Genomic DNA, 112,464 nt, shown 5'->3' with positions numbered 1-112,464 from the left:
GGCCTGAGCGCGCCCAGGATGAAATCGATGTCGCCGCTGCGCAGCGAGGCCGCCAGCGCCTCGTAAGGGCTTTCGACGGTGCTGACGTGGAGCTGCGGGTGCTGCGCCACCAGCGCGGCAATCGCCGAGGGGACGATGAGCGTGCGCCCCAGCGGCAGCGCGCCGACCACCACCTGGCCCTGCACCACGCCGCGAATGGCGGCCAGGTCTGAATCCATGCTGCGCAGCTCGGACAGGGCGCGCTTGAAGCGAAAGGCCAGCACCAGGCCGGCCCGCGTCGGCGTGACACCTTTGGCGGAGCGCACAAACAGCGCCAGCCCGAAGCGGCCTTCGAGCTCGCGCACCAGCGCGCTGATCGCCGGCTGGGTGATGCCGAAGGCGCGCGCCACCGCCGGCATGTTGTGCAGCTCGGCCAGGCTGGCGAACACCGCGAGCCGCTGGCCGCTGAACATGGCCGCCAACAAGGCGCGCGCATCGACCGCGCCGCCACCCGCCGGGGCCAGCCCCGCCAGCTCGGCGCAGGCGGCCGCAAACTCCTGCTCGACGCGCTGGGCCCGCGGCAGCACGGCCTGGCCAAAAGCATTGAGCAGCATGCCGCGCGCCTTGCGCTCGAACAGCGGCGTGCCCAGCCTGGCTTCGAGTTCGGCCACCGCGCGCGTGACCGCCGAGGCCACACGAAACAGTGCCTCGGCGGCCTGGGTCACGCTGCCGGCGGCCGCCACGCCGGAGAAGGCCTGCAGATGCCGCAGGTTGATGCTCCAGGCCGCCGGGGTCGGCTGCTCCATGGTCGGGTCGATAAGTTTTTTGCGAGGCACAAAGCCTATCTTCGGCGATCACGCTGCTGGACGCAAGAACAAGCAGCCCCACCGACCCTACGCCATCGATAAATAAACAAGAACGCATAGCAAGCCGAAATCAAGCCGCGCCAGCCACCGGCTGACCACAATCAAGCCATGCCGATCCGCAGCCTTGCCAAGACAGGCTGGCAAGCATTTACCACCACTCCACAGGAAGCCCCAGCGTGATCATCGATTGCCACGGCCATTACACGACCGCCCCCAAAGCCCTGGAAGACTGGCGCAACCGCCAGATCGCCGGCCTCAAAGACCCGGCGCAGACGCCCTCGCCAGCCGAGTTGAAGATCAGCGACGACGAGCTGCGCGAATCGATTGAGCAGAACCAGCTGCGCAAGATGCACGAGCGCGGCAGCGACCTGACGATTTTTTCGCCGCGCGCCAGCTTCATGGCCCACCACATCGGCGACTTCAACACCAGCGCGACCTGGGCCGCGATCTGCAACGAGCTGTGCCACCGCGTGGCGCAACTGTTCCCGGACAACTTCATAGGCGCGGCCATGCTGCCGCAGTCGCCGGGCGTGGATATCCGCAGCTGCATTCCCGAGCTGGAACGCTGCGTCAAAGACTACGGCTTTGTCGGCATCAACCTGAACCCGGACCCTTCGGGCGGGCACTGGACCTCGCCGCCGCTGTCCGACCGCTACTGGTACCCGCTCTACGAAAAAATGGTGGAGTACGACATCCCGGCCATGGTGCACGTCAGCACCAGCTGCAATGCCTGCTTCCACACCACGGGCGCGCACTACCTGAACGCCGACACCACGGCCTTCATGCAGTGCCTGACCTCTGACCTGTTCACCGACTTTCCCGAGCTGCGCTTTGTGATTCCGCATGGCGGCGGCGCCGTGCCCTACCACTGGGGSCGKTTCCGYGGCCTGGCGCARGARCTSAAGAAGCCGCTGCTGRAAGASCAYTTGCTGARCAACATCTWCTTCGACACCTGCGTCTACCACCAGCCCGGCATAGACCTGCTGACCAAGGTGATTCCTGTCGACAACATCCTGTTCGCCAGCGAAATGATTGGTGCCGTGCGCGGCATAGACCCGGAAACCGGCTTCGCCTTTGATGACACGCAGCGTTATATCGAAGCCGCGCCGCTGCTCAGCGCCGAGGACCGCCACAAGGTCTACGAAGGCAATGCGCGGCGCGTCTACCCGCGGCTGGACGCCGCACTGAAAGCCAAAGGACTTTGACCATGGGCATACAGGAACTCGGCGTGGTACGCCGCAACATCGTCCGCGCCGATGCGGCAGCCGTGCAAAAACTCTCGCGCTTCGGCGTCGCCACCGTGCATGAGGCTATGGGCCGGCTGGGGCTGATGAAACCGAACATACGCCCTATCTACACCGGCGCCCAGCTGTGCGGCACCGCCGTCACGGTGCTGCTGCAGCCGGGCGACAACTGGATGATGCACGTCGCGGCTGAGCAGATACAGCCGGGCGACGTGGTGGTGGCGGCCTGCACCGCCGACAGCACCGACGGCTTCTTCGGCGACCTGCTGGCGACTTCCTTCCGGGCACGCGGCTGCAAGGGCCTGGTCATTGACGGCGGCGTGCGCGACATCAAGGACCTGACCGCCATGGACTTTCCGGTGTTCAGCCGCGCCATCCACGCCAAGGGGACGATCAAGGCCACGCTGGGCTCGGTGAACGTGCCGGTGGTATGCGCGGGCGCGATGGTGAACCCGGGCGACGTGGTGATTGCCGACCTCGACGGCGTGGTCGTGGTGCCCGCCGCCCAGGCGCAGCAGGTGGCCGATGCCGCCGAAGCGCGCGAGGCCAACGAAACCACCAAGCGCGCCAAGCTGGCCGCCGGCGTGCTGGGCCTGGATATGTATGCCATGCGCGAGCCGCTGGCCAAGGCCGGGCTGCGCTATATCGACTGACGTCCGAACCCGGCGGGGACACGCGTTTTTCAATACAACAAGGAGACAAACATGAACGCTATTTTTCAACGCACGGCCCAGTTCGGCATTGCCGGCCTGGCAGGCATCGCAGCCCTGGGCCTGCTGGGCACGCCGGCCCAGGCACAAGACTTCCCGACCAAAGCAGTGCGCATCATCACGCCCTTCCCGGTCGGCAGCGGCCCCGAGGGCGTGCTGCGCCTGCTGGCCGACAAGCTCAGCCGCAGCTGGGGCAAGCCGGTCACGGTGGAAAACCGGCCCGGCGGCAATGGCTTTATCGCGATCGACGCCTTCAAGCGCGGCGCCAGCGACGGCCACGACCTGATCCAGCTCGACAACGTGCACCTGTCGGCCTACCCACACCTGTTCAAGAAACTGCCTTACGACCCCGTCAAGGATTTTGAGCAGATCCAGCCGCTGTTCAAGAACAATTTCTTCTTCACCGTCGCCACCGACAGCAAGTACAAGTCGGTCGGCGAGATCATCGCCGACGCCAAAAGCCGGCCCGGCCAGCTCAACTATGGATCCTGGTCGGTGGGCAACCCGGTGCACCTGGGCTCGGCGCTGTTCGAGTCGGTGACGGGAACCCAGATGACGCACATCATCTACAAGGAAACCTCGCAACTCTACACCGGCGTTGCGACCGGCGAGCTGAGCTTCGCGCTGGGCACCATAGGCAGTGCCGGCGCCCTGGAGCGCGCGGGCAAGCTGCGCTACCTGGCCGTGGCCGGTGCGAAGCGGCACCCCGCTTATCCCAACGTGCCGACGGTGGGCGAATCGGGCGGCCCGGCCGGCTTCGAGGTCATTGGCTGGACCACGCTGGCGGCGCCCAAAGGCCTGCCTGCCGCAGTCACCGACAAAATTCGCCGCGACGTCGAAAAAGCCCTGGCCGAACCCGACTTCAAGGACAAGTTCACCGCCTTTGGGTACGAGCCCTTTCCCGTCGCCACGCGCGAGCTGTTCGGCCAGTTTGTCCAGGCCGAGTCGCTGCGTTTTGCCGACGTGATCAAAAAGGCCAAGGCCTCGCTCGACTGAGTTTTGCCATGCATACCTATTCACTCCCCGCCACCTCGGTCGGCCTGATCGGCTACGGCGAGGTCGGCAAGATTTTTGCGGCCGCACTGCAGGCCAAAGGCGCCAAGGCCGTCAGCGCCTGGGACCGGCTGTTCAACGATAGCGGGTCTGGCACCGAGGCGGGCATACAGCGCTGCGCCAGCCTCGCCGACCTGCTCGCGTGCTGCGACCTGGTGTTCTCGGCGGTCACGGCCAGCCAGACTTTGGCCGTGGCCCGCGAGGCTGCGGCGCTGATCAAACCCGGAACGGTCTTTATCGACCTGAACTCGGCCTCGCCGCAGACCAAGCGCGATGGCGCGGCAGCGATTGAAGCCGCCGGCGGCCGCTACCTCGAGGCGGCGGTGATGAGTTCGGTACCACCCTACGGCCTGCGTGTGCCCATGCTGCTGGGCGGCCCGCACGCGCAAGCTCTGGCACCGGTGCTCCGCGACTGGGGGCTGGACGCCAAGGCCGCATCCACCGAACTGGGCACGGCCTCGGCCATCAAGATGTGCCGCAGCGTGGTCATCAAGGGGCTGGAAGCCATCGCGGTGGAAAGTTTTACCGCCGCGCGGGCCTATGGCGTCGAGGACGAGGTGCTGGCCTCGCTGAAGGAAACCATGCCGGGCCTGGACTGGGAGCGGCAAGGCAGCTACTTTTTCGAGCGCGTCATTCAGCACGGCCAGCGGCGCTCCGAGGAAATGGTCGAGTCGGCCGCGACCATGGCCGACGCGGGCATAGGCGGCAGCATGGCCGCCGCCGCGTCGCAGCGCCAGGCCTGGACGGCGGCGCTCGCGCGGCAAGGCGTGTTTGGGCCATCGGCGGACAGCTGGCGCGTGCGCGCCGATGAAATCCTTGCGGCAGTCGCCCCTTCCAATCCCAAAAAGTAAACAGACACCATGGCCAGAATCATTGGCGGCATCGCCTGCTCGCACACCCCCACCATTGGCTTCGCGGTCGACAAAAACAAGCAGGGCGACCCGGTCTGGGCGCCCATCTTCGAAGCCTTCACGCCGGTACGCCAGTGGCTGGAGGAACGCAAGCCCGACGTCTTGTTTTTTATTTACAACGACCACGTCACGTCCTTCTTCTTCGACCATTACTCGGCCTTCACCCTGGGCGTGGGCGAGCAGTACGCGGTGGCCGACGAAGGCGGCGGCGCGCGCGACCTGCCGCCGGTTGCGGGCCATCCGGCGCTGGCGCGCCACATCGGCGAATCGCTGGTGGCCGACGAATTCGACATGTCCTTCTTCCAGGACAAGGCGCTGGACCACGGCGTGTTCTCGCCGCTGTCGGTGCTGTGCGCGCACGCGCCGGCCTGGTCGCTGCCCATCATTCCGCTGCAGGTCGGCGTGCTGCAGTCGCCTTCGCCCTCGGCGCGGCGCTGCTACAAGCTCGGGCAGGCGCTGCGCCGCGCGATCGAGAGCTACCCCGAGGACATTTCCGTGGCCATCGTCGCGACCGGCGGCGTCTCACACCAGGTGCATGGCGAACGCGCGGGCTTCAACAACACTGCCTGGGACGCGCAGTTCCTGGACCTGATGGAAAACGACCCGGTGCGCATCAGCGAAATGACCCAGGCCGAGCTGGCCACGCTGGGCGGCATGGAAAGCACCGAGGTCATCATGTGGCTGGTGATGCGCGGCGCGCTGTCGGCCAATGTGCGAAAAGTGCACCAGACCTACTACCTGCCCTCGATGACGGGCATCGCGACGGCGATCTATGAAAACCAGGCCTCGCCGCCGGTCGCCGGCGAAGTGCTGCGGCACCGCAGGCACATGGCCGAGCAATCCGCCGGTCTTGAGAAGCTGGCGGGCACCTACCCCTTCACGCTGGAGCGCAGCGTCAAGGCCTACCGGCTCAACCGGTTTTTGCACGGCATGACGCGGCCTGAACACCGCGCGCGCTTCCTGGCCGATGAAGAGGCGGCCTTTGCCGAAGCGCAGCTCAGCGAAGAGGAGCGCGACCTGCTGCGTCGTCGCGACTGGCGCGCGCTGATCCATTACGGCGTGATCTTCTTCCTGCTGGAAAAGCTGGGCGCGGTGACCGGCGTGTCCAACCTGCATATCTACGCCGCCATGCGCGGCCAGTCGCTGGAAGATTTTCAGAAAACCCGCAACGCGCCCGGCGCGCTGTATTCCGTCGCGGGCAAGGATGCCGCGCCCCAAAGCTGGGACACGGCAACACCCGCCCCGAAAGCCTGAACCATGCAACGCCGAACCCTGTTGATGCCGGCCCTGCTGGCCTGCGTCCTGCCCGCCTCACTGCCGCGCGCCCAGGGCAGCGCCAAGCCCGTGCGCCTGGTCGTGCCCTTCACGCCGGGCGGTAGCACCGACATCCTGGCGCGTGTCATCGCCACCCGGCTGGGCACGGTCATGGGACAGCCCTACATTGTGGAGAACAAACCCGGAGCCGGCGGCTCGCTGGGCGCCGACAGCGTGGCGCGCGCCGAGGCGGACGGCAGCACCCTGCTGATGGGGCACATCGGCACGCTGGCGGTGAATGCCTCGCTGTACCCCAAGCTGCCTTACGACCCTGTCAAAAGCTTCGCGCCTGTGGCCTGGGTGGCGCGGGTTCCCAATGTGCTGGTGGTGAATGCCAACTCCGGCATACGCTCACTGAAAGACCTGGTCGCACAGGCGAAGGCCAAACCCGGCCTCCTGACCTACTCGTCGGGTGGCAATGGCAGCGCGGCGCACATCGCGTTTGAATACCTGAAGCTGCGCGCGAAGATTTTCATGTCGCACATCCCGTATCGCGGCACCGCGCCTTCGGTGACCGACCTGATCTCGGGCCAGGTCGACGCCACCTTCACCGGCGGCCCCGCGGTAATGCCGCACGTCAAGAGCGGGCGCCTGCGCGCGCTGGCCGTGTCCAGCAGCCGGCGCATGGCGGCCTTTCCCGACGTGCCCACCGTGGCCGAGAGCGGCTACCCGGGCTTCGAGGCCGACCAGTGGTATGGCGTGGTCGCGCCGGCCGGCACACCGGCGGAGCTGGTGACCCGGCTCAACCTCGCGATCAACAAAATTTTGGCCCTGCCCGAGGTGGCCCAGCAACTGGCCGGCGAGGGCGCAGAGCCGGTGCAGGCGACACCCCAGGCTTTCGCCGAATTGATCGCCCGCGAGATTCCGCGCTGGCGCGAGGTGGTGCGTGCCGGCAACGTCAAGCCGGAGTAGGCTCATCGGCCCGCACGCGTAAGGCGGGCGCCAAGAAATGATTTCTACAGCCAACTAGGGTTTCGCGGCTGCCGGCGCGGCCTGGTAGTCTTCCATCGGCCTGTCATTGGGTTTGGCCCATGCCGCTTTGATCGACTCAGGCGTTTGCAGGCCGATAGCCACGCCTTTTGGCGGAATGGGCTTGAGGTACCACTTTGTCCACAGGTCGCGCAGGACGCCCGACGCGGCCATGGACCGGATGGTTTCATCCGCTATCTTTTTGAGTTCCTTATCGTCTTTTCGCATCATGATGGCGATGGGCTCCACATTCAGGACTTCTCCCACGACCGCGAAGTTCCTGGGTGTCTTGGATGTGGCGATCAGGCTTGCCAGCATGGCGCCATCGATGACGTAGGCATCGGCCCGGCCGGTCTCCAGAAGCAGGAAACTGTCCTGGTGGTCCTTTCCCTGAATTTCCTTGAAGTCCAGGCCTGCAGCCCTCTTGTGTTTTCGCAGGTGCTGCACCGAGGTTGTACCCGTCGTCGTGACGACTGTTTTTCCGTTGAGCTGGCTTATGGAGGTGATCCCCGAATCAGCCCTGACAGCCATTCGAACCTCTTCGATGTAGGTTGTCACGGCGAATGCGACGTCTTTCTGCCGTGCCGCGTTGTTGGTTGTGGAGCCGCATTCCAGATCGACCGTGCCGTTCTGCACAAGCGGAATGCGATTTTGGGAGGAGACCAGCTGGTAGCCGACCTCAACCATGCCCAGATTGAGTTTTCGCCTGGCGGCATTGATGATCTGCTGGCAGATATCAATGTGAAATCCCACGTACTTTCCATCGCCAAGCGTGTAGGACAGCGGGACGGAGCCGTCCCTCACCCCCATCGTCAGCTTGCCGGTGGTTCGCATCTTCTCCAGCGTGCTGACCTGCGCAAGGGCAGGCATGGCAAACATCGCCGCGGCGACCAGCAATGCCGTTGGTTTGAGTCGTTTCATAAGAGCGCCAGGTTGCAGGTAAAAACTAGGTGAGGGACGAACAAAAGTGCTTGATGCGATTGCAGGCTTCCACCAGCAGTTGGTCATCCGCCGCGAAGGCGACGCGGATATGTGGGCCCAGGCCAAAGGCGCTGCCGTGAACTGCCGCGACACCGGTTTGCAGGAGGAGCTGATTGGCGAAGGTTTCGTCATCCGCGATGTGCGCGCCATCCGGCGTCTTCTTGCCGATCAACCCTTCGCAGGAGGGGTAGGCGTAGAACGCGCCTTCCGGCTTGATGCAGCTGAGTCCAGGGACCGCGTTGAGCATCGAAACGACGAGGTCCCTTCTTCGCTCGTAGGACTTCCTGGCAAGCGCAATGAAGTCCTGCGGCCCGTTGAGCGCCTCGAGGGCCGCGTACTGCGAGACCGAGCTGGCGCCGGAGGTCTGTTGCCCCTGAATCTTTTCCATTGCGCCCAGAAGCCACTCAGGCCCGGCGCCATAGCCAATCCGCCAGCCGGTCATCGCGTAAGCTTTTGAGACGCCGTTGACGATCAAGGTCCGGCGTTGGATGTCTTCCCCGAGCTGGGCGATGGTATGGAAGGGTTGCTTGTCAAAGACAAGGTGCTCATAGATGTCATCGGACATGATCAGCACCTTGGGGTAGTCCCGCAACACGTCCACGATCACCTGCAGGTCCTGCCGGCTGTAGACCGCGCCCGAGGGATTCGAGGGGGAGTTGAGGATCAGCCATTTGGTCCGGGGTGTGAGCGCGGCACGTAAATCTTTCTCCGCCAGCTTGAAGCCGTTCTCCATTCGGGTGGGGACGATCACCGGCCGGCCGCCGCAGAGCAGCGCGATCTCGGGGTAGCTCACCCAGTAAGGCGCCGGAATGGCCACCTCGTCGCCCGGATCGAGCGTTGCCATCAGGGCGTTGAAGATGACCTGTTTCCCACCGCTCGACACCATGGTTTCGTTGACGCCGTAGCGCAAGCCGTTTTCGCGCTCGAACTTCGAAACGATGGCCGCACGTAGAGGTGCTATCCCCGCAACCGGCGGATAGCGTGTGTGGCCCGCGTTGATGGCCGCGATGGCGGCGTCCCGGATGTTGGCAGGCGTGTCGAAATCCGGCTCTCCCGCGCTCAGGGAGATCACATCGCGGCCGGACTTTTTCAGCGCGGCGGCCCGCGCAAGCATCCCGTAGGTCGCGGACGGCTGGACGGCCGCCAGCCGTGCGCTGAGCGCGCCGCTATCAGCCAGGGCAATTTCTAGCGCCATTTCTGCAAGCCAAGAAGTTCGAGGGTCGTGGCGCCTGCGCCGAGCTTTTCCATCATCAGGGCCTCTTTGCCGGCGCGCTCCTTTGCGGCGCTGATGATGCGTTCGATGTGCGCCCGGGGAATCACCACCACGCCATCATCGTCGGCGACCACCAAGTCCCCCCGGGAAATACCGCAGTCCGATATCTGGATGGGGTCGCCAACGGAATTGAACCTTGCCTTGGCCGTCCCCTGCACTGAAATCCCTCTCGTGAACACCGGAAAGTTCCGCCGGTTCATGGCCGCGATATCGCGCACGCCCCCGTCCATGACCAGGCCGGCGATGCCCCTGGCCTGGGCGGCAACGGTCAGCACCTCTCCCCAATAGCCGGCGACAAAACCACTGGCGTCGACGACCAGGACGCTGTCCGCGGGCGCTTTTTCCAGGGCAATGTGGATGGCCAGGTTGTCGCCCGGCGCGCACGACAGCGGATAGGCCTCACCCACCAGTACCACGCCGGGACGGATAGCACGGATATTCCGGTCCAGCGAGCATCTCAAGCCCGAGGCCTCGAAAAGCGTCGAGGAGCCGAGTTCACCGGCTGTTGCAAACAGCTTGGAGTTCATCAGGCCTTCCTTTGCAGGGTGTGGTACCCCAAAGCCGCCCGGGCTTCTTTCAGCGTCTTGCCTTTGGAAATTTCCTCCCTGATCTGGCGCTCAACGCCTTCAATCTTCTGGGCTGCCTCGGCGACTTCCCTGGCTCTCTCCCGCGGCACCACGACCACGCCGTTCGCGTCGGCCACCACGATGTCGCGGGGCCTGACCCTGGCGCCGCCGATGGAAACCGGGGCATTCGCCTCCAGGAATTCAACCCGGTCTTTTCCGGTGCGCATGTAGCGCCCCCGGGTGAACATGGGGTAGCCGTCGGAAATCGCTTTCATCACGTCCCTGCACACGCCGTCGATGGCGGTGCCCGCGAACTTATGCGTGCCGGCGACCTGGGTCATGATGTCGCCCCACACCGTGCAGTCCGTCCGGCCGCTGTTGTCGATGACGACGAAGTCGCCCTCGGCCACGTCGTCAATAAAGTCGCCGGCCGTCCCGGGAGGATTGCTGGCTGGAACGTAGCGAACCGTGAAGGCGGGACCAACGACGGTTTTGGCATAGTTGGCCAGGGGCGCGATGCCCAGGCACTGGCCCGGAAGTCCGAGCCGGTCCATCGCGTCCGACACGCCCGGCGTATCCAGGCCCTCGAACAGCGCCACGAGGTCTCTGTCTTCGATACTCATTTCCATGCTCATTTTTGTGTCTCCACCACGATGGCGGCGAACTCCTTGTCATGCATGACTTCGGAGACGGAGCGGCCGGCGCGAATGGCCTGGACCATGCCGTCCTGCCGCGCGGCAATCTTTTCGCCCAGGGCGACGACTTCCTCGATACGGCCGGCGGGAACGAACACGGTTCCGCAGCGGTCCGCGATGACATAGTCGTCCTGGCTGACCGTGACGCCCTGCACCTGGATCGGTTCGCCAGAGGAGATTTGCGCGACCCTGTTCCTGGCGCTGATCATCGTCACGCCACGGCCGAAGACGGGGTAGCCAATGGACTCGCTGCCCTCGATGTCCCGCGAGACGCCGTCGAGAACGGTGCCCTTGATGCCTTTCAGCTGGGACGCATTCGCCACCAGGTCACCCCAGGAGGAGATGCCTTCCAGCCCCCCTGTAATCACCAGGATGCGATTCGCGGAGTTGACTTCGGCGATCACGGGCGTGATGGGGTGGACCGTGGCGCGAGGGTCGGTTTTGGGCCCGAGCTGGATCGTGTTGGCGAGCCCGACGATCTTGGGACAGTTCCAGAGAGGACGCAGGCCGAAAGTGGCGCCTTTGAGCTCGAGAAAATCAAGCGCGTCGGAGACGGTGTTCGTGTCGAGCTGGTAGAGCCGCTGGAGAAGTTTTTCTTCGGTCATGTGTTGGATTGAGGTTGGATGTCTGCGCTGTTTCGGCTACATTTTTCTTGCAATGGAGAAAATCGATTCCTTTGCGTGACATCAGTTTCTCGCTCTTGAGGAAGGGCGTCTATTACCTTGAGACTATTGAATCCATACACAAAAGGAATCGAAATGATCAACTTCAGAATCCTTCGGCATCTGTGGCTGTTTTTGGCGGTTGCGGAAGAACGCCATTTCGGAAAGGCGGCCAAGCGCCTGGGAATGTCCCAACCGCCCCTGACCAAGCAGATACAGGTCCTGGAACATGCCCTGAAGGCCAGGCTGTTTGAGCGTTCGCAAAGCGGGGTGACGCTGACGGCGGCCGGCCTGGCGATTCTTCCTGCCGTGCAGAAATTTGCGGAGCAGGTGCAGCGCCTTGAGCTTTCCGTCAGGGAGGCGACGGGCGGCCGTACCGCCGTGCTGACAGTGGGGACTATCACTTCGGCGATGTTCGATGTGCTTCCCGAGATCATTGAGCTCGTCAAGAAAGAACACCCGGGCATCACAGTCTCTCTCAAGGAGGCGGATACGGCCAGCGCGCTTGCTGCGCTGGAAAGCGGCGACATGGACGTCGCGTTTGTCCGGCTAAACGGCAGCTACGGCGCCGTGACCGCGGTGCCCTTGATCAAAGACCGGCTGGCCGTGGCCCTGCCGTCCAGCCACAAACTGGCAAGGCACAAGTCGATCAAGCTGGCGGATGTTTCGGAGGAAAACTTCGTGCTGTTCCCCCGCTCCATCAGCCCCGCCTACTTCGACGACGTGGTGACCGCTTGCAGGGATGCCGGTTTTTCCCCGCGGATTCTTCATGAGGCGATGTCGGTCGCGTCCCAGCTGGCATTCGTGGCGTGCGGACAGGGCGTGGCCGTCGTGCCTTCCGCACTGGGGAAGATGAATACAACAGGGGTGAGCATCAAGCCGCTGCGAGACGCGGTCGACGTTGTGACCATCGCGGTTGCCTGGAACAAGCACAGGCCGAACCCGTCGGTGGATGCCCTTGTGAAGATTGCCCAGCGCTGGGCGAAGGCCTGACGCAAATTCGCTTTCACCCCTACTCCCGCACTGGATGCATCAAGCAGCGGACTTAGGCCACTTAGGTCTTTTCCAGATCACGCCGTCCACCAGGTAGTGATGGAAATTCACGGTGAAATGCAGAATGAACACGGTGGGCAAGCCCAACCAGATCAGTTGCTGGCCGGCCACCGAGAGCGCTTCGTACATCACCGCGCCCAGCACCAGGCACAGGGCGAGGTATTTGCCCGCATTTTTGAATGGTTTCACCAGGCGCTGAAGGTCCTGGGTAGCTATGGGCCCTTGTGCGTCACGGCGGACATTCTGCAGCCATACAAACTGCAGGTATTGCAGGTTGTGCCAGATATTCACCACCAGCCACCCCGACGTGATGTCGGTGACCCACAGGTAGGCAACCGCCGTAACCAGCAGGTGCGATGCCACAAACAGGCAATGCCCCGCGTTGAGCCGCCCGGCCAGCGCAAGGCGCAGCTGCCGGTACCCCCACCACGCGCACGAAAAGACGGCGACGATGCCTGTTACGCCTGTCAGCGCGGCGTCGACAGGAGGAAGGTAGATGGGGTAGCCATAGAAGAATTCAGGGGCCGTTGTGCACCGGTGCATCAAGCCCCAAAGCGGAAAGAGGTAGATCAGGCTCTCCGACAGGCGGTCGGGGCCAGCGGCTTGCGGGTCGGCCTTTCTGCACGCCCTTGAAATGCCGAAGGACTGCCGGGTGACATGGTAGGTCTGGGCGATGAAATACAAAGTAAACAGGCCACCCAACTCATAGGCCAGGGCCACCATCGTGACCCCGACAAGCACGATGGGCGGCAAAGCAAAAATCAGGAACCAGTGCCTTTTGACATGGGCTTTGTCAAAACCAATGCGGGTGTAGGTGGCAATGACGTGGGGGCTGGCGAACAGCCAGACGTCGACCAGCACCACTGCCACAAACATCGCGGGCGAGATGGTTGCCAAAGCACCCAGGACCAGCGCGATGCCGGCGGTGCCAAAGAGGAACAGCCTGTCAAACCACGGCCCATAGAGGAGCGGGCCGTGATTGGCTGGACCAACCAGCAAGCGCAGACTCATGTTGGAGGAGGTGGTGGTGGCCGTGCGGAGCCCAGCGAAGCAGCTTTTGGCGGCCGAATGTACTGCGTTCCCGGCCGAAGATACCGTTCCGTTGACGCCCTGGTTTTCTCGTAGGCGCCATTGAGTCCGGACTCAAACCGCGAAGCCAGTGTCAGCCTGCCGGACATGGCGGACAAACCAGCGGGCTGCAGTGTTTGATAGGGGTCATACAGCCGCACTGTTTCGCAAGGGAAACAAAAGCCGTCGGCATCAAACTGGCTTGCGAATTGAATCGAATACACCACACCATTGGGACTGTCGCTGTCAATCGGGAATGAAAACGCCAGAACCGAATCAGCCGCATCGGCGGCAGGATTGCTGTCACGCAGCAAAATGAATCCGGACTCCGTGAAGGCACGGGCTACCTCCCGCTTCAGATCCGGCAGTTTGACCTTGACGTAGGAGTTGTCGTAACCCGGGCGGTTACGCTCCCCGCTCCACATGTTTTTGTACTCAAACCCGTGTTGGGGATCCAGGTAGTTCTGCGACTTGTTTTTAATCGACGCATACGCCTGATCGATGTCCGGGTAGAGCCGGCTGCTGAGATCGTATTGGGCCATCCATGGCAGTTTCCCCATGTCCCTCTCGTTCAGTATTCGTCCCCTTCGCAAGAAGCAATTCATGCACTTGTTCTTGACAACGGTGCCGTCAACCTTGAATTCAAAAATCACGGTTCCGGATTTGCCGTTCTTGTCCATGGGATAGGAGAACTGGAAGACCGTGCTGTCATCCGCATCTTTTCTTTTGGCAAGCAGGGAAAAATTGAATTCCGAAAATGAATCAACCAGCATTTGATTCAAATGATCCGCCCTGATATTGCGGTAAATCGCCACGGGAAATGCGTGCGGCACCCGGGGATCTATTGTTACGACGGGTTTTGCAACCGGCTGGCTGCTTGAAATGGAAAGGCATCCAAGTCCCAGGACCAGGAAAACTGCAATTCTGGACAACATTTTTTAGTACTCCCCCGTTTAACGTTATCCATGGATTAAACATCAGGGCCGGCTCCCAACAAGACGAGTTTTTACCTGGGCTGGACGCCACACTGAACCCAATTCGCCGAACGCCAGCCATTTTGGCCATGAAAAAAGCGCCTGAAGAGGCGCTTTTTTCATGGATGCGGCCTGGGGCCGCATCGGCAAACCGGCTCAACCCTGGTGGGGGCGCTTGCCTGGGTTCTTTTTGCTGCGGGTGTGCGAACCGCGCTCCAGGCTGATCTTCTGGCCGCGGCCGGTCGTGATGGTGTAGCCCTTGGGAGGGACTGGCTTGGGGGCGCAGATGTCGGCTTCGACTCTGATTTTCTTGGGCATGGAAGACTCCGGGTTAAAAATGGCGTAGCCCGTGATTTTAAGCCACTCCGGGCCTGCGGCCGTGCCCAGGGGTTCCCGCCCCCGTACAGGACGGCCGGCAAGGCGCAAAAAGCGGTGTCCGGCCAGAAAAAAAGGCGGCGCCCGKCCGGGCGCCGCCTTTTTGCGGGAAAGCGTGAAACGGCCTATTCGATGGTCGCGCCGGAAGCCTGCACGATGCTTTTCCACTTCACATAGTCGGTCTTGAGCAGGCTGGAGAACTGTTCGGGCGTCATGTTTTGCACTTCGGCGCCCTGGGCGTGGATGGCGGCCTTCATCTCGGGCGTGGCCAGCAGCTTGTTGACCTCGGCATTGACGGTGGCGACGATGTCCTTGGGCGTGCCGGCCGGCATGAACAGGCCGTACCAGGTGCTGACGTCAAAGTCCTTGTAGCCCAGTTCGGCCACGGTGGGCACTTCGGGCAGCGAGGTGCTGCGGCGGGCCGAGGTGACGGCCAGCGGGCGCAGCTTGCCCGACTTGATCTGGGCGATGGCCGAGGGCAGCGAGGACACCATGAGGTCCACATTGCCGGCCAGCACGTCCATCATGGCCGGGTTGGAGCCCTTGTAGGGCACGTGGCGCAGCTTGATGTTGGCGGCGCTGTTGAAGATCTCGCCGGCCAGGTGGATGGTCGTGCCGTTGCCGGGCGAGCCGTAAGTGATGCTGTCGGGCGCGGCCTTGGCGGCGGCCACCACGTCGGCCAGGGTCTTGAAGCGCGACTGCACGCCCGTGACGATGACCACCGGCGTGTAGGCCACGTGGGCCACGGCCACCAGGTCCTTGGTCGGGTCGTAGCTCAGGTTTTTGTAGAGCCAGGGCGCGACGACCAGGTTGTCCTTCTGGCCCATGACCATGTCGTAGCCCGTGGGCGCGGCGCGCACGGCTTCGGCGATGCCGATGGTGCCGCCGGCGCCGCCGCGGTTGTCGGGAATCACCGTCCACTTGCTGACCTCGGTCAGCTTGTTGGCCACCAGGCGCGACAGGATGTCGGTGCCGCCGCCGGGCGGGAAGGGAACGATCAGGCGTATCGGTTTGGCCGGGTAGGTCTGGGCCTGCGCGGCGCAAAGCACGAACGCGAGGGCGATGAAGGACAGAATCTTGCGAAGCATGGGGAAAGTCTCCTGATGGGGTCTGCCAAGCATAAGGCGAATGAAAAAACACCCCGCATGCAGCCGGTTTTTGAGCCTCGATTTTATTCGCCGCCCTGTCTATACAACATGGCGGCGCCGCGCAGCCCTAGCGTGATCCGCGTGGGCGGGCGTCTCGATCGGCGATGGCCCCGGCCTGGGCCACCTATGATCAGGCCCTCAACAAAACAGGGAGGCCTTGCATGTCATCAACTTCTTCCGCCGCGCCATCCATGGTGCGCACCGGCGCCAAAGCCGGTGTGGCATTTGCCGGTTCCGTCGCCATGGGGTTTTTGCTGGCTTTCCTGCTGGGCGGCGGCGTGTTCTTCTTTTACCTGAGCCGGCTGTCCGGCCCCGGCATGCCCGCCGCGGCGCACGCGGGCGGCGCCGTCCTCGCCCTGCTGTTCTCACCACCCCTGCTGGTCGGTTTTCTGCTGCTGGCCTTTGTGCCGATCTACCTGATGCTGGGCGTGGCGCGTGGCCGCAGCCGGGCCATCCAGCAGGTCGTCATGAACCATGGGGAAGCCATGTCGCAGCGCCTGACGGACGCGATTGCCGGACGCATCGAAGCCATGCCGCGGACCAAAGGCGCGCTGGAGCGCGTGGCCGACGTGCTGTCGGCCGATGCCATCGTCCAGCAACTGGCGCCTGTGCTGGGCCAAGGCCGGGCGGTGCGCGGCATGGTCAATTTTGTGCTGAATCGCCTGCCGCTGGCCGACCTGCTGGCGCAATGGCAGCAAGGCCGCGCCGCGGAAACTGCCGCCGCACCCGCGCCCGGCGCGCCGGATCCGGCCTTGCGCGCACTGCTCACGCAGCGTATCGGCGAGACGCTGCAAGACGCCGCCACGCCTTCCCGCAAGCCGCTCTACATCGCCATGGCCGTCCAGGCCGCCTTGCTGGCGGTGGGGATGTGGCTGACGCGTTGACGCTCGCCGTCGATACGCCTAGATCATTTCCAGCGGAGCGGCCCTGGAAGGCGGCTGGAACAGCGCGTCCAGCTCGGCCAGCTGTTCAGGGCTGAGTTGAATGCCGGCCGCCGCGACGTTCTCGCGCAGGCGGCCGGGATGGCTGGTTTTGGGAATCGCGATCACGCCCTCCTGCGCCAGCAGCCAGGCCAGCGCGGCCTGGGCCGGCAGCATGCCGTGGCCTTGGGCGAAGCGGGCCAGGCCCGCATGGCGCAGCAGGCGCGCCTGCTCGATCGGCGAGTACGCCATGACGGGCACACGCCGCTCGCGCAGCCAGGGCAGCAGGTCCCACTCGATGCCGCGCCGCGTGAGGTTGTACAGCAGCTGGTTGGCCTGCACCTCCTGCCCGCCGGGCAAGTCCCACAGCTCCTGCATGTCGGACAGGTCCAGGTTGCTGACGCCGTAGTGCCGTATCTTGCCGGCCTTCTGCAGCGCCACGAAAGCCTGCAGGGTTTCGGCCAGCGGCACCGAGCCGCGCCAGTGCAGCAAGTAAAGGTCTATGCGGTCGGTGCGCAGCCGGCGCAGACTGCGCTCGCAGGCCGCCACCATGCCGGCCTTGGAGGCATTGTGCGGATACACCTTGCTCACGATAAAAGCCTCGTCGCGCCGGCCCTGCAGCGCCTCGCCGACCAGCTCTTCGGACAGGCCTTCGCCATACATTTCCGCGGTATCGACCAGCGTGCAACCCAGGTCCAGGCCCAGCCGCAAAGTCGCGAGTTCGTCGGCGCGGCGAGGCCGCGCATCACCCATGTTCCAGGTGCCCATGCCCAGGGCGGGAACGGCTTCGCCGCCGGGCAGCCATACGGTTTTCATGCGAATCATCTTAGCGCCGCGGAGCCAGGGGCGGGGCATTTCAGTGATGCGCTTATGGAATCAATGCGGGCCGAAGAATTCATGTTTCCGTCGGCCCCGCGACGTAGCATGGCGTGGCTTTCACCGCGCCACGCGCTCACCCGATGGAGAACGATATGAAGATCATCCGAAGCAAGGATTTCACCGCGACACGCGCCTGGGGCGCGATGACGGTGGCCAATATGCAGGGCATCACGACCCGGCTGCACTGGACCGACAAACCCTACAAGTGGCACATCAATGAGGGCGAAGAAGTGTTTGCCGTGCTCGACGGCCGCGTCGAGATGCGCTACCGCGACAACTGCGGCCAATGCTCGGTGATGCTGGAAACCGGCGACATCTTTTTCGCCAGCGCCGGCACCGAGCACATCGCCTCGCCGGTGGGTGAAGCCCGCGTGCTGGTGGTGGAAGTGGAGGGCAGCGACTGAAGGCTTGGCCTTCTAGGAAGCCGCCGGCGGTAGCGGCAGGTTGACCAGCAGGTTTTGCGGCTTGAGCCTGAGCACACCGCCGGCGTCCATCATCAGCCCCAGGTACACCGGCTTGCCCGCCACGTCGGCGCGCATCTCGCGCGGGTCGGCAAAGTCCAGCCGGAACAGGCTGACCAGCCTCTGCAGGCGCGCCGGCTCCACCTCGCGGCCTTCATACAGATCATTGAGCAGGGCCGTCGCCTCGGCGTCCAGCCCCAGGTGCCAGCGCCAGGCCTCGTCGTCGACCTTTTGCACGGGGCGAATGGTGACGGCGACGCCGAGGAAATGCGCCACCCATTTCTGCAGCACACCGGCCAGCGCCTTGAGGCCCGAACGCGCGCGCACCAGCGTCAGCACCAGGCCGTGTCCCAGTTCGTTGTTCACCTCGTGCGTGAGGTCCAGCAAAAAACGGTGGCCGCCAGTCCCTTCGGTTTCTTGCCAGTACGCGGCGGCATTGCCGTCATTGAGCACCTGCAACTCGACGGTGGGCACAGGCGCCCCGGCCTCGGCCAGGAAGCGGCCGAAATCGCCCACGCCGCCGGTTTCATGGAACATGTCAATGACCGCCAGGTCGCCGCTGAGCACCCTGCCCCCTTCGGTGCTGATGCGCTGGGGGCGAAAAAGCATTTCGGCCGCGCGCACTTCGTAGGCATCCATGGAATCGGCCAGCAAGTTGCGCAGCATGGCCTGCACGATCAAATCAATGAAGAGCGGCGGTATGTCAATGCGGCCCGTGCCGTCGCGCGGAAACAGGCCCAGGTAATAGGCCTCCAGCGTGCCCGCGGCCAGCAGGCCGTCGCGAAAGCGCAAAAACAAGGCGTAGTTGTCACGCGCATCCGCGTCTTGCAGCGCCTGCAATTCGCCGGGCGCCATCGGCCTGGAGGGCGAAGCCGCCAGCGCGGCATGCAAGGCGCGCTCGGCCTCGCAGGACTCGGGCACCAGCGCCAGCTCGGGCCGCGCCAGGAACAGCCGCAGGTAGTCGTCGGTGGGCTGAAGCCAGCCGCGCACAGTGGGCTGGAGTTGTTCGAAGCCGCTCGAAGGCCAGAAGTTTTGCATGGGCGACATCGTCTCACATCAACCCAGCGTGTTTGCCGACGCCGGCATTACATCCTGTTTCATCGCGCCCTTGAATGGCGCAATCTTTACCGCTTGTTAGCAGTCCATCCATCGTTCGGCGCGTTGTCATGGGTATGGTGGTCTACACAGGGCCACAAGCCTCCACACAGCCTCCACACGGCCCCATCAACGATGGCCCGCAACGACAGGAAGAGAGCGTGCACCATGACCAGCACCGACACCCATTCATCCCACGACACCGCCCGTGATGCCTTGCGGGCTTTCCGGCTTTCCGACCTTTACTGGTACTTCGTGCTGCTGGCCGTGGCCTTTGTGCTGGCACTGCTGCAGCCCGTCGTCTGGGCGCAGCAGCCCGCGCCGCAGGGCGAGGCGCCGGACCCGCCGAGCAGCGTGGCCCGGCTCAACCTGGCCGAAGGCGCCGTGAGTTTTGCGCCGGGCGATGCGGCCGATGCCTGGACACCCGCCGTGCTGAACCGGCCGCTGACCGCCGGCGACAGGCTGTGGACGGGCCCGCAGGCGCGCGCCGAACTCTATGCCGGCTCCACCGCCGTGCGCATGAACAAGCAGACCAGCCTGGACCTGCTCGCGCTGGACGACAACACCACCCAGCTGCGACTGGCGCAGGGCACGCTCAAGCTGCGCGTGCGCCAGCTGTTCGAGGGCCAGCGCCTGGAAGTCGACACGCCCAACCTGGCTTTTGTGGTGTCGCAGCCCGGCGACTACCGCCTCGACGTGGACCCGGCCGGCAACACCACGCGCGTGATCGCGCAGTCGGGCGGCGGCGTGATTTACGGCGACGGCTCGGCCTCGGTGAACCTGGCCGGCGGGCAGCAGGCCAATTTCACCGGCACGCAGTTGGTGCCGGCAGGGCCGGGCGCCACGCGGCAGGATGACTTCGACCTGTGGGCCGCCAACCGCGACCGGCTTGAGAACCAGTCGGTGTCGGCGCGTTATGTCCCGCGCGAAACCGTCGGTTACCAGCAGCTCGACAGCTACGGCAACTGGAGCCAGGACCCGGCCTACGGCGCCGTCTGGATACCGCGCGCCGTGCCGGCCAACTGGGCGCCCTACCGCATGGGCCACTGGGCCTGGGTCTCGCCCTGGGGCTGGACCTGGGTCGACGACGCGCCCTGGGGTTTTGCGCCCTTCCACTACGGCCGCTGGGCGCAGATAGGCCCGCGCTGGGCCTGGGTGCCGGGACGGCTAGCGCCGCGCCCGGTGTACGCGCCCGCACTGGTCGCCTTTGTCGGCGGCAGCAGCGGCGGCGTGAGCTGGAATATCTCCGTCGGCGGCGCGGCGCGCCCCGGCGTGGGCTGGTTCCCGCTAGCGCCCGGCGAGGCCTTCCGCCCGGCCTACCGCGTGAGCCCGCGCTATGTCACCCGGGTGAACAACAACATCGTGGTCAACAACACCGTCAACGTCACCAATGTTTACCGCTACCAGCGCCAGCCCGCCGCCGTCACGGCCGTCAGCCGCGAGGACTTCGAGCGCGGCCGGCCGGTGCACGGCAACCCCCACCGCCTGAGCAGCGCCGACCTGGGCCGCGCGCAACTCGTGGCCGATCGCGGCGCCTTGCCGCAGCGCCCGAACCCAGCGGAGCTGCGCGAACGGCAACGCCCCGTGGCCGCCGCCGCTTTGCCGCCGCCCGCCGTGGCCGCGCGGCCGGTGGTCAGCAGCCGCGACGACAGGCGTGGCGACCACAGGGACGGCCGCGATGGCCGGCGCGATGACAACAACCGCGACGACCACCGCGCCGGGCCTTTTGCCGGCAGGGACCACGATGCCCGGCCACAAGCCGCTGCCCCCGCCTCCCCCACCGCGCCTGTCGCCACGGCCCCGGTTGCACGGCCCGCGCCCGCACCGGACCGCGGCGCCCTCGAAGCCAGCCAGCGCGCCCAACGCGAACAGCAGCGCCAGCAAAAGGAGCGGCAGGAACAGCTGCAGGCCCCGCAACTGGAACAGCAACGCCGCCAGGGCGAGGAAGCCATAGGCCAGCGCGCCCTGCGCGAACAGGCCCAGCGCGACGCGCGGGCCCGCCAGGAGGCACAGGAACGCGCCCAGGCGGCCAATGCCAGCGCCGATGCCCGCGCCAACGCCGACCGCCATGCCGCCGAACAGGCCCGGCGCAGCCAGCAGCAAGCCCAGCGCGAACAGCAGCGCCAGCAGCAGGAACAACGGGAAAAGCTGCAAGGCCCCCAGCTGGAACAGCAGCGCCGTTCCGGTGAAGAACCCATAGGCCAGCGCGCCCTCCGCGAGCAGGCCCAGCGCGACCAGGAAAATGCCCGCCAGCAGCAAGCCGCGCAAAGGCAGCAACAGCAGCAACAGCACCAACAACAGTTGCAACAACAGCAGCAGCAGTTGCAACAACAGCAGCAGCATTTGCAACAACAGCAACAACGTGCGCAGCAGGAGCAGCAACAGCGTGCGCAGCAAGAACAGCAGCGTCAGGCCCAGGAGCAGCAACAGCAACAACGCCGTCAACAGCAACAGCAACAGCAGCAACAGTCACAACGCGACGCCACCCCCGACAAGCCGATCCGCCAGGCCGACGCCGCCAACCCGCGCGGCCAGCGCGGCGAAGGCGGCCCAGGCCGCAACCGCGAGCAGTAAGCGCAGACGCCGCTCTCAAAATCCCCTCGGTGCCGCGCCCCCCGCCCGCGCAGCGAGGGCGCTCCCTTGCAAGCAAGAAGCACGGAGGGCGTTCGCAAAAGCCCGTCTGGCTAGGCGCGCCGCCGCAGACAGTGCACCAGGCACGGCAAGGCGGCGCAACAACGCCAGGCGGGCTTTTGCGAGCGCCCTCTCAGGGTTGCCCATGACGCAAAACTACCTAAGGGTCTGCCCGGTATCGCCTGGGAAGGTGGGTGGCTAGGATGACCAACTGTGTTTCACGGGCCTATGCCCGCGGCTGCATACCTGCCGCGTCGGCCTTCGCGCCCCGTGATTTCAACCCCCACCCCGCCGGAGACTAATTTGTCAGTGGAGTTCATTCTCGAAACACGAGGGCTGACCAAGGAATTCAAGGGATTCGTGGCCGTCAACAACGTGGACCTCAAGGTCCAGCGCGGGCATATCCACGCGCTGATCGGGCCCAACGGCGCGGGCAAGACCACCTTCTTCAACCTGCTCACCAAATTCCTCACGCCGACGCGGGGCAGCATTGCCTACAACGGCAACGACATCACTTTCGAGCAGCCCGCGCAGACGGCGCGTCGCGGCATCGTACGCTCCTTCCAGATCTCGGCCGTGTTCCCGCACATGACGGTGCTGGAAAACGTGCGCGCGGCGCTGCAGCGCAACCTCGGCACCTCCTTCCACTTCTGGAAGCCCGAAGACAGCCTGTTTCACCTGCACGGCCGCGCCCGCGAACTGCTGGCCGAGGTCGACCTCAGCGCCTTCGCCGACGAGCTGACCGTGAACCTGCCTTACGGCCGCAAGCGCGCGCTGGAACTCGCCACCACCCTGGCGCTGGAACCCGAACTGATGCTGCTCGACGAGCCCACCCAGGGCATGGGCCACGAGGACGTGGACCGCGTGACGCAGCTGATCAAAAAAGTCTCGGCCGGCCGCACCATCCTGATGGTCGAGCACAACATGAACGTGGTGTCCTCGATCGCCGACCGCATCACCGTGCTGCAGCGCGGCGCCATCATCGCCGACGGCCCGTATGCCGAAGTGGCGAAGAACCCGCTGGTGATCGAAGCCTATATGGGCACGGCGAACACCGAACTACAGGGAGCTCACTAGATGACCAAAGAGCTCCTCAAGATAGAAGACCTGCACGCCTGGTACGGCGAATCGCACATCCTGCATGGCGTGAACCTCACAGTCAATGAAGGCGAAGTCGTGACGCTGCTGGGACGCAACGGCGCCGGCCGCACCACCACCATGCGCGCCATCGTCGGCATGACGGGCGCGCGCAAGGGCTCGATCAAGATCAACGGCGAGGAAGCCATCAAGCTGGCGCCGCACAAGGTGGCCCGGCTGGGTGTGGGCTACTGCCCCGAAGAGCGCGGGATTTTTGCCAGCCTCACGGCCGAAGAAAACCTGATGCTGCCGCCCACCATAGGCCCGGGCGGCATGAGCCTGGACGAGATCTACGCGATGTTCCCCAACCTCAAGGAACGCGCCGGCAGCCCCGGCACGCGCCTGTCGGGCGGCGAGCAGCAGATGCTGGCCGTGGCGCGCATTTTGCGCACCGGCGCTCGCCTGCTGCTGCTCGATGAAATCTCCGAGGGCCTGGCGCCCGTCATTGTGCAGAAGCTCGCCGAGATGATCCTCACACTCAAGGCCAAGGGCTACACCATCGTGCTGGTGGAGCAGAACTTCCGTTTCGCCGCGCCGCTGGCCGACCGTTTCTATGTCATGGAGCACGGCCGCATCGTCAAGCAGTTCGCGCAGAACGAGTTGGCCGGCAACATGGGCATGCTGCAGGAATACCTCGGCGTCTGACGCCGGAGTGCCGCCTTCTTTTCAGTCCATCCGATTTCCCCACCCCCTTCATTCCCTTATCCCCACACCTTTCACCCCCTCAATAACAGGAGACACCATGAAACTCAAAGCACTTGTTGCCGCACTCGCCCTCGGCCTCACCGGCGCCGCCTTCGCGCAGAACACCGGCCCGATCAAGATCGGCATCATCACCGACATGTCCAGCCTGTATGCCGACATCGACGGCCCCGCCGGCGCGGAAATGCTCAGGTGGGCCGTGCAGGATTTCGGCGGCAAGGTCCTGAACCGCCCCATCGAAGTGCTGAGCGCCGACCACCAGAACAAGGCCGACGTCGCATCGTCCAAGGCACGCGAGTGGATCGACAAGGACGGCCTGCAGATGCTGATTGGCGGCACCAACTCCGGCACGGCCCTGGCCATGTCCAAAGTCACCACCGAAAAGAAAAAACCCTTCCTCGTCATCGGCGCCGGCTCCGCCCGCCTGACCAATGAGGACTGCTCTCCCTACACCGTGCACTACGCCTACGACACGGTGTCGCTGGCCAAGGTGGCCGGCTCCGCGCTGGTCAAGGCCGGCAACAAGAGCTGGTACTTCCTGACCGCCGACTATGCTTTCGGCTACTCGCTCGAAGGCGATGCCTCCACCGTGGTCAAGGCCAACGGCGGCACCGTCGCCGGCACCGTGCGCCACCCGCTGAACGCTTCCGACTTCTCGTCTTTCCTGCTGCAGGCGCAATCGTCCAAGGCGCAGATCCTGGCCTTGGCCAACGCCGGCGGCGACTTCACCAACGCCATGAAGGCCGCCAAGGAATTCGGCATCGGCAAGACCATGAAGGTCGCCGGCCTGCTGGTGTTCATTAACGACGTGCACTCCCTGGGCCTGGCCAACACCGAAGGCCTGCAACTGGCCGACAGCTGGTACTGGAACCAGGACGACGCCTCGCGCAAGTTCGCCAAGCGCTTCTTCGACAAATACAAGCGCATGCCGTCCAGCCTGCAGGCGGCCGACTACTCGGCCACCATGAGCTACCTCAAGGCCGTGCAGACCGCCGGCACCACCGATTCCGACAAGGTCATGAGCACGCTCAAGGGCATGAAGATCGACGACTTCTACAACAAGGGCCAGATCCGCGCCGACGGCCGCATGATCCACGACATGTACCTCTATGAAGTCAAGAGCGCCAAGGATTCCAGCACGCCATGGGACTACTACAAGACCATCGCCAAGGTGCCCGGCGACCAGGCCTTCACCACGGTGGCCGAGTCCAAGTGCGCGGCTGTGAAGAAGTAATGGAGTAAATGGAGTCATGGCGCAAGCCTTGAACTGACGGCAAAAAAACGGAGAAGAACGAGGGGTTTGATCCAGCCGGTCATCCGCAGGGATGGCCGGCTGCATCTTTAATGAAGCACCCTCCCATTCCCGCCACGACTAACGGTATCGGTGTCCTGACAGGTTCCCATGGAAATTTTCGGTATTCCCCTGCAAGCGTTTATGGGCCAGCTGATGCTGGGCCTGGTCAATGGCGCCTTCTACGCCATGCTGAGCCTGGGGCTCGCGGTGATTTTTGGCCTGCTGGGCATCGTCAACTTCGCGCACGGTGCGCTTTACATGCTGGGCGCCTTCGCCGCCTGGATCATGCTGGACATGTTCGGCATGAACTACTGGTTCGCGTTGGTGCTGGCGCCGCTGACGGTCGGCATCCTCGGCGTCATCATCGAACGGCTTTTCCTCAAGCATCTGTACAAACTCGACCCGCTCTACGGCCTGCTGCTGACCTTCGGCCTGGCGCTGGTGCTCGAAGGCGTTTTCCGAGAGATTTACGGCGTCTCGGGCCAGAACTACAACGTGCCCGACCTGCTGGCCGGCGCCATGGACCTCGGCTTCATGCGCCTGCCGATTTACCGCGCCTGGGTGGTGGTGGTGTCGCTGGTGGTCTGCCTGGGCACCTGGTTCCTGATCGAGCGCACCCGGCTGGGTGCCTACCTGCGGGCAGGCACTGAAAACGCGCCGCTGGTGCAGGCTTTCGGCGTCAACGTGCCCATGATGGTGATGCTGACCTACGGCGCCGGCGCCGCGCTGGCGGCGCTCGCCGGCGTGCTGGCTGCGCCCATCATCCAGGTCAACCCGCTCATGGGCTCCAACCTGATCATCGTGGTCTTCGCCGTCGTCGTGATCGGCGGCATGGGCTCCATCCTCGGCTCGGTCATCACCGGCCTGGGCCTGGGCATCGTCGAAGGCCTGACCCGTGTTTTTTACCCTGAAGCCTCCAATATTGTTGTGTTCGTCATCATGGTGATTGTTCTGATGTTCCGCCCAGCCGGCCTCTTCGGAAAGGAGGTTTGACCATGAGCACCCTCTCCACCAAAGCCGCCAACATGCTGCGCATCACCTACCTCGTCCTGCTGGCCTTTGCGCTGGCAGCGCCTTTCCTGGGCCTCTACCCGGTGTTTGTGATGAAGCTGCTGTGCTTCGCGCTGTTTGCCTGCGCCTTCAACTTGCTGCTGGGGTTTACCGGCCTGCTGTCTTTCGGCCACGCGGCTTTCTTCGGTTCGGCGGCCTATGTCACCGGCTGGTTCATCAAGTCGCAGAACTGGACACCCGAGCTGGCCCTGCTGGCCGGCGCGGTGGCGGCCGGCCTGATAGGCTTGCTGGTCGGCCTGGTGGCGATACGCCGCCAGGGCATTTACTTCGCCATGATCACGCTGGCCATCGCGCAGATGGTTTACTTCGTCTGCCTGCAGGCGAAATTTACCGGTGGCGAGGACGGCCTGCAGGGCGTGCCGCGCGGCAAGCTGTTCGGCCTGCTCCCGCTCGAATCCGACATCTACCTGTATTACGTGGTGGTGGCGATTTTTGTGGGCTGCTTCCTGTTCATCTCGCGAATCGTGCACTCGCCCTTCGGCCAGGTGCTCAAGATGATCCGCGAGAACGAGCCCCGCGCCATCTCGCTCGGCTACAACGTCGACCGCTACAAGCTGCTGGCCTTTGTGCTGTCGGCTTCGCTGGCGGGCCTCGCCGGTTCGATGAAGACGCTAGTCATGGGTTTTGCGACGCTGTCCGACGTGCACTGGTCCATGTCCGGCGAAGTCATCCTGATGACGCTGCTGGGCGGCGTGGGCACTTTCTTCGGCCCGGTCATGGGCTCGGGCATCGTGATCGCGCTGCAAAACCTGCTGGCCGACAAAGTCGGCTCCTGGGTCACCGTCATCATCGGCGCCATCTTTGTGCTGTGCGTGCTGGCCTTCCGCAAGGGCGTGATCGGCGAGTTGCAGGCCTTCCTGGAGCGCCGCCGCAACGCCGCCAAAGCGGCATCGCAGCAAGCCTGAGCGGCCGCAACGCCAACAAAAAAGCGCGCAAAACCTGCGCGCTTTTTTTATGGGCAAGCCAAGGTTCAGGCGATCAAGGCCCGTCCGTCGACAAGGCGTAGTTGACGTGCTGCGGCACCACCAGCTGCCCCTGGCCGTTGGGCACGGCCTCAATATGAATCTGCGGCTGCGCCGCCTGCACGCTGCCAAAAATCGTGGCGAACGCAATGTCGGCCGCATCGCGCCCCGTGGCGAAGCGCACAAAGCCCATGGGAATCGCCGTGCCCGAAGGGTCGAAGATGTACCAGCGGTCACCCAGGTAGACCTCGACGTAGGCATGGAAATCCGGCGGGCCCAGCGCGGGGTCGGCGCCGTAGTCCATGCCGCTGGCCATGCGCGCCGGCAGGCTGGCCGCGCGGCACAACGCGATCATCAAATGCGCAAAATCGCGGCACACGCCCACCCGTTCTATCAGGGTGTCGATGGCCGAAGTCATGCTGTTGCTGGTATTGCCCTGGAAGCTCACGTGCCGCTGCACCCAGTCGCAAATCGCCCGCGCGCGGCCATAACCGAGCGGCAGGTGGCCGAACTGGCTGTTGGCCAGCGTCATCAACCGGTCCGACTGGCAATAGCGGCTGGGATAAAGATAAGGCAGCACCTCGCCGGGCAGCGCCAGCGGGCTCAGTTCGGGCAGCGAACCCGGCTGCGCCTCGTAGTGAACCAGGTCCACGACCGCCGTATAGCTCAGCGTGAACGTGCCCGGCTCGGCGTGCAGGCGCAGAAAGCGGCTTTGCGTGGCCGGGTCGGTATAGCTGCTGGTGGGCACCGGCTGGCTCAGGCCCAGCGACTCGTTCACGACCCATTGCCGCGGCGTGTACGCGGCCTGGATGTTGAAGATGAAGTCGGCGCCGGGCGCCATCACCTCGTAGCCCAGCACGGTGGAAAATTCAAGCCTGACCATGGGATGCCTTCTGTCTTGGGGTTTGGCTCCAAAGACAAGGAGCCGCTATGTGCGCGGCGAACGGAGTCGTTCGCTGTCGCCACCCATTAGGCGCGCAAAAAAGGGCCGTATCCACGCTTGGCGAAATTTGCCGGGAAGCCCTGGCTTTCCAAGCCGACAGCCTCGCGTCGCCGAGGCCTACAAAGGCCTTGTGGTCGCGAGTTTTTTCTTAGAGCCGCTCACAAAACCCAGCGAAGCGGTCCTGGCTAGGCGCGTCGCCGCAGACAGTACACCAGTACGGCAAGGCGGCGCAACAACGCCAGGAGGGTTTTGTGAGTGGCTCTAGACGCCGCGGAACTCGCGCCGGTATGCCGATGGCGAAGTCCCCAGCGTCGCCGCGAAATGCTGGCGCAGCGACACCGCCGAGCCGAAGCCCGCATCAAGCGCGATCTGCTCCATGGAGCGGTCGGTTGACTCCAGCTGGCGCTGCGCCAGGCCCAGGCGCTGGCTGGTGAGCCACTGGCCCACCGTGGTGCCCGTGACCTGCCGGAAATGCCGCGTGAAGGTGCGCCGGCTCATCAGCGCGCGCGCCGCCAGGGCGTCCAGGCTGTGCGGCTGGCCCAGGTTTTTCTGCACCCAGGCCAGGATGGCCGACAGCCGGTGGTCGGCGCCCGTGGCCGGCAAAGGCTGCTCGACATACTGCGCCTGCCCGCCCTGGCGCTGCGGCGCCACCACCATGCGGCGCGCCACGCGATTCGCCACTTCAGCGCCATAGTCCAGGCGCAGCACATGGAGGCAGCAATCGATGCCGGCCGCCGTGCCGGCCGAGGTCAGCACGTCGCCGTCGTCCACATAGAGCACGTCGGGCTGCAACCGTACTTTGGGGTAGCGCGCGGCAAAGGCCGGCACCAGCGCCCAGTGTGTGGTCGCCGGCCGGCCGTCCAGCAGGCCGGCCTCGGCCAGCACAAACGCGCCCAGGCACAGGCCCACGATGCGCGCGCCGCGCCTGTGCGCGGCCTGCAAGGCCTTGAGCAGGGCTTCGGGCGGACGCTCCATCGCGTCACGCCAGGACGGCACCACGATGGTCTGCGCCTTGGTCAGCGCGCCCAGGCCTTTGTCCACCTGGATGCCGAAGCCCGAGGTGGTGCGCAGCGTGCCGGGCTTTTCAGCGCACACCACAAGCTTGAAGCGCGGCTGGTCCGTCGCCGAGAAGTCGTTGCCGAAGACCATGCAGGGAACCGACAGATGAAACGGGCTGATGCCGTCAAAGGCGACCACGGCCACGCTGCCGTCCTGGCGCGCGGTGAGTTTTCCGGGTTTGGCAGCGGCTTTTCGGGCTGGATGCAGGGATCTGGGTGACATGGCCCGATTCTATCGTGCATTGTCATTCGGGCCACTGTCATGCAAGCGCATTCAAGCCAACAATTCATCTATCACCAACCACCACCGCTTCAAGCACAGGAAACTTTCCATGACCACCAGCAACACCACCACCCCCAAAGCCCCGCGCCGCGCCCTCGTCGTGATCGACGTGCAGATGGAGTACTTCAACGGCGGCCTGCTGATCGAATACCCGCCCATCGCGCAGACCCTGCCCAACATAGGCCGCGCCATGGACGCCGCCCGCGCGGCCGGCATTCCAATCGTCGTGGTGCAGCACAGCGAATCCGCCGCCGCGCCGGTGTTCGCCAAGGGCTCCGCCACCTGGGCGCTGCACGAGACCGTGGCCAGCCGCCCGCGCGACCATTACATCGAAAAAGCCTGGCCCAGCGTCTACACCGGCACCGACTTTGCAGCCTGGCTGGAACAGCACGGCATAGACACCCTCACCGTGGTCGGCTACATGACGCACAACTGCGACGCCTCCACGATTTTTGAAGCCACGCACCGTGGCCTGCACGTCGAGTTTTTGACAGACGCCACCGGCGCCCTGCCCTATGCCAACGAAGCCGGCAGCGCCAGCGCCGAGGAAATCCACCGCGTGTTCAGCGTGGTGTTCCACTCGCGCTTTGCCGCCGCCGGGTCTACCGATGCGTGGATCACCGCCATCCAGGCCGGAGGGCGGCTGGAGAAAGGCAATATCCTGGTGTCGAACCGCGCGGCGCTGGCCGCGCGTTGAGGCGGGCGCGGGGAACGCGGACAGTTCAATGCCAGTTGGCGGCCAGCACGGGCGCCAGCGCCGTCTGCTGCGCCGCCGTCAGGCTTGTCTGCCCCATGGCCGGCGGCGTAAAGCCGGCCATGGCCTGCACCAGCTTGTCGACCTGAGTGTCCTGCAGCAGCTTGCCGTCGCCACTCTTGATCTGCTCGACGTGATAGGGGTTGCCCAAGTACCAGTTTTGCACCGTGATCTTGTCCACGGTACCGATGATGCTCACCTCCAGGTTGTTGCTCACCTTGCGGAACCACAGCTGGCTGGCCGTGATGCCGGACCCGAACTGCGCGGTGTCGCGGTTGCCGGCGGTGGCGCCGTTTTCCTGGACGGTGTCACTGCCATCGCCGCGATTGAGCACATAGATGTCATTGCCCGCCCCGCCGGCCAGCGTGTCGTTGCCCGCGCCCCCTGCCAGGGCATTGGCCGCCGCGTTGCCTGTGAGCGTGTTGTTCAGCGTATTGCCGATGCCGTTGATAACTCCGGTTCCGGTAAGCGTCAGGTTCTCGACATCGTTGCCCAAGGTGTAGCTGATCGAGGCATTGACCAGGTCTACGCCTTCGCCCGCCAGTTCGACCACCCCGTCGGCGGCGCTGTCCATCGTATACGTATCGTTGCCCAGGCCGCCATACAAGCTGTCGTTGCCGGTGCCGCCATCCAGGCTGTCGTTTCCGTCCTCGCCGTACAAGATGTCATCGCCGGCGCCGCCACTCAGGCTGTCGTTGCCGCCACGTCCATACAAGGTGTCGTTGCCTGCCTGGCTGGAAAGCGTGTCGGCGGTTGTGGTGCCGCTCAACACATCGTTGCCGGCCGTTCCGGCAAACAGCCTGCCCTGGATCGCCGCGAGGTTCCACACGGTGCCGTCCGCGAATTTGAACTGCTGCACGCTGTTGTACGCGCTGGCGGTGCTGTCGCCGTAGAGGAAACCGTTCACGGTGATCTTGTCGGCAGTGCCCGCAATGGACACCTCCAGTGCGCTGGTACCGCCAAAGGTGCTGTCGGCGACCTGCCTGAGTACGATCTCCGAGGCCAGCACGCCAGCCTTGAACTGCAGGGTACTCAGGCGGCCGGCCGTGCCGTCGTCGTGGTAGCCGAGCAAATCCTGCCCATCGCCTTTGCCGAACAGGAAGACGTTGTTGCCCGTGCCGCCCGACAGGCTGTCATTGCCGGCGCCGCCATCCAGCGTATCGTTGCCGGCGCCGCCGTAGAGGGTGTCGTTGCCCAGGTCACCATTGAGCACATCGTTGCCTTCCCCGCCGTCCAGGGCGTCATTGCCGACACCCGCATTGAGGGCGTCGTTGCCGGCGTCGCCATTGAGCATATCGGCCCCATCGCTGCCATTAAGGGTGTCGTTGCCACCCGAGCCGTTGAGACTGTCATCGCCCGCACCTCCACTCATGCTTTCAGCGGCAGCCGTGCCGCGAAGGGCGTCGTTGCCGGCGGTTCCGGCAAACAGCTTGCTCTGGATCGTCGCGATATTCCACAGCGTGCCGTCGGCAAACCTGAACTGCTGCACGCCGCCGTAAGCGCCCGGGTCGTCGTTGTAGAAGAAGCCGCTGATGGCAATCTTGTCGGCGGTGCCGGCAATCGAGGCCTCCAGCGCCAGGTCGGTCCAGAACGGGTCCGTGACCTGCCTGAGAACGATGTCCGAGCCGAGCACGCCGGCCTTGAACTGCAAGGTGTTGAGCGTGCTTCGCGCGAGGTCGTAGCGGTTGCCGATGACGTCCTGCCCGTCGCCCTTGCCGAACAGGAAGACGTTGTTGCCTCCGCTCCCGACCAGCGTGTCCCTGCCGGCGCCACCGTCCAGCGTGTTGCTGCCGACACCGTCGTAGAGGTAGTCGTTACCGGCCCCGCCATTGAGGGTGTCGTTGCCCTCTTCGCCTTGCAGCGAATCGTCACCGTCGCCGCCGTTGAGGACGTCATTGCCCCATGACCCGTAGAGCCTGTCACTGCCCGCGCCGCCGCTGATGGTTTCCGCGCCGTTGGTGCCGAGCAGCGTGTCGTCGCCGGCGGTGCCGGCAAACAGCTTGCTCTGGATGGCGGCCAGGTTCCACACGGTGCCGTCGGCAAACCTGAACTGCTGCACGCCGTTGTAGGCGCTGGCCGCGTCGCCGCCGTAGAAGAAGCCGTTCATGGTGATCTTGTCGCTGGTCCCCGCGATGGAAACCTCCAGTGCGCGCATGCTGCCGAGCGTGCCGTCGGCCTCCTTGAGAATGAGCTGCGAGCTGAGCACGCCGCTCTTGAACTGCAGCGTCGCCAGCCTGCCGGCGGTGTCATCGTAGGTGTATACCGTGTCCTGCCCATCGCCTCTGCCGAACAGGTATACGTTGTTGCCTCTACCACCACCCAGGGTGTCGTTGCCGGCGCCGCCATCCAGGGTGTCGGCTCCCTCCTCGCCATTGAGCATGTCATCGCCCGCGCCGCCGTTGAGCGTGTCATTGCCGGCCGCGCCGTTGAGGCTGTCGTCGCCCGCACCGCCGTTGAGGGTGTCCGCGTTAAGGGTGCCGCGAATGTAATCAATCCCGCCGGTTCCGGCGAACACCTTGCCCAGGATGGTGGCAATATTCCACACGGTGCCGTCGGCAAACCTGATTTGCTGCAGGCCATTAACGGCATTCGCGGTATCGTCACCGGCGAAAAAATTGTCGATGGTGACCCTGTCGGTCCGACCCTCAATGGAGACCTCCAGCGCCCTGGTGCTGGCAAAGTCGGCATCGTAGACCTGCCTGACGGTCACTTCCGAAGCCAGCACACCGGCCTTGAACTGCAGGGTGTTGCGCTTGCCCACGGTGCTGTCGCCATAGCCCGCGTAACCGGCGGAGCCGATGATCACATCCTGGCCGTCGCCTTTGCCGAAGAGGTAGGTGTTGTTGCCCAGGTCACCGACCAGGGTGTCGTTGCCGGCGCCGCCGTCCAACACATCATTGCCGGCTCCGCCATTCAGCCTGTCGGCACCTATGCCGCCGTTGAGCGTGTCGGCGCCATCCCCTCCCATGACAACGTCATCCCCCATGGTGGCCAGGTACCAGTCAAAGCCTTGGCCTTTGATGCTCCCGCGCTGCTGGAGTTTGGCGAAGACCTGCATGCCGGCATCGCCCATGGTCTTGAGGTTGCCGATGAATTCGGCGACCACGGCCTGGCCCTGGGCGGGGTTGGCGTTGTACTGCGTTCTCAGCAGGGCGGCCAGGGCGCTGACGTCCAACTCCAGGTTCTGGGTCGCGGCGTTCCATTGCAGGGCGATGCTGTCGTACAAAGGACGATAAAAGCCTTGGGTCATGAGCTGCTGGTACAGGGTCTCGCTGAGTTCGGCGTAGGCCTGGCTCAAAACCTCGGAGGCATGAGACCCCGGGGGTACCGGGCCGGGGCCGCCGTAGCCTACCTGCACATAGTCCTGGCCCATAAAGGCTTCGATGGCGTAGAGCTTGCGCGCATCGATGTAGAGACCGCGGCTGTCGGACGCTTGCCTGTCGCTACCCGTCCAGGCCCACAGGATCTGGTCAAAGAGGTTGTGGCGCACGGCTGCGTCAGTGCTCTTGACGAAATTCTGCACCAAGCCCTGAAGCTTGCCGCTGGCGTCGCGTGCCATGGCTTGGTGCAGGCTGTGCACATTGCCAAAGCCGGCCAGGTCGGGCAGCGCGCCAATCGTGCCGTTGACCGCAACCAGGCTGGTTTCGATAGTACGGGCCAGGTCCACGGCAAACCAGACGTCGTCCATGGCGCGGGTCTGTCCTCCCGTGGTGGTGAAGCTGCCGATCTGCAAATGCTGGTTGCCGTTGACGTCTGTCACCGCCTGCGTTGTGTAGCCGGTGTTTAGGCTCTTGACGCCGGCTTGGGCCAGGGTGAGCAGTTCACCGGCATCGGCCATCCCGTTGCTGTTCGCATCTTTGAAAATGCGTAATTTTCCGAAACCGGCATCTGCGGCATCCACTTTTCCATCCTCGTTCTCGTCGAGTTCATCCAGAGCGCCAAAGCCATTGGCAGCCTTGCTGCCGTCCTTCAGGACCGTGTTGTTGCCGAACAGTTCGGCGCCGTTGTCGATCTGGCCGTTGCCATTGCGGTCCCAGACCAGCAGGCCGTCGCTCTTGCTCACCCAGCCGCTGAGTTCGGCGAAACCATTGGCATCGTGATCGAAGTGGATGCCGCCGTCTTTACCCAGGGTTTCTGCGCCGTTCTTTCCGTCGAGATCCAGAATCAGGGGGCTGGAGGTTTGCTGAGCTTGGTTAAATTGGGTTTGCAAGCAAGTAACAAGGTCATTGCCAGGCCATGACAGCGGCAGTGCCCCTTTTAACGCATCTTCAAGAGCCTTTTGTTGATTGGCGTCGAGGTCCAGCAATTTCTGCCGATCTTGATCCAGCTTGTCTTTTAGGTCCTTCGGTGCATTTACGCCTGGCTCGGGAATCCAGTTCTTTCCATCCCATTGTGTACGTTGCCATTCACCGTCAGGTTGATATTGGTACATCCCGATCTGTAAAGGATTAAACGGTCGGGTTGGGGCATTCGCGTCAGCCGGCAGGCGAGTAAAGGAAGTACGAACAAAATTCCATGCGAGAGTGACGATGAAAGGGGTCATTTTTTTCCTATGAAAAATAGTATGCAAAAGCAAAACCGCCGATGATCCAGAATAAGAGATGGACCCAAGGTTTAACTTTGCTAAAGACGATGGCCTCAACAACTACGAGAACAAGCACTAAGAGCACGATCTGCATATCCAAAACGAAGTTTTTCACGATCCTTCCTTCTGTTTTTTTGTTTTCCTAGTCACCGTTGTAGCCATATCAGAATCTTCTATTTAATAAAAATGCTACAAGCACTAAAACCAAAGCCAATCCGAAAATCAAGATTCGTTCAACCAAGTGGTAGCTCACCGGTTTTTTAGACTTTCCGATTTTCCTGATCACGAAATAAATCATTACCATCAACGCGGTTCCGATTGCATATGCAAGAAATCACTATTCATAGCCGCCCCTTGAAAAGTTGAAGCTTGGGATCTACGGCGCATGTCACAATTGCGATCTAGAGAAAAGTGCCACAGCGATGCGGGTGAAGACGTAAGTTGTGCTACCCGTGTACTCGTTTAACTTCAAATAAAAGCAACGCGGTCGCCGTTGCGAATCAGTCCATCCAAGGTGGCAAATTGGGCGGCAGTGATGTTTTGTTTTGCAGCAGTCATGATGTCCTTCTGAATTCAGGATTTACGGGTTAACAACAACTGATTGAATGAGCGCTTGTACGTTGGCGTGGACGTCTGCCCAAGGCGGGATCAACAAGCGCGAGTGGTAATAGTGCACATTCATACCCATGAATTGGTAATGATGGGTGGGACTGCAAATGCCATGTTTATTTTTTTCTAGGAATAGTCATGACCCGACGGGTCAATAGCGAGATCATTTCGATCAGAATTAGCGAGAACACCCAAGCAAAAAAAAGCTCTATTTCAACGGCTCCGAACGACAGATCCGCTGGCCCGATGCTCCGCGCATCAATAGACTTCCGCGCAATAGCCAACATCGTAATCAGCACGAAGATGCGAACGGTCCAAGACTTCGCAGAATCATCGGGATCACTAGAAATTCCAACTCGACTGAAATACAAAATTCTCCATGCATGAAAGGTGCCGAAGCACGCTGACGCCCCCAAAAATACGGCGCTCGAATAGATAATTTCATGTTTCCCGCAAAAGTCGCCAAAACCATATCGAAGCGCATTACCAAGAAAAACAGCTGTTTTTTCCGGCGCCAACAACACCATTGCAAACAAGGCAATATCGGGCCAGTAGAACCGCGCGAGAGTTGCAAATCCATTGATAAGCGGATTACGTTTGATGTTCAAGTTATCGCTCCACTGCGGTATCGAAGGTCGATTTCAACTTTATGTTGAACGAACCAAAATCCGGGAACCAACATGATTAGCCTTTGAGGAGATAAAACAAGTAGATGGAAACCAAGCCAACCAGGCTGGTCAGAAACACTCTCGTGCAGTAATAGGCAACTATTTCGTCTGTTGACGCAGCGTCCTTACCGAAAACTCTCGGCGCGTTCCTTGAGAATGCGTAGCGGCAGTAGATCGACGAATAGAATGCGGCAAATAACACGATGCAAAAAAAAGAGGCCGTACCAAGTACAAGAAAAATGATGGTTAATAGAGCCATGGCGTTTGTTTTGTGAAAATTCATCGATTGATTAAAGAGAGACTCTTGCTTAATACCTCTATTTGCCATGATCAGTCGCTGGACTGTAAAGAGAGGAAGAGAAAGACGCCAATAGTGTTTGAACATCTGTACATGCACGTCTCTCATAGGGTGAATGGACACAAACACAAACGTGGACACAGACCCAGACACCCACGCATCGACCCGCATGAGCCGCGCATTCAGAGGGAAACAGCGGGATTCAACGCAGAGGGCCGGCGATGCTCTCAGAGAGTGAATTCGAGAAGCGGGAACAGAAAACGCGACCTTATGACGCCAGGTTCCAGTCAGTCGCATCAGTTTTTTGCGAACAAAAGCCAGGCGAAAAAAAGCCGCGCAAGATGCGCGGCCGGTTGCAGATATTGAGATTGACCCGCGAATGAGGCGGGGACCTCACTGAAGGCGGTGAATGCTCCGCACGCCTCAGTCCTCGAGCAGCCGCACCTTCACGCTCTTGCCCTTGACGCGGCCGGTGGAAAGCTTGTCCAACGCTTCGTTCGCGATGCGGCGGTCCACCGCGACATAGGTCGAGAACTCATTGACGTTGATCTTGCCGACTTGCTCGCGCGTGAAGCCGGCCTCGCCGGTCAGCGCACCCAGCACGTCGCCGGCGCGGATTTTTTCCTTGCGGCCGCCAACGATCTGCAGGGTCACCATGGGTGGCAGCAGCGGCTCATTGCTGGCGGGCGTCAGCTCGGTCAGCTTGTGCCAGTCGGATTCGGCTTTCTGCAGCACTTCGATTTTCCCGACGTAGCCCATCTCGTCCATGCTGGCCAGGCTGATGGCCCAGCCCTCTTCGTCGGCGCGGCCGGTGCGGCCTATGCGGTGGATGTGCACTTCGGCGTCGGGCGTGACGTCGACGTTGATGACCATCGCGAGTTGCGCGATGTCCAGGCCGCGCGCGGCCACGTCGGTGGCGACCAGCACCGAGCAGCTGCGGTTGGCAAACTGCACCAACACCTGGTCGCGCTCACGCTGCTCAAGCTCGCCGAACAGGGCCAGCGCGCTGAAACCCTGGTCTTTCAGATACGCCACCAGTGCGCGGCACTGCGACTTGGTGTTGCAGAAGGCCAGGGTGCTGGCCGGGCGGAAGTGCCGCAGCACCTGCGCGACAGCGCCCAGGCGGGCTTCATCGTGGTCGCTGTCGGGCACCTGGTACCAGCGCTGCTGTATCTTGGTTTTTTCATGCTGCGCCTGGACCGTGATGGTTTGCGGCGCCTTCATGAACTGCTGGCTGAGCTTGGCGATGCCTTCGGGGTAGGTGGCCGAGAACAGCAGGGTTTGCCGCTCTTTGGGGCACTGCTTGGCGACGGTGACGATGTCTTCGAAAAAGCCCATGTCGAGCATGCGGTCGGCTTCGTCCAGCACCAATGTGTTGAGCGCTTCAAGCGTGAGGTTGCCGCGCGCCAGATGGTCCATGATGCGGCCGGGTGTGCCGACCACGATGTGCGCGCCGTTTTCCAGGCTGGCGGTCTGGTTGCGCAACGGCACACCGCCGCACAGCACCACGACTTTGGTGTTCTCTTCGGCCCGCGCGAGGCGGCGGATCTCGGTCGCGACCTGGTCGGCCAGTTCGCGTGTGGGGCACAGCACCATGGCCTGCACCGCGAAGCGGCGGGCATTGAGGTTGGCCAGCAGCGGGATCGCAAAGGCGGCGGTCTTGCCGCTGCCGGTCTTGGCCTGGGCGATCAGGTCTTTGCCCAGCAGCGCCACCGGCAGGCTGGCGGCCTGGATGGGCGTCATGCTCAGGTAGCCGAGCTGCTGCAGGTTGGCCAGCGTGGCGGGGGTCAGCGGCAGGGTATTGAAGTCAGTGCTTGCTGTGCCGGATGCGGGCGTCTTGGAAGGGGTAGTCATGCACCGATTATCGGCGCATGGGTTCAAAGCCCTTTTTCGGCCGATGCCGGCACGATGGGCAATAGCAGCAGCGAGGGCCTGTCCGCCGACAGATGCACCCGGTTGACGGCCGCCTGCCGGCGCTGCGAACGGCCTTCGGGCTCGCCGGTGTTGGGGTTCACATCGAAGCGCGGGAAGTTGCTGCTGGAGATGTCCAGGCGGATGCGATGCCCCTTCTTGAAGAGATTGGAGGTGGGCATGGGCTCGATGGTGATCTCGGCAATTTCGCCGGGCGCCAGCAGTTCCGGGTTTTCCCAGGAGCGCCGGTAGCGGCAGCGAAGGATGCCGTCGGTGAGGTTCATGGCGTAGCCTTGCGGGTAGTCGGCATTGGGCGGATGCACGTCGATCAGCTTGGCGGTGAAGTCGGTATCGGGCGCACTCGAGGAAATCCACAGCTTGATGACGACCGGGCCCGTGACTTCAATATCGCCCTCGAGCACAGGCGTTTCAAACACCAGGATGTCCGGCCGCGCGGCAAGCGGCAGATAAGGAGGCCGGGCGCCGAAAATTCCTTGATGCGTGCGCTGGTCATAGGTACCGGCTGTCATCAAGGGCTCGCCCGAGGTGATGGATCCGCCGATGGTCGGCACCGGATGCGCCGGATCAAAGTCAAATTCCAGCACGGCCTCCGGGGCTTCCCGGGCCTGGATTTGCGTTTGCAGCGTGCCGTCGGCCCGCAGGTAGTAGGGCCGGAACTCGGTGCCGGGGAGCGGCCAATCGCCGGCCGTGCACCAGCGGCCGCCATGGTCGAGCCGACCGCTTTCGGTGCGGCGCCCCGAGCCGCCGCCCATGCGGAAATAGCGCACCGCCGGATCGTCTGCGTTGCGGCCGGTGCCCTGCGAGGCATCGCCTTTGACGTCGCCCTTGAGCCAACGGTCAAACCAGGCGAGGCGAAAAGCCAGGTGGTCCTCTGCCAGCGTTCCATCGAGCGTGGCCTGCGGGCCGAAATCGACGTCCCCGGCGAAAGTGACGCTGCGCTCGCCGTGGGTCCACGGCCCAAGCACCAGGCGCGCCATGCCCTTGCCGCGGCGCGAAATTCCGAGGTAGTTGTCGGTGGTGGTCTGGGCATAGGGATCCCACCAGCCGCACATCAGCAGAGTGGGGATGCCGTCAAAGCTGTCGTAGTGCCCGGCGGCATAAAGCTCCGGCTGGCGCCAATAGGCATCGAAGTTGCCGTGCTCCCATTGCTCGAACAGGTAGTTCTCGTATTCGGGCACCCATTTCAGCGGCGAATGCCCGCGCTTCCAGGGCATGGCGGCGAACCAGGCGGCGATGTCCTCGGCGGCCAGCGCCGCCCGGATGACGGCATCGCGCTGCGCGGGGCCGGTCCGCTGGGCATTGGTATAGGCCCAGGTCGCCTGTTTGAGTTCAAACGCGCCGCCGTGGCGAATGCCGCCGCGGTAGGCATTGGCAAAGCCGCCGGCCTCCAGGAACATCGCCGCGAGGCCGGGCGGGCGCCGGCTCACCAGCGCGGTTTGTGTGTGCGCCGCATAAGACAAGCCCAGTGTGCCGATGCGGCCGTTGCACCAGGGCTGCGCGGCCACCCACGCCAGCGTGTCATGGCCGTCGTTGGCTTCTCCCAGGTATTTGGTGAAGACGCCTTCGGATGCAAAGCGCCCCCGGCAGTCCTGCAAGACCACCGCATAGCCGCTGCGCGCGAACCGGGCCGCGACCTCGGCGCGGGAGACGGGACGTGGATCGCGCGCCGTGCGCTCGCGGACGGTTTCGTTGGTTTTGCCGTAGGGCGTGCGCTCCACCAGCACCGGGAACGGGCCCGGCAGGGCCCGGCCATCGCGAGCCGGAAGGTACACATCCGTGGCCAGGTGTATGCCATCGCGCATCACCACCATGACATCGCGCTGGCTTGCCACCTCAGGGAGCGGTTTCGCCGGCGACGCCGAAACGGCGGGAGCCGCTTGCGGCCCTTGCTTCAAATAGTTCATGCCGCGCGTCCCCGGTCAGTCGATCTTGAGCTTGCGCTCTGCGATCAGTTTGGTCCAGCGCGCCGTGTCTTCCCGGATGTAGCGGGCCAGATCCTGCGCGCTGCCGGGTGCCGGCTCGCTGCCCTGCGCCACCAGTTGCCTGGCCACTTCGGGGTCGCGCAGCGCCCGCTGCAAGTCCGCGCTGGCCTTGTCCACCCGCGCGGCCGGGGTGCGGGCCGGCGCAAACAGGCCGTACCAGATGTCGTACTCAAAACCCGGCACGCCCGCTTCGGCCATGGTGGGAAGTTGCGGCAGCAATGCGGAACGCCTGGGGCTGGCCACGGCCAGGGCCGTGAGCTTGCCGGCGCTGATCTGGTGGGCCACGCTGGGTATCGCGTTGATGCCCAGCTGGACGTGCCCGCCGACCAGTTCATTGACGGAGGGCGCGGCTCCCTTGTAAGGCACGTGGACCATCTCGGTCCCCGTCATGGCCAGGAACATCTCCATGGCCAGGTGGTTCGGGCCGCCCGTGCCGCTGGAGCTGTAGTTGAGCTGCCCCGGCCTGCTTTTCGCCAGCGCAATAAGCTCCTTGACGGATTTCACGCCGACCGAGGGATGGGTGGTCAGCACCGGGGTGTTGGTCAGGACCTTGCCCACGGGCGTGAAATCCCGGGATGGGTTGTAGGGCAGTTTGCTGTTCAAAAGCGGGGTGGTCACGATGCCGGAACCTGCGCCCAGCAGCAGGGTGTAGCCGTCCGCGGGCGCCGCCGCCGCGGCCTGCATGCCCGGAACGCCCGGGCGGTTGTCGACGATGACGGGCTGGCCCCAGTACTCCGAGAGCTTGCGCGTGACCACCCGCATGGCGTTGTCCGCCGCGGCCCCCGGTGGAAACGGGATGATGATGCGCACGGGTTTTTCGGGATAGCCGGCGGCCTGGGCGGCACCGGTCACCGCCAGGCCGGCCAGGTTGAAGAAAGCAGCGATCAACAGGAAGAGGCGTCTGCGCATGAAAGTATTCTCCGGGAGAAGGGGATGTAAGGGATATAGGGGACGCAAGGCCATCAGAAATCGTGGCGGATACCGGCGCCCACCGAGCGAATGGCCGCGCCGGCCTTGCTTGAATCGACTCCGTCCCGATCAAGGAAGGCCTGCAGTTCGGTCCGCTTGGACAGCGCGTAGGTATAGGCCAGCTGATGGCGCCTGCGAACGCCGGACGGTGAAGCCTGCACATCCCGTCGCAACAGGTTCAGCACCAGCGCATGAGCGCCCTGGCTGTACTTGGCGCCGGCTATCCAGTAGTTCACGTAGCGGCGCGTGAGCGCGGTGTTCTGGTATTTGTCCTGCCCGGCCAGCACATAGGGTTCGATGGCGCCAAAGGCATAGCGCGCACCGGCTTGCCATTTGCCGGAAAACTCATTGGCCAGCAAACCCGCCGGGCGCGTGTCTTTCCCGAATCCGATCCCGGCCTTCAGCGGCCCGTCGGCATAGTTGAGCCCGAGATCCAGCGATTTGGAGCCGTCCTCGACATCGGGTGTGGCAACCGCGCCGCGCAGGTAGTAACGGGCACGGACGTCAAAGCCCGAGAAGTTGGGGCTGGCGTAGCCCACGGCATTGGAAGTACGGTTGCGCGCGTTCAGCATCGACGTGCCGATGGCGGTGGCACCGGCATCGTTGGCGGCAAAGCTGGTGATGGCGGTCACCTGCGAATAAAGGGGTGAGCCGGTGGGGTTGGCGGAATCCAGGCGTCCCAGCGCCACGGCGCCCCAGTCGCCGCGCAGCCCGACATAGCTGTTGCGGTAGGCCGGAACGGTGGCCGCCCCGGTATCCGCATCGATTCCCATCTCCATCCCGAACAAGGCCGACAGGCCGCCGCCCAGGTCTTCGGCGCCGCGGATACCCAGGCGCGATGCGTTGTCCCGCATCTCCGTTACTTCTCCCGCGGGAGCGGCCTTGGTGCTGTTGAGGGTCAGGCGTACCTGCCCATAGATGAGGTTCTGGCCGGCCGCCGGCACAGCAGCCGCGGTGAGCAGGAGGCCGCCGAGAAGGATCGCGCACGCATGAAGGTTCATGAAAAAAATCTCCCGTCGTTAGATGGATATGTTGCAGAGGTGGCAGAGGTCTGCTGCGACGGGATTCTGGTGCGCGGGTTCGGGACCCGCAACGGTATGATGAATCCGCATGGGGCTATGCGATTCGCAAAGAAGTGGCGGTACGCCCGCCGGTGCAATAGCATGGCCCGTACAGCACGAACGGACGGCCGGTGACATGCATCTCCCATCGGAGCCCCATGCCATGAATTTCAAGCAACTCGAAGTTTTCCAGGCGGTCATGGCCTCAGGCTCGACCACGGGCGCGGCGCAACGGCTGGACTTGTCGCAGTCGGCGGTCAGCCGGCTGCTGGCGCAGTTTGAAGAAGACCTGGGCTTGCGCCTTTTCGTACGCGAAAAGGGGCGGTTGCTTCCCACGCGCGAAGCCCAGGCCCTGCTCCAGGACACCCAGGGGCTGGTCGACGCCGCACAGTGCTTTCGCCGCCATACCGAACAGCTGCGCCTGGGCGGGTTCAACCGCCAGTTGCTCAAAGTCGCGGTGCCCGGCACCTTGTCCCAGCAACTCATGCCGTCCGTGGTGGACAGCTTTGTGCGGCAGCATCCGGGCACGGTGCTTGAGGTGCTGTCCGGCTCGTATTCGGATGCGGAACGGGCCGTGTTGAGCCGCGAGGCCGATATGGGGCTGGTCAGGTTGCCGGTGGAGATGGCAGGCCTCCAGGCCAAAGCCTGCCTCGAAGCGGAGGCCGTGTGCATCATGCCCCGAGGGCACCCTCTGGAGAAACTGGAAACCGTCGGCGTGCTGGACCTGGCCGATGTATCGCTGGTCCTGCTGGGCCGCCAGCGGATGATCCGCCACGAGATCGACATGGCGTTCCGGCAAGCCCGCGTGATGCCGCGCATAGGGGCCGAAGTGCACTCCGTGGGCGTGGCCTGCGCTTTCGTCGCGCAAGGCCTGGGCGTGTCCATCGTCAACGCGCTGTTGGCCAGCTATTGCCGCGGCATGAATTTCAGCAGCCGCCCGTTTCGCCCCCGCATTGCCTACCAGCTGGGTATCGCCTCGCTGGAGAAATCACCACTGTCCGCGCTGGGCGATGCATTCTCGCGGCATCTGATCGATGCCATCATGGCCTCGGTGCGGCCGGAAGACTGCACACGCCGGATCTAGGCCAGGACCGCCCCGAAGCGCAAACCGCGCAAGCCGCCGCGACTGCCGGCGCAAAGCCGTTTCAGCGGTGCTTGAACACCGCCGGCCGCTTCTCGACAAACGCAGCCGTGCCCTCGCGCGCATCCTGCGAAGCTGCCGCGATCATGAACTGCGCGGCCTCTATGGCCAGTCCCTCGTCGATGGAGACATTGAGCCCGCGCGTCACCGCGCGCAGCGAGGCCGTCACGGCCACGGCGGAGTTTTCGGCGATGCGGTCGGCCATGCGCAGGCAGGCGGGCATCAGCTCATGGGCCGGCACCACGTGGTTGACCAGGCCTATCAGCAGGGCTTCCTCGGCGCTGATGGCGTCGCCGGTCAGGATCATTTCATTGGCGCGCTTGCGGCCTATGTGGCGCGGCAGGCGCTGGGTGCCGCCGAAGGGTGGCGGAAAGCCCAGGCGGATCTCGGGTTTGGCAAAGCTGGCGTGTTCGGCCGCGATGGCGATGCTGCAGGCCTCCATGGTCTCGCAGCCGCCGCCGAAGGCGATACCGTTGACGGCCGCGATGATGGGCTTGGGGTAGTTCTCGACGCGCCGCGTCATGGCCTGGCCGCGCATCACGAAGTTGCGCCAGGCGGTTTCGGGCGAGGCGGCAATGTCGGGCGCGAAACCCGCGATGTCGGCGCCGGCGCTGAAGGCTTTTTCGCCCGCACCGGTCAACACCAGGCAGCGCACGCTGTCGTCGCGCTCCAGGGCATTGAGCCTGTCCATCAGTTCGTCTATCAGTTCGTAGCTCAGCGCGTTCAGTTTCTCGGGGCGGTTCAGGGTGAGCACCGCGTGTTGGCCTCGGCGTTCGGTTTCTATCAACATGTAGTCTCCAGGGGATTTCGGGCAGTAGCGTCGGGTGAAACAAATGACAGCACGCCGCTACCGCGTGGAGCGCCGACAAAATAGGTGGCGGCCTGCGGGGTGACGAAGAACTGGCCGCGCTCCAGCACGATGTCGCTGTCGCGGCGCCCGGCCAGCGCATCGCTGGTGATCCAGAGGCAGCCGCCGGCGCAGGCCAGGACCTGGCCGCGCGGCAGGCGCAGGGGCCGGGGGATGGACCCGAGCGTCAAGGGAGTTCTCGGGGTTTGTGGGGTTTGCGGGATGTTCATGGCCACGCCTTTCAAAAGTGTGGTTTGATTCTTCCCTGGTCCCGGCCCGCGCGGCCGGATGGTTTGTCATCCGGGGTATTCCCACCGTTCATGCCACTCATGTTGTTCATGCCATGCTGAGCCCTTCTTCCTCCCACGCGCTGCGCGCCATGTCGCTGGACGCGATTCGCGGTTTCGAATCGGCGGCGCGGCACCTCAGCTTTACCGCGGCGGCCGAGGAGCTGTGCATCACGCAGTCGGCGGTGAGCAAGCAGGTCAAGGGCCTGGAGGACGCACTGGGCGCGGCGCTGTTCCTGCGCGGCGGCAAGGGCCTGAGCCTGACACCCCAGGGCCGTGAGCTGTATGAGGCGGCCCGCGCGGCACTGGCGCAACTGGCCTCGGCCGTGGACCGCCTGCTGGCGGTGGACAGGGTCTCGGTGGCGGTCACCACCACACCCTCTTTTGCCGCGCTGTGGCTGGCGCCCAAGCTTGCAAAATTCCAGTTGCTGGAGCCCGCCATCGACGTGCGCGTCGACGCCTCGGAAGACCGGGTCAACCTGGAGCGCGAAGGGATGGACCTGGCCGTGCGGCTCTATCAGGTGCAGCCGGGTGATGAGGGCCCGCCGCCCCTGCTGCAGGAGCAGGCCCTGCTGGTGGCCGCGCCGGCCGTCGCGGCGCGCATCCATTCGGCCGCCGACATTCTGCACACGCCGCTGCTGGTGTACTACGACCCGGCCACGCGGTTTCCGTGGATGTCGTGGCCGGACTGGTATGAACGCCTGGGCCTCAAGCAGTCGGCGCAGCAGCCCTGCCTGTATTTCTCGCAATACGAACACGTGCTGACCGCCGCCGTGCAGGGTGCCGGCATCGCCATAGGCCGCACGCCGCTGATGCTGCCGCAGCTGCGCAGCGGCCAGCTCACGGTGGTCTTGCCGGGCCAGACGGTGGATGGCCTGGCCTACCGCATCGTGACTTCGGCCCACAGCACGGACAGGCCGGCGGTGCAGAAATTCCGCGCCTGGCTGGAGCGCGAACTCGCGCTTGAGGCCATAGGCTAAGGCTGCTCGTAAAGCCTAGGTCCAATCGCCCGTAGCTTCCAGCACCGGGGACAGCTCCGCCTCGCCCCAGCGCAGCGGCAAAGAGGATTCCACCAGGCGCATGGCTAGCAGCTTGAAGCGCATCAAGCGCTGCGCACCGGCGAAGGAATCCACCTCGGGGCCGTCCCAGATGATGTCGGCCGTGACGGCCAGGTACAGCAAATCGCCGGTGTCGAAGTCGATGAACAACAGGCCGGCACGCGGGTTGACCACCAGGTTGCCCAGGGTGTTGAAGAAGTAGTTGCCGACGAAGTCGGGCACGGTCAGCGTGCCATCGGCCTCCACGCGCACAAAGCCGGGCTTGCCGCCGCGGTGCGAGACATCCACGCCGCCGGCCCGGCCGGCTTGCTCACCGTCGCCGGCATAGGCGGTGGCGATGAACAGCGTGTCAGCCTGTTCAATCATGCGCCGCGCCGCGTCGCTCAGCTGCGGCGACTTGTGCACCACCGGCCCGGTTGCGGGCACGGGGCGGTCGACATAGACAGGCTCGCGCGCCTGGATGTATTTGGGGCAGTTGCCGAAGCTCTGGCTCAGCTCCACCGCGAAGCCCGAGGCATTGAGGCCGCGGACGATGCCGTTCATGCGGTTGCGCCTGCGCGTATGCGGCTCTATGCCGAGCAAGCCTATCGCGGCGCCATCTACCAGCGTGCCTTGCAGGGGATCACCTGCGAGCGGTTTGGTGCGCAGCAGCAGGTGGCGCGCATCGGGCGAGTGGATAAAACCCGGCGGCTGGGCCAGCACCGAGGCCCAGGGCTGGCCGCTCGCGTCCACCGTGCCGGCGACCACAAAAGGCAGCTGCTCAAAAAACTCGCGGTGCTGGTCGGGCATGAAGTCGCGGATCACGCGCGGGCCGATTTCCGCCATGCGCGCGCGCACGGCCGCGCCAACGCGCGCCTGTACGGCGCGCTCGCCTTCATGGAAGGTGGCGGCGTTCATGCGGCCAGCCCTATCGGTGTCCTGACCATGGGCACAAAACGCGGCAAGGCCTCGATGCGGGCCAGCCAGGCGCGTATGCGCGGGTAGGCCTCCAACGAGACCTTGCCTTCGGGCGCATGCGCCGAATAGCTGTAGTTGGCGATGTCGGCCAGCGTGGGGGTGCTGCCCGCCAGGAAGGCCGACTGGCCCAGCTGCTGCTCCATCACCGCGAACAGGGCATGCGCGCGCTCAATGGCTTCAGGGCTTTCGGGCCGCTTGAACAGCTGGATGACGCGTGCTGCGGCCGGCCCGTAGGCGAGCTGCCCGGCCGCCACCGACAACCATCGCTGCACCGCCGCGGCGGCCAACGGGTCGCGCGGCAGCCACTGCTCGGCATCCGGCGCGTAGCGCGCATTGAGGTAGACCAGGATGGCGTTGGAGTCGGCCAGCGTCACGTCGCCGTCCTGGATCACCGGTACCTGGCCGAAGGCGTTCATGGCCAGGAAAGCCGGCGTCTTGTGCCCCTTGGTGGCCAGGTCGATCTCGATGCGCTCGAAGGGCAGGCCCAGCAAGGAAAGAAACAGTTCCACCCTGTGCGAATGGCCGGAGATGGCGACGCGGTACAGGCGTATCGGCTGTGCGGGCTGGGCTTTGGCGGCGGGTGTGCTCATGGCGGGGCTTTCGGTAAGTTGAAAAATCTGGCTCTCGAGGGTGGATTCTGTTTGAACCGTTATCTTGAATAAATGGCCTAAACGGTATTTAACTAATCCATTAACTGGATGAATCCCTACGACAGGGTTAGCATGTCGCCATGGACAAACTCCGGGCCATGCAGGCCTTTATTCACATTGCCGAACAAGGCAGCCTCACGGCCGCGGCCCAGGTCATGGAATCTTCCTTGCCGGCCATGGTGCGCACGCTGGCCGGTTTTGAGGCGCAACTGGGCGTGCGCCTCTTCAACCGCACGACGCGCCGCATCTCGCTGACCGAGGAAGGCCGCCGCCACCTCGAAAGCTGCCGCCAGCTGCTGGCCGCGCTGGCGGATGCCGAGGCGGCGCTCTCGGCCGACGCRGCCGAGCCCGCAGGCCACCTGACGATCACCGCGCCCATGCTGTTCGGCCAGATGCATGTGGCGCCGGCCGTCACGCGCTTTGTGCAGCAGCACGAGAAGATGCGCTGCTCCATGGTGCTGCTGGACCGTGTGGTCAACCTGCTGGAGGAAGGCATAGACGTGGGCATACGCATAGGCGAGCCTGAGGACTCCAGCCTGGTGGCGCAGAAGGTGGGCACCATCCGCCGCCTGGTGGTGGCCAGCCCGGCCTGGGTTCGCCGCCACGGCGTGCCCAAACACCCCAAAGACCTGCTCAAGGCCAACTGCGTGCGCCTGACGGACCATTCCCCCACATGGGGCCCGTTCATAGACCAGGGCAGGCCGCTTCGGCTTGCCGTCAGTGGTAATCTGGAGTTCAACCAGATCGCACCGGCCGTGGCGGCCTGCGCGGCGGGTGCGGGATTCGGCTCGTTTTTGTCTTACCAGGTGGCGCCGTTTTTAAAGACCAGGCAATTGCGCACCGTGCTGGAGGATTTCGAGCCGCCGCCCCGGCCGATCAACATTGTTTACCCGCACGCCCGGCTGCTGCCCATGCGCACGCGGGTGTTCATTGAGTGGATGAAAGAAGAGCTCCGGGAATTCCAGTCTTGAGGGCCGGCATCCAGGCACCTGAAAAAAACAGCGATCAGCAGACAGCAGAACAAGGAACACAGCGCATGCGGACTTTTGACTTTGACCTCTTTGTGATCGGCGGCGGCAGCGGCGGTGTGCGCGCCGCGCGCATGTCAGCCCAGCGCGGCGCGCGCGTGGGCCTTGCCGAGTTCGCGGCCATGGGCGGCACCTGCGTCAACGTGGGCTGCATCCCGAAAAAACTCTACAGCTACGCCGCCCACTACGGCGACAGCTTTGAGGAGTCGCACGGCTTCGGCTGGACCGGCGAAGCACCGGTTTTCAACTGGGACATCCTGAAGGCCAACCGTGCGCGCGAGATCGAGCGGCTCAACGGCATCTACGTGCAGCTGCTCGAAAGCTCGGGCGTGAAGATCATCAAGGGCTGGGCCCGGCTGCTCGATGAACACACCGTCGAAGTCGACGACCAGAAATTCACCGCCAAACACATCCTGGTCTCCACCGGCGGCACGGCCACCGTGCCCGCGCTGCCGGGCCGCGAGCATGTGCTGACCTCCGACCACATGTTCGACCTAGCCCCCTTCCCGAAGCGCCTGATGGTGGTTGGCGGCGGCTACATCGCCTGCGAGTTCGCTTCCATCTTCAACGGCCTGGGCTCCGAGGTCACGCAGGTGCATCGCCGCGACATGCTGCTCACGGGTTTCGACGACGACGTGCGCCGCTTTATCGCCGCGGAGATGAGCAAGACCGGCGTCAAGCTGCAGCTGGGCACCGAAGTGGACTCCATCACCAAGACGGACACCGGCCTGCAAATCGCGTTCAAGGGCGGCGGCGCGGGCCTGGAGGTGGATGCGGTGCTGTATGCCACGGGCCGCGTACCCAATGCCAACGGCATCGGGCTGGAAACGGTGGGTGTGGCGGTGAACGCCGCCGGCGCGATACAGGTTAATGAGCACTACCAGAGCTCGGTGCCGTCCATCTATGCGCTGGGCGACGTGACGGCGCGCATGCAGCTGACACCCGTCGCGCTGGGCGAAGCCATGGTGGTGGTGGACCAGCTCTTCGGCCCGGCAGCGGGCAAGAAGCAGCGCAACATGAGCTACGAGTTTGTGCCGACCGCCGTCTTCACCCACCCCAACATCGGCACGGTCGGTTATTCAGAAGCCGATGCGCGCGCGAAGTTCGGCAAGGTCACGGTGTTCCGCGCCGACTTCAAGGCCCTCAAGCACACGCTGAGCGGCAGCACCGAACGCACGCTGATGAAGCTGCTGGTCGAGGACGCCACCGACCGCGTGGTGGGCCTGCACATGGTGGGGCCGGATGCCGGTGAGATCGTCCAGGGTTTTGCCGTGGCCATGAAGGCCGGCGCGACCAAGGCGATTTTTGACAGCACCATCGGGATTCACCCCACGGTGGCGGAAGAGTTCGTCACCATGCGGGAACCCGTGAAATCCTAATCGGCGTCCGGGTCTTCCGGGGTATCCGAATCCGGTTCGCGATCCTTCAGCCGCTCATCCAGCCGCTTGCGGATAGACCCGGCCTCCTCCAGAAACTGCGGCACCGGCACCGCGGGCGCCATGCGCAATGAGGGCGGGTAAATGGTGGACAGGTAAAGCTTGTTCGACAGGCGCTTGTTCTGCAGCCAGTTGGTGCCCAGCATCGCGACCATGCCGAGCACGGCGATGCCGGCCACCAGCCCAGCCAGGCCGCGGCGGCGCTGCGGGACGATGACCGTGAGGTGCAGGTAGACGGCGGCCGCGCCGCCCAGCAGCACCAGCAGCCCCTCATAGCGCGCCAGGCTTTCGAGCGAGAACATGAAGGCCAGCAGGCCGGCCAGCGTGGACACCGCCTGCACCGCGAGCGAACTGAAGCAGGCGATGCGCACGTGGCGCCAGAACTGCAAGTGGCCGGTGAACAGCTTGGTGGCCAGCGCCCACAGCCCGGCCCAGACGGTGAAGCCCAGGGCCACCGCGCCCAGCAGGCCGGGTAGTTGCCGCGCGAGTTGCGAGGGCTCGGTCAGCGTGAGCCAGGATTGGCCCAGCACCAGGGCCAGCATGCCGGCCAGGGCCAGCAAGGTCCAGCCGGTGGTGCGCCAGGGGAAGTGCGGCAACAGCTCTTCGGCCGGCACGGGCGCTTCGGCCAGGCGCAGGCCCAGCTTGAGGCGTCCCAGGGTTAAGGTCTCGCCGGTGGGCCAGTTGAATTGCGCATCGCGGCCGTGGCGGGCGCGGCCCAGGGCCACGCCGTTGACGCTGTCCAGCACCTGCACGCTGACGCCGCCCTCGGGCGTGCGGCTGATGCGCAGGTGTTCGCCGGCCACGTGGCTGTCGTCCAGCACCAGGTCGGCCGTGAGCGCGCGGCCCACGGTAACGGGCCAGTGCCGTACCTCGAGCCGGGCAACCGTGGCGCCGTTGCGGTCGGTGGCCTGCAACAGGCCCAGGATGGGAGTGGCGCTCATTTGGCGGCCTCCCACTTGAAGCCGGCAAGGTAGTGCGAGACCAGCTTGAGGCCGTTGTCGAAACTCACCCCCTGCGCGTCCATGCGGCCCTGCACGCCGCGCGTGGACTGGTTGACCGACATGGTCAGCACCGACACGTCGTAAAGGCCGGGGAGCTTGCGGTAGGCGCTCATGCAGACCACGGCGCGCATGGGCATGCCGCCGGTGTCGATGAAGCGCTCCGAACATTCGGCGGGCGTGGCCTTGCGCGAACCGCGCGTGGCGAAATACTCATTGGCGAAGCTCTGGGAATACATCGCGGAGAAACGCAGGGGCCCTAGCTTGGGCGCGTTGTAGGCCTCGTAGCGCAGGCGTATGTAGCCGGTGTTGAAGTCGCCGGCGAACACATGGCTGTCGATCTGGCAATCGGTGCGCTCCAGGTCGAAGGCCTTGAAGTCGGGCTCGCGCCCGCGGCCCCAGCAACGGGCCAGCGCGTCATCGGGCACGGGCACGCTGTAGCCGCCGTGCTTTTGCGCGGTCAGGGGCGTGGCGGTGAAGCGCTGCGTCAGCAGGGCCTGGTGTTCGCCGAGCTGGCGCGCGACTTCGGCATGGGCGGGCTTGGTGATGGGCTGGGCCGTGGCGGACTTGGCCAGCAGGGCCTGGGCGAATTCAGCGGGAATCAAAAAGCTCAGCAGTTCGCCGTCCAGCCGCTTGGAGACGTTGACGCCGACCACCTGGCCCGCATCGTCGAGCGCCGGGCCGCCGCTCATGCCGGGATTGAGCGCACCACCGAAAAAGATGCGCGGATAAAAACTCCGCTGCACCAGGCCGTTGTAAGTGCCCTCGGTCACGGCAAAGCCGATGTCCAGCGGGTTGCCCAACGAGTAGATGCGCTCACCGCGGGCCAGCGGCCTGTCGGCGCCGCGAAAGGCCAGCTGCGGCATGCCCGTGGCGGGCGCCTTCACGCGCAGCAGGGCCAGGTCGTTGCGCACATCGAAGGCCAGCAGTTCGACCTCGGCTTCCTTGCCGTCCACCGGCACGTAGACGCCGCGGTAGCGCTCGGGCTYCAGCGCGAGCTGGCTGGCGACGTGGAAGTTGGTGATGATGAGCCCGTTGGCCGAGACAAAAAAGCCCGAGCCCACGCTGGCCTGGGTGTTGGAGTTGCGCAGCAGGGTGCGGATCTGCACCAGTTTGTCGCGCGTGGTTTCATAGGCGCGCTGGGCATCGCGGGAGATCTGGGCCGGCGCCGCGGCAGGGGCGGCGCCCGGTGCGCCACGTGCCGGCGCGGGAGTCTGGGCGTGGGCTGCCTGAAGGCACAGAGCCCCCAGAAAGGCGCCCAGTATGGCCCGCAGTTGCCTCGAAGGCTTGGAATGGTTCATCGACGCATTCTAGGGTCTGGAGATGAAGAGCAGGTGCCGGGGAGTTGCCGCACAATGGGGCCATACGTAGAAAGACAGGCCCCCTCTTCATGCCCTACCTTCCCCCTTTTATCGCCCCCACCCGTTATAGCGACCCGGCCGCCGCGCTGGCCCAGGTCCGCGCGATTTACGACCAGCAGATCGCCCACCTGCGGAGCGCCATGCAGCGTTATGTGGCCGGCGAAACCCTGCCCGGCCACGTGCGCGCCTGCTACCCCTTTGTGCGCATCCACACCGACACGGTGGCGCGCGCCATCCTGGAGACGCCCGACATCTCGCAGCTGAGCTTCGGTTTTGTCGCCGGGCCCGGCCGCTTCGAGACCACGCTGACCCGCCCCGACCTCTACGGCAACTACTACCTCGAGCAGTTCCGCCTGCTGATGCAGAACCACGACGTGGAACTCGAAGTCGGCACCAGCACGCAGCCGATACCGATCCACTTTTCATTCGCGGAGAACGACCACATCGAAGGCAATATGACTGCGGCGCGCCGCATGCTGATGCGCGACGTGTTCGACCTGCCCGACCTGGCCGCCATGGACGACGGCATCGCCAACGGCACTTACGAACCCCTGCCCGGCGAACCGCAGCCGCTGTCGCTGTTCACCGCGGCGCGTGTCGACTACTCGCTGCAGCGCCTGCGCCACTACACAGGCACCTCGCCGCAGTGGTTCCAGAACTTCGTGCTGTTTACCAACTACCAGTTCTATATCGACGAGTTCGTGCGCCTGGGCCATGAAGCCATGGCCGACCCGGACAGCGAGTACATCGCCTTCGTCGAGCCCGGCAATGTGGTGACCCGCCGCACCGGCCTGCCCGCCGCCGAGGGCGACGACCTCGGCGTGCCGCCGCCGCGCCTGCCGCAGATGCCGGGCTACCACCTGCTGCGCGCCGACCACAGCGGCATCACCATGGTCAACATCGGCGTGGGCCCGGCCAACGCCAAGAACATCACCGACCACATCGCCGTGCTGCGCCCGCACGCCTGGATCATGCTGGGCCACTGCGCGGGCCTGCGCAACAGCCAGCAGCTGGGCGACTACGTGCTGGCCCACGGCTATGTGCGCGAAGACCATGTGCTGGACGAAGAGCTGCCGCTGTGGGTGCCGATCCCGGCGCTGGCGGAAATACAGGTCGCGCTCGAAAAAGCCGTGGCCGACGTGACCCATGCGGTCGGGCCCGACCTCAAGCGCATCATGCGCACCGGCACCGTGGCCWSCACCGACAACCGCAACTGGGARCTGCTGCCSGRCAAYCAGCCGCAGCGCCGCTTCAGCCAGAGCCGCGCGGTGGCGCTGGACATGGAAAGCGCGACGATCGCCGCCAACGGTTTCCGCTTTCGCGTTCCCTACGGCACCCTGCTGTGCGTGAGCGACAAGCCGCTGCACGGCGAGATCAAGCTGCCGGGCATGGCCAACCACTTCTACCGCGAACGCGTGGACCAGCACCTGCGCATAGGCATACGCGCCATCGAGCTGCTGCGCGCCGAGGGCATCACGCAGCTGCACAGCCGCAAGCTGCGCAGCTTCTCGGAAGTGGCTTTCCAGTAAGCCCGGCCGCATCGCCATGAGCCAAGCGCCCCTCGTCCAGATCAGGGAAGCCACGCACGACGTCGTCATCGACATGATGTATGCGCGGCCCGACAACTTCACCGGCCAGGTGATCTACGGCCACACCTTCTGCTTTCTGCACCCCGAGGCCGAAGCCTGCCTGCGCCGCGCGGTGGCGGCGGCGCGCGGCTTCGGCTACAAGCTCAAGATTTTTGACGCCTTCCGCCCGCACGAGGCGCAGGAAGCGCTCTGGGCGGTGCTGCCCGTGCCCGGTTATGTGGCCGACCCGGCCAAGGGCTCCAACCACACGCGCGGCGTGGCGGTGGACCTGACCTTGCTGGACGCCGGCGGCAATGAGCTGGACATGGGCACGCCGGTCGACACCATGACGCCGGCCTCGCACCACTTTTACGCCGACCTGCCGGCCGCGGTACAGCTCAACCGCATGAAGCTGCTGACCATCATGCTGGAGGCCGGCTTTGTGCACCACCCCATGGAGTGGTGGCATTACCAGTTGCCGGAAGCGAAAGAGTTTGAGCTGGTCAGCAGCGCGGTGTTTGCCGGCTGCCTGGACGCTGCCGCCTGAAGCCCGCAAGCCTCAGGCTTGCGATGGCGGTCCCGTGGCTTTATCAGCCTGGGAGCTCTCATCCCCCTTTGCGATCTCGGCCCGCATCGTCGGCAGGAACTGCGGGTACTCGCGCTGCATGAAGTCCACCAGCGCCTCGCGCACCTTGCAGCGCAGGTCCCAGTTAAGGCCGGAGTTTCCCGAAGTGACCAGCAGGCGCAGCTGCATGCTGCGCTCGCCGGCCTCCACCACCTGCAGGAGGCACAGGCGCTTGTCCCATTCGGGCGCCGCTTCGCAGGCGCGGCGCGCGGCCTGGCGCAGCGGCTCCAGCGGCATGCGGTAGTCCACCCAGACGAACACCGTGCCGATGATTTGCGCGCTGTTGCGCGTCCAGTTCTGGAAGGGGTTTTCGATAAACCACTGCAGCGGGATGATCATGCGCCGCTCGTCCCAGATCTTGAGCACCACGTAGGTGCCGGTGATTTCCTCGACGCGGCCCCACTCGCCCTGCACGATGAGCACGTCGTCGATGCGCAGCGGCTGGGCCAGCGCCAACTGCAGGCCGGCGATCAGGTTGCTGAACACCGGGCGGGCCGCGATGCCGGCCACGATGCCGATCACGCCGGCCGAGGCGAGCAGGCTGGCGCCGAGCTGGCGCGCGCCCGGGAAGGTCATCAGCATCATCGACAGGCCGGCGACCAGCACCATGAAGCCGACGATGCGCGCGAGCAGCCGCGTCTGGGTGTGGATGCGGCGCGCGTTGAGGTTGTCTTCGACCTCGACCGAATGCTGGCCTATGACGCCTTGCGCCACGCCGTCGACGGCGCGCAGCGCCAGCCAGGTGACGGTGGCCAGCAACAGCAGGATGTTGCCGTGGCGCACTTGTGAAATCAGCGGCAGCGCGTCGGGCGCGGCCTGCCAGACACCCTGCAGCGCGATCAGCGGCAGCACAAATCGCGTGGGCCGCCAGCTGCGGCGCGCCACTGCGCTGGAAATTGGCAGATTGCGCGTGATGCGCCAGATCACCGCCGCGCCGACGCGGTGCACCACCAGGGCCAGCACCACGGCCACCACCGCGGAGAACAGCACGCGCCAGGCGGTGTCCTCCAGGAGATGAAGATCGCCAACATTCATCAGTGAAGGGCTCCGGGCATGGCTTCAGGCTCCCCGAGGACAGCTTCTCAGCCGGCCTTGCGCGGCCGCACCAGGGCGGCGGCGGTTTTGGCGTTGATGCGCGCGGTTTCGACGTCGGCGTCGAAGGCCAGCGCCACGCCCATGCGGCGTTTCACAAAACTCTCGGGCTTGCCGAAGAGGCGAATGTCGGAGTTGGGCACACGCAGCGCCTCGGCGACGCCGTCGAACACAACGCCCTCGGCATCGACGCCGCCGTAGATCACGGCGCTGGCGCCCGGGCTCTTGAGCGCGGTGTTGACCGGCAGGCCCAGGATGGCGCGGGCGTGCAGCTCGAACTCGTTCTGCCACTGCGTGCACATGGTGACCATGCCGGTGTCGTGCGGGCGCGGGCTGACTTCGCTGAACCAGACGTCCTCGCCCTTGACGAACAATTCGACGCCGAACAGGCCCTGGCCGCCCAGGTTGTCGGTCACGGCCTTGCAGATGTCGCGGCTTTTTTGCAGCGCGGCCGGACGCATGGGGTGCGGTTGCCAGCTTTCGACATAGTCGCCGCTGACCTGGACATGGCCGATCGGCTCGCAGAAATGGGTTTCGATTTTCCCGTCGGCGCCCATCGCGCGCACGGTGAGCTGGGTGATTTCGTAGTCGAAGTCGATAAAACCCTCGACGATGACGCGGCCGTGGCTCACGCGGCCGCCGGCCATGGCGTAGTCCCAGGCTTTTTTGACGTCGTCCGGCCCGGCGATCTTGCTCTGGCCCTTGCCCGAGGAACTCATCACCGGCTTGACGATGCAGGGGTAGCCGGTGGTCGAATCAATCGCGGCCTGCAGCTCTTCCAGCGAATCGCAGAACACATAGGGGCTGGTCGGCAGGCCCAGGGTTTCGGCGGCGAGGCGGCGTATGCCCTCGCGGTCCATGGTCAGGCGCGCGGCGCGGGCCGTGGGGATCACGCGCACCGTGCCGGCGGCCTCGAGTTCTTCAAGCATGGCCGTGGCGATGGCCTCGATCTCGGGCACGACCAGGTCGGGCTTTTCTTTTTCAATCAGCGCCTTGAGCTGGGCCGGGTCGCTCATGGTGATGGTGCGCGCATGGTGGGCCACCTGCTGGCCCGGCGCGTTCTCGTAGCGATCGGTGGCAATCGTTTCCACACCCAGGCGCTGCAGCGCGATCAGCACCTCCTTGCCCAGCTCGCCGGAGCCGAGCAGCATGACTTTGGTGGCATGGGGAGACAAAGGGGTTCCGAAGATGGTCATAAGCGCTGTTGTAAGAGTGGGAGAAAGAGGAACGGCGGCCGCAAGGCCGGAAGGGCGCCGCCTGGTCTTACTTTACTGCACCGGCCCCGCGCGCCCGCGTAGGACGCCTGCCTCTTTGCCCTTGCACAGCAACGGTCATTGCAACAAGATGATAATAATTCTCAACTAGAACGCTTCACCCCCAGGCCGCGCGTGAAGCGCCGCCCTTCTGAAAGACAGCATGTCCACCACACCCGCTTCCGCCGTCCCCTCCCTCGAAGCCCCGCCGCGCAAACGCCGTCCGCCGCGCCGCGTGCAGGTCACCCGTGTGCAAACCCTGAGTCCGCTGATGCGTCGCATCACCTTGCAAGGCGCGGAACTCGAAGGCTTTGAAGTCAACGACCCAGCCTCTTATATGAAGCTGATTTTTCCCGAGCCCGGCCAGACAGAACCGGATCGCCCGCTGCCCGACGGACCGAGGCCGAAGTCCATGCGCACTTACACGCCGCTGGCCGTGCGCGCCGATGTGCATGAGGTCGACGTGGACTTTGTGCTGCACGGCGACGGCCCCGCCTCCACCTGGGCCGCGCAGGCGCAGGTCGGCCAGGTGCTGTTTTTGATGGGGCCAGGCCCCGGCTACAAACTCGCGCTGGATGCGCCCGTGCACATGCTGATAGGCGACGACAGCGCTCTGCCCGCGTTTGAAACCATCCTGGCCGCCTTGCCCGCGAGCGCGCAGGCTCAGGTGCTGGTCGAGGTGGTTGATGCCGCCGAAGAGCGCCCGCTGCAAAGCGCCGCCAAAGTGGATGCTCACTGGATGGCGCGCGGTGCCGACAACACGCAGGCGGGCCAGGCGCTGGAAGCTGCCCTGCGCAAGGCCGGCGCGCCGCCTGCCGATGCACGCATCTACCTGGCCTGCGAAGCCGCCGCGATGCGCAGTATCCGCCGGCTATTGATTGAAGAGTTGGGTGTAGAGCGCAGCCGCATCGTGGGCCGTGGTTATTGGAAGTTAGGCACGGTGAACCATCCGGACCATGACTATGGGGACGATGCGTAGAGTGGCTCTTGGTGGTACTACGTCCCGGTTTAAACCGCCAGGTTGAAAGCTACTTCGCCTCTCGCGCATAGCTGACGGTGAGCATCTCCCACTGATGCCCTTCGGGCTCGTTCCAGTAAACACCCTTGCCGCCGAACTGCGTGTCGACCTGTTGGTCCATGGGGCCGCGCACCGTGCTGCGGTAAGGAATGCCGGCCGCCTGGATTCGGCCCAGGATGGCGTCGAACTCTTGCGGGCTGACACGAAAGCAGAAATGCTGGACGGGAAAGTCCTCGTTCGTGTCGATGAAGTCCAGCGTCAGGCCCTCGTTGACGTAGACGGCGGAGAAGGGCCCCAGGGCTGTGGGCGCCCAGGGCACGCCCAGCAGCTCCGCCAGCTGCCGGGCCGAGGCCACCTTGTCGCGGGCCGAAACGATGGCGTGGTCGAGTTCAATCGTCATGCAGGTCTCCCATGGGGAAACCGTTTTTATAGCCCTTTCGCCCCCGGCCTGTCACACAGGGGCCTCACAAGCCCCCATGCGCTCAGAGGTCGAAAAACACCGTTTCCTTGTCACCCTGCATATGGATGTCAAAGCGGTACTGCGGCCCCGCCGCCGTCACTTCGCGCTTTGCAATCAAGGTGCCACGCCGTGCCGCCGGCACACTCGCGAGCACCGCATCTTTGCCATTCGCTTCCGCCTCATCCTCAAAGTAGATGCGCGTAAAGGTGTGCACCAGCAGGCCGCGCATGGTCACGCAGACATTGATGAAGGGCGCCTGGCCTGGTGCCTCAACGCCAGGCTTGACGGTGAAGAATTCGTAGTGGCTTTGCGGCAAGGTGCCGGTGCCACAGCGGCCGAAGCCGGTGAAACCGCGGGCTTCGGCGTCGGCCACCGACGTGATGGGCTGGCCGCTGCCGTCGGGCTGGGCGATCTCGACCATGGCGTCCATCACGGCGTTGCCGGCGCCGTCAAAGACCTGGCCGGTGATGCGTATGTGTTCGCCCTGCGCTTGCGGCTGGGCCAGCACGGGCGTGAACAGGCTTTTGAGGTCGTAGCCGTATTGCGTGGGCGTGAGGCCGTAGGCGAAGAAAGGGCCGACGGTTTGCGAAGGGGTTTGTTTGAGCTGGCTCATGGTGGTGTCTTCCTGCCGCTTATTCAAAACGCGTGGCCTTGGGGCCGCGCAGCACGATGTCGAACACGTACCCAAGCGCGTAATCGGGCTGGGTCACGTCGAGGCTGAACTTGGAGACCATCAACTCGCGCACGCTGTCGGGCGCGCCCATGTACATGGGATCGTAGCTGAGCAGCGGGTCGCCGGGGAAATACATCTGCGTGACCAGGCGGCTCGCGAAGTAGTCGCCGAACAGCGAAAAGTGAATGTGCTGCGGACGCCAGGCGTTGGGGTGGTTGCCCCAAGGGTAGGCGCCGGGCTTGATGGTCTTGAAGCTGTAGCGGCCTTCGTTGTCGGTCATGCAACGGCCGGCGCCCAGGAAGTTGGGGTCCAGCGGCGCGTCGTGCTGGTCGACCTTGTGCACGTAACGGCCGGCCGCGTTGGCCTGCCAGACTTCAACCAGGGTGTTGCGCACGGGCCGGCCGTCTTCGTCCATCACACGGCCGGTGACGATGATGCGTTCGCCCAGCGGGTCGCCGTTCATGACGGCGTTCTTCGTCAGGTCGCTGTCGAGCGGGCCGAGCTGTTCGACGCCGTAGACCGGCACATTGAGCTGCGCCAGCGCCTGCTTGATCGGGACCAGCGGCTGCTTGGGGCCGCGCAGCAGCGTGGATTTGTAGCCGGGGTAGATATGCGGCGAATGGGCGGTCCAGTCGCGTGGGGCCAGAAAGCTGGTGTTCAGGTCGGGTTTCATGGTGGGGTGTCTCCGTGGGTCAGATGGGCTGCCTGGATGCCTTAGGCGGCGATTTCCGGCGCTGGGATCACTTTAATCGCGCCGAATGGTTATGTATATTGACATTTTTTCGACTTATCCATAACCAAATTAGCCGACAGTAGCTGGTAGTGGTTAAATCGCTGGATGGTCGATGAACGCATCAAATACCGGCATTTGCAGTGCTTCCTGGCGGTGGCGCAGCACGGCAGCCTGCAAAAGGCGGCCGACGTGCTGGCGGTTACCCAGCCGGCCGTCTCCAAGACCCTCAAAGAACTCGAAGACCTGCTGGCCGTGCGCCTGTTCGAGCGCGGGCGCCGGGGCGCGGTGACTACGCGCGAGGGCGAGGCTTTTTTGCGCCATGCCGGCGCCAGTGTGAGTGCGCTGCGCGAAGCCGTGGCCAGCGTGGCGCAGACGCGGCGCCAGGGGAATGCCGTGGTCGCCATCGGCGTGCTGCCCACAGTCGCGCCCTGGCTGCTGCCGCAACTGCTGCTACGGCAGGACGCGCAGGCCAAGGCTGACGCGCACACCAGCCTGCGCATACACACCGGCGCCAACCCTGAATTGCTGGCCCGCCTGCGGCAACGCGAGCTGGACCTGGTCATAGGCCGTTTTGCCGAGCCGGCCCACATGCTGGGCCTGAGTTTTGAGCACCTGTACGCCGACCCGCTGGTGCTGGCGGTACGGCCTGGCCATCCGCTGCTGGCGCAAGTCGGCCCCAAAGCCGACCTGCTGGCCGGGCTGCAGGCCTTCACAATGATCTTGCCCACGCAGGGCACGGCGATTCGCCACACGGCGGACGGTTTTTTCCTCACGCGCGGCCTGCCCTTGCCGGTGCGCACCATCGAAACGCTGTCGGTGTCGATCGCGCGCGGCTACACCTTGCAAAGCGACGCGGTCTGGGTTTCGCCGCTGGGCGCGGTGCGGCCGGACCTGGACTGCGGCGCGCTGCTGCAGCTGCCTGTCAGCATGGCGGGGACTGAGGAATTGGTGGGCCTGACCTTGCGCGCCGACATGGCGCCCACGCCGGCGCAGCAGGCGCTGATCGCGAATATCCGGCTGCTGGCGGCGGAACGCCGCGACCTGGCCTAAGCGGTTTCGGGCTGGACCGCGAAGCGCGTCGTCAGCTCGCCCAGGCCCAGCTCATCCAGCACCTCGCGCAAGCGCGCTTGCGCCGCGCGGGTTTTGCCGGCCTGGGGCTGGGCGGGACGGCTGGCCAGGATCAGCTCGTTCTTCATCGAATGCTCCCAACCCACAAGCTCGGTCACGGTGACCTGGTAGCCGTTGGCTTCGAGCTGCAGGCAGCGCAGCACGTTGGTGATCTGGCTGCCGAATTCGCGCGTGTGCAGCGGATGCCGCCAGAGTTCGGCCAACGGGGTTTTGGCCAGCGAGAGCGCGCGGCTTTTTTTCAGCACGCCGGCCACCTCGGCCTGGCAGCAGGGCACCAGCACCATGTGGCGCGCGCCTTTGGCCAGGCCGAAGGCAATCGCGTCGTCGGTGGCGGTGTCGCAGGCGTGCAGCGCGGTGACGATGTCGACCGTGGGCGGCAACTCGGCCGACGTCGTGGCCTCCTGCACCGTCAGATTCAGGAAAGACATGCGCGCAAAGCCCAGGCGCGCGGCCAGCCTGCGTGATTTTTCGACCAGTTCGGCGCGGGTCTCAATCCCATAGACATGGCCGGCCATGGGCTCGGCCCCGTGCGCCACGTTGAAGAACAGGTCGTAAAGGATAAAACCCAAGTAGGACTTGCCGGCGCCGTGGTCGGCCAGCGTGAAGCCGGCTTTTTGAGCCGCGGTTTCATTGACGTCATTGAGTAAAGGCTCAATGAACTGGTAGAGGTGGTAGACCTGCTTGAGCTTGCGCCGGGWGTCCTGGTTGAGCTTGCCCTCACGTGTGAGGATGTGGAGCTCTTTCAGCAGTTCGATCGACTGTCCCGGGCGCAGTTCCTCAATGGCTTGGGCGGCGGGCGCGGGTTTTCCGGCGCTTTTTGAAGGTTTTGCGGCGCGCGCGGTGCTGGGGGTTTGCATGGCCCCGAGTTTAGTGGGGTGCCGCAAGCCCTTATCCCAGGTGGCGCAAAGGCCTTTTCACTGGCCATGACGCCCTCTCCCCAGAGGGAGAGGGAAGTGAAAACAGCAAGAAAACGACGAAAAAAGGCGCTCAGCCTGTTATAGGCGCATAATCCACCAGTTCGGGTTGCAAAAACCCGTACAAGTTGGTGATCGGTCAGTTTCGCGCGCTACGGCGGTACTTTTTGGTTTGTTGTGCTTTCGGGACCCCATCGCTTTTTGTTTTTATGTGTTTTTGAGGAGTCCCTCCATGGGCAACAAACTTTACGTCGGCAACCTGCCTTACTCGGTTCGCGACGAAGATCTGCAACAATCTTTTGGCCAATTCGGCGCTGTCACCAGCGCTAAAGTCATGATGGAACGCGACACCGGTCGCTCCAAAGGCTTTGGCTTTGTCGAAATGGGCAACGATGCCGAAGCGCAAGCCGCAATCACCGGCATGAACGGCCAGTCCCTCGGCGGCCGCAGCATCACCGTGAATGAAGCCCGTCCGATGGAGGCACGTCCTCCCCGTACCGGCGGCTTCGGCGGTGGTGGTGGCGGCTACGGCGGTGGCGGCGATCGCTCCGGCGGTGGCGGCTACGGCGGCGGCGGCGGTGGTGGCCGTTCCGGTGGCGGCGGCTACGGTGGTGGCGGCGGCGGTGGCCGCGGCGGCTACTAAGCCCTGCAAACCAGCTGACTCAGCCTCGCGCTGAGCAAAGCCCGAAAGGCTTCAAAACTTCGGTTTTGAAGCCTTTTTCTTTTGGGGCCGCGCCTGGGACTTCCGGGCCCACCCCGGCACGCCTGAGGCGCTTGAAACATCTCGCAGCAAATTAACTTGCACACAATTTAATTGCGAGCTATAATTCGAACCATGCCAAACAAAACCGACACCGTGGACGCCATGCTGCAGCTGGACAACCAGCTGTGTTTCGCGCTGTATTCCACCTCGCTGGCCATGACCAAGCTCTACAAGCCGCTGCTCGAGGAGCTGGGCCTGACCTACCCGCAATACCTCGCGATGCTGGTGCTGTGGGAGCAGGACGGCCTCACGGTGTCCGAACTCGGCGAACGGCTGTACCTGGATTCGGGCACGCTGACCCCGCTGCTCAAGCGCATGGAAACCGCCGGCCTGGTTTCGCGCCTGCGTGCCGTGCAGGACGAGCGCCGCGTGCACATCACGCTGACGGCCGAGGGCCGCAAGCTCAAGGCCAAGGCCGCGAAGATCCCCGGCTGCATCCTGAGCGCCACGCAATGCTCGATCCCTGAACTCGTGTCGCTGACACAGCAAGTCCAGTCTTTCCGCAAGCGCCTCACCGCCTGATCCCTTTCACTCTCTCACTGATTTTTAACCCGCCCCGAACCGGGGTATCTCCAAAGGAAGCCACCATGACCACGCTCGAAAAAGTTCTCTACACCGCCCACGCCCACACCACCGGCGGCCGCGACGGCAAATCCAAGACCGACGACGGCCGCCTGGACGTCACGCTGAGCTCGCCCGGCACTTCGGGCACGGGCACCAACCCCGAGCAGCTGTTCGCGGCCGGCTACGCAGCCTGCTTCATCGGCGCCATGAAGGCCGTCGGCGGCATGAAGAAGATTGACGTGCCCGCCGACGTGTCCATCGACTCCAGCGTTGACCTGGGCAAGATCCCCAACGGCTACGGCATCGCCGTGCGCCTCGATGTGACCCTGCCCGGCATGGACCGCGCCGCCGCCCAGGCCCTGGTCGACGCAGCGCACCAGGTTTGCCCTTATTCCAACGCGACCCGCGGCAACATCGACGTCGTGATCACCCTGAAGTAATCAGGCACTGCTGTCACCAAAGCGGCCCGCCGGTGTTGAACCGGCGGGCCGTTTCATTTACGGTGTAGTGCATGAACACCGCAGTCACCACCAGCACATTCCAGGTCCGCAAAGACGCCCTGTCCCAAACCCGCTGGCAAGCCATCGCGCCCGCGCCATTGGCGTCCGGCCAGGCGCGGCTGCGCGTGGAGTCCTTCGCGCTCACAGCCAACAACATCACCTATGCGGCCTTTGGCGAGGCGATGAATTACTGGCAGTTTTTCCCGACCGGCGAAGAGGGCTGGGGCTGCATCCCGGTCTGGGGGTTCGCCGTGGTAACGGAATCGTCATGCGAAGGTGTCGCCGTGGGCGAGAAGTTTTACGGCTACTACCCCATGGGCAGCGAGCTGGTGGTGCAGCCCGCGCGCGTCACGCCCTCGGGTTTCTTTGACGGCGCCGCGCACCGGCAGGCGCTGCCGGTGGTCTACAACCAGTACATGCGCTGCAGCACCGACCCGTTTTACGACGCGGCCACCGAGGACGTGCAGTCGCTGCTGCGCCCGCTGTTCATCACTTCCTTCCTGATCGACGATTTCCTGGCCGACAACGATTTCTTCGGCGGGGGCACCACGTTGCTGCTGTCCAGCGCATCGAGCAAGACCGCTTACGGCACGGCCTTCCAGCTCGCCAGGCGGGCTGGCCTGGAGGTCGTGGGCCTGACTTCGCCGGGCAACAAGGCCTTCTGTGAAAGCCTGGGCTGCTACCACCGCGTGCTGGCGTATGAAGAGCTGGACAGCATCGCCGCCGAAACGCCCAGCATTTACGTCGATTTCGCGGGCAATGCCGGCCTGCGCCAGCGCATCCACGGCCGTTTTGGCCAGCTCCGCTACAACTGCTCCATAGGCGGCACCCATGTCGACGAACTGGCGGCCAAGGGCGGCAGCCGGGATTTGCCGGGCCCCAGGGCTGTGCTGTTTTTTGCACCGGCCCAGGTCAAAAAGCGCGTCGCCGATTGGGGCGGCGAAGCCTTCGGCCGGCAGCTGGCAAAAGCCTGGCAAGACTTCACCCGGCAAGTGACCGGCGCCCGGCCGCCCTGGCTTCTTCCCCAACGGCATGCCGGCCAGGCATCGCTGGAAGCGGTGTACCGCGAGGTGCTCACCGGCAAAGGCGACCCGCGCACCGGCCACATCCTGCAGCCCTGAACAGCGCTCGGCCCAGCCCGCACAGGCGTTTACAAGCCCCGCTGGCTGGGCCCGGCATCTGCGCCGACAATCAGGGCATGACCGACAAAAGCCAAGCCCCCGCCAGCGCCGCGCTGCATGCGTACGAGACGCTGACCCCTGACCGCGTGCTCGACGCGCTGGCCAGCGTGGGGCTGCTGGGCGACGGCCGCCTGATGGCGCTGTCCAGCTACGAAAACCGGGTCTACCAGGTGCACCTGGAAAGCCCGGTGGGCGATGCCGACCTGGCGGGTGACGTGGTGGTCGCCAAGTTCTACCGGCCGGACCGCTGGAGCGACGCGCAGATCATCGAAGAGCACGCCTTCGCCGCCGAGCTGATGGCCGCCGAAATTCCCGTCGTCGGTCCGCTGGTGTTGGACGGTGCCACGCTGCACCATTTCGGCGGTTTCAGCTTCAGCGTCTCGCCCAGCCGCGGCGGACGCCGGCCCGAACTCGACAACCTCGAGGTGCTGGAATGGATAGGCCGCTTCCTCGCGCGCATCCATACCGTGGGCAGCGCAAAACCTTTTGCCCATCGCCCGGCGCTCAACCTGCAGACTTTCGGCTTTGCCCCGCGCGACATCCTGCTGGGCGGCGGCCCAGGCGCCCACGGCTACATCCCGCTGGACATGGAGTCGCGCTGGCGCAAGGCCTTTGACGAAGCCATGCTGGTGGCGCAAACCGTGTTTGAAAGCGTGGGCGACGTGCGCACCCTGCGCCTGCACGGCGACTGCCACCCCGGCAACATCTTGTGGACACCCGAAGGCCTGCCGCTGGCGGGCCCGCATTTTGTCGACCTCGACGACGCCCGCAGCGGCCCGGCCGTGCAGGATTTGTGGATGCTGGTGTCCGGCGACCGGGCCCAGTCCACCCGGCAGCTGGGCGCGCTGGTGGACGGCTATGAGGAGTTCCGCGAATTCGACCGGCGCGAACTCGCGCTGATCGAGCCGCTGCGCACCCTGCGCCTGGTGCACTACAGCGCCTGGCTGGCGCAGCGCTGGCACGACCCCATCTTCCCGATCAATTTCCCCTGGTTCGGCTCCAGCGACTACTGGAAAGGCCAGGTCGACATGCTCGAAGAGCAGACTGAAGCGATGCAGGAGACGCCGCTGGTCGTGTAAAGCCCGGCAGGTGCTACGTACACATAGGGATTGCGATGAGAGGGGAAACACCCTCCGCCGCTAGTATCTCCAGCAGCCCCGCACCTTGACGGCGGCAGTCTGGAGACATCGCATGAAACTTCGCCCGCTTCTGCTGGCCGCGCTACTGTTGGCATTCCACGGCTGGTGCGCCGCCCAATCCACCCCATCCGCCTGGCCAGCCAAACCCATCACCATGATCGTGCCCTTCCCGCCCGGCGGCCTGGCCGACCTGGTGGCCAGGCCGGTGGCCGAAGCCATGTCGCGCGACCTCGGCCAGCCGGTCGTGATCGAAAACAAGGCCGGCGCGGGCGGCGGTATCGGTATGGGCTACACCGCCAAGGCCAGACCCGACGGCTACACCGTCGTCATGGCACTCTCCTCGCTCACGGTGATCCCCGAAGCCGACGCGCTGCTCGGCCGGCCCGCGATGTTCGCGCTCACCGACCTGCGCCCCATCGCGCGCTACACCGCCGACCCAACCGTGCTGGCGGTGCGCGCCGACGCGCCCTGGAAGACGGTGCAGCAGTTTGTCGACGATGCCAGAAAGCGCCCCGGCGCGATCAACTACGGTTCGTCCGGCAACTACGGCACCATGCACGTGCCCATGGAGATCCTGGCGCAGAACGCCGGCATCAAGCTCACGCACATCCCCTTCACCGGCGCCGGCCCCGCGGTGGTGGCACTGCTGGGCGGGCAGATAGACGCCGTGTCCTCCGGCCCGGCCACCGTGTTGCAGCAGGTCAAGGCCGGCAAGCTGCGTGTGCTGGCGCACTGGGGCAGCGACGTGCTGCCCTCCATGCCCGACGTGCCCAGCCTCAAGAACGCCGGCTTCAATGCCGAATACGCGCAATGGTCGGGCCTCTTCATCCCCGCAGCCACGCCCGAGCCCATCGCCCAGCGCCTGCGCGCCGCGGCCAGAGCCGCCGCGCAGGACGCCAAGGTCAAGGAGGTGATCCTGGGCGCCGGCAGCCCGGTGCTGTACCAGGACAGTCCCGATTTTGAGAAGTATGTGCAGGCTGACGCGAAACGCATGGCCGAGGTGGTCAAGCGCATAGGCAAGGTCGAGTAGCTTCTTTCATCCTGGGAGACGTCCATGAGCAAGCCATTCATCCGCGGCCTTCTTCTCACACTCGGCTTGGCCTCCACAGCCGCGCTCACGCCGGCCCTGGCGCAAAGCTATCCGGCCAAAGCGGTGCGCATCATCGTGCCCTTTGCCGCGGGCGGCCCGGCCGACGTCTATGCGCGCTTCATGGCGCAGCGCCTGCAGGATTCGCTAGGGCAATCGTTTGTGGTGGACAACCGGCCCGGCGCGGGCTCGGTGATCGGCACCGACGCCGCGGCGAAATCCGCGCCCGACGGCTACACCCTGCTGCTGATGTCGAACGCGCACACAGTCAATGAAACGCTGATCGCCAACAAGCCCTTCCAGCTGATGCGCGACTTCGTGGCGGTGGCGCCCATCAACTATTCCGACCTGGTGCTGGTGGCCACGCCGGCGCTGCCGGACTCGACGCTGAACGCGCTGATCGCCGACGCGAAGGCGCGGCCGGGCAAGCTCAACTACGCGTCGTCTGGACCGGGCACGCCGTACCACATGGCCGGCGAACTGTTTAAAAGCATGGCCGGCGTGTACCTGGTGCACATCCCCTACCGCGGCAGCAGCGGCGCGCGCACCGACGTCATAGGGGGCCAGGTCGACGTGATGTTCGACGCCGTGACCACCATGGCCGAACAGGTCAAGGCCGGCAAGGTCAAGGCGCTGGCCACCACCGGCAAGCAGCGCTCCGAGGTGCTGCCCGATGTGCCGACCCTGCACGAAGCCGGCGTGCCCGGCTACGAGGCCACCATTTGGCTGGGCCTGATGGCGCCGCGCGGCACACCCAAGGCCGTCGTCGACAAGCTCAACGAGGCCGTGTCGAAAATCACCGGCCAGCCGGAGATCAAGCAGCTCTGGGGAAAACAGGGCGCCACGCCCATGGTGATGAGCCCCGAGGCCTTTGACAAATACACCCGCGAGGACATCGCCAAATGGGCGGGCGTGATCAAGGCCGCCCACATCACGGTGGACTGAGGGCTGCACAATGGCACATTCCTCCTTCCCCGTACTGCACCTTCTCAGCGGTGGCGCGGCCCAAGGGCTGGTGACACAGCTGCAGGACGGTTTCCGCTTGCAACACCACTTCGACATCGCCGGCACTTTCGGGGCCGTGGGCCTGATGAAAGACGGCTTGCTGGCAGGCAAGCCCTGCGACGTGATCATCCTGAGCCAGGCGCTGATCTCGCAATTGACTGAGAGCGGGCATGTGCAGGCGGCGGGCGCGCGCGCCCTGGGCGCTGTCAAAACCGGCGTTGCCGTGAAGACCGGCGAGCCGGCGGTGGACGTCGGCAGCGCCGCCGCCCTCAAGGCCGCACTGCAGGCCGCGCGCGGCATCTACTTTCCCGACCCGGTGAAGGCCACGGCCGGCATCCACTTCATGCGGGTGCTCAGGGAACTGGGGCTGGACGCCGAACTGGCCGGCAGGCTGCGGCCTTATCCCAACGGCGCGGCCGCCATGAAAGCCATGGCGGAGTGCGATGAGCCCGGACTGCTCGGCTGCACGCAGGTGACTGAAATCCTGTTCACGCCCGGCGTGGAACTGGTGGCCGCCCTGCCCAAGGCATTTGAACTGGCAACCATCTACACGGCCGCGGTATGCACCGCTTCGGAGAACGCGCAGGCCGCGGGCGAACTCATCGCCATGCTGGCCAGCCCCGGCAATGCCGCGACGCGGCTGGCCTGCGGCTTCGAAGCCTGAGGCGCGGGCGCAACAGCTCTACGACCCGATGGCGGCGCTGAAAGGCCGCAAGAAAAACCGCGCGATGAAAAAAGCCCGCGCGAGGCGGGCTTTGCAGGGGCTTGTGTAAAGACCGGGCTTACACCAGCAGCGCGTTGACCCGCCGCACATAAGCCGCGGGGTCGCCCGGCATGCCGCCTTCGGCCAGCAGGGCCTGGTCGAACAGGATGTGCGCCAGGTCGTCGAAGTGTTCGCTGCTTTCGAGCTTTTTGACCAAGGGGTGCTGGGCATTGACTTCGAGGATGGGCTTGGATTCGGGCACAGCCTGGCCGGCCTGTTTGAGCATGCGGGCCAGCTGGGTCGACATGTCGCCGTCCTGCACCACCAGGCAGGCGGGCGAATCGACCAGGCGCGTGGTCGCGCGCACGTCCTTGGCCTTGTCCTTGAGCGCTTCCTTGAGCTTGTCCAGGATGGGCTTGAACTGGGTTTGCGCCTCTTCGGCAGCCTTTTTCTCGTCCTCGTCCTGCAGCTTGCCCAGGTCTACCGCGCCCTTGGCCACCGACTGCAGCGGCGTACCGTCGAACTCGTGCAGGTAGTTGAGCGCCCACTCGTCGACACGGTCGGCCATCAGCAGCACTTCGATGCCTTTCTTGCGGAAAATTTCAAGCTGCGGACTGTTCTTCGCGGCAGCCAGGGTGTCGGCGGTGATGTAGTAGATCGCGTCCTGGCCTTCCTTCATGCGGGCCTTGTAGTCGGCAAAACCCACGCTGACCGTGTCGGTCGTGGATGAGGCGAAGCGCAGCAGCTTGGCCAGGCGGTCGCGGTTGGCGAAGTCCTCGCCCAGGCCTTCCTTGAGCACGGCGCCGAACTCGGCGTAAAAGGCCTTGAACTTCTCCGCATCGTTGGCGGCCATGTCTTCGATCATGCCCAGCACGCGCTTGGTGCAGCCTTCGCGGATGGCCTTGACGGCGCGGCTTTCCTGCAGCAACTCGCGCGAAACGTTGAGCGGCAGGTCGGACGAGTCCACCACGCCCTTGACGAAACGCAAATAGGTCGGCATCAGGGCCTGGGCGTCGTCCATGATGAAGACGCGCTTGACGTAAAGCTTCACGCCCGCGGCTTTGTCCCGGTTGAACATGTCCATGGGCGCCTTGGACGGGATGAAGAGCAGCTGCGTGTACTCGGTCGATCCCTCCACGCGGTTGTGCGTGGTGGCCAGCGGCGCCTCGCTGTCGTAGCTGATCTGGCGGTAGAACTCGTCGTACTGGTCCTGGGTGATGTCTTTCTTGGCGCGTGTCCAAAGGGCCGCGGCCTGGTTGACGGTCTCCCATTCGCCGGTCGTCACCATTTCGCCGGGCTGGTCGTTTTCGCCTTCTTTCCATTCCTCTTTGGGCATCAGGATGGGCAGGGWGATGTGGTCGGAGTACTTGTTGATGATGCCCTTGAGTTTCCAGGCATTGAGGTAATCGAGCGAATCCTCCTTGAGGTGCAGGATGATGCTGGTGCCGCGCTCCGCGCGCTCGATCTCGCTGACCTCGAACTCGCCGGTGCCGTCGCTCACCCAGCGCACGCCCTGGCCCGCCGGCAGGCCCGCGCGCCGGCTTTCCACCGTGATCTTGTCGGCCACGATAAAGCCCGAATAAAAACCCACGCCGAACTGGCCTATCAGCTGCGCGTCGTTCTTCTGGTCGCCCGAAAGCTTGGCCATGAAGTCGCGCGTGCCGCTCTTGGCGATGGTGCCGAGGTTGTCGATGGCTTCCTGCTGCGACAGGCCTATGCCGTTGTCGGTGATGGTCAGCGTGCCGGCGGCCTTGTCGAAGCTCACACGCACCTTGAGTTCGGCGTCGTTCTCCAGCAGCGAAGCCTCGTTGAGCGCCTCGAAACGCAGCTTGTCGCAGGCATCCGAGGCATTGGAGATCAGCTCGCGCAAAAAGATCTCGGGGTTCGAGTACAGGGAGTGCGTGACCAGCTTGAGCAGCTGGGCCACCTCCGCCTGGAAGGAGAGGGTTTGTTTTTGCATGGTCTTGGGCATAGTTGTTACTGATTTGTTACAATTTCGTCATGAGCGAGAGGGAAATGTGGTTTTCATGGGCAGTATTTACCTTTGTCACATATAAGACTTTTGGATTCATTTAGAAATAAACTCAATCATTTCAATGGTTTGACGTGACAAATTCCCCATTACAGGGCGCTGTTACAGATACAAATCAACCTGTTTGAGAAATATCTAGTTACAGTCCATTCACCTTCAAATTTCGTCCCCCGTTATTCGTTCAACCAACCGGAGAACAGTCATGAAAAAGCTCATTCTAGTAATCGCCCTCGGTCTTTCCGCCATTGCCACCCTGCCAGCGACCGCCGCGACGGTTACCGGCAACTTTGATGTCACGATCAACCTGACATCGGTCTGCCGGCTCACGACATCGCCGGCGGGCCCCCTCACCCTCAACTACACCTCGTTCGGCGCCGCTCCCACGCCGGTCACCACGCCGTTTGCGGTGCAGTGCACCAACACGCTGCCTTACACCATGACCCTTGATGGCACGGCCCTCACCACGATGGCGGGCGTGAACCTCGACTACAGCCTGGCTATCCGCAATGCCGGTGACACGGCCGATATCTCGGGCCAGCAAACCGCCGGCGCGGCAGCCACCAACTACCTCATCAAGGCCTCCATGGCTGGTGGCCAGCAGGGCACTTGCGCCAACGCCACCTGCAACGCGACAGCAACCCGCACGCTGACCATCACCTACTGATCGCTTCGCCGGCTGACACAAGAAACGTCGATACCATGCGCGGCAAACTCGCTCTCGGTGCTTCTTTGCTTCTGGTGGCGGCGGCCAGCTTTGCCGGCACTGTAGCCGGCCAGTTTTCGGTCCAGATCAATCTGACCAACCCGGGCAACACCACCGGCAACGGCAACGCCTGCATCAGCGCCAGCGGCGCGGGGGCCGGCGGGAGTTCGGTGCAGGTGCGCTGCAATACCAATGTCTTCGTGAGCATCGCCCCCGTCGGCAACGCCAACGCCCTGGTAAATGCCCGATTCCAGCCGGGCTTTCGCCCTACCCGGGATTCGCTGCTGCCTGACTACTGCCGCAACGAAATCGCCCGCGGCGACCAGGCGGCGCGCATGGCCTGCCGCATGGACGACCAGCGCGTTGCCGCAGCCGGCGACGAAGTGGACGACGGATGGGAGTTCGAAAACCGGCGTTATGCCATGGGCCCGGAAGCCGCGGAGATCGAAACGCAGGCCCGTTTACGCTTCCAGGACGTCCGGGGAACGCTCACAGCGGTGCGCCTCGCCCATGCCGGCAATCAGGCTAAATCTATCGAGATGCTGGTATCCTTCTAGGGATGAACGTCCCACAGCGCCGAAGCAGCCTCGTCACCTACGCTCTCCTGCTGAGTCTGCTTGGGCCCTGGGCCGCCGCGACGGCCGGGGTGTTTTCCGTAACACCTGTCCGCCTTTACATGACGCCGCGCGATCGCGCCATCGCCGTCACGCTGACCAACGAGGCAGATACCGAAGTGGTGCTGCAGGCCGATATCAACACCTGGAGCCAGAAGCCCGACGGCACCGATGAGCTGGTGCTCACGGAAGACCTGATCCTGGCGCCCCCCATCATCAAACTGGCGCCCAAAGCGCGCCAGGTGGTGCGGCTGGCCCTGTTAAAGCCGGCCGACGCAAGCCGGCAGCTGACCTACCGCATGATCATCCGTGAAGTACCAGAGGCACTGCCCGCGAGCGGCATCCAGGTCCCCATCGCGCTGGCCCTCAGCATGCCCGTGTTTATCACCCCTCCCGTGGCCAAGCGCCTGGTGAGCTGCACCGTCCAGCGTCCGGACGCCAAAACCGTGGGCTTGCAGTGCGGCAACACAGGCACGGCCTATGCGCAGATCCGCGAAGCGACGCTGATGCGAGGCGAGCAGGCACTGGCCAAGTTCGAGGGCGGTAGCTACATCCTGCCGGGTGCCACCAAGCTCGTCAGCCTCAAAAGCGAGCAAGCCGTCACGGCGGGCGAAGCCAAGCTGGTGGTGACTTTTGACGACGGCCAAAGCCAGACGACCAGTATCACCTTGCCCTGACCGAGCCCCATGACGAGGAGGCGCCCGCAGGTCTTACGAATGCAACCCCTGGCCATCGGCATAGCCAGCCTGTGCTGCGTCCTCGCCGCGCAGGCTCAAACCACGGCGCCCGCCAACGCGCCGACGGCGGCCCGCGCCGCCAATGACCGCCTGCTTCCGCTTGAAGTGTTCATCAACAGCACCAAGGGCGGTGTCTGGACCCTGCTGGAGCGCAACGGCATCCTGTACGCGCCCGAGGACGCTTTTGAAGAGTGGCGGCTGAACCGCCGCCCCAGCGCACAAGACATCGATTTCCAGGGCCAGCGCTGGTATGCCCTCTCGTCCATCCCGGGGTTCGAGGCACGCCTGAATTTTGCCGAGCAGTCGGTCGACCTGATCTTTTCCCCGGCGGCCTTCAATGCCGTGCGCCTGACGCAGGAATCCGCCATGCGCCCGCCGCTGTCGCCGAGCGTGCCGGCTTTCTTTGCCAACTACGACCTGAATTACCTGAGCACCCACACCCGCAACACCGTCGGCGGCGCGTCCGATGCGCGAGACCTCGGGGCCTTGACCGAGTTGGGCTTCTCCGGGCAGTGGGGGTTGCTGACCAGCAGCTATGTGGGCCGCAACCTGGTCAGCCAGGACCCGACGGTCAAGGCCTCCTGGCGGCGGCTGGAAACCACCTACACGCGCAATTTCCTGGAATCCAACAGCACCCTGCGCCTGGGCGACAGCAGCACGCGCACCGGCATTTCGGGGCGCTCCGTCTATTTCGGCGGCGTGCAGTTCGCCAAGAATTTCTCCCTGCAGCCCGGCTTCGTCACCCAGCCCATTCCCACGGTCACCGGACTGTCGGCGGCGCCCAGCACCGTGGAGCTGTACGTCAACGACGCCCTGCGCCAGACCTCCAAGGTGCCTTCCGGCCCTTTCAGCATCGACAACTTCCCCGCGCTGACAGGTGCCGGCGAGGCGCGCGTGGTGGTGCGCGACATCCTGGGCCGCGAAACAGTCATCACACAGTCTTTCTTCAGCAATGCCAACCTGCTGGAGGAAAACCTCAGCGACTGGAGCTTCGAGGCGGGAGCCATACGCAACCAGCTGGGCATCGAGAATGCCGACTACGGCCCCCGCTTTGTATCGGGCCTGTGGCGCCAGGGCCTGACCAAGAGCATCACTGTCGAGGCCAATGGCGAATGGTCCCGGCCCCTGTCGCGCATGGGTGCGGGCGCCAGCTACGAGCTGCCCTTCCAGATGCTGGGGCAAACCGCGGTGTCCTTCAGCCGCAGCGACACCGCCGGCCGTGGCCACAACTGGCTGGTCGGCATCGAACGCACCGGCCTGCGCCACGGCGTTTCGCTGAGCGCGGAAGGCGCATCGCGCGGCTACCGGCAACTGGGCATCGATACGGCGTCCCCGCTGCCGCGCTTGCAAACCACCGCCAGTTACAGCTACAGCACCGACCAGTTCGGCGCGTTCAACGTCAGCTATGCTGGCTTTGACACCTACGACCTCGGCAAACTCGACWCCGTCAGCGTCAACTACACCATGCGGCTCGGGCCGCGCAGTGCCCTGACCTTAAGTGCCACGCGGCTCAGCGGATCCTCCTCCGGCACCTCGGTGGGCGCGACCCTGATCGTGCCGCTGGACAACCACATCACGATTGCTTCCGGCGTCACCAGCCGCAGCGGGACGACCGAAGGCTATGTGAACGCCAGCCGGGCCCTGAGCGCTGAAACCGGCTGGGGCTGGCGCACGGCCCTGGGCACGCGCGCGGAGGGCCGCTACACGGAGGGCGGCGCCTATTACCAGGGCAGCAAAGGCTTGTTTTCGGCCGACGTCAACGCGGGCGAAAACCAGCAGAACCTGCGCTTGGGCCTGGTAGGGGGATTGGTCATGGCCGAAGGCCAGGCCTTCGCGACACGCCGGGTGCAGGACAGTTTCGCCATCGTGGAAGTGCCGGGCTATGCCAATGTCGGCGTGGGCTTCCAGGGCAGCACACTGACCCGCACCGACGAGAAAGGGATAGCCCTGCTGCCGCGTTTGCTGCCCTTCCAGCGCAACAGCGTGCGGCTGGACCCGACCGAACTGCCCATCAGCGCCGAGGTCGACTCGATCGAGCAAGAGGCCGTGCCGGCCCTGCGCGGCGGGGTCAAGATCACCTTCCCCGTGCGCTCGGGCCGGGGCGCCCTGATCCGCATCGTGCTCGACAGCGGCGAACCCGCACCCGCCGGCGCCGAGATCGAGTTGATAGGCGACAAGAAGGAATTCTTCGTCGCCCGCCGCGGCGAGGCCTTCGTCACCGGACTGCAACCCACCAACCGCCTGCGCCTGAAGTGGAACGGCGCGAGTTGCACCTTTACCGTCGAGCTGCCGCCCGGCAACCTTGAAGACATTACCCGCGTGGGCCCGGTCCACTGCTCAGGAGTCAAACCGTGAATCCCATGAAACCCTGGCGCCTCGCCGCGGCGGCATGCCTGTCCCTCGCGGGCGCGGCGCCGGCCATGGCCGCGCTGGTCTGCAACGCCACCGCGACACCCGTGCAGATGGTGTACTTCGAGAACGACCCCAACCCCACTGACGGGGCCTGGAGCGTGACCATCAATTGCTCGCGTGGACCTGCAGACCCGGCCACTTCCGCGTACACGCTGCGGGCCGATGACGGCTTCAACCCGACCGGCACCACCAACCAGGCGGTGAACGGCACAGGCGCAACCAACCGGATCGCGTATGAGCTCTACAGGACGGCGCCGGGCAACGGGGCCTGGGGCTACACCAATGCCACGGACTTCGCGGGCACAATTAATTTCGCCAGCGCCCTGACGGCCAGCGTCACGCACACTTTTTACAGCCGCATTGCCGCCGGGCTCAACAAGACGGCGAAGACTTTCACCGACACGGTGACCATGCGGCTACGCTACGACAACGGCCCGGGCAACACGGACGTCTTTCCCACCTTCCCCGTGAGCATCAACAACCAGTCCATCTGCCTGCTCAGCACGCCGCCGGGCAACATCGTGTTCAACTACACCTCGTTCCAGCCGGCCCCCGCCACGGCGAGCTCCGCCTATGCCGTGCGCTGCACCATGGGCGAGACCTACACGATGGCCCTGGACGCGACGGCGGGAAATCTGCTCGGTCTCAATTACGGCCTGGCGCTGAGCAATCCTGGAGGCCAGACAGGCACCGGCTTCCCGCAGAATTTCACGATCAACGGCACCATTGCCGCGGGCCAGTCCGGCACCTGCGGCGGAGGCATCTGTACCGGCGCGGTGCCGCGCACGCTGACCGTGACGTATTGACCTCGCAGTTCTCTTTTTCTTGTTTATGTAAGCGGCGAAGCCGCTTGCCTCCCCGTCGCACTGTGACTTTTGTCACGAATTCGCAGCGCCTGAGTTCATGAAAGCAGCGCGATTCAGCGCAATGCAGCACCATTCACCACACTGCTACAAGACGTTACTATCACTACCTGAAAGTCGTCGTGTCTGGCAACAGCCCGGGCAGATGCAACGGAGTCAATCGATGAGTGCTTCTTACGCATTGCGCAGCATCCTGATAGCCCTGCTATGCATTTGCGCACTGCGGGCCCAGGCCGCCATTGTTTGCAACGTATCTTCTTCCGGTTTCACGGCTTACTATTTCGAAAACGATCCCAACCCGACCAACGGCACGGGAAGCTTTACGGTGAGCTGCAGCCGGACAGCGGGCGACGCTATCACGTTCGCCTACACCCTGACCTCGGACGACGGCCTGCATGAAAGCGGCGGCTTCAACCGGGCGTTCAATGGAGCAGGAGGAACAGGGGCAGCCAGGATGAACTACAACCTCTACCGTGACGCGGGCCTCACCCAGCGGTGGGGCAATAGCACAGCGCTGGACTTTGCCGGCACCGTCAATTTCGGCACTGCCGCCACCTTGTTCGCCACCCATACCCAGACCTACTACACCACCATCCCCGCCATCCAGAACAAGAACGCCGGCCTCTTTACCGACACAGTGACCATGAGGCTGTGCAACTCCCTGGGTACAGGTTGCGGCACCGGCAACCTGTCGAATGGCACCTTCCCGGTGACCATCAACAACAACTCGCTGTGTCTGCTGACCACCCCCCCGGGCAGCATCAGCTTCAACTACACCTCGTTCCAGGTAGCGAATGCGACGGCCAATACGTCCTACACCGTCCGCTGCACGATTAATCAGATTTACGCCATGACCCTGGACGCGCCGGGGGGCACCTTGCTGGGCCTGAACTACACCCTGTCATTGAGCGCGCCCGGTAACCGCACGGGCACCGGTTTCTCGGAAAACTTCACGATCAACGGCACCATCCTGGGTGGCGGTAACACATCCGGCACCTGCGGCGGTGCCACCTGCAGCCAGACGCAAACACGTATCCTGACCATCACCTACTGAGGCAATCACCGCTGTTTTTCTGTCTGGGCAGGCCTGCAGTACGCCATGCCGTCAAAATCAGCCGCTGATCCGTCTGGGCCCCGCTTCCTGCCGAGTTGCCATCGGGCGCCAGCGCCCACCCCCTACGCGTGTGCGTCGCAACCGCTTTGCGTCGCGGTCCCGCGTGGCTTCGCCTCAAAATTGATAAATATGATTTGAAAATCGACTTTTATTTCTATTTTGGTGAATATTGCCAAAAATTTCACGAATTAATTACAGAATCAATTTTTACTAAATTTATCAATTTAACTAAAATGGTCGTTACTACTGACAGATTCAGGAGTACACGCCATGCGGACTTTCAAGACGGTTTTCGGCTTCCTGCTTGCCACGCAAGCTTTGCTGGCCTGCACTGCGCTCCATGCGCAAAGCACTTCAGCGTCATTTGGTGTCACCATCGTGCTGAACACCTTCAGCGAGGCCGTGACGGCGGACCACCGCTGCACCCACCGGGGACGAGCCGACGGGCCCAAGGAAACCCTGCGCATCAGCTGCCCCGCCACGGTGGACGTGCAGGCCATTGCCAGCGCCTCGAACGGGAAAACGGGACAGGCCCAGCGCCTGAATGCGCTGGCCGTCGTGGCTGGAAAACCCATGCGGTCAACGGAACCGCTTGAGCTGACCATCTCCTGGTAGCCCGGTTCCGGCCGGGGCTGGGGTCGCGCAGACCCCTTGAGCCTTGGCGCGAGACTATTTATCCAGCCAGCGCACCAGCTGCCGCCCCACCTCAGGCCGGCTCAGCAGTTCCATGTGATTCATGCCCTGCGCGATCCACTGGTTTTCCGGCGCAAACGCCAGGCAACGCTCCGGCTCCGCATGCAGGCCCAGTGCGCTTTCGAGTGACACCAGCCCGTCTCCGACCATCTTGCGCGCCAGCGCCTCCCGCACCGCCATCAACGGCCCCTTGCCGGGCGCCAGCGTGGTGGCCGCGACGGTGTAGCAGGCCACATCGGCCGGCAAGGGCACGGGCCGGCGGGCGTCGGGCCCGCGCTCAAAACGCCCCGCGTCGTGCCAGTCGGCGTGCAGCACATTGCCGTGGCGCAAGTCGGTGATGCCGGCGCTGCGCACCTGGCCGATTCTGGCGAACGGTCTGGTCACGATGTTGCCGCCCAGCACACCGTCCACCCAGCTGCCCAGGCGCTCCAGCGGCGCGCCGTGGTGCGGTGTTCCCAGGAACACCAACGCCTTGAGCTGCGCCAGCCAGCTGTAACCGGCCTCGGCCGCCTGGTGGCAGGCGCTGCGCGCGACCAGGCCGCCCATGCTGTGCACCAGCAACGTGATGCTTTCAACCGGCTGCGGCCAGGCCTTCACCAGTTGCTGCAGCAGCCCGGCCAGTTGCTCGCCGTTGTCAGAAGTGTGCAGGCCGGTGTTGTAGTGCAGGTAGACGGGCGTATAGCCGAGCTCGTGCGCCAGCTGTTCGCCGTGGCCCTTGAAGCCGCCGGCCGCCGCGCTGTTCCATTGCAGGTCGTTCATGCACAGGCCGTGCACCACCACCAGCAGCTTGCCCGTCGCATCCAGCAAGCGCGCGGCCAGCACCTGCGCTTCCAGCAACAGCGGCTGGCCCTGATGGCGCAGGCGCATGGAAATCGCCAGCGGGTTGGCTGTCTCCGCCAGGCGATCGCCCAGCACGCCATTGAGCGCCGACAGCATGGCCTCGCGCTGGGGCGTCGAGGCCCGGGGCCCTGCTAGCGGCGCCGCGCGCGACAGCAAGGCATTGGCCGTGCCGCCGGCCAGCCGCGTCACACCCTTGATGCCGCCGTACACCAGGCCGGTGATGCCCAGCGGGCGCACGCCGCTGGCGCCCGGCATGCGATTGATGAATTTCGCGCCCAGCGGGCCGAAAGGCGCGGCGACGGCCTTGTAGATGTTGCCCTGCACGCTTTCGGCCAGGCCGGTGACACCCAGCGTGGCCTGCGTGGCAAGCTGCGCCAGCCCCTGGATGTCGGATACATGCAGCCAGGTGGGCAACAGGCCCGGCGAAAAAGGCCCTGGCGTTTCGGGCTGGTCGGGTGGGGTCATGCCCGATTGTGGAGGCAGAGCCGCATGCGCGCCAGCAGGTGTTGGGACGGCTCTGGAAGCGCCTGGCCCCGAGCCCTGGCCCTAATGCCGTAATTTGCCCGACTCTTCATGCGCGGTCTGCTCCGCGCAGTAGGCAAACAGGCCGTCCAGCTCGCTGGATTTATCGAACACGGCGTCGGCGCCCAGGTCCGCGGAGCGGCGGCGGATTTCCGGCGTGGCGTAATTGGTGAGCACCACGACCTTCTGGTAGGGCTCGCGGTTGCGGCAGCCCGCCAGCACGCCCAGGCCGTTGCCCTCTTTCAGGAAAAGGTCGACGATGGCCAGCTGCCACTCCCCGTTGTGCGCGCGCAGCCACCGGCTGGCCTCGGCCTGGGTGGCCCCATGGCCCGTGACCTGGACAGCGGCGATTTCCTGGAGCGCCTCGATCAGGTTCTCCAGGACGATCTGGTTGTCCTCGACGAGGTAAGTAATAAGTGCCATACGACCCACTTTAGGCCGCTGCGGGGCAGGCGCTGCCATCCGTTGGCCCGCCTCCAGGTAGGACAGTGCAGCACCGCCGGCCGCGCCATCTTTAAGACTGGAACAGCTTTAGAAGCGCTCGTGCGGTGCCAGATAGCGCCACTGCCCCACAGGCAGGTGCCCCAGGTTGACCTGGCCAATGCGCACGCGCTTGAGCCCCGTCACAAACAGCCCCACCTGCTCGCACATGCGGCGGATCTGGCGTTTTTTGCCTTCCTTGAGCACAAAACGCAGCTGTTCGGGGTTTTGCCACGACACCTTCGCGGGCCGCAACGCCTGGCCGTCCAGGYTCAGGCCGTGGTTCAGCAGGGCCAGTTTTTCGGGCGGGAACACCGACTGCACGTTGACGGTTTCCGGCCCATAGCTGACCCGTACCAGGTATTCCTTTTCGATGTCCGAGTCTTCGCCRATCAGCTGGCGCGCCACGCGCCCGTCCTGCGTCAACACCAGCAGGCCTATCGAGTCGATGTCCAGCCGGCCCGCCGGCGCCAGGCCGCGCAATTGTTCATGGCCCCAGCGCATGTGGCTGTTGCATTCGCGCCAGCGGTTTTGCGGCTGCACCAGCACCACGGCCGGCTCGTGCCCGTCCTCGGCCTGGCCGCTGACGTAGCCGACCGGCTTGTTGATCAGGATGGTGACCTGCATGCGCTGCTGTTGCTCGGCCTGGCGGTCGATCTCGATGCGCGCATCCACCGCCACCGGCTGGCCCATCACGGCGGGCGCGCCGTTCACGCGCACCCAGCCGCGCGCGATCCAGTCGTCGGCCTCGCGGCGCGAGCACAGGCCCAGCTCGGCCATGCGCTTGTTCAGCCGCACGGTGGGCGCGGGCGCGCCCGGTGCGGCGGCCGGGGCTTTGGGGATGCGGACGGCGGCGCCCGCGGGTTTGGGGCCTGGGCCGGGTTTGAGGGGGTCTTGCATGGGAGGGGTACTTGATGACGGGCCGGGTGACCGGCTGTTCAGGCTATTGTCCCACCCAGAGCCGGTAACCGACCCCGGTTTCGGTCAGCAGGTGTTGGGGCTGCGCCGGGTCCGCCTCAAGCTTCTGGCGCAAATGCCCCATATAGATGCGCAAATAGTGGTTTTGCTCCGCGTGCGACGGGCCCCAGACTTCGCGCAGCAGTTGCCGGTGCGTGAGCACCCGGCCGGCATGGCTGACCAGCACGTTGAGCAGCCGGTACTCGATGGGCGTCAGGTGCACTTCCGCGCCGCCGCGCCGCACCAGGCGCGCCTGGCGGTCCACCTCCACCTCGCCGAAGCGGAACACCGGTTCGTCGGGCGCGCCGTCGGCCCCGGCCCCGCGCGGGCGGCGCAGGTTGGCGCGCACCCGGGCCAGCAGCTCGCCCACACCGAAAGGCTTGGTCAGGTAGTCGTCGGCGCCGGCGTCCAGCGCGGCGATCTTGTCGGCCTCGGCGGCGCGCGCCGACAGCACCACGATGGGCACGGCCGACCAGCCGCGCACGTCGCGAATCAGTTCAAGCCCGTCGCCGTCGGGCAGGCCCAGGTCCAGCACCAGCAAATCGGGCTTGCGCGTGCCGGCTTCGGTCAGCCCGCGTTTGGCGGTGTCGGCCTCGAACACCTGCCAGCCCTCGGCCTCCAGCGCCGCGCGCACGAAGCGGCGTATCTGCGGCTCGTCTTCAATGACGACGGCAACGGGAGCGGGATGCGACATGGTGTGGTCAGGCGGTTTCGGGCAGGCCCTGGGGCGGCGTGCGCCGCGGCAGGGTGACGGTGAATTCTGCACCACCGCCCGCCGCTTGCGGAACGTTCGCGGCCGTGATCTGCCCGCGGTGCGCCTGCACCACCGCCTGGCAGATCGCCAGGCCCAGGCCCACACCCGGTGTAGCCGATTCGGCCTCGCCACGCGTGAATTTCTCGAACAACTCGTGCTCGCGGCCTTTGAGTGCGGCGGGCAGGCCGGGACCGTGGTCGCGCACAGTGAGCAACAGTGTGGTGTCCGTCACCTGGGCGCTCACTTCAATCGGCGGCTTGCCGTACTTCGCGGCGTTTTCCAGCAGGTTGACGAGCACGCGCTCCATCAGCACCGCATCAAACTCGACCAGCGGCAGGTCGGCGGGAAGCGCCGTCACCACGGTCCTGCCGGCCAGCGCATGCTGGGCCTGGCGTATCGCCGAGCCGACGATTTCCTCGACTGACTGCCAGTCACTGCGCAAGTTGACGGCGCCGCTTTGCAGCCGCGCCATGTCCAGCAAGTTGTTGACCAGCGCGCTCAGGTGGCGTGCCTCGCCGGCGATGGCGCGCGCCGCCTGCGCCTGTTCATCGCTGAGCGGCGGCGCCGTGCGCTGCAGCGAATCGGCCAGGCCGATCAGCGCGGTCAGCGGCGTACGCACGTCGTGCGAGATTGCCGCCAGCAGCATGTTGCGCAGTTTTTCGGACTCCATCTGCACCACCGCCTGCTGGGCCACGTCCACGTAATGCACACGCTCCAGCGCGATCGCCACCTGGCGCGCCAGCGTTTCCAGCTGCTGCACCTGCTCGGGAATCAGCAGCCAGCGCGCCTGCGCGGGCTTGACGGCCAGCACGCCGCGCACCCGCATGGGCGCCTTGAGCGGGAGGTAATGCCAGGCCTGGGCCGACAAGGTGGCGGTGGCCAGCCCGGCCGGCTGTTCATTGCGAAACACCCAGTCGGCCACGCTGGCGTCAAAGTCCTCGGGCGGCTTTTCGGGTGGCAGCAACTGGTCATGGCCGTCGGTCACCAGCACCAGCGCCTGGCCGCCGAAATTGCGCTGCGCGGCCGCCTCGCCGAGCTCGGTGACCTGCTCGCTCAGCAAAGCCGCCGACAAATCGCGCGTGAGCTCGAACAGCGACTGCGCGCGGCGCTCGCGGCTGGCCGCGATGCGCGCCTGGAAACGCAGGCCCGCCGTGAGCTGGCCGGTCAGCAGGCCCACCACCAGCATCACGCCGAACGTCACCAGGTATTGCACGTCGCTGACGGCGAAGGACAGGCGCGGCGCGACAAAGAAGTAATCAAAGGCCGCGACATTGAGGAAAGCCGCCAGCGCCGCCGGCCCGCGCCCGAACTTCAGCGCCACCAGCACCGTGGCCATCAGGAACACCATCACGATGTTGGCCAGGTCGAAATAAGCCAGCAGCGGCAGGGCCAGCAGCGTGACGGCCGCGCTACCCGCCGCGGCCCAGGCATAGCCGGGCAGCTTGCCTTGCCATGCCGCCGCGTCGTCCTCCTCGGCCGAACGCTGCACGGCGCGCGCCAGCCGCCGCGCGCTGTCGGCATGGCCCACCTCGACGATGTCCAGCGTGGGCGCCAGCATGGCCAGCCGGCGCGTCATGCTGGGGCCGGCCCACAGCGCGCGCCAGCCCGGCAGTTGCGGCCGTCCCACCACCAGCGTCGCGCAATTGAGCTGCTGCGCCTGCGTCACCAGTTCAGCGGCGGCATCGCTGCCCGTCAGCACTGCCGTGGCCGCGCCCAGTTCTTCGGCCAGCTGGATCACGGCCAGGATGCGGTCGCGCTCGGCGACCTCCAGCAGTTGCAGGCGCGGTGTTTCCACATACGCCGCATGCCAGCGCACATTGAGCTGGCCGGCCAGCCGCGCCGCCGTGCGCACCGTCTGCTCGGCGCCCGCCCGCGGGCCTATGCAAGCCAGGATCGCGCCTTCGGTGTTCCAGACCGGGGCGATGGATTTCTCGATGCGGTAGCTGCGCACGTCGTCTTCCACGTGCTCAGCCGTGCGCCGCAGGGCAATCTCGCGCAGCGCGATCAAATTGCCCTTGCGGAAAAAATTCTGCGCCGCGCGCTCGGCCTGCTGCGGCATGTAGACCTTGCCGGCCTTGAGCCGCGCCATCAGCTCGTCGGGCGTGACGTCGACCAGGATGATTTCATCGGCGCCGTCCAGCACCGTGTCCGGCACGGTTTCATGCACGCGTATGCCGGTGATCGCGCCCACCGTGCCGTTCAGGCTTTCCAGGTGCTGCACATTGACGGCCGACCAGACCTCGATGCCGGCCTCCAGCAGCTCGTGCACGTCCTGCCAGCGCTTGGCGTGTCGCGAGCCCTCCACATTGCTGTGCGCGAGTTCGTCGACCAGCAGCACCGCCGGCTTGCGCGCCAGCGCCGTGTCGAGGTCAAACTCTTTCAGCGTGCGGCCGCGGTAGGCCACCTCCTGCAAAGGCAGCTGTTCCAGTCCCGCCAGCAGCTCCATGGTTTCGCTTCGGCCATGGGTTTCGACCACGCCGACCAGCACGTCCCGCCCGGCCTTGCGCTCGCGCTGCGCGGCGCTGAGCATGGCGTAGGTCTTGCCCACGCCGGCGCTGGCGCCGAAGTAAATGCGCAAACGGCCGCGCCGCGCCTTTTCTTCCTCGCCGCGCAGGCGGTCCAGGAGTTCATCGGGGTCGGGGCGGGCGTCGGGGGAAATGGCCATGGATTTTTGGGAAGAGCCTCATGGTATCGGGCCTGGGCGTGGACTGCCCGGCCTAGCGCAGAGCCTCCAGCGCCAGGTTGAGCTGCAGCACATGGACCTGGGCCTCACCCAGAAAGGCCGGCCAGGGTTTCTCGGTGTGCTGTTCGACCAGGGCCTGAACCTTCTCCAGCGGCAAGCCACGCGCCTTTGCCACGCGGACTGCCTGGTAGCGCGYCGCGGCGGGGCTGATGTGCGGGTCCAGCCCGCTGGCCGAGGCCGTGACCAGGTCCACCGGCACCGCTGCGGTATTGCCGGGGTCGGCCGCACGCAAGGCCTCAATACGGCCCTTGACGGCATCAACCAGCGCGGGATTGAGCGGCCCCTGGTTGGCGCCGCTGGAAGCCGCGGCGTTGTAGGGCATGGGCCCGGTGGCGGAGGGGCGGCCCCAGAAATGGGCGGGATCGCTGAAGTTCTGGCCTATCAGCGCGGAGCCCACGGCCTTGCCGTCACGCACGAGCAGGCTTCCAGCGGCCTGCGACGGGAACAGCGACTGCGCGGCGCCCGTCACCACCAGCGGGTAGGCGACGCCGGTAGCCAGGGTCAGCACGGTGAACATCACGAGTGCGGGGCGAAGTATGGTTGTCATAAGGTTTCCTTTGGGTTCAGTTCGTGAGGTTCATCGCGACTAGGACGAGATCAATCGCCTTGATGCCGATAAAGGGCACGATCAGCCCACCCAGGCCGTAAATCAGCAGGTTGCGGCGCAGCAGTGCCGCCGCGCCAACGGGCCGGTACTTCACGCCCTTGAGCGCCAGAGGGATCAGGAACATGATGATCAGCGCGTTGAAGATCACCGCCGACAAAATCGCTGTCGAGGGGCTGCCCAGGCGCATCACATTGAGCGCGGCCAGCTGCGGGTAGGTGCTCACAAAAATCGCCGGGATGATGGCAAAGTACTTGGCCACGTCGTTGGCGATGGAGAAGGTGGTGAGCGAGCCGCGCGTCATCAGCAAGGCCTTGCCGGTCTCCACCACCTCCAGCAGCTTGGTCGGGTTGGAATCCAGGTCCACCATGTTGGCGGCTTCCTTGGCGGCCTGGGTGCCGCTGTTCATGGCCACCGCCACGTCGGCCTGGGCCAGGGCCGGCGCGTCGTTGGTGCCGTCTCCCATCATCGCCACCAGCCGGCCTTCGGCCTGGTACTGGCGTATCAGCTTGAGTTTGTCTTCAGGCGTGGCTTCGGCCAGGAAGTCGTCGACACCGGCTTCGGCGGCGATGGCGGCGGCCGTGAGCTTGTTGTCGCCGGTGATCATCACCGTCTTGATGCCCATGCGGCGCAGCTCGCCGAAACGCTCCTTGATGCCGGCCTTGACAATGTCCTTGAGCTCCACGATGCCCAGCACGGCATTGCCGTCGGCYACMGCCAGCGGCGTGCTGCCGCGGCGCGMCACTTCRTCKGCMSCGCGCAGCACCTCGGCCGGCACGTTGCCGCCCAGCGCCTCCACATGTTTGCGGATCGCATCKACCGCGCCCTTGCGCAGCTGGCGCACGCTGCCGTCGGGGCGCTGCACGTCGATGCCGCTCATGCGCGTCTGGGCGGTGAACGGAACCTCGTGGCTGTCACCCACCAAGGCTTCGCTGGCACCCAAACGCTGGGCCAGTGCGACGATGCTTCGGCCCTCAGGCGTTTCATCGGCCATGGAAGCCTGCATCGCGGCAGTGGCCAGTTTCGCACCGGTCACGCCGGGTGCCGGCAAAAAGGTAGCCGCCTGGCGGTTGCCGTGCGTGATGGTGCCGGTTTTGTCGAGCAGCAGCACGTCCACGTCGCCGGCGGCTTCTACTGCGCGGCCCGAGGTGGCGATGACATTAGCCTGCATCATGCGGCTCATGCCGGCCACGCCCACGGCCGACAGCAGGCCGCCTATCGTGGTCGGGATCAGGCAGACCAGCAGGGCCACCAGCGCGGTGATGCTGACCACGGTGCCCGCGCCCGCCGCGCCCACGCTGAACACCGAGAAGGGCAGCAGCGTCACCGTGACCACCAGGAACACGATGGTCAACGCCACCAGCAAAATCGTCAACGCGATTTCATTGGGCGTCTTCTGGCGCTTGGCGCCCTCGACCATGCTGATCATGCGGTCCAGGAAGGACTCGCCGGGGTTCACCACGATGCGCACCACCAGCCAGTCGGACAGCACGCGCGTGCCCCCAGTCACGGCCGAGAAGTCGCCGCCCGATTCACGCACCACAGGCGCCGATTCGCCGGTGATGGCGCTTTCGTCGACCGAGGCCACGCCTTCGATGACCTCGCCGTCCAGCGGGACCATGTCGCCGGCTTCGACGAACACCACCGCGCCCTTGCGCAGGTTCTCGGCTTGTTCAGGCAACCAGGCAGTGCCGTGGAAGACCTTGCTGTTGGTTTCCTTGAATTTTTTGGCCCAGGTGCTTTTTTTGAGGCTGCGCAGCGAGGCCGCCTGCGCCTTGCTGCGGCCCTCGGCCAGCGCCTCGGCAAAGTTGGCGAACAGCACGGTAAACCATAGCCAGACGGCCACCGCCAGAATAAAACCTGCTGGCGCCTCACCCTGACCCTGCAAGGCCTGCAGGCCCAGCAAGGTGGTGAATATGCTGCCGATGTAGACGACAAACATCACCGGGTTACGCCACTGCACGCGCGGGTTCAGCTTGGTGAACGAAGCGGCGATGGCGGGCTTGAGCAGCGCGGGATCCAGCAGCACAAATGGTTTTTGGGTAGTCATATCACTTCTCTTTCGCTGCGATTCAATGGGCTGGCCAGAGCATCAAATGCTCGACCACCGGGCCCAGTGCCAGGGCGGGTACGTAATTGAGCAGGCCCACCAGCAGCACGGTGCCTATCAGCAGCATCACGAACAGCGGGCCGTGCGTGGGCATGGTGCCGGCCGTGACGGGCAGGCGCTTCTTGGCGGCCAGTGCGCCGGCAATCGCCAGCACCGGCACGATGACACCGAAACGGCCCAGCGACATCACCAAACCCAGCAGCGTGTTGTAGAASGGCGTGTTGGCCGACAGGCCCGCRAAGGCGCTGCCGTTGTTRTTGSCGGCCGAMGTCAGCGCRTAMAGAATTTCAGARAACCCATGSGCGCCSGGGTTGGCAATRCCSGCCTTGCCGGCGCCTGCCAGCACCGCGACGGCCGTACCGGCCAGCACCAGGATGGGCGTGACCAGGATGGTGATCGAGACCAGCTTCATCTCGTGCGACTCGATCTTCTTGCCCAGGTATTCCGGTGTGCGGCCAATCATCAGGCCGGCGATGAACACCGCCAGGATGGCGAAGACCAGCATGCCRTAGAGGCCGGTGCCCACACCGCCGAACACCACCTCGCCGAGTTGCATCATCACCATGGGCACCATGCCCCCCAGCGGCGTGAAGGAGTCGTGCATGGCATTGACCGCACCGCATGACGCCGCCGTGGTGATCACCGCGAACAGGCTGGAGGCATTGATGCCGAAGCGGGTTTCCTTGCCTTCCATATTGCCGCCGGCCTGCAGCGCGCTGGCCGCCTGGTCCACACCCAGGGGGGGCAGCGAGGGGTTGCCGGCCTGTTCGGCCGGCGTGATGGCCACAACGGCAAGCACAAACAGCAGCGTCATCGCAGCCAGCACAGCCCAGCCCTGGCGGGTGTCGCCCACCGCGCGGCCGAAAGCAAAGCACAACGCCGCAGGAATCAGGAAGATGGACAGCATCTGGAAGAAGTCGCTCAGCGCCGTCGGGTTCTCATAAGGGTGGGCCGAGTTGGCGTTAAAGAAGCCGCCGCCGTTGGTGCCCAGCATCTTGATAGCCTCCTGCGAGGCGACCGGGCCCATGGCCAGGGTCTGCGTGCCGGTCTTGGCGTCTTCCATCACGGGATTCCCCTTGTCGTCTTTGAGGGCCTGGCCGTCGGCGCCGGTTTTGGGCATCTGGTACGACGTGGTCTCCAGCGTCGCCACCTCCTTGTAGCCGTCAAAGTTCTGGATCACGCCCTGCCCCACCAGAAAAATCGCGAACACCAGCGACAGCGGCAACAGCAGCCAGGCCGTGATGCGCGTGACGTCCACCCAGAAGTTGCCGATGGCGCCCGTGGCCCGTGCGGCAAAACCTCGGAACAGCGCGAACACCACCGCGATGCCGGTGGCGGCGGAGAAAAAGTTCTGCACCGCCAGCACCAGCATCTGCGTGAGGTAACTCATGGTCGACTCGCCGGCATAGCCCTGCCAGTTGGTGTTGGAGACAAAGCTGATGGCGGTGTTGAAGGCCGAGTCGGGCGACACGGCGGCCATGCCGGCTGGGTTCAGCGGCAGCCACACCTGCAGGCGCTGCAAGGCATAAACGGCCAGCACGCCCAGCGCATTGAAGGCCAGCAAGGCCAGCGCGTACTGCGACCATTTCATGCTCGTATCGGCCGAGGTGCCGGCCAGGCGGTACAGCGGCGCTTCCGCCTTGTGCATCCAGTTGGGAAGGCTGCCGGAATAAATGCGGGCCAGCCAGATACCCAGCGGCCAGGCGGTGACAAGCAGAGCCCCCAAAAAGAGGGCTAGCAGGCCCCAGGACGAGTGGCTCATCAAAACTCCTCGGCGCAGATCAGCGCATACACGAGGTAGGTGAGCAGCACGATGGCGCAGACGCCGCCGAAGCCGTACAAGACGTCGAGGGGGATCATGAACGGCCCCCTTCGGATTTTTCGAGCCTCTGGAAGCCCCAGACCAGCAAGACCATCACACCCCACAGGGCGGCGGCACCAAGAATAAACGCGAGATCCATGATCTTCTCCAGGCAATAGCGATGGAAGAAGTTTCGGATCCGGCGTGTAAAAACGGGGATGAAAGACCGGCGGCCGGTATAAAGAAAGCGTAAAAACCGGCCTTGAACCAATGCCTGCGCGTAAGGCCTTAGCCCGCAAGCCAGCGTATCGCGCTGCCAACCACCATATAAAGGCCTATGGCCAGCAAGCCCGCAAAGAACAGCCGCTTGAAGTTTTTCTCATTCAGCCGGCCGCGCAGCATCTGGCCCGCCGCCATCCCCAGCAATGCCGCAGGCAAGGCCACCAGCCAGCTCCAGCCGCCGGGCAAGGCCGCGGCCGAAAATGAGCCTTCGAGCGCCAGGCGCGCAAAGAGCGCGATGGTGGAAACGGTGAAGGACAACCCCAGCGCCTGCACCAGCTCGTCTTTCCTCAGCGACAGGGCCTGCAGGTAAGGCACCGCCGGAAAGACAAAAACGCCCGTGGCCGCCGTGATGGCGCCGGTGATGAGTCCCGTGACGCCGGAACAAAGCGCCTCGCCGCGGCGGGGCACAGCCAGCGGAGCGGCCGCCAGCCCCAGCACGGCATAGGCCATCAATGCCGCCCCAAGGCCCGCCGAGGCCACATTGGCATCGAGGGTGACGAGGCTCACGGGCATCCACAACGTGCCGGCCGCCACGCCCAGTTGCAAAGGCCAGAGCCGCCTGACCAGCCGGCCCAGCGCGGCGCCGTCCCACATCTGCCAGGCATTCGTCAGAAACGAAGGCAGGATCAAAATCACCGCTGCCTGCGCGGGCGGCATCACGCCGGCCAGCAGGCCCATGGACAGCGTCGGCAGGCCCAGGCCGACCACGCCCTTGACCAGGCCGGCCAGCAGGAATACCGCGGCAACCACACCCATCAAAAGGGTTTCATGCCCCGAGCCCGTGAGATTGTTTATCCAGTTCATGCAGCCGATTCTGCGCAGCGACGCGTTCACGCTCAAGCGGTAACATGCGCTGGCAGCCTTCGCCATTGCCGAAGGCTGAGACCACACCGCCACCCATGCCCGCCACCCTCCGATTTGACCTCGTCGACCTGCGGCTCTTCCTGCACGTCATCGACACCGGCAGCATCACGGCCGGCAGCAAGCTTTCGCACCTCGCGCTGGCCTCGGCCAGCGCGCGTATTCGCGGCATGGAGGACGCTCTGGGCGTTCCGCTGCTGGAGCGCCTGCGCGCCGGCGTCAAACCGACCAAAGCCGGCCTGGCCGTGGCCCACCATGCGCGGCTGGTGTTGCAGCAGATAGAGCGCATGCACGGCGAGATAGCCGACTACGCTGGCGGCCTGGCGGGCCGGGTGCGCCTGCTGTCCAACACCGCCGCCATCACCGACTACCTGCCGCAGGCGCTGGCGGACTTCCTCAACACCCATCCGGCCATCGACGTCGACCTCGAAGAGCGACCCAGCCACGTGATCGTGTCGCAGCTGCTGGACCAGGTGGCCGACCTCGGCATCGTGGCCGACTCCGCCGATATTTCCAGCCTGGAGTCCCGGCCCTTCCGCCGCGACCAGCTGGTGCTGGTGGTCCCGCAAGGCAGCGGCTTCGGCCGCCTGCGACAGATTTCGTTCGCGCAAGCGCTGGCCCATGACTTCGTCGGCCTGGGCGAGGACAGCGCGCTGCAGCAGCACCTGGCCCTGCAGGCCGGGCGCCTGGGGCTGCGTATGCGCACGCGCATACGGCTGCGCAGTTTTGACGCCGTCTGCCGCATGGTGGAGGCCGGTGTCGGCGTGGCCGTGGTGCCGGCTGTCGCGGCCGAACGCCATGCGGGTGCGGGCAAGCTGCGCCTGCTCAAGCTGTCCGACAGCTGGGCCGACCGCCAGCTGTTGATCTGCGCGCGCCGCTTTGAGCAACTGTCGGTGCCGGCCATCAAGCTGGTGGAGGCGCTGTGCGCGCCTGCCCCCGCAGCCGCCGCCAAAAAAAACAAAGCGATAAAGTCATGCACATGAACGCACAAACCGATCCCCACGCCATCACCAGCCTGCCGCAACTGGAGGCGCTGTTCGGCGCCGTCGGTGACGCCTCCCTCAAAAAAGAGGTGGACTATCTGCACCCAGCCTACCAGGCGCTGATCCAGGCCTCGCCTTTCGCGGTGCTGGCCACTGCCGGGCCCGGTGGCCTGGACGCCTCGCCGCGCGGAGACCCGCCGGGTTTTGTCGCAATCCAGGATGACAAAACCCTGCTGCTGCCGGAGCGCCGCGGCAACAACCGCATCGACAGCCTGCGCAACCTGCTGGTCGATCCGCGCGTGGCGCTGCTGTTCCTGGTTCCCGGCGCGGGCGAAACACTGCGCGTGAACGGCCGGGCCACCATCACGACCGCACCCGACCTGCTGCAACGCTTTGCCATGGAAGGAAAGCCGCCGCATTGCGTCGTCGTGATCCATGTCGAGTCGGTGTTCTTCCAGTGCGCGCGAGCCATCCAGCGCTCAAAGCTCTGGCAGGCCGTGCCGCAAGGCCGGCCCGACGTGCCCACGCCCGGCGCCATGCTGCAGGCGCTGACGTCGGCGGCCATCGACGGCGACAAATACGACCGCGAACTCCCCGCGCGGCAGAAATCGACGCTGTATTGATGCCACATTCCGCTCCAGACATCCTGGCCCGTTCCTGGGAACGCTGCGCGAATGCCGTGACAGCCCGGACTATCGCCGGCAGCGTGTTTGACGAGCTGGTCGCGCGCTACTCGGAGCCCCATCGCAAGTACCACACGCTGCAGCACCTTGCGGAATGCCTCGCGCATTTCGAAGCTGTGCGCCACCTGGCTGAACACCCCGGTGAGGTTGAGATCGCGCTCTGGTTCCATGACGGGATCTACGACACCCATCGCCACGACAACGAACGGAAAAGCGCCGACTGGGCGTGCGAAGTGCTGGAAGGCCACGGCGCGCTGCCCGCCATCGTGCAGCGGGTGGACGAGCTGATCATGGCCACCTGCCACAGCGCACTGCCGGTGTCGCCCGATGCGAAGCTGCTGGTGGACGTGGACCTGTCCATCCTGGGCGCCTTGCCGCCCCGCTTTGCCGAGTACGAAGAACAAATACGGCAGGAATACGCTTTCGTTCCCGCAGAGATATTCCGCCAGAAGCGCGGGGAGATCCTTTGCGCCTTCCTGGGCCGGCCCTTTATCTACAGCACGCCGCATTTCCGGGCCGCGCTGGAAGCGCGCGCCCGCGACAACCTGCGCCAGGCCATCGCCGGTATCACCGGCTAGGGCCTGTGCGGGGAGCCAAATCCTCACCCTCGCCCGCGAACACACTGGAGCGCAGCGCCTCCAGGTCCAGCACGCGCAGGCCGCCGTATTCGATGCGGATAAAGCCCTGGGCCTGCAAGGCGTTGAGCGCTTCGTTCACGCGCTGGCGTGACAGGCCGACCAGGTAAGCCAGTTCCTGCTGCGTGATGCGCAGGATTTCGCCCACGCCCGGGTAGAGCACCGGGTTGAACAGCGAGGCCAGGCTGCGCGCCACGCGGATGTCGGGGTTGTTCATGCGGTCGATTTCGCGCGCGGCGATGAACTGGCCCAGGCGCTCGTTGAGCTGGTTCATTACAAAGCGGTTAAAGCCGATGGAATGGTCCAGCAGCCAGTGAAAGGTTTCCACCGGCAGCCCGGCCACCACGCTTTTGCGCAAGGCCTGGATGTTGTAGCGGTAGGGCTCGCGCTTGAGCGCCGTGCCTTCACCGAACCAGCCGCCGGGCGGCACGCCGGTAAAGGTCATGGTCATGCCTTGCTCGTTGTCGCTGCTCATCTTGAGCAAGCCCTCCACCACGCCGAACCAGTAGGTCACCGGCTTGCCGACACGGCACACATAGTCGCCCGGCGCGGCGTCGCCCACCTGCAGCCCCGCCAACGCGCGCGCGCGTTCATCCGGCAGCAGCAAAGGCAGCCAGGGAATGCCGCGCAATTCGTCCGGCGTGGGCGTCCTGCGGCGTTGGTGAAGGGGTGACTCAGTGGCCATGCTCGCAATGTTCAAGCAGAAACAGGGGTGGCGGATCAGGGAAAGTCCGGGGCGGGCGCAACCCTTGGATTGTCGTCGCGCAGACAGTTGACCTGCTTTCCAAAGCATAGCATCGGCCCCGCGGAGACAAGCCACCAAGAGCCTGGAACAAGCCCGCCACGAGCCCACAACGACCAGGAGACACCCCCATGACAGCCCCTTCCATCCCTTTCATCACCTCGAAAATCGATTCGCCGCCGGCCCGTGCCCGCCTGACGCGCCGCCGCATGCTGGGCGCACTCGCCGCCGTACCGGCCGCGCTCTACGGCCCGGCGCGCGCGCAGGACAACAGCGGCCCGGTGCGCATCGCGCAATCCATCGCGCTGAGCGGGCCGCTGGGTGAGCTGGGCCAGGCCATGCACCAGGGGGCCAAGGCCTGCTTTGCCGGCATCAATGCCAAAGGCGGCGTGAACGGCCGGCCCATCGAGCTCACGGTGGCCGACGACGGCTACGACGTCAAGCGCGCGCTCGGCAACGTGAAAGGCTTTATCGACGACAAAAGCAATTTCGCGCTCTTCAACTGCATGGGCACGCCCATGATCGAGGCCATGCTGCCGCAGGTGATGGAGTCGGGCATGCCCTTCTTCGCGCCCTTCTCGGGCGCGCTGTCGGCGCGGCCGGCCAACGCGCGCAACGTGTTCAACATACGCGCGAGTTACGCCGACGAAGCCGAGCAACTGGTGCAGCACCTGGCGACCATAGGCATACGGCGCATCGCCATCGCCTACCAGAACAACTCCTTCGGCAAGGAGGTCTTCGACGCCACCCAGCGGTCCATGGCCAAACACAAGCTGGAAGCGACGGCCATCGTCACCGTGGAAAACAACGCTTCGGATGCCGGCGCGGCGGCGGTCAAAATCGCGGCGTCCAGCCCGGAAGCCGTGCTGGTGGGCCTGGCCGGCAAACCGACCATCGAGTTCGTGAAAGCGATACGCGCACAGCGCAAGGGGCTGTCGCTTTACGCGCTGTCCATCATGGGCGCGGCCGCCACGCTCAAGGCCATGGGCGAGGACGCCACCGGCATCGCGGTGTCGCAGGTAGTGCCGCTGCCGGGCAACACCGTGGTGCCCATGGTGCGCGAATTCCAGCAGGCCTGGAAGGCCGCCGGCGTCGCGCTGGAGCCTTCGCACCTGGCGCTGGAGGGCTACATCAATGCCCGCGTGTTCGCCGAAGCGCTGCGCCGCGCGGGCAAGAACCCGACGCGCGCCACCTTCATCGACAGCACCTGGAACTTGAAGCGCTACGACCTGGGTGGCTTCGAGGTCAGCTTCAGCGATTCGGCCCGCAATGCCTCGCGTTTTGTGGAACTGACCATGGTTTCGCGCGACGGGCGCTTTATCCGATAAACCGGGCGGACCCCGGGCACACCCCAGTAGGACTTACCCGGAAATTGTCGTCGCAATGACACCATAGCGTCAAAGCCGGTCCTACTATTCGACCCATACCCGCGGTTTTCACCGAAAAAGCCGCACCAGAACGGAGACAAGAAAGCGAATGCAGACCACGTTCCCACGATTGCTGCTCAAACATGCGGCCGAGCGCCCCGGCGCCGCCGCCATGCGCGAAAAAGAGTACGGCATCTGGCAGGCGCACAGCTGGGCCGGCATGGCGCTGCTGGTCGAGCACATCGCCTGCGGCCTGCACCAGCTGGGCCTGCGGCGCGGCGAGCACATGGTCATCATCGGCGCCAACCGGCCGCGCCTGTACGCCACCATGCTGGCCGCCCAGGCGCTGGGCGCCATTCCGATTCCGCTCTACCAGGACGCCGTGGGCGCCGAATGCATCTTCCCCATCAACAATGCCGACGTGCGCTTCGCGCTGGTGGAAGACCAGGAGCAGGTCGACAAGCTGCTCGAGATTCGCGGCCAGTGCCCGCAGCTGGACCAGATCGTTTATGACGACCCGCGCGGCCTGCGCAACTATGCCGAGGCCGGCTTGCAGTCGCTCGATGCGCTGCTGGACACGGGCCGCGGCTTTTCCGCTGGCCAGCCGGATTTCTTCAGGGCCGAAGTCGAAAAAGCCCTGCCGGACGACGTGGCCGCGATGTTCTTCACGTCGGGCACCACGGGCAATCCCAAGGGCGTGGTCCACACGCACAACACCTTGCTGGACCGCGCCAAGGCCGGCGCTGATTTCGACAAACTCACCTCCGGCGAGGAAGTGCTGGCCTACCTGCCACCCGCGTGGGTCGGCCAGAATATCTTCAGCTATGCGCAGTGGCTGGCCTGCGGCTACGTGGTCAACTGCCCCGAGAGCGCCAGCACGGTGACCATAGACCTGAAAGAAGTCGGCCCGACCTATTACTTTGCGCCACCGCGGATTTTCGAAAGCCTGCTGACCACCGTGATGATCCGCATGGAAGACGCGGGCCGCATCAAGCGCGGCATGTTCAACTATTTCATGGAGGTGGCCAAACGCGCCGGCCCGGCGCTGATGGACGGCAAGCCTGTAGTCGGCATGGACCGCTTGCTGTATGCGCTGGGCAGCGTGATGGTCTATGGCCCGCTGCGCAACACCCTGGGTTTTTCGCGCGTGCGCGTGGCGTATACCGCCGGCGAGGCCATAGGTCCCGACCTTTTCACCTTTTACCGCTCCATCGGCATCAACCTCAAACAGCTGTATGGCTCGACAGAGACCGCCGTGTTTGTCTGTCTGCAGCCGGACAACGAGGCGCGCGCCGATACGGTAGGGGTGCCGATCAGCGGCGTGCAGATCAAGGTGGCCGACAACGGGGAGATCCTCGTCAAGTCGGCCGGGCTGCTCAAGGAATACTACAAAAATCCCACGGCCACCGCCGAGGTGCTGAGCGCCGACGGCTGGTACCACACCAGCGACGCGGGCTTTATCGACGCCGGCGGCCACCTCAAGATCATCGACCGCGTGAAAGACGTGGGCCGCATCAAGGGCGGCGCCAACGACGGCGCGATGTTCGCCCCCAAATACGTGGAGAACAAGCTCAAGTTCTTCCCGCACATCAAGGAAGTCGTGGCCTACGGCGACGGCCGCGACCAGGTCTGCGTGATGCTCAACATCGACTTCGACGCCGTCGGCAACTGGGCTGAGCGCCGCAACCTGCCTTATGCCGGCTACACCGACCTGGCGCAAAAGCCCGAGGTCTACCAGCTCATCAAGGAATGCGTCGAGAAAGTCAACGCCGACCTCAGCGTGGACGCCCTGCTGGCCGGCTCGCAGATCAGCCGCTTCCTGGTGCTGCACAAGGAACTGGACGCCGACGACGGCGAACTCACCCGGACCAACAAGGTGCGGCGCGGCTTTATCGCCGAAAAATACCAGCCACTGATCGACGCGCTCTACGGCGGCAAAACCGAACAGTTCATCGAAACCGTCGTGAAATTCGAGGACGGCCGCAGCGGCAGCGTGAGCGCGACGCTGAAGATCAGCGACGCCCAGACTTTTGCCCCCGTGAAGGCCGCAGCATGAGCAAGAAGATCGGCGACGTCATCCTCGACGTCAAGAACATCACCCTGAACTTCGGCGGCGTCAAGGCCCTGTCGGACATCTCGTTCAATGTCAAAGAGCATGAGATCCGCGCCATCATCGGCCCCAACGGCGCCGGCAAAAGCTCCATGCTCAACTGCATCAACGGCGTCTATGCGCCGCAGCAGGGCTCCATCACCTTCCGCGGCCAGACCTTCAAGCACATGAACAGCCACCAGGTGGCCGTGATGGGCGTGGCGCGCACCTTCCAGAACCTGGCGCTGTTCAAGGGCATGAGYGTGCTSGACAACATCATGTCSGGCCGCAACCTGAAGATCAAAAGCAACMTSCTGCTGCAGGCMCTGCGCATWGGCCCGGCCGAAAAAGAAGAAATCATGCACCGCGAGGCGGTCGAAAAAATCATCGACTTCCTGGAAATCCAGGCCTACCGCAAGACGCCCGTCGGCCAGCTCCCCTACGGCCTGCAAAAACGCGTCGACCTGGGCCGTGCGCTGGCCATGGAGCCGCAGGTGCTGCTGCTCGACGAACCCATGGCCGGCATGAACGTCGAGGAAAAGCAGGACATGTGCCGCTTTGTGCTCGACGTSAACGACGAGTTCGGCACCACCGTCGTGCTGATCGAACACGACATGGGCGTGGTGATGGACATCTCCGACCGCGTCGTGGTGCTCGACTACGGCAAAAAAATCGGCGACGGCACCCCCGACGAAGTACGCAACAACGAAGACGTGATCCGGGCCTACCTGGGCACCAGCCACTGACATGGACGAGAACACCAAGATGAAATCACAGCGCTCCCGGCAACCCACGATGTCCCCATCCAGCGAAGGGAGCCAGTGATGGGTTCGTTCCTCGAAACTATCATCGGCGGCCTGATGTCGGGCATGCTGTATTCGCTGGTCGCGCTGGGCTTTGTGCTGATCTACAAGGCCTCGGGCGTCTTCAACTTCGCGCAGGGCGCGATGGTGCTGTTCGCGGCGCTGGCCATGGCCCGCTTCTCCGAATGGATTCCGCAATGGACCGGCCTGGACAGCAAGTTCATCAACAACGCACTGGCCTTCATGGCGGCACTGGCCATCATGGTGGTGGTCGCCTGGCTGATCGAGAAACTGGTGCTCGGGAAGCTGGTGAACCAGGAAGGCGTTGCGCTGCTGATGGCAACCCTGGGCATTTCCTATTTCCTGGACGGCTTCGGCCAGACCATCTTCGGCTCCAGCATCTACAAGATCGACGTGGGCATGCCCAAGGACCCGATGTTCCTGCTGGAAGGCGTCTTCCAGGGCGGCCTGCTGGTGAACCAGGAAGACCTGGTCGCCGCGCTGATCGCCACCGCCCTGGTGGCCGCACTGGCCGCCTTCTTCCAGTACACCAGCACCGGCCGCGCGCTGCGCGCCGTGGCGGACGACCACCAGGCCGCCCAGTCCATCGGCATTCCGCTGAACCGCATCTGGGTCATCGTCTGGAGCGTCGCGGGTTTTGTGGCCCTGGTGTCCGGTGTGATCTGGGGCAGCAAGCTGGGCGTGCAGTTTTCTCTGTCGGTGCTGGCGCTCAAGGCGCTGCCGCTGGTGATCCTGGGCGGCCTGACTTCGGTGCCGGGCGCGATTGTCGGAGGCCTGATCCTCGGTGTTGGCGAAAAGCTGGCCGAGGTGTTTATCGGCCCTTACGTCGGCGGCGGCATCGAAATCTGGTTCGCCTATGTGTTGGCTTTGTGCGTCCTGCTGGTGCGACCTCAAGGGTTGTTCGGCGAAAAAATCATCGATCGCGTCTAGACATGAAGCCCCCACGCTTGTCACTTCGTGTACTGCGCTGCCCCCCGAGGGGGCCGCTGCGCCTGCGGCCCGGCAAAGCCGGTTCCGCGGCCCCTGCTGAGCGCAGCAAAGCCCAGCGCACAACTTCTTTTATTGCGATCTAACGGCGGCTCACCTTTATGTTCTACAGAGAAAACGGCCAGTTCAAAACCAGCTACCGATCCGACCAGCAGATCTTCCCCATCCTGCAGGACCGCATCGCCATTGGCCTGCTGCTGGCCTTTGCCTTTATCGCCGTCCCGCTGCTGGCCAGCGACTACCTGTTCCGCGCCATCCTGATTCCCTTCCTGATCTTTTCTCTGGCGGCGGTCGGGGTGAACATCCTCGTGGGTTACTGCGGGCAGATCTCGCTGGGCTCAGGCGCCTTCATGGCGGTGGGTGCTTACGGTGCCTACAACTTCTTTGTGCGCATTCCCGGCATGCCGCTGATCCCGGCGCTGATCCTGGGCGGGCTCTGCGCCATGCTCTTCGGCATTTTGTTCGGCCTGCCCAGCCTGCGCGTCAAGGGCCTGTACCTGGCGGTGACCACGCTGGCCGCGCAGTTCTTTAGCGACTGGATGTTTTTGCGCATCAAGTGGTTCACCATGGACACGCCTTCGGGCTCGGTGTCGGTGTCCAACCTGCAGGTCTTCGGCCTGCCCATCGAAAGCGCATTGAGCAAATACCTGTTCTGCCTGGCCATCGTGGTGGTGATCACCCTGCTGGCCAAAAACCTGGTGCGCAGCGCCATCGGCCGCGAGTGGATGGCCATCCGCGACATGGACGTGGCCGCCGCGGTGATCGGCATACGCCCGATGTACGCCAAGCTCAGCGCCTTCGCGGTGAGCTCTTTCATCATCGGCATCGCCGGCGGCCTGTGGGCCTTCATCTACCTGGGCGCCTGGGAGCCGGCGGCCTTCTCGGTCGACTACTCCTTCCGCCTGCTGTTCATGGTGATCATCGGCGGCATGGGCGCCATCATGGGCAGCTTCTTYGGCGCGGCCTTCATCGTGGTGCTGCCCATCGTGCTGAGCCAGCTGCTGCCGGTGCTGGCCGGCTGGCTGGGCATCTCGATTTCCACGGCGGGTGTCTCGCACGCCGAGTTGATGATTTTCGGCGGGCTGATTGTGTGGTTTTTGATTGTCGAGCCGCACGGGCTGGCCAAGCTGTGGGCGGTGGGCAAACAAAAGCTACGGCTGTGGCCCTTCCCTCATTGAGGCCGCCGGCGCCACCACTCATAGGGTTAAGGATTACTCGAAATCACCGATGCGGTGTCGGTCATTCAATCGTTTACTGAGGTGCCAGGTTTTAAGTGCAAGGTTTTGAGTTCCAGGTTTTCGCGGTGTTATTCAATATTTCCAGGAGACAACAATGAAGATTCGTAAATTGATGTTGGCAGTGGCCATCCTCGCCACCGGCGCCTCGTCCTTGGTGGCGACCGGCGCCTATGCGCAGGCGAAGGAGCAGTTCTTCCCGGTGCTGTCCTACCGCACCGGGCCTTACGCGCCCAACGGCGTGCCCTGGGCCAACGGTTATGTGGACTACCTCAAGCTGGTCAACGCGCGCGGCGGCATCAACGGCGTGAAGATCTCGTTCGAAGAGTGCGAAACCGGCTACGACACCGCGCGCAGCGTCGAATGCTACGAACGCCTCAAGGGCAAGAACGGCGGCGCCACGCTGGTGCAGCCGCTGTCCACGGGCGCCACCTTCGCCATCACCGAAAAAGCCCCCGTCGACAAAATCCCCGTGGTGACCGTGGGCTATGGCCGCAGCGAGAGCGCCGACGGCTCCATCTTCAAGTGGAACTTCCCCATCGCCGGCACCTACTGGGTCGCCGCCGACGCCATCCTCCAGGCCATCGCCAAGAAGGAAGGCGGTTTCGACAAGCTCAAGGGCAAGCGCGTAGCACTGGTCTACCACGACTCACCGTTCGGCAAGGAGCCGATTCCGCTGATGCAGGAGCGCGCCGCCATGCACGGTTTCACCCTGCAGCTGCTGCCCGTCACCGCGCCCGGCGTCGAGCAGAAAGCCACCTGGCTGCAGATCCGCCAGTCGCGCCCCGACTACGTCGCGCTGTGGGGCTGGGGCATCATGAACACCACGGCCATCAAGGAAGCGCAGGCCACCGGCTACCCGCGCGAGAAGATGTACGGCGTGTGGTGGGCCGGTGCCGAGCCTGACGTGAAGGACGTGGCCGACGGCGCCAAGGGCTACAACGCCGTGACCATGCAGCACGGCGCCGAGCCGAACTCCAAACTCGCCAAAGACATGCTGACCCTGGTGCACGGCAAGGGCCAGGGCACGGGWCCCAAGGAAGAAGTCGGCCAGGTGCTCTACATGCGCGGCGCCATGAGCGCCATGCTGGGCGTGGAAGGCCTGCGCGCCGCGCAGGACCGCTTCGGCAAAGGAAAAATCATGACCGGCGAGCAGGTCCGCTGGGGCCTGGAAAACCTGAACCTGACCCAGGCCAAACTGGATGCGCTGGGCTTTGCCGGCGTGATGCGGCCCATCAGCACCTCCTGCACCGACCACATGGGTTCGGCATGGGCGCGCATCCACACCTGGGACGGCAAGGAATGGAAGTTCACTTCCGACTGGCTGCAGGCCGATGAGCAGGTGATCAAGCCCCTGGTCAAGTCCACCGCCGCCAAGTACGCCGCCGAGAAAAAGCTGACGGCGCGCACGCCGGCCGACTGCCAGTCTTGAGCGGCGTAGCCGCTCTGACTGGCTTTGCCAGTACTGACGGCACCCACCCCAACCCCTCCCGCCAGGCGGGAGGGGCGCGGCTCTCGCGAGCCGCCAGCCTTGAGGGCTGCCAGCAAGGCGATCAGCCCTCAAGATTGGTCAGGAAAAAATATGGACACACCTAACATCGTTCTCAACGTCAACGGCATCGAGGTCATCTACAACCACGTGATCCTGGTGCTCAAGGGCGTCTCGCTGCAGGTCCCGCAGGGCCGCATCGTGGCCATCCTGGGCGGCAACGGCGCGGGCAAGACCACCACGCTGCGCGCCATCTCCAACCTGCTCAAGGGCGAGCGCGGCGAAGTCACCAAGGGTTCCATCGAGCTGCGCGGCGAGCGCATCGAGAACCTCTCACCGGCCGACCTGGTGCAGCGCGGCGTGGTGCAGGTCATGGAAGGGCGGCACTGCTTCGCCCACCTGACCATCGAAGAAAACCTGCTGACCGGCGCCTACACGCGCAGCAGCAAGGCCGAAGTGGCCGCCAACCTCGAGAAGGTCTACAACTACTTTCCTCGCCTGAAAACCCGGCGCACCTCGCAGGCGGCCTATACCTCGGGCGGCGAGCAGCAGATGTGCGCCATCGGCCGCGCGCTCATGGCCAGCCCGTCCATGGTGCTGCTCGACGAGCCCTCCATGGGCCTGGCGCCGCAGATCGTCGAGGAGGTCTTCAACATCGTGAAAGACCTGAACCAGAAGGAGCAGGTCACCTTCCTGCTGGCCGAGCAGAACACCAACATGGCGCTCAAGTACGCCGACTACGGCTACATCATGGAAAGCGGGCGCGTGGTGATGGACGGCGCGGCGAGCGACCTGGCCAACAACGAGGACGTGAAAGAGTTTTACCTGGGCGTGGGCGGCGGCGAGCGCAAGAGTTTTAAAGATGTCAAAAGCTACAAACGCCGCAAGCGTTGGCTGGCTTGACATGGCCCCCACGCTTTTCACTTCGTGTAATGCGCTGCCCCCCGAGGGGGCCGCTGCGCCTGCGGCCCGGCAAAGCCGGTTCCGCGGCCCCTGCTGGCTTCAGATCTCCACTTGTGATTTGAATGCACTGGGGCATTGACAGGATTTGGACGATATCGAATGACAACACATTACGACACCCTGGAACACCGGCCGCATGCCAGCCGCGAGGCGGCCCAGCTGGCGGCGCTGCCGCAGCAGATCGCGCATGCGCAATCGCACGCGCCGGCTTTTGCCGGCATCCTGAAGGGCGTGAACGGTGCGGCGGTCAGCTCGCGCGCCGCGCTGGCGCGCCTGCCCGTCACGCGCAAATATGAACTGCTGGCGCTTCAACAGGCCGCGCGCGAGGCGGGCGGCGATCCCTTCGGCGGCTTCAGCGCGCTGCGCTACGGCGCCGCGATGCCGCGCGTGTTCGCCAGCCCCGGCACGATTTATGAACCCGACAGCACGCGCAAGGACTACTGGCGCATGGCGCGCGCGCTGCACGCCGCCGGTTTCAGGCCCGGGCAGCTGGTGCACAACTGCTTCAGCTACCACTTCGTGCCCGCCGGCACCATGATGGAAAGCGGCGCCCATGCGCTGGGCTGCACCGTGTTTCCGGGCGGCACCGGGCAGACCGAGCAGCAGGTGCAGGCCATGGCCGAGCTCAAGCCCGCCGGTTATGTCGGCACGCCCAGCTTCCTCAAAATCATTGTCGACAAGGCCGCCGAGATGAAGGTGGGGCTGCCCAGCGTGACGCGCGCCATGGTCTCGGGCGAGGCCTGCCCGCCCAGCCTGCGCGACTGGTTCAGCGAGCGCGGCATCGCCGCCTACCAGTGCTATGCCTCGGCCGACCTGGGGCTGATCGCCTATGAAACCGAAGCCCGCGAAGGCCTGGTGCTGGACGAAGGCGTGATCGTGGAAATCGTGCGCCCCGGCACCGGCGACCCGGTCGCCGAAGGCGAGGTCGGCGAGCTGGTGGTCACCACGCTGAACCCCGACTACCCTCTGATCCGCTTCGGCACCGGCGACCTCTCGGCCGTGCTGCCGGGCCACTGCCCGACCGGCCGCACCAACACGCGCATTAAGGGTTGGATGGGCCGGGCCGACCAGACCGTCAAGGTGCGCGGCATGTTTGTGCACCCGGGCCAGGTCGCCGACATCGCGAAACGTTTTCCTGAAGTGCTCAAGGCCAGGCTGGTGGTCAGCGGCGAAATGGCCAACGACAGCATGCACTTCCAGGCCGAGACGGCCTCGGCCCCCGACGGGCTGGACCAGCGCATAGGCGAAGCCATACGCGACGTCACCAAGCTGCGCGGCACCGTACAGCTGGTGGCGCCCGGCAGTCTCCCCAACGACGGCAAGGTTATTGAGGACGCTAGGAGTTACAAGTAAAAGTAGCCTGAAAGGCCGCATAAACAGTGCTTTCTAACGGTTCTTGACGTTTCCTTAAACCCGGAAAGACGGGTTCATAAAGGGGATAGCCCTTACGTAGTTCCCGCGATGTTGGCGCAGTAAGGGGACCGTAAACTTGGCGCGTTCATCACAAGGAGACGCCCATGAAACGCCTGTTAATCCTCGCCGCCGCAGCGACGGCCATGTTTGCCGCCCACGCGCAAGCCCCCGCCTTCCCCGGCTCCAAGCCCATCAGTCTTGTGGTGCCCTTCGCGGCCGGCGGACCGACCGACCGCGTCGCGCGCGACCTTGCCGAAGCCATGCGCAAGGCCATGGGCGGCAGCGCCAACTTTGTCGTTGAAAACGTCAACGGTGCCGGCGGCACCATAGGCGCGGCCAAGGTGGCGCGCGCCACACCCGACGGCCACACCCTGCTGGTGCACCATATCGGCATGGCTGCCGCAACGGGCCTGTACCGCAAGCTGCCTTACAAGGTGCCCGAGGATTTTGAGTTCCTCGGCATGATCAACGAAGTGCCCATGACCATCATCGGCAAGCCGCAGCTGGCCGCCAACAACTACCGCGACTTCGAGAACTACATCCGCGCCAATTCCGGCAAGCTCAACATCGCCCACGCCGGCCTGGGCTCGGCTTCGCACCTGTGCGGCCTGATGTGGCAATCGGCCATCAACGCCAAAGAAGCGATGACCACCATTCCCTTCGGCGGCACCGCGCCGGCCATGAATGCGCTGGTTGGCGGCCAGGTCGACATGATGTGCGACCAGACCACCAACACCACCGGCCAGATCGAAGCCGGCCGCGTCAAGGCCTTTGCCGTCACCACCGCCAAGCCGCTGTCGAACAACAAGCTGCTCAAAGACTACCCGACCCTGCAGGAAATGGGCCTCAAGGGCTTTGACCTCACCGTCTGGCACGGCATCTACGCACCCAAGGGCACGCCCCCGGCGGTGCTGACCCAGCTCAACAACGCGCTCAAAGCGGCCCTGAAAGATCCCGAATTCATCAAGAAGCAGGAAGGCCTGGGCGCCGTGGTGGTGACCGACAACCGCGTCGACCCCGCCGCCCACAAGGCCTTTGTGGTCAACCAGATCGCCAAGCTCAAGCCCGTGATCGAAGCCGCCGGCAAGTTTGCCGACTGATTGACATTCACTGAATCCGCCAAGCCGCCCGGTTCGCGCCGGGCGGCTTTTTTTTATATCCGCAGATGTCGCAGATGAAGACAATCCGGCTGCCCACAACTTGCGATCAAAAAACCCGGGTTTAACCCTCTTGAAGGAGCTGCCTGCGGACGCTATCTTCATGCGACCCCCCGGCCGTGCCGGCCATTCCCTGGAGCCCCTCTTGAACAACAACAGCAGCAAACCCTTTCTCTCCCGCCACTACGGCGCCCTCTTTGCCACCGCGCTGGCCGCCCTCACCACCTTCATGGCCACGCCGTCTGCCTGGGCCCAAAGCGCCAACTGGCCGGCCAAGCCCGTCAAAATCGTCGTGCCCTTCGCGCCCGGCGGCACCACCGATATCCTGGCCCGCGCCATGGCACCTGAACTCTCCAAAGCCTTCGGCCAGCCTTTTGTCGTCGAGAACCGCGCCGGCGCCGGCGGCAACATCGGTGCCGACGTGGTCGCCAAGTCCACGCCAGACGGCTACACCCTGCTGATGGGCACCGTGGGCACACACGGCATCAACAAATCGCTGTACAGCAAGATGGCCTACGACCCACAAAAAGACTTCGCGCCCATCACGCTCGTCGCGGGCGTTCCCAACGTCATGGTGGTCAACACCGAAAAAGCCAGGGCCGCCGGCATCAACAACGTCAGCGACTTCATACGCGCGGCCAAAGCCAAGCCCGGCACCTTCAACATGGCCTCCAGCGGCAACGGCACCTCCATCCACCTGGCGGGCGAGCTCTTCAAGACCATGAGCGGCACCTACATGACGCACTTCCCCTACAGCGGCTCCGGCCCCGCGCTGCTGGCCTTGGTGGGCGGCGACATGGACGTCATGTTCGACAACCTGCCCTCTTCCATGCAGCTCATCAAGTCCGGCAAACTCAAGGCCCTGGCCGTCACCAGCTCAGAACGCTCGGCCGCCCTGCCCGACGTCCCCACCATAGAACAGGCCGGCGGCCCGGCCCTAAAAGGCTATGACGCCAGCTCCTGGTTTGGCTTGCTCGCACCTGCGGGCACACCGCCCGACATCGTGAACCGCATTCAACAAGAGGCTTCGAAAGCACTGGGTACGCCGGCGATGAAGGAAAAGCTATTGGCACAAGGCGCAATCCCCAGCGGCAACACGCCGGCCCAGTTCACGGCCTTTATCAACGCTGAGCACAAGAAGTGGGCGCAGGTGGTAAAGGCTTCTGGGGCGAAGGTGGATTGAGGGCCGGATCTTTGCACGCGCCTATTTGCACGGACCAAGACGAATCAACAACTTGAATTAATCGCCAACGCCGGCTCCGAGTCACGAGATCTGCTGCTTGGCCTGTGCTCCTTCATATTGGGGAGGCGGAAGCCACACTGTCACCCTAGAATCGGTTCGCGGGGTTTGGTCCTCTTTTTACCGAACCAAGTGAAACTCAAAATTGGCAATAAGTTTTTTAATAACAGACACTTGGATGCGCTTTCAGCGGCCAGGTTATACCGCACGCGCCAAGTTATGCCGCAGGTCCTCCGGTATACATCACGTTAGAAGCCCCTTACACCCGTTGGATATCACCTGCCAATGAACGAATACGTCCTCTCAGCCATAGCCGCAGTTCTCTTCGCCGGTGCTACGGCTCTCGTACTTCTACCTTTGGCACGGCGAATTCCGGCTCTTCTTGAGCTTCGCTGGCAGCAGGAGGTTGAGGAACACATAGCGCACCAGCGCGACGGAATATCTCGCATTGACCTCCCGGGCTACCCGCCATATGTCATCGTTGCAATCGGAGCAGTGCTCGGATTCGTCTCTTTGACCGCTTATGGTTTTAATGCTGAGGGTGCGGCAGCCTGTGTCTTCTTCTTTTCTTTGCTCTTGCTCCTTGCCATCAATGTCAAACACGCGCTGCTTCCAGACATGGTCGTATTACCGGCCATGTGGGCGGCGTTACTGTTTCACTCCCTCACTGGCCATGCCGCTGAACATCTTTATGGGGCAGTTGCGGGCTATGCCGCGCCTTTCTTGCTCATGGTCGTCACGAAGCGGGTCACTCGAGCCGAAGTCATCGGTCGAGGCGACATGAAGGCCCTCGCAATGGCTGGTGCTTGGTTCGGCCTTGCAGCGCTGCCGATCCTGTTGGGCGCGTTTCTAGTGAGCGCTATTGCGTATGCAATCCTCGCCAAATTGACCAGGCGAGGCCCTGGCCTTGTTCCAACCGGTCCGGCGCACTTGGCTGCATCCCTTGTATTCCTCCTATATGCGAGGGGCTTCTAACCCCTCCGTCAAGGGGACTGGCCTGCGGCCATCCCCTTACCTCGAACGTTAGGGCCCTCGCAATGGCAAAGTGGAGTGGCGTACCCGCCGAAAGTAGGCTCCAGTGGCAACGCATCTTTGCGGCCTCCACCGAAGGCATCTCCTTGTCCGCAGCCTGCCCCTGCTGCGGCCATCTCGGTCTCCGACGGTACTATGGCAAAGCCTCTTCTCGGCCAGCTCGCCCAGGCTATGTGGGCGTCGGAGCGTGCTGGGAGTGGTGCACTTTTTGCAAGGTGTATGAGCATTCCTCTTCGCTGGTGCCGGCGTGGTGGCAGCCCATGCCGGAGGTCATGGAGCACAACCTCACAGTCGAGCCCGAGCAGCTCGAAATTCAGCTCAACCAACTTGGGATGCCAGGTGCCTAACCCCTCCGTCTATTCAACAGCCTTGCATCGAGCGGGTGTCCACAAGCGGGCTTTGCCCCCTTGCGGCCGCCCCTCGTGTCAAACGTAGAGGGTACCAATGGCGACCAGCCTCTTCTTCGAAATCCCGGACGACTCACGCAAAGCGTTTGCAAGAGCAGAATCGCTCAGTGAGTGGTATGAGGCCGTCCAAGCCGCGGCTGGGGATGACGCACCAAAATTTGACGGACAAGACTCGGCGGCTGCGTGGCAGCACTCGTTACAAGCCAATGGGTTGCAGACCGCTGTTGGCCAGCTGTTCGTCGGCGAGTTTAGAAGTGGCCTGGAGGCTTCGGCTGATCCCGCAGTTGTGTTCTTAGGAACCCTTTTCGTGAGCGCAATCGCTGCGGACCTTAGGGAACGGGGAGAGGCGTTCTTCCGCAAGCTACTCGCGGAGCAAAGTCACGAGGCAGACGTCTGGATGTACCAGCCCCTCTTGAGATTCATGGGAGAGGCGGCTAATCGAAGAAGCGCGGTCGTTGTCTTATGGGGGACGTGAGCATGCGTTCTAGCATTTCGGTCGACACTGGGGCCTTGCGGCGTCCGCGCGCGGCGTGCGCTCCTGCAAGTCGCCGGTCACCTCAGCGTTGGACCGCACATGTTGCCGAAGCGCATGTTTGAGTTCCTCGACCGTGGCGACTGCGTCGCTGCCGAGGTTCCAGTTGAAACGAGCGGTACGCGATGTTTTGTACGCATTCGGCCTGTACCGAAGCCAGGCGTTCCTCGTGACGAAAGAAGGTACCTGAACTCGACGTGGTCCACTTGGGAGTATTGGGACTTCGAGTTCCGTCGTTTCACTCTTCAAGAGGGGTGGGAAGGGGATGAATGGAACTACGATCGCTACATCGTGAGCGATGCACGCCGAACCACATCTGACCCAGCTTCCTTTCAACTACTCTTGGCTGAATGGGTTCCCGATGCAGCACTCCTTCAACACATCTCCGAATCGTCATGTCCGGAGTGATGAGGTTTAACTGGTTGGTATGACCACAGTGCATACTTCGAGCATGAACGGAACTACACCGTCGCTTCTGACCACCCATTCAGAACGAGTTTTCACGATTGATCACTTTCTTGCCGCGGCGGACTGTGCTGAGCTGATGGGGCTGGCGGATGCGCATGGATTCGAGTCGGCGGGTGTACGCACCGCCGGGGGCCAGCAATCCATGCCCATGGTGCGTAACAATGAGCGCGCCTTGTTTGAGTCACCTGGCTGGGTACAGCGCTTATGGAAGGGCCTGGCGGCGGCGGCACTGCCAAGCTTGCAAGGACAACAGGCTGTGGGCCTGCCCAAGGACCTCCGCTTTTACAAATATTCGCCGGGGCAGCGCTTCAAGATGCACAAGGACGGCCCGTGGATGGAGGGCGGCCTCACCAGCCGGCTGACTTTCCTGGTCTACCTCAACGAAAACTTCATCGGCGGGGAAACCGATTTCCGGGACTTCAAAATCCCGCCTCGGACCGGCCGCGCCCTGCTTTTTGTCCATGACACCTGGCACGAAGGCGCGACGGTCGAGCGAGGAAGCAAGTACGTTTTGCGTTCTGATGTTCTTTATGGGGTGGTGCCTTAGCGACGCCGCGCTCAGGGCCTCACCCGTTCCCGCATCATCATCGAACTTGAAAAACCACCTCTTTGATTGCCGAAAATGCACTCCATGAGTTGCATAATTCGCAGCTGGATCGTGATAAGCATGCTGTGTATCGAATGAACAGCTCGCCACTCCTCTTTATTTTTTTGAATATGACTACTCCAGAAAAATCCAACTTTGCACCTCCTGAAGCTGATAACAGCGATTTGATTCACGCGCTGGTAAAGGCTTCCATGAATGCTATTCCGGTAGTCGGTGCACCGGCAGCAGATATGTTTGCCCTGTTAGTTACGCCTTCTCTAGAAAAGCGCCGTATGGAGTGGATGACGCGTGTTGGCGAAGCGCTGATCTCACTGTCACAAGAAAAGGGACACGACTTCAAAGCGCTTGCTGCAGACGAAGGATTTGTAGATGCAGTAGTCCATGTAACTCAGTCCGCCTTGCGTACTTCGCAGCTGGAGAAACTGGACATTCTTCGTAACGTCATCCTAAACAGAGCATTTAATGTCGCACCGGACATCACTACTCAGCACATACTGTTAGAGCTGGTGGATTCCTTGACTGCGCTGCACATTCGAATACTCAACTATTTTCGCGCTGGAGAAATTGAACTCCATTGGAAACGCCCTGAGGGTAGTGATTCCCCAACTTACCGGTTTTTCGAACATTTCGATGAGCTTAAAGGCAATGTGATAGGGGAGAGGATTTGGCAGGACCTGAATACCGAAGGGCTTATTAGTCACGGTGCTACGTCGCTGGGCGATGGTTTACTCAAAGCGAAAGCCAGCGACCTTGGGCTTCTCCTTTTGGATTTGATTGCCGAGGCTCCTGGAGCGAAGGTGGACTAGCGTCGCGCCAGCCTCCATGAAAAAGCCCTGTCACCAGGTTTTTTTCATTCATACATATATAGATAGGGGCCGCCGCGGCGGCACCGCTATCCGCCCAGGAGCCTAAACGCCCCAGACCACCTCATGCCCCGACTTGAGGTTGCGCTGGAGCATGTCGATAAAGGGCACGGCGCGCTGGCGCAGGCCCAGGCCGTCGCCGGAGACGACCCCATCGTTGGTATTGGCGTCGTGGGCTTCCTCATGCGCGATGGCGATCACCAGCAGCACCATAGCTGCGACCGTGCTGATGTCTTTTGATCTTTCTCATGCCTTCGATTGCATTGCCACGCACCCCTTTTCGCTCTTATCAATTGCATAGATAGATCTGAAGTGACGAGCTACCAGGGAGGTCTCTGCGGTGCCATCCGGTCAAGCCGAACGGTGTTTTGACAAGCAGTGGCGGGGTTGCCTCCTCCGGTAGCGCCGAGCGCACGCCAATAACAGTCACTTTCGTTTCAGCGGAGACAGTCGCTACGACAGTGCTGGATGTTGGCGACTCATACAGCGGAGTGCTTTTCACCACGTCAGTTTCATCCCCGATGTACAGAATCGGCTGCTGCACTTCAACTACGGCCTTTTCTGTGACAGCAAATTTTCGGGTGGTGCGCGGACCACAAAGTGACAAATGCCTTTGATTCAAATAGATGGTGCCGCTGCCGTTGAAGTACCAATCCCCATCGTTGGTAGCCACAATCGGAAATTTGCCAAGCAGCTTTCCTGTTCGTGCGCTTATCAATTCAAAGTATGAAGGGAAATGCTCGGTGTCCTGGACCGCGTCAAGGTGTGCTTGAACATTTGCTGCAAGCGAGAGGGTTCCCAGGCGTTGTCGTCTGAAGAAGCGCGGGTCGTAAGCGCCGATTGGCACTTCGCCTCCGAGCCATGGACGAAATAGGGATTGCCTCTCCACATGAATTTGTGGTGCAGCCAGCGGTTTTTCAGGGAACGGATTTGTTTGAGTTTCCGCATGCGCGGCAAACGCCAGGGCCGATGTCACGCCAACAATGAGACGAACAGCCGTTTGAAAATCCAAGAACATAGAGACGCTTCCATTTATTGAGATTGCGCTAAGCAGCTGGGTTGTCTTTGGGCCCAATAGCAGCTGGCGGTCATCGCGGGTTAGGGGCCGGCCGCTGCGCGGCCGTCAAGAAACAATCCGCGCCACCTTTGCAAAGCACTAGCCGACGGACTGTAGAGGGATGATGGAAAAGATGCCAATGGCGTTTCGGCATGCGTACATGCTCATCTCTCATAGAGAGAATGGACACAGATCGAGCCCCCACACGCTTGCAGATAAACTCCCACAAACAAAAGGGAGGATCGTCATGAACACCAAAGCAGCACGTCGCCGTGCAGGCTACTTTTCGGCCACCTGCGTACTGGCCGCCGTACTTCAGCTCAGCAGCCCGTCGGCCTTCGCGCAGGCGGCCGCACCGGCCAATGCCCAAATTACTTCGCGCCTGGACCAGGTCACAAAAATGCTCGCCGGCGCCGCATCCCGAGATGCCAATGCGGTGTGGGATGCGAAAACGGAGATTGAAGAGCTGCCTTACCCGGCCCGCGGCGACCGCAAGCTTGCGCGGCGGCTGAACACCACGGCGCTGGAAAAGTTCAAGGCTGACCAGATGGCAGATTCGGCGGCCGATTTTGAAAAGGCGCGGCGGGCCGACCCGTCTGACCAGGAGATCGCCAACAACTACGGCTACATGCTGTACCGCGCGGGCAAGCTGACCGAGGCGGAAGCGCAGCTGCGCTACACACTCGCGCTGGCGCCGGCACGGGCTGCCGCCTGGGCCAACCTGGCAGAGGTGTTTGGGGCGCAAGGGCAGGTGCAGCGTTCGGCGGATGCGTTTGTGGTGTCGCACCGCTTTTCACGCAACCCGGACACGACGCGCCAGTACATTGAAAAATTTGCCGCCTCCACGACGGACTCCGCCGGGCTGAAGCAGGGCGCTGCGCAGGCGCTTTCACGGCTGTTCCCGACTGCGGGTGCGAATGGCGCCGCGGCGGCTGCCGCGCAGCCGCTGGCCAGCACGGCGGCTGAGCGCAATGTGGCTGCGCAGACGGAAATGGCTGCGGCCGCGGGCGCTGCTGCGGCAACCCCCGCTGCTGTTCGCACGCCCGCCGCTGCAGACACGGCCAAAGCGGCGCCGGTGTCGCTGGCGAATCCGTTTGCGCGGCTGCTGTCGCAGCTGCCGAATCCTGAAGTCGCGGCGCTGTTCCAGGCGGCTTCCAAGGGTAACGCCGGCACGCGTGAAGAGCTGCTGCGCCTGGCCAATGGCGGCAATGCCCGCGCGCAGCACGCCGTGGCGATGCTTTACAACAACGGGATGGGCGTGGAGGTGAACCACGAGCTGGCCAATACCTGGTACCGCAAGTCGGCGGACGCGGGCTTTGTGCTGGCGCAGGCCAGCCTGGCATGGAACCAGCACAACGGCATTGGCACGCCTGTGGACCCGGCCCTGGCCTTTGAGAACTACCGGCGCGCCGCGGAGCAGGGCCATCCCTATGCGATGAACAACGTGGCGGTGATGTATTACCGGGGCCAGGGCACGCGGCCGGACGTGAAGGCCTCGTTTGACTGGTTTATGCGGGCGGCGGAAGCGGGCCTGGCGCGCGGCGCGCACAACGTGGCCTCGCAGCTTGAAAACGGCAACGGCCAGCCGGCGGACCCGCGCAAGGCCTTTGCCTACTACCTGTCGGCCGCGACGTCGGGCTTTGCGCAGTCGCAGTACAAGGTGGGCCACGCCTATGAATACGGATGGGGCGGCACGCAAGACAAGGCTGCTGCCGCTGAGTGGTACAAAAAAGCGGCGCTACAGGGCCTGGAGCCGGCCAAGGATGCGCTGAAGCGGCTGGGTGTGACTGACTTTTAAAGCAGCGGCCTCGGAGCACATGGTCCCAAGTCGCCCTCCCCACAAAGCAAAAAGCCCTGTCACCAGGGCTTTTTTTATGGATGGCGGATGCGCTTGCGGTGGTCAGACGCCCCAGACCACCTCATGACCCGACTTGAGGTTGCGCTGCAGCATGTCGATGAAGGGCACGGCGCGCTGTCGCAGGCCCAGGCCGTCGCCGGGGACGACGCCATCTTCGGCATTGGCGTCGTGGGCTTCCTCGTGCGCGATGGCGGCCTGCAGCGCGGCGATGGCGGCGGGCATCTGCTCGGGCAGGATGATGCCTTTGGGGGCGGGGTCTTTGCCGATGATTTCGAGGACTTTGCGGCCGTTGGCTTCGAGCATGATCACATCGCCGGCGTCTTTGGATTTGAATTTGTAAAGCATGGATAAGCTCCTCAAGTTGGACAGACAGGCCATTATGGAAAGTTTTTGAACCTGTGTATGTA

General features: G+C 64.3%; 104 protein-coding genes (1 of these 104 only partly in view). 57 read left to right on the top strand and 47 right to left on the bottom strand.

Annotated elements, in window-relative coordinates; translation table 11 throughout:
* Positions 1–815, bottom strand: partial view of a LysR family transcriptional regulator gene (locus AC1D1Y_RS01435; RefSeq protein ID WP_477680779.1) — the 5' portion only. Its footprint begins 466 nt before the window's first position; only the first 815 of its 1,281 coding nucleotides appear in the window; its start codon is at positions 813–815; its stop codon lies beyond the left edge, outside the window.
* A 206-nt stretch (positions 816–1,021) separates the two neighbouring features.
* Between AC1D1Y_RS01435 and AC1D1Y_RS01430 the strand changes: the two genes are divergently transcribed.
* The 6 genes from AC1D1Y_RS01430 to AC1D1Y_RS01405 are packed head-to-tail and all read left to right on the top strand — an operon-like array spanning position 1,022 to position 6,989.
* On the top strand, positions 1,022–2,050 hold the full coding sequence (locus AC1D1Y_RS01430; RefSeq protein WP_477680778.1) for an amidohydrolase family protein: 1,029 nt from the start codon (positions 1,022–1,024) through the stop codon (positions 2,048–2,050).
* Between the two features lie 2 nt (positions 2,051–2,052).
* Positions 2,053–2,742: a 4-carboxy-4-hydroxy-2-oxoadipate aldolase/oxaloacetate decarboxylase gene (gene ligK, locus AC1D1Y_RS01425; protein WP_477680777.1), complete on the top strand. Its 690-nt coding sequence runs from the start codon at positions 2,053–2,055 to the stop codon at positions 2,740–2,742.
* A gap of 51 nt (positions 2,743–2,793) precedes the next feature.
* On the top strand, positions 2,794–3,795 hold the full coding sequence (locus tag AC1D1Y_RS01420) for a Bug family tripartite tricarboxylate transporter substrate binding protein (RefSeq protein WP_477680776.1): 1,002 nt from the start codon (positions 2,794–2,796) through the stop codon (positions 3,793–3,795).
* Between the two features lie 8 nt (positions 3,796–3,803).
* Complete coding sequence (locus tag AC1D1Y_RS01415; RefSeq protein ID WP_477680775.1) at positions 3,804–4,703, top strand: NAD(P)-dependent oxidoreductase; 900 nt, start codon at positions 3,804–3,806, stop codon at positions 4,701–4,703.
* A 9-nt stretch (positions 4,704–4,712) separates the two neighbouring features.
* Positions 4,713–6,017 (top strand): gallate dioxygenase, encoded by a 1,305-nt coding sequence (locus AC1D1Y_RS01410; protein WP_477680774.1) that lies wholly within the window; start codon positions 4,713–4,715, stop codon positions 6,015–6,017.
* A gap of 3 nt (positions 6,018–6,020) precedes the next feature.
* Positions 6,021–6,989, top strand: a complete 969-nt coding sequence (locus AC1D1Y_RS01405) for a Bug family tripartite tricarboxylate transporter substrate binding protein (RefSeq protein ID WP_477680773.1) — start codon at positions 6,021–6,023, stop codon at positions 6,987–6,989.
* Positions 6,990–7,043: 54 nt separating this feature from the next.
* On the opposite strand, the gene AC1D1Y_RS01400 is transcribed toward AC1D1Y_RS01405, so the two are convergent.
* The 5 genes from AC1D1Y_RS01400 to AC1D1Y_RS01380 are packed head-to-tail and all read right to left on the bottom strand — an operon-like array spanning position 7,044 to position 11,166.
* Positions 7,044–7,967, bottom strand: coding sequence for an amino acid ABC transporter substrate-binding protein (locus tag AC1D1Y_RS01400; RefSeq protein WP_477680772.1), 924 nt, complete (start codon positions 7,965–7,967; stop codon positions 7,044–7,046).
* A gap of 25 nt (positions 7,968–7,992) precedes the next feature.
* Positions 7,993–9,222: a pyridoxal phosphate-dependent aminotransferase gene (locus AC1D1Y_RS01395; protein WP_477680771.1), complete on the bottom strand. Its 1,230-nt coding sequence runs from the start codon at positions 9,220–9,222 to the stop codon at positions 7,993–7,995.
* Positions 9,213–9,827 carry an RraA family protein gene (locus AC1D1Y_RS01390; protein WP_477680770.1) on the bottom strand — a complete coding sequence of 205 codons (615 nt, stop codon included), beginning with the start codon at positions 9,825–9,827 and terminating at the stop codon, positions 9,213–9,215. The genes AC1D1Y_RS01395 and AC1D1Y_RS01390 overlap by 10 nt, the downstream gene beginning before the upstream one ends.
* A complete protein-coding gene (locus AC1D1Y_RS01385; RefSeq protein WP_477680769.1) occupies positions 9,827–10,489 on the bottom strand; it encodes an RraA family protein in 663 nt (220 codons plus the stop codon). Before AC1D1Y_RS01385 ends, AC1D1Y_RS01390 begins: the two co-directional genes overlap by 1 nt.
* Before the next feature lie 8 nt (positions 10,490–10,497).
* A complete protein-coding gene (locus AC1D1Y_RS01380) occupies positions 10,498–11,166 on the bottom strand; it encodes an RraA family protein (protein WP_477680768.1) in 669 nt (222 codons plus the stop codon).
* A 153-nt stretch (positions 11,167–11,319) separates the two neighbouring features.
* Between AC1D1Y_RS01380 and AC1D1Y_RS01375 the strand changes: the two genes are divergently transcribed.
* On the top strand, positions 11,320–12,216 hold the full coding sequence (locus AC1D1Y_RS01375; protein ID WP_477680767.1) for a LysR family transcriptional regulator: 897 nt from the start codon (positions 11,320–11,322) through the stop codon (positions 12,214–12,216).
* A 39-nt stretch (positions 12,217–12,255) separates the two neighbouring features.
* On the opposite strand, the gene AC1D1Y_RS01370 is transcribed toward AC1D1Y_RS01375, so the two are convergent.
* From AC1D1Y_RS01370 to AC1D1Y_RS01355, 4 genes are all read right to left on the bottom strand, one after another.
* Entirely contained in the window at positions 12,256–13,287 is a 1,032-nt protein-coding gene (locus AC1D1Y_RS01370) for a hypothetical protein (RefSeq protein WP_477680766.1), read from the bottom strand.
* On the bottom strand, positions 13,284–14,279 hold the full coding sequence (locus tag AC1D1Y_RS01365) for a hypothetical protein (RefSeq protein ID WP_477680765.1): 996 nt from the start codon (positions 14,277–14,279) through the stop codon (positions 13,284–13,286). The genes AC1D1Y_RS01370 and AC1D1Y_RS01365 overlap by 4 nt, the downstream gene beginning before the upstream one ends.
* 195 nt (positions 14,280–14,474) lie before the next feature.
* Positions 14,475–14,636: a hypothetical protein gene (locus AC1D1Y_RS01360; protein WP_007863796.1), complete on the bottom strand. Its 162-nt coding sequence runs from the start codon at positions 14,634–14,636 to the stop codon at positions 14,475–14,477.
* Between the two features lie 182 nt (positions 14,637–14,818).
* On the bottom strand, positions 14,819–15,781 hold the full coding sequence (locus AC1D1Y_RS01355) for a Bug family tripartite tricarboxylate transporter substrate binding protein (RefSeq protein ID WP_477680764.1): 963 nt from the start codon (positions 15,779–15,781) through the stop codon (positions 14,819–14,821).
* 221 nt (positions 15,782–16,002) lie between these two features.
* On the opposite strand from AC1D1Y_RS01355, the gene AC1D1Y_RS01350 reads away from it, so the two are divergent.
* Positions 16,003–16,725, top strand: a complete 723-nt coding sequence (locus AC1D1Y_RS01350) for a hypothetical protein (protein WP_477680763.1) — start codon at positions 16,003–16,005, stop codon at positions 16,723–16,725.
* A gap of 18 nt (positions 16,726–16,743) precedes the next feature.
* On the opposite strand, the gene AC1D1Y_RS01345 is transcribed toward AC1D1Y_RS01350, so the two are convergent.
* Entirely contained in the window at positions 16,744–17,577 is an 834-nt protein-coding gene (locus AC1D1Y_RS01345) for an aldo/keto reductase (protein ID WP_477680762.1), read from the bottom strand.
* Between the two features lie 155 nt (positions 17,578–17,732).
* On the opposite strand from AC1D1Y_RS01345, the gene AC1D1Y_RS01340 reads away from it, so the two are divergent.
* A complete protein-coding gene (locus tag AC1D1Y_RS01340; RefSeq protein WP_413330334.1) occupies positions 17,733–18,044 on the top strand; it encodes a cupin domain-containing protein in 312 nt (103 codons plus the stop codon).
* A gap of 12 nt (positions 18,045–18,056) precedes the next feature.
* Here AC1D1Y_RS01340 and AC1D1Y_RS01335 read toward each other — a convergent pair whose 3' ends face one another.
* Positions 18,057–19,139, bottom strand: a complete 1,083-nt coding sequence (locus AC1D1Y_RS01335) for a DUF6352 family protein (RefSeq protein WP_477680761.1) — start codon at positions 19,137–19,139, stop codon at positions 18,057–18,059.
* Between the two features lie 225 nt (positions 19,140–19,364).
* Between AC1D1Y_RS01335 and AC1D1Y_RS01330 the strand changes: the two genes are divergently transcribed.
* From AC1D1Y_RS01330 to AC1D1Y_RS01305, 6 genes are all read left to right on the top strand, one after another.
* Positions 19,365–21,770 (top strand): DUF6600 domain-containing protein, encoded by a 2,406-nt coding sequence (locus AC1D1Y_RS01330; protein WP_477680760.1) that lies wholly within the window; start codon positions 19,365–19,367, stop codon positions 21,768–21,770.
* Positions 21,771–22,130: 360 nt separating this feature from the next.
* Positions 22,131–22,904 (top strand): ABC transporter ATP-binding protein, encoded by a 774-nt coding sequence (locus tag AC1D1Y_RS01325; RefSeq protein WP_477680759.1) that lies wholly within the window; start codon positions 22,131–22,133, stop codon positions 22,902–22,904.
* Positions 22,905–23,609: an ABC transporter ATP-binding protein gene (locus AC1D1Y_RS01320; protein ID WP_477653740.1), complete on the top strand. Its 705-nt coding sequence runs from the start codon at positions 22,905–22,907 to the stop codon at positions 23,607–23,609.
* A 97-nt stretch (positions 23,610–23,706) separates the two neighbouring features.
* Positions 23,707–24,900, top strand: coding sequence for an ABC transporter substrate-binding protein (locus tag AC1D1Y_RS01315; RefSeq protein WP_477680758.1), 1,194 nt, complete (start codon positions 23,707–23,709; stop codon positions 24,898–24,900).
* Positions 24,901–25,068: 168 nt separating this feature from the next.
* The gene (locus tag AC1D1Y_RS01310; protein ID WP_477653742.1) at positions 25,069–25,953 is read left to right on the top strand and encodes a branched-chain amino acid ABC transporter permease; all 885 of its coding nucleotides are present in this window, start codon (positions 25,069–25,071) and stop codon (positions 25,951–25,953) included.
* Positions 25,954–25,955: 2 nt separating this feature from the next.
* On the top strand, positions 25,956–26,936 hold the full coding sequence (locus AC1D1Y_RS01305; RefSeq protein WP_477680757.1) for a branched-chain amino acid ABC transporter permease: 981 nt from the start codon (positions 25,956–25,958) through the stop codon (positions 26,934–26,936).
* Between the two features lie 73 nt (positions 26,937–27,009).
* Here the strand turns inward: AC1D1Y_RS01305 and AC1D1Y_RS01300 are convergent, their stop codons facing one another.
* Together AC1D1Y_RS01300 and AC1D1Y_RS01295 are read right to left on the bottom strand one after the other, a co-directional pair.
* Positions 27,010–27,876: a transglutaminase-like domain-containing protein gene (locus AC1D1Y_RS01300; protein WP_477680756.1), complete on the bottom strand. Its 867-nt coding sequence runs from the start codon at positions 27,874–27,876 to the stop codon at positions 27,010–27,012.
* Between the two features lie 321 nt (positions 27,877–28,197).
* Positions 28,198–29,217: a GlxA family transcriptional regulator gene (locus AC1D1Y_RS01295; protein WP_477680755.1), complete on the bottom strand. Its 1,020-nt coding sequence runs from the start codon at positions 29,215–29,217 to the stop codon at positions 28,198–28,200.
* Between the two features lie 109 nt (positions 29,218–29,326).
* Here AC1D1Y_RS01295 and AC1D1Y_RS01290 point away from each other — a divergent pair, with 109 nt between their 5' ends.
* On the top strand, positions 29,327–29,974 hold the full coding sequence (locus AC1D1Y_RS01290) for a cysteine hydrolase family protein (protein ID WP_477680754.1): 648 nt from the start codon (positions 29,327–29,329) through the stop codon (positions 29,972–29,974).
* Positions 29,975–29,999: 25 nt separating this feature from the next.
* Here AC1D1Y_RS01290 and AC1D1Y_RS01285 read toward each other — a convergent pair whose 3' ends face one another.
* From AC1D1Y_RS01285 to AC1D1Y_RS01260, 6 genes are all read right to left on the bottom strand, one after another.
* Entirely contained in the window at positions 30,000–34,241 is a 4,242-nt protein-coding gene (locus AC1D1Y_RS01285) for a calcium-binding protein (protein ID WP_477680753.1), read from the bottom strand.
* A gap of 1,100 nt (positions 34,242–35,341) precedes the next feature.
* On the bottom strand, positions 35,342–35,833 hold the full coding sequence (locus AC1D1Y_RS01280; RefSeq protein WP_477680752.1) for a hypothetical protein: 492 nt from the start codon (positions 35,831–35,833) through the stop codon (positions 35,342–35,344).
* A 781-nt stretch (positions 35,834–36,614) separates the two neighbouring features.
* Positions 36,615–38,045 carry an ATP-dependent RNA helicase DbpA gene (gene dbpA, locus AC1D1Y_RS01275; RefSeq protein WP_477680751.1) on the bottom strand — a complete coding sequence of 477 codons (1,431 nt, stop codon included), beginning with the start codon at positions 38,043–38,045 and terminating at the stop codon, positions 36,615–36,617.
* A 23-nt stretch (positions 38,046–38,068) separates the two neighbouring features.
* Positions 38,069–40,027, bottom strand: coding sequence for a CocE/NonD family hydrolase (locus AC1D1Y_RS01270; RefSeq protein WP_477680750.1), 1,959 nt, complete (start codon positions 40,025–40,027; stop codon positions 38,069–38,071).
* A gap of 15 nt (positions 40,028–40,042) precedes the next feature.
* Positions 40,043–41,014: a Bug family tripartite tricarboxylate transporter substrate binding protein gene (locus AC1D1Y_RS01265; RefSeq protein WP_477680749.1), complete on the bottom strand. Its 972-nt coding sequence runs from the start codon at positions 41,012–41,014 to the stop codon at positions 40,043–40,045.
* Positions 41,015–41,067: 53 nt separating this feature from the next.
* Positions 41,068–42,075 carry a porin gene (locus AC1D1Y_RS01260; protein WP_477680748.1) on the bottom strand — a complete coding sequence of 336 codons (1,008 nt, stop codon included), beginning with the start codon at positions 42,073–42,075 and terminating at the stop codon, positions 41,068–41,070.
* 223 nt (positions 42,076–42,298) lie between these two features.
* Between AC1D1Y_RS01260 and AC1D1Y_RS01255 the strand changes: the two genes are divergently transcribed.
* Positions 42,299–43,219, top strand: coding sequence for a LysR family transcriptional regulator (locus AC1D1Y_RS01255; protein WP_477680747.1), 921 nt, complete (start codon positions 42,299–42,301; stop codon positions 43,217–43,219).
* A gap of 61 nt (positions 43,220–43,280) precedes the next feature.
* Here AC1D1Y_RS01255 and AC1D1Y_RS01250 read toward each other — a convergent pair whose 3' ends face one another.
* Positions 43,281–44,066 carry a crotonase/enoyl-CoA hydratase family protein gene (locus tag AC1D1Y_RS01250; RefSeq protein WP_477680746.1) on the bottom strand — a complete coding sequence of 262 codons (786 nt, stop codon included), beginning with the start codon at positions 44,064–44,066 and terminating at the stop codon, positions 43,281–43,283.
* Positions 44,060–44,314 carry a DUF2917 domain-containing protein gene (locus AC1D1Y_RS01245; protein ID WP_477680745.1) on the bottom strand — a complete coding sequence of 85 codons (255 nt, stop codon included), beginning with the start codon at positions 44,312–44,314 and terminating at the stop codon, positions 44,060–44,062. Before AC1D1Y_RS01245 ends, AC1D1Y_RS01250 begins: the two co-directional genes overlap by 7 nt.
* Before the next feature lie 152 nt (positions 44,315–44,466).
* Here AC1D1Y_RS01245 and AC1D1Y_RS01240 point away from each other — a divergent pair, with 152 nt between their 5' ends.
* Entirely contained in the window at positions 44,467–45,390 is a 924-nt protein-coding gene (locus AC1D1Y_RS01240; protein ID WP_477675214.1) for a LysR substrate-binding domain-containing protein, read from the top strand.
* Positions 45,391–45,405: 15 nt separating this feature from the next.
* Here AC1D1Y_RS01240 and AC1D1Y_RS01235 read toward each other — a convergent pair whose 3' ends face one another.
* Together AC1D1Y_RS01235 and AC1D1Y_RS01230 are read right to left on the bottom strand one after the other, a co-directional pair.
* The gene (locus AC1D1Y_RS01235) at positions 45,406–46,365 is read right to left on the bottom strand and encodes a pyridoxamine 5'-phosphate oxidase family protein (RefSeq protein WP_477680744.1); all 960 of its coding nucleotides are present in this window, start codon (positions 46,363–46,365) and stop codon (positions 45,406–45,408) included.
* On the bottom strand, positions 46,362–47,015 hold the full coding sequence (locus AC1D1Y_RS01230; RefSeq protein WP_477680743.1) for a glutathione S-transferase family protein: 654 nt from the start codon (positions 47,013–47,015) through the stop codon (positions 46,362–46,364). The genes AC1D1Y_RS01235 and AC1D1Y_RS01230 overlap by 4 nt, the downstream gene beginning before the upstream one ends.
* Before the next feature lie 140 nt (positions 47,016–47,155).
* Here AC1D1Y_RS01230 and AC1D1Y_RS01225 point away from each other — a divergent pair, with 140 nt between their 5' ends.
* On the top strand, positions 47,156–48,046 hold the full coding sequence (locus tag AC1D1Y_RS01225) for a LysR family transcriptional regulator (RefSeq protein WP_477680742.1): 891 nt from the start codon (positions 47,156–47,158) through the stop codon (positions 48,044–48,046).
* A 65-nt stretch (positions 48,047–48,111) separates the two neighbouring features.
* Complete coding sequence (gene gorA / locus AC1D1Y_RS01220) at positions 48,112–49,482, top strand: glutathione-disulfide reductase (RefSeq protein WP_477680741.1); 1,371 nt, start codon at positions 48,112–48,114, stop codon at positions 49,480–49,482.
* Here gorA and AC1D1Y_RS01215 read toward each other — a convergent pair.
* Both AC1D1Y_RS01215 and AC1D1Y_RS01210 read right to left on the bottom strand, forming a co-directional pair.
* Complete coding sequence (locus tag AC1D1Y_RS01215) at positions 49,479–50,480, bottom strand: FHA domain-containing protein (protein ID WP_477680740.1); 1,002 nt, start codon at positions 50,478–50,480, stop codon at positions 49,479–49,481. The genes gorA and AC1D1Y_RS01215 overlap by 4 nt on opposite strands.
* Positions 50,477–51,838, bottom strand: coding sequence for a S1 family peptidase (locus tag AC1D1Y_RS01210; RefSeq protein WP_477680739.1), 1,362 nt, complete (start codon positions 51,836–51,838; stop codon positions 50,477–50,479). Before AC1D1Y_RS01210 ends, AC1D1Y_RS01215 begins: the two co-directional genes overlap by 4 nt.
* 89 nt (positions 51,839–51,927) lie before the next feature.
* Here AC1D1Y_RS01210 and AC1D1Y_RS01205 point away from each other — a divergent pair, with 89 nt between their 5' ends.
* On the top strand, positions 51,928–53,427 hold the full coding sequence (locus AC1D1Y_RS01205; protein WP_477680738.1) for an AMP nucleosidase: 1,500 nt from the start codon (positions 51,928–51,930) through the stop codon (positions 53,425–53,427).
* A 16-nt stretch (positions 53,428–53,443) separates the two neighbouring features.
* Positions 53,444–54,013 (top strand): D-alanyl-D-alanine dipeptidase, encoded by a 570-nt coding sequence (ddpX, locus tag AC1D1Y_RS01200; RefSeq protein ID WP_477680737.1) that lies wholly within the window; start codon positions 53,444–53,446, stop codon positions 54,011–54,013.
* A 12-nt stretch (positions 54,014–54,025) separates the two neighbouring features.
* On the opposite strand, the gene AC1D1Y_RS01195 is transcribed toward ddpX, so the two are convergent.
* Both AC1D1Y_RS01195 and purT read right to left on the bottom strand, forming a co-directional pair.
* Positions 54,026–55,126: a mechanosensitive ion channel family protein gene (locus AC1D1Y_RS01195; RefSeq protein WP_477680736.1), complete on the bottom strand. Its 1,101-nt coding sequence runs from the start codon at positions 55,124–55,126 to the stop codon at positions 54,026–54,028.
* Between the two features lie 47 nt (positions 55,127–55,173).
* Positions 55,174–56,379, bottom strand: coding sequence for a formate-dependent phosphoribosylglycinamide formyltransferase (purT, locus tag AC1D1Y_RS01190; protein ID WP_477680735.1), 1,206 nt, complete (start codon positions 56,377–56,379; stop codon positions 55,174–55,176).
* 220 nt (positions 56,380–56,599) lie between these two features.
* On the opposite strand from purT, the gene AC1D1Y_RS01185 reads away from it, so the two are divergent.
* Positions 56,600–57,415 carry a siderophore-interacting protein gene (locus tag AC1D1Y_RS01185; RefSeq protein ID WP_477680734.1) on the top strand — a complete coding sequence of 272 codons (816 nt, stop codon included), beginning with the start codon at positions 56,600–56,602 and terminating at the stop codon, positions 57,413–57,415.
* Between the two features lie 49 nt (positions 57,416–57,464).
* Here the strand turns inward: AC1D1Y_RS01185 and AC1D1Y_RS01180 are convergent, their stop codons facing one another.
* From AC1D1Y_RS01180 to pcaH, 3 genes are all read right to left on the bottom strand, one after another.
* Positions 57,465–57,854, bottom strand: a complete 390-nt coding sequence (locus tag AC1D1Y_RS01180) for a VOC family protein (protein WP_477680733.1) — start codon at positions 57,852–57,854, stop codon at positions 57,465–57,467.
* An 82-nt stretch (positions 57,855–57,936) separates the two neighbouring features.
* On the bottom strand, positions 57,937–58,527 hold the full coding sequence (gene pcaG / locus AC1D1Y_RS01175) for a protocatechuate 3,4-dioxygenase subunit alpha (RefSeq protein ID WP_477680732.1): 591 nt from the start codon (positions 58,525–58,527) through the stop codon (positions 57,937–57,939).
* 19 nt (positions 58,528–58,546) lie between these two features.
* Positions 58,547–59,260, bottom strand: a complete 714-nt coding sequence (gene pcaH / locus AC1D1Y_RS01170) for a protocatechuate 3,4-dioxygenase subunit beta (protein ID WP_477680731.1) — start codon at positions 59,258–59,260, stop codon at positions 58,547–58,549.
* Between the two features lie 165 nt (positions 59,261–59,425).
* On the opposite strand from pcaH, the gene pcaQ reads away from it, so the two are divergent.
* Positions 59,426–60,370 carry a pca operon transcription factor PcaQ gene (gene pcaQ / locus AC1D1Y_RS01165; protein ID WP_477680730.1) on the top strand — a complete coding sequence of 315 codons (945 nt, stop codon included), beginning with the start codon at positions 59,426–59,428 and terminating at the stop codon, positions 60,368–60,370.
* Here the strand turns inward: pcaQ and AC1D1Y_RS01160 are convergent.
* On the bottom strand, positions 60,367–61,305 hold the full coding sequence (locus tag AC1D1Y_RS01160) for a class I SAM-dependent methyltransferase (RefSeq protein WP_477680729.1): 939 nt from the start codon (positions 61,303–61,305) through the stop codon (positions 60,367–60,369). The two genes, pcaQ and AC1D1Y_RS01160, sit on opposite strands and share 4 nt — an antisense overlap.
* A gap of 289 nt (positions 61,306–61,594) precedes the next feature.
* Between AC1D1Y_RS01160 and AC1D1Y_RS01155 the strand changes: the two genes are divergently transcribed.
* The 8 genes from AC1D1Y_RS01155 (at position 61,595) to AC1D1Y_RS01120 (ending at position 68,265) form a co-directional block, all read left to right on the top strand.
* Complete coding sequence (locus AC1D1Y_RS01155; protein WP_477680728.1) at positions 61,595–62,005, top strand: RNA recognition motif domain-containing protein; 411 nt, start codon at positions 61,595–61,597, stop codon at positions 62,003–62,005.
* 192 nt (positions 62,006–62,197) lie between these two features.
* Entirely contained in the window at positions 62,198–62,647 is a 450-nt protein-coding gene (locus tag AC1D1Y_RS01150) for a MarR family winged helix-turn-helix transcriptional regulator (protein WP_477680727.1), read from the top strand.
* Between the two features lie 65 nt (positions 62,648–62,712).
* Positions 62,713–63,129, top strand: coding sequence for an organic hydroperoxide resistance protein (locus AC1D1Y_RS01145; RefSeq protein ID WP_074579398.1), 417 nt, complete (start codon positions 62,713–62,715; stop codon positions 63,127–63,129).
* A gap of 71 nt (positions 63,130–63,200) precedes the next feature.
* Positions 63,201–64,310 (top strand): DUF2855 family protein, encoded by a 1,110-nt coding sequence (locus AC1D1Y_RS01140; RefSeq protein WP_477680726.1) that lies wholly within the window; start codon positions 63,201–63,203, stop codon positions 64,308–64,310.
* 77 nt (positions 64,311–64,387) lie between these two features.
* On the top strand, positions 64,388–65,449 hold the full coding sequence (locus tag AC1D1Y_RS01135) for a serine/threonine protein kinase (RefSeq protein ID WP_477680725.1): 1,062 nt from the start codon (positions 64,388–64,390) through the stop codon (positions 65,447–65,449).
* Between the two features lie 112 nt (positions 65,450–65,561).
* Positions 65,562–66,539 carry a tripartite tricarboxylate transporter substrate binding protein gene (locus AC1D1Y_RS01130; protein WP_477680724.1) on the top strand — a complete coding sequence of 326 codons (978 nt, stop codon included), beginning with the start codon at positions 65,562–65,564 and terminating at the stop codon, positions 66,537–66,539.
* Positions 66,540–66,563: 24 nt separating this feature from the next.
* On the top strand, positions 66,564–67,541 hold the full coding sequence (locus tag AC1D1Y_RS01125) for a tripartite tricarboxylate transporter substrate binding protein (RefSeq protein WP_477680723.1): 978 nt from the start codon (positions 66,564–66,566) through the stop codon (positions 67,539–67,541).
* 10 nt (positions 67,542–67,551) lie between these two features.
* Entirely contained in the window at positions 67,552–68,265 is a 714-nt protein-coding gene (locus AC1D1Y_RS01120) for a molybdate ABC transporter substrate-binding protein (protein ID WP_477680722.1), read from the top strand.
* A 118-nt stretch (positions 68,266–68,383) separates the two neighbouring features.
* Here the strand turns inward: AC1D1Y_RS01120 and htpG are convergent, their stop codons facing one another.
* Positions 68,384–70,264 (bottom strand): molecular chaperone HtpG, encoded by a 1,881-nt coding sequence (htpG, locus tag AC1D1Y_RS01115; RefSeq protein WP_477680721.1) that lies wholly within the window; start codon positions 70,262–70,264, stop codon positions 68,384–68,386.
* A gap of 274 nt (positions 70,265–70,538) precedes the next feature.
* Here htpG and AC1D1Y_RS01110 point away from each other — a divergent pair, with 274 nt between their 5' ends.
* From AC1D1Y_RS01110 to AC1D1Y_RS01080, 7 genes are all read left to right on the top strand, one after another.
* Positions 70,539–71,000 (top strand): Csu type fimbrial protein, encoded by a 462-nt coding sequence (locus AC1D1Y_RS01110; protein ID WP_477680720.1) that lies wholly within the window; start codon positions 70,539–70,541, stop codon positions 70,998–71,000.
* A gap of 35 nt (positions 71,001–71,035) precedes the next feature.
* The gene (locus AC1D1Y_RS01105; RefSeq protein ID WP_477680719.1) at positions 71,036–71,596 is read left to right on the top strand and encodes a hypothetical protein; all 561 of its coding nucleotides are present in this window, start codon (positions 71,036–71,038) and stop codon (positions 71,594–71,596) included.
* 2 nt (positions 71,597–71,598) lie between these two features.
* Entirely contained in the window at positions 71,599–72,330 is a 732-nt protein-coding gene (locus tag AC1D1Y_RS01100) for a fimbrial biogenesis chaperone (protein WP_477680718.1), read from the top strand.
* Positions 72,331–72,369: 39 nt separating this feature from the next.
* Positions 72,370–74,745 (top strand): fimbria/pilus outer membrane usher protein, encoded by a 2,376-nt coding sequence (locus AC1D1Y_RS01095; protein ID WP_477680717.1) that lies wholly within the window; start codon positions 72,370–72,372, stop codon positions 74,743–74,745.
* A 5-nt stretch (positions 74,746–74,750) separates the two neighbouring features.
* The gene (locus AC1D1Y_RS01090; protein WP_477680833.1) at positions 74,751–75,608 is read left to right on the top strand and encodes a spore coat protein U domain-containing protein; all 858 of its coding nucleotides are present in this window, start codon (positions 74,751–74,753) and stop codon (positions 75,606–75,608) included.
* A gap of 220 nt (positions 75,609–75,828) precedes the next feature.
* Positions 75,829–76,719, top strand: a complete 891-nt coding sequence (locus tag AC1D1Y_RS01085) for a Csu type fimbrial protein (protein WP_477680716.1) — start codon at positions 75,829–75,831, stop codon at positions 76,717–76,719.
* Between the two features lie 330 nt (positions 76,720–77,049).
* The gene (locus AC1D1Y_RS01080) at positions 77,050–77,394 is read left to right on the top strand and encodes a hypothetical protein (protein WP_477680715.1); all 345 of its coding nucleotides are present in this window, start codon (positions 77,050–77,052) and stop codon (positions 77,392–77,394) included.
* Positions 77,395–77,448: 54 nt separating this feature from the next.
* Here AC1D1Y_RS01080 and AC1D1Y_RS01075 read toward each other — a convergent pair whose 3' ends face one another.
* From AC1D1Y_RS01075 to AC1D1Y_RS01030, 10 genes are all read right to left on the bottom strand, one after another.
* Complete coding sequence (locus AC1D1Y_RS01075; RefSeq protein ID WP_477680714.1) at positions 77,449–78,777, bottom strand: esterase/lipase family protein; 1,329 nt, start codon at positions 78,775–78,777, stop codon at positions 77,449–77,451.
* Positions 78,778–78,858: 81 nt separating this feature from the next.
* Positions 78,859–79,257 carry a response regulator gene (locus tag AC1D1Y_RS01070; protein ID WP_477680713.1) on the bottom strand — a complete coding sequence of 133 codons (399 nt, stop codon included), beginning with the start codon at positions 79,255–79,257 and terminating at the stop codon, positions 78,859–78,861.
* Positions 79,258–79,365: 108 nt separating this feature from the next.
* Entirely contained in the window at positions 79,366–80,214 is an 849-nt protein-coding gene (locus AC1D1Y_RS01065; protein ID WP_477680712.1) for a pseudouridine synthase, read from the bottom strand.
* Positions 80,215–80,257: 43 nt separating this feature from the next.
* Entirely contained in the window at positions 80,258–80,965 is a 708-nt protein-coding gene (gene kdpE / locus AC1D1Y_RS01060) for a two-component system response regulator KdpE (protein ID WP_477680711.1), read from the bottom strand.
* Between the two features lie 7 nt (positions 80,966–80,972).
* The gene (locus AC1D1Y_RS01055; RefSeq protein WP_477680710.1) at positions 80,973–83,690 is read right to left on the bottom strand and encodes a DUF4118 domain-containing protein; all 2,718 of its coding nucleotides are present in this window, start codon (positions 83,688–83,690) and stop codon (positions 80,973–80,975) included.
* Between the two features lie 52 nt (positions 83,691–83,742).
* Positions 83,743–84,315, bottom strand: coding sequence for a potassium-transporting ATPase subunit KdpC (kdpC, locus tag AC1D1Y_RS01050; RefSeq protein WP_477680709.1), 573 nt, complete (start codon positions 84,313–84,315; stop codon positions 83,743–83,745).
* 16 nt (positions 84,316–84,331) lie between these two features.
* Positions 84,332–86,422 (bottom strand): potassium-transporting ATPase subunit KdpB, encoded by a 2,091-nt coding sequence (gene kdpB, locus AC1D1Y_RS01045; RefSeq protein ID WP_477680708.1) that lies wholly within the window; start codon positions 86,420–86,422, stop codon positions 84,332–84,334.
* Between the two features lie 22 nt (positions 86,423–86,444).
* Positions 86,445–88,244: a potassium-transporting ATPase subunit KdpA gene (gene kdpA, locus AC1D1Y_RS01040; RefSeq protein ID WP_477680707.1), complete on the bottom strand. Its 1,800-nt coding sequence runs from the start codon at positions 88,242–88,244 to the stop codon at positions 86,445–86,447.
* Positions 88,244–88,342 (bottom strand): potassium-transporting ATPase subunit F, encoded by a 99-nt coding sequence (locus AC1D1Y_RS01035; RefSeq protein ID WP_436156902.1) that lies wholly within the window; start codon positions 88,340–88,342, stop codon positions 88,244–88,246. The genes kdpA and AC1D1Y_RS01035 overlap by 1 nt, the downstream gene beginning before the upstream one ends.
* Positions 88,343–88,571: 229 nt before the next feature.
* Positions 88,572–89,369: a sulfite exporter TauE/SafE family protein gene (locus tag AC1D1Y_RS01030; RefSeq protein ID WP_477680706.1), complete on the bottom strand. Its 798-nt coding sequence runs from the start codon at positions 89,367–89,369 to the stop codon at positions 88,572–88,574.
* A gap of 95 nt (positions 89,370–89,464) precedes the next feature.
* Between AC1D1Y_RS01030 and AC1D1Y_RS01025 the strand changes: the two genes are divergently transcribed.
* From AC1D1Y_RS01025 to AC1D1Y_RS01015, 3 genes are read left to right on the top strand one after another with little or no spacing between them, the layout of a single operon-like run.
* A complete protein-coding gene (locus AC1D1Y_RS01025) occupies positions 89,465–90,409 on the top strand; it encodes a LysR substrate-binding domain-containing protein (RefSeq protein WP_477680705.1) in 945 nt (314 codons plus the stop codon).
* Positions 90,406–91,032, top strand: coding sequence for a pyridoxamine 5'-phosphate oxidase family protein (locus AC1D1Y_RS01020; RefSeq protein WP_477680704.1), 627 nt, complete (start codon positions 90,406–90,408; stop codon positions 91,030–91,032). Before AC1D1Y_RS01025 ends, AC1D1Y_RS01020 begins: the two co-directional genes overlap by 4 nt.
* Positions 91,032–91,670, top strand: coding sequence for an HD domain-containing protein (locus AC1D1Y_RS01015; protein ID WP_477680703.1), 639 nt, complete (start codon positions 91,032–91,034; stop codon positions 91,668–91,670). The genes AC1D1Y_RS01020 and AC1D1Y_RS01015 overlap by 1 nt, the downstream gene beginning before the upstream one ends.
* Here the strand turns inward: AC1D1Y_RS01015 and AC1D1Y_RS01010 are convergent.
* Positions 91,660–92,412 (bottom strand): Crp/Fnr family transcriptional regulator, encoded by a 753-nt coding sequence (locus tag AC1D1Y_RS01010; RefSeq protein ID WP_477680702.1) that lies wholly within the window; start codon positions 92,410–92,412, stop codon positions 91,660–91,662. The genes AC1D1Y_RS01015 and AC1D1Y_RS01010 overlap by 11 nt on opposite strands.
* A gap of 188 nt (positions 92,413–92,600) precedes the next feature.
* Here AC1D1Y_RS01010 and AC1D1Y_RS01005 point away from each other — a divergent pair, with 188 nt between their 5' ends.
* From AC1D1Y_RS01005 to AC1D1Y_RS00940, 14 genes are all read left to right on the top strand, one after another.
* Positions 92,601–93,797: an ABC transporter substrate-binding protein gene (locus AC1D1Y_RS01005; protein WP_477680701.1), complete on the top strand. Its 1,197-nt coding sequence runs from the start codon at positions 92,601–92,603 to the stop codon at positions 93,795–93,797.
* A gap of 148 nt (positions 93,798–93,945) precedes the next feature.
* Positions 93,946–95,892, top strand: a complete 1,947-nt coding sequence (locus tag AC1D1Y_RS01000) for an AMP-dependent synthetase/ligase (RefSeq protein ID WP_477680700.1) — start codon at positions 93,946–93,948, stop codon at positions 95,890–95,892.
* The gene (locus AC1D1Y_RS00995; RefSeq protein ID WP_477680699.1) at positions 95,889–96,671 is read left to right on the top strand and encodes an ABC transporter ATP-binding protein; all 783 of its coding nucleotides are present in this window, start codon (positions 95,889–95,891) and stop codon (positions 96,669–96,671) included. The genes AC1D1Y_RS01000 and AC1D1Y_RS00995 overlap by 4 nt, the downstream gene beginning before the upstream one ends.
* Before the next feature lie 78 nt (positions 96,672–96,749).
* Positions 96,750–97,679, top strand: a complete 930-nt coding sequence (locus AC1D1Y_RS00990; protein WP_477680698.1) for a branched-chain amino acid ABC transporter permease — start codon at positions 96,750–96,752, stop codon at positions 97,677–97,679.
* Between the two features lie 158 nt (positions 97,680–97,837).
* Positions 97,838–98,914 carry a branched-chain amino acid ABC transporter permease gene (locus AC1D1Y_RS00985; protein WP_436156912.1) on the top strand — a complete coding sequence of 359 codons (1,077 nt, stop codon included), beginning with the start codon at positions 97,838–97,840 and terminating at the stop codon, positions 98,912–98,914.
* Between the two features lie 154 nt (positions 98,915–99,068).
* Positions 99,069–100,403 (top strand): ABC transporter substrate-binding protein, encoded by a 1,335-nt coding sequence (locus tag AC1D1Y_RS00980; RefSeq protein ID WP_477680697.1) that lies wholly within the window; start codon positions 99,069–99,071, stop codon positions 100,401–100,403.
* Between the two features lie 150 nt (positions 100,404–100,553).
* Positions 100,554–101,363, top strand: a complete 810-nt coding sequence (locus AC1D1Y_RS00975; protein ID WP_477680696.1) for an ABC transporter ATP-binding protein — start codon at positions 100,554–100,556, stop codon at positions 101,361–101,363.
* 159 nt (positions 101,364–101,522) lie between these two features.
* A complete protein-coding gene (locus tag AC1D1Y_RS00970; RefSeq protein WP_477680695.1) occupies positions 101,523–102,776 on the top strand; it encodes a phenylacetate--CoA ligase family protein in 1,254 nt (417 codons plus the stop codon).
* Positions 102,777–102,940: 164 nt separating this feature from the next.
* Positions 102,941–103,936, top strand: coding sequence for a tripartite tricarboxylate transporter substrate-binding protein (locus tag AC1D1Y_RS00965; RefSeq protein WP_477680694.1), 996 nt, complete (start codon positions 102,941–102,943; stop codon positions 103,934–103,936).
* Between the two features lie 286 nt (positions 103,937–104,222).
* A complete protein-coding gene (locus AC1D1Y_RS00960) occupies positions 104,223–105,176 on the top strand; it encodes a Bug family tripartite tricarboxylate transporter substrate binding protein (protein ID WP_477680832.1) in 954 nt (317 codons plus the stop codon).
* Between the two features lie 342 nt (positions 105,177–105,518).
* Entirely contained in the window at positions 105,519–106,208 is a 690-nt protein-coding gene (locus AC1D1Y_RS00955; RefSeq protein ID WP_477680693.1) for a prepilin peptidase, read from the top strand.
* A 501-nt stretch (positions 106,209–106,709) separates the two neighbouring features.
* A complete protein-coding gene (locus tag AC1D1Y_RS00950) occupies positions 106,710–107,147 on the top strand; it encodes a hypothetical protein (protein WP_477680692.1) in 438 nt (145 codons plus the stop codon).
* A gap of 484 nt (positions 107,148–107,631) precedes the next feature.
* Complete coding sequence (locus AC1D1Y_RS00945; RefSeq protein ID WP_477680691.1) at positions 107,632–108,219, top strand: prolyl hydroxylase family protein; 588 nt, start codon at positions 107,632–107,634, stop codon at positions 108,217–108,219.
* A 62-nt stretch (positions 108,220–108,281) separates the two neighbouring features.
* The gene (locus tag AC1D1Y_RS00940; protein WP_477680690.1) at positions 108,282–109,085 is read left to right on the top strand and encodes a hypothetical protein; all 804 of its coding nucleotides are present in this window, start codon (positions 108,282–108,284) and stop codon (positions 109,083–109,085) included.
* Positions 109,086–109,187: 102 nt separating this feature from the next.
* Here the strand turns inward: AC1D1Y_RS00940 and AC1D1Y_RS00935 are convergent, their stop codons facing one another.
* On the bottom strand, positions 109,188–109,355 hold the full coding sequence (locus AC1D1Y_RS00935; RefSeq protein WP_477680689.1) for a DUF1840 family protein: 168 nt from the start codon (positions 109,353–109,355) through the stop codon (positions 109,188–109,190).
* Between the two features lie 76 nt (positions 109,356–109,431).
* Complete coding sequence (locus AC1D1Y_RS00930; protein ID WP_477680688.1) at positions 109,432–110,160, bottom strand: hypothetical protein; 729 nt, start codon at positions 110,158–110,160, stop codon at positions 109,432–109,434.
* A gap of 286 nt (positions 110,161–110,446) precedes the next feature.
* Between AC1D1Y_RS00930 and AC1D1Y_RS00925 the strand changes: the two genes are divergently transcribed.
* Positions 110,447–111,997, top strand: coding sequence for a tetratricopeptide repeat protein (locus AC1D1Y_RS00925; RefSeq protein ID WP_477680687.1), 1,551 nt, complete (start codon positions 110,447–110,449; stop codon positions 111,995–111,997).
* A gap of 102 nt (positions 111,998–112,099) precedes the next feature.
* Here the strand turns inward: AC1D1Y_RS00925 and AC1D1Y_RS00920 are convergent, their stop codons facing one another.
* A complete protein-coding gene (locus tag AC1D1Y_RS00920; protein WP_436156923.1) occupies positions 112,100–112,402 on the bottom strand; it encodes a DUF1840 domain-containing protein in 303 nt (100 codons plus the stop codon).
* Positions 112,403–112,464: the final 62 nt, after the last annotated feature.

This window comes from Polaromonas sp. P1_G1 (assembly GCF_056405595.1).
This window is presented reverse-complemented; position numbering and strand designations above follow the sequence as displayed.

Excerpts from the sequence above, each read along its gene's own strand:
- ligK (WP_477680777.1), top strand. The coding sequence starts at position 2,053 with ATGGGCATACAGGAACTCGGCGTGGTACGCCGCAACATCGTCCGCGCC.
- AC1D1Y_RS01420 (WP_477680776.1), top strand. The coding sequence starts at position 2,794 with ATGAACGCTATTTTTCAACGCACGGCCCAGTTCGGCATTGCCGGCCTG.
- AC1D1Y_RS01415 (WP_477680775.1), top strand. The coding sequence starts at position 3,804 with ATGCATACCTATTCACTCCCCGCCACCTCGGTCGGCCTGATCGGCTAC.
- AC1D1Y_RS01410 (WP_477680774.1), top strand. The coding sequence starts at position 4,713 with ATGGCCAGAATCATTGGCGGCATCGCCTGCTCGCACACCCCCACCATT.
- AC1D1Y_RS01405 (WP_477680773.1), top strand. The coding sequence starts at position 6,021 with ATGCAACGCCGAACCCTGTTGATGCCGGCCCTGCTGGCCTGCGTCCTG.
- AC1D1Y_RS01400 (WP_477680772.1), bottom strand. The coding sequence starts at position 7,967 with ATGAAACGACTCAAACCAACGGCATTGCTGGTCGCCGCGGCGATGTTT.
- AC1D1Y_RS01395 (WP_477680771.1), bottom strand. The coding sequence starts at position 9,222 with ATGGCGCTAGAAATTGCCCTGGCTGATAGCGGCGCGCTCAGCGCACGG.
- AC1D1Y_RS01390 (WP_477680770.1), bottom strand. The coding sequence starts at position 9,827 with ATGAACTCCAAGCTGTTTGCAACAGCCGGTGAACTCGGCTCCTCGACG.
- AC1D1Y_RS01385 (WP_477680769.1), bottom strand. The coding sequence starts at position 10,489 with ATGAGTATCGAAGACAGAGACCTCGTGGCGCTGTTCGAGGGCCTGGAT.
- AC1D1Y_RS01380 (WP_477680768.1), bottom strand. The coding sequence starts at position 11,166 with ATGACCGAAGAAAAACTTCTCCAGCGGCTCTACCAGCTCGACACGAAC.
- AC1D1Y_RS01375 (WP_477680767.1), top strand. The coding sequence starts at position 11,320 with ATGATCAACTTCAGAATCCTTCGGCATCTGTGGCTGTTTTTGGCGGTT.
- AC1D1Y_RS01370 (WP_477680766.1), bottom strand. The coding sequence starts at position 13,287 with ATGAGTCTGCGCTTGCTGGTTGGTCCAGCCAATCACGGCCCGCTCCTC.
- AC1D1Y_RS01365 (WP_477680765.1), bottom strand. The coding sequence starts at position 14,279 with ATGTTGTCCAGAATTGCAGTTTTCCTGGTCCTGGGACTTGGATGCCTT.
- AC1D1Y_RS01360 (WP_007863796.1), bottom strand. The coding sequence starts at position 14,636 with ATGCCCAAGAAAATCAGAGTCGAAGCCGACATCTGCGCCCCCAAGCCA.
- AC1D1Y_RS01355 (WP_477680764.1), bottom strand. The coding sequence starts at position 15,781 with ATGCTTCGCAAGATTCTGTCCTTCATCGCCCTCGCGTTCGTGCTTTGC.
- AC1D1Y_RS01350 (WP_477680763.1), top strand. The coding sequence starts at position 16,003 with ATGTCATCAACTTCTTCCGCCGCGCCATCCATGGTGCGCACCGGCGCC.
- AC1D1Y_RS01345 (WP_477680762.1), bottom strand. The coding sequence starts at position 17,577 with ATGAAAACCGTATGGCTGCCCGGCGGCGAAGCCGTTCCCGCCCTGGGC.
- AC1D1Y_RS01340 (WP_413330334.1), top strand. The coding sequence starts at position 17,733 with ATGAAGATCATCCGAAGCAAGGATTTCACCGCGACACGCGCCTGGGGC.
- AC1D1Y_RS01335 (WP_477680761.1), bottom strand. The coding sequence starts at position 19,139 with ATGCAAAACTTCTGGCCTTCGAGCGGCTTCGAACAACTCCAGCCCACT.
- AC1D1Y_RS01330 (WP_477680760.1), top strand. The coding sequence starts at position 19,365 with ATGACCAGCACCGACACCCATTCATCCCACGACACCGCCCGTGATGCC.
- AC1D1Y_RS01320 (WP_477653740.1), top strand. The coding sequence starts at position 22,905 with ATGACCAAAGAGCTCCTCAAGATAGAAGACCTGCACGCCTGGTACGGC.
- AC1D1Y_RS01315 (WP_477680758.1), top strand. The coding sequence starts at position 23,707 with ATGAAACTCAAAGCACTTGTTGCCGCACTCGCCCTCGGCCTCACCGGC.
- AC1D1Y_RS01310 (WP_477653742.1), top strand. The coding sequence starts at position 25,069 with ATGGAAATTTTCGGTATTCCCCTGCAAGCGTTTATGGGCCAGCTGATG.
- AC1D1Y_RS01305 (WP_477680757.1), top strand. The coding sequence starts at position 25,956 with ATGAGCACCCTCTCCACCAAAGCCGCCAACATGCTGCGCATCACCTAC.
- AC1D1Y_RS01300 (WP_477680756.1), bottom strand. The coding sequence starts at position 27,876 with ATGGTCAGGCTTGAATTTTCCACCGTGCTGGGCTACGAGGTGATGGCG.
- AC1D1Y_RS01295 (WP_477680755.1), bottom strand. The coding sequence starts at position 29,217 with ATGTCACCCAGATCCCTGCATCCAGCCCGAAAAGCCGCTGCCAAACCC.
- AC1D1Y_RS01290 (WP_477680754.1), top strand. The coding sequence starts at position 29,327 with ATGACCACCAGCAACACCACCACCCCCAAAGCCCCGCGCCGCGCCCTC.
- dbpA (WP_477680751.1), bottom strand. The coding sequence starts at position 38,045 with ATGACTACCCCTTCCAAGACGCCCGCATCCGGCACAGCAAGCACTGAC.
- AC1D1Y_RS01270 (WP_477680750.1), bottom strand. The coding sequence starts at position 40,027 with ATGAACTATTTGAAGCAAGGGCCGCAAGCGGCTCCCGCCGTTTCGGCG.
- AC1D1Y_RS01265 (WP_477680749.1), bottom strand. The coding sequence starts at position 41,014 with ATGCGCAGACGCCTCTTCCTGTTGATCGCTGCTTTCTTCAACCTGGCC.
- AC1D1Y_RS01260 (WP_477680748.1), bottom strand. The coding sequence starts at position 42,075 with ATGAACCTTCATGCGTGCGCGATCCTTCTCGGCGGCCTCCTGCTCACC.
- AC1D1Y_RS01255 (WP_477680747.1), top strand. The coding sequence starts at position 42,299 with ATGAATTTCAAGCAACTCGAAGTTTTCCAGGCGGTCATGGCCTCAGGC.
- AC1D1Y_RS01250 (WP_477680746.1), bottom strand. The coding sequence starts at position 44,066 with ATGTTGATAGAAACCGAACGCCGAGGCCAACACGCGGTGCTCACCCTG.
- AC1D1Y_RS01240 (WP_477675214.1), top strand. The coding sequence starts at position 44,467 with ATGCTGAGCCCTTCTTCCTCCCACGCGCTGCGCGCCATGTCGCTGGAC.
- AC1D1Y_RS01235 (WP_477680744.1), bottom strand. The coding sequence starts at position 46,365 with ATGAACGCCGCCACCTTCCATGAAGGCGAGCGCGCCGTACAGGCGCGC.
- AC1D1Y_RS01230 (WP_477680743.1), bottom strand. The coding sequence starts at position 47,015 with ATGAGCACACCCGCCGCCAAAGCCCAGCCCGCACAGCCGATACGCCTG.
- gorA (WP_477680741.1), top strand. The coding sequence starts at position 48,112 with ATGCGGACTTTTGACTTTGACCTCTTTGTGATCGGCGGCGGCAGCGGC.
- AC1D1Y_RS01215 (WP_477680740.1), bottom strand. The coding sequence starts at position 50,480 with ATGAGCGCCACTCCCATCCTGGGCCTGTTGCAGGCCACCGACCGCAAC.
- ddpX (WP_477680737.1), top strand. The coding sequence starts at position 53,444 with ATGAGCCAAGCGCCCCTCGTCCAGATCAGGGAAGCCACGCACGACGTC.
- AC1D1Y_RS01195 (WP_477680736.1), bottom strand. The coding sequence starts at position 55,126 with ATGAATGTTGGCGATCTTCATCTCCTGGAGGACACCGCCTGGCGCGTG.
- purT (WP_477680735.1), bottom strand. The coding sequence starts at position 56,379 with ATGACCATCTTCGGAACCCCTTTGTCTCCCCATGCCACCAAAGTCATG.
- AC1D1Y_RS01185 (WP_477680734.1), top strand. The coding sequence starts at position 56,600 with ATGTCCACCACACCCGCTTCCGCCGTCCCCTCCCTCGAAGCCCCGCCG.
- AC1D1Y_RS01180 (WP_477680733.1), bottom strand. The coding sequence starts at position 57,854 with ATGACGATTGAACTCGACCACGCCATCGTTTCGGCCCGCGACAAGGTG.
- pcaG (WP_477680732.1), bottom strand. The coding sequence starts at position 58,527 with ATGAGCCAGCTCAAACAAACCCCTTCGCAAACCGTCGGCCCTTTCTTC.
- pcaH (WP_477680731.1), bottom strand. The coding sequence starts at position 59,260 with ATGAAACCCGACCTGAACACCAGCTTTCTGGCCCCACGCGACTGGACC.
- pcaQ (WP_477680730.1), top strand. The coding sequence starts at position 59,426 with ATGGTCGATGAACGCATCAAATACCGGCATTTGCAGTGCTTCCTGGCG.
- AC1D1Y_RS01155 (WP_477680728.1), top strand. The coding sequence starts at position 61,595 with ATGGGCAACAAACTTTACGTCGGCAACCTGCCTTACTCGGTTCGCGAC.
- AC1D1Y_RS01150 (WP_477680727.1), top strand. The coding sequence starts at position 62,198 with ATGCCAAACAAAACCGACACCGTGGACGCCATGCTGCAGCTGGACAAC.
- AC1D1Y_RS01145 (WP_074579398.1), top strand. The coding sequence starts at position 62,713 with ATGACCACGCTCGAAAAAGTTCTCTACACCGCCCACGCCCACACCACC.
- AC1D1Y_RS01140 (WP_477680726.1), top strand. The coding sequence starts at position 63,201 with ATGAACACCGCAGTCACCACCAGCACATTCCAGGTCCGCAAAGACGCC.
- AC1D1Y_RS01135 (WP_477680725.1), top strand. The coding sequence starts at position 64,388 with ATGACCGACAAAAGCCAAGCCCCCGCCAGCGCCGCGCTGCATGCGTAC.
- AC1D1Y_RS01130 (WP_477680724.1), top strand. The coding sequence starts at position 65,562 with ATGAAACTTCGCCCGCTTCTGCTGGCCGCGCTACTGTTGGCATTCCAC.
- AC1D1Y_RS01125 (WP_477680723.1), top strand. The coding sequence starts at position 66,564 with ATGAGCAAGCCATTCATCCGCGGCCTTCTTCTCACACTCGGCTTGGCC.
- AC1D1Y_RS01120 (WP_477680722.1), top strand. The coding sequence starts at position 67,552 with ATGGCACATTCCTCCTTCCCCGTACTGCACCTTCTCAGCGGTGGCGCG.
- AC1D1Y_RS01110 (WP_477680720.1), top strand. The coding sequence starts at position 70,539 with ATGAAAAAGCTCATTCTAGTAATCGCCCTCGGTCTTTCCGCCATTGCC.
- AC1D1Y_RS01105 (WP_477680719.1), top strand. The coding sequence starts at position 71,036 with ATGCGCGGCAAACTCGCTCTCGGTGCTTCTTTGCTTCTGGTGGCGGCG.
- AC1D1Y_RS01100 (WP_477680718.1), top strand. The coding sequence starts at position 71,599 with ATGAACGTCCCACAGCGCCGAAGCAGCCTCGTCACCTACGCTCTCCTG.
- AC1D1Y_RS01090 (WP_477680833.1), top strand. The coding sequence starts at position 74,751 with ATGAAACCCTGGCGCCTCGCCGCGGCGGCATGCCTGTCCCTCGCGGGC.
- AC1D1Y_RS01085 (WP_477680716.1), top strand. The coding sequence starts at position 75,829 with ATGAGTGCTTCTTACGCATTGCGCAGCATCCTGATAGCCCTGCTATGC.
- AC1D1Y_RS01080 (WP_477680715.1), top strand. The coding sequence starts at position 77,050 with ATGCGGACTTTCAAGACGGTTTTCGGCTTCCTGCTTGCCACGCAAGCT.
- AC1D1Y_RS01075 (WP_477680714.1), bottom strand. The coding sequence starts at position 78,777 with ATGACCCCACCCGACCAGCCCGAAACGCCAGGGCCTTTTTCGCCGGGC.
- AC1D1Y_RS01070 (WP_477680713.1), bottom strand. The coding sequence starts at position 79,257 with ATGGCACTTATTACTTACCTCGTCGAGGACAACCAGATCGTCCTGGAG.
- kdpE (WP_477680711.1), bottom strand. The coding sequence starts at position 80,965 with ATGTCGCATCCCGCTCCCGTTGCCGTCGTCATTGAAGACGAGCCGCAG.
- AC1D1Y_RS01055 (WP_477680710.1), bottom strand. The coding sequence starts at position 83,690 with ATGGCCATTTCCCCCGACGCCCGCCCCGACCCCGATGAACTCCTGGAC.
- AC1D1Y_RS01035 (WP_436156902.1), bottom strand. The coding sequence starts at position 88,342 with ATGATCCCCCTCGACGTCTTGTACGGCTTCGGCGGCGTCTGCGCCATC.
- AC1D1Y_RS01030 (WP_477680706.1), bottom strand. The coding sequence starts at position 89,369 with ATGAACTGGATAAACAATCTCACGGGCTCGGGGCATGAAACCCTTTTG.
- AC1D1Y_RS01025 (WP_477680705.1), top strand. The coding sequence starts at position 89,465 with ATGCCCGCCACCCTCCGATTTGACCTCGTCGACCTGCGGCTCTTCCTG.
- AC1D1Y_RS01020 (WP_477680704.1), top strand. The coding sequence starts at position 90,406 with ATGAACGCACAAACCGATCCCCACGCCATCACCAGCCTGCCGCAACTG.
- AC1D1Y_RS01015 (WP_477680703.1), top strand. The coding sequence starts at position 91,032 with ATGCCACATTCCGCTCCAGACATCCTGGCCCGTTCCTGGGAACGCTGC.
- AC1D1Y_RS01010 (WP_477680702.1), bottom strand. The coding sequence starts at position 92,412 with ATGGCCACTGAGTCACCCCTTCACCAACGCCGCAGGACGCCCACGCCG.
- AC1D1Y_RS01005 (WP_477680701.1), top strand. The coding sequence starts at position 92,601 with ATGACAGCCCCTTCCATCCCTTTCATCACCTCGAAAATCGATTCGCCG.
- AC1D1Y_RS01000 (WP_477680700.1), top strand. The coding sequence starts at position 93,946 with ATGCAGACCACGTTCCCACGATTGCTGCTCAAACATGCGGCCGAGCGC.
- AC1D1Y_RS00990 (WP_477680698.1), top strand. The coding sequence starts at position 96,750 with ATGGGTTCGTTCCTCGAAACTATCATCGGCGGCCTGATGTCGGGCATG.
- AC1D1Y_RS00975 (WP_477680696.1), top strand. The coding sequence starts at position 100,554 with ATGGACACACCTAACATCGTTCTCAACGTCAACGGCATCGAGGTCATC.
- AC1D1Y_RS00970 (WP_477680695.1), top strand. The coding sequence starts at position 101,523 with ATGACAACACATTACGACACCCTGGAACACCGGCCGCATGCCAGCCGC.
- AC1D1Y_RS00965 (WP_477680694.1), top strand. The coding sequence starts at position 102,941 with ATGAAACGCCTGTTAATCCTCGCCGCCGCAGCGACGGCCATGTTTGCC.
- AC1D1Y_RS00960 (WP_477680832.1), top strand. The coding sequence starts at position 104,223 with ATGGCCACGCCGTCTGCCTGGGCCCAAAGCGCCAACTGGCCGGCCAAG.
- AC1D1Y_RS00955 (WP_477680693.1), top strand. The coding sequence starts at position 105,519 with ATGAACGAATACGTCCTCTCAGCCATAGCCGCAGTTCTCTTCGCCGGT.
- AC1D1Y_RS00950 (WP_477680692.1), top strand. The coding sequence starts at position 106,710 with ATGGCGACCAGCCTCTTCTTCGAAATCCCGGACGACTCACGCAAAGCG.
- AC1D1Y_RS00945 (WP_477680691.1), top strand. The coding sequence starts at position 107,632 with ATGACCACAGTGCATACTTCGAGCATGAACGGAACTACACCGTCGCTT.
- AC1D1Y_RS00935 (WP_477680689.1), bottom strand. The coding sequence starts at position 109,355 with ATGGTGCTGCTGGTGATCGCCATCGCGCATGAGGAAGCCCACGACGCC.
- AC1D1Y_RS00930 (WP_477680688.1), bottom strand. The coding sequence starts at position 110,160 with ATGTTCTTGGATTTTCAAACGGCTGTTCGTCTCATTGTTGGCGTGACA.
- AC1D1Y_RS00925 (WP_477680687.1), top strand. The coding sequence starts at position 110,447 with ATGAACACCAAAGCAGCACGTCGCCGTGCAGGCTACTTTTCGGCCACC.
- AC1D1Y_RS00920 (WP_436156923.1), bottom strand. The coding sequence starts at position 112,402 with ATGCTTTACAAATTCAAATCCAAAGACGCCGGCGATGTGATCATGCTC.